The sequence below is a fragment of the Streptomyces spiroverticillatus genome, from assembly GCA_014650415.1.
In the GTDB taxonomy this organism is placed as follows: Bacteria; Actinomycetota; Actinomycetes; order Streptomycetales; family Streptomycetaceae; genus Streptomyces; species Streptomyces spiroverticillatus.
The window spans coordinates 400,900-515,811 of sequence record BMUX01000007.1 but is presented as its reverse complement, the minus strand read 5'-3'; the positions used below and the strand labels follow the sequence as shown (position 1 = coordinate 515,811).

The following is a 114,912-nucleotide window of genomic DNA, read 5'->3' as shown; positions in this document are numbered from 1 at the left end:
ACCCCACCCACCAACAAACCCCACAAACCCTCCGGAGACACCACACCCCCCGGAAAACGACACCCCATACCCACCACAGCAATCGGTTCTTCGTTCTGCACAGGTGACACGGGCCTCGCGGAGACGGCGGTTTTCCCCGCAGGCGACGCATTCGACAGCAGTGAAAGGAGGTGTTCGACGACACCGGCCGGGGTCGGGTGGTCGAACGTGAGGGTCGGCGCGAGCGGCACGTCCAGCGCGGCCGCGAGCCGGTTGCGGAACTCGACCGCGCCGAGCGAGTCGAGGCCCAGGTCCTTGAAGCTCCGCGTGGTCTCGACGCGGGCATCGGCCTCGTACCCGAGAACCAGCCCCACCGTGTCGCGTACGAGCCCGGTCAGCCGACGGCGGTCGGGAACGCCGGTCCCCGCGTTCGACGGAGCGGTGGGAGTCGGCCCCTCCTGGGCCCTCGGCCGCTCCTCGACCCTCGGCTCCTCCTGTGCCGTCGCCCCCTGCTGGGCCGCCGCACCGGCGGAGCGTACGGTCGTCGACAACGCGTCGGGCCAGTGCCGGCGCCGCCGGAACGCGTAGGTGGGCAGCGGCACCCTTCGGCCACCGGGAAGGACGGTCTGCCAGTCCACGTCGCGGCCCTGGGCGTGCACGACGGCCAGCGCGGTGATCGCGGACGTCTCCTCCGGCCTGCCGCTCCGCAGGGCGGGTACGCACGCGACGCCCTCCACCCCGGCGAGGGATTCCCGCGCCAGGGCAGTGAGCACGGCGTCCGGCCCCAGTTCGACGAGGGTGGTGCACCCCAGGTCGCGGAGCGTCAGCAGTCCGTCGTGGAAGCGGACCGGCTCCCTGATCTGCCGGACCCAGTAGTCCGGGGTGTCGATCCCCTCCGCGACCCGGCCCGTCACGTTCGAGATCACAGGGAGGGCCGGGGCGTGCAGGGCGAGCCCCTCGGCGACCGACCGGAAGGCGTCCAGCATCGGCTCCATGCGGACCGAGTGGAACGCATGACTGACCGTCAGGTTCTTGGTCCGGCGCCCGTGCGAGGCCCAGTGCGCGGCGACGGCCGCGACGGCCTCCGCCTCGCCCGAGACGACCGTGGCCCGAGGTCCGTTGACCGCGGCGAGCGAGACTCCCGTGCCCCGCAGCAGTGGCTCGACCTCCTCGGGCGTCGCCCGGAGGGCGGTCATCGCACCGCCCTCGGGCAGTCGGTCCATGAGCCTCCCGCGCGCGGCGACCAGTGCGCATGCGTCGGGCAGGGAGAGCACCCCCGCGACGTGGGCGGCGGCGATCTCGCCGACCGAGTGGCCGATGACGGCGTCGGGCGTCACGCCCCAGTGCTCGAAGAGCCGGAACAGTGCCACCGAGACGGCGAAGAGGGCGGGCTGGGTGAAGGCCGTCCGGTCCAGCAGCGCCGCATCACGGCTGCCGGGCTCGGCCCAGAGCACGTCGCGCAGCGGTCGCTCCAGCAGGCCGTAGAAGTGGGCCAGGATCTCGTCCAGGGCGGCCGCGAACGCGGGACGGGTCCGGTACAACTCGCGCCCCGCGCCAATCCGTTGAGCCCCTTGGCCGGAGAAGAGGAACCCGGTCCCCGTCGCGTCTGCGTCCGCGCGCACGACCGGGCCGACGATCGTGCCCGCCGACGGCCTGCCCTCGGCCAGAGCGTCGAGCCCCGCGAGGAAGGCGTCCCGCGAGGAGGCGACGACGACGGCCCGTTGTGCGTGGCGCGCGCGTGTGGTCGCCAGCGAGAAGCCGGTGTCGAGCAGGCTGCCGCCCGGGGTGTCGGCCACGAACTGCCGGAGCCGGCGGGCCTGTTCGCCGATGTCCGCGGCGTCCCGCCCGGAGACCACCCAGGGCAACGCCCTTCGGTCGGCGTCCGCCGCCGTGGCCCCGCCGGGTTCGGCTCCGGCTCCGGGGGCACGGACGTCCGGGGGCGCCGGTGCCAGGACGACGTGGGCGTTGGTGCCGCCCATGCCGAAGGAGCTGACGCCCGCGTACGACGGCTGCCCGCCGGACGGCCAGGGGGAGAGCCGGGTCACGACGTCGAGCCCCAGGGCGTCGAGGGGTATCCGCGGGTTCGGGGTCCGGAAGTTGAGGCTGGCGGGCAGTTGGCCGCGCTCGATGCACAGGCCCGCCTTCAACAGACCGACGATGCCGGCAGCGCCTTCCAGGTGGCCGACGTTGGTCTTGGCCGAGCCCACCAGCAGCGGGTCCCCGGGACGCCGCGTCCGGCCGTACACGGCGCCCAGGGCCTGTGCCTCCACCGGATCGCCCACGGCGGTGCCGGTGCCGTGCGCCTCGACGTACCTGACGGCGTCCGGATCGACCTGGGCCTGGGCGCAGGCGCGGCGCAGCACGTCCTGCTGGCCCGCGGGACTGGGCACTGCCGGGCCGCCGCCCGTGTCGCCGTCGTTGTTCATGGCGCTGCCCCGGACGACGCAGTGCACCGGATCGCCGTCCGCCAGCGCACGGGCCAGTGGCTTCAGGAGTACGACGACGCCTCCTTCGCCCCGGACATAGCCGTTGGCGCGTGCGTCGAAGGTGAAGCAGCGGCCGTCGGGGGACAGCGCTCCGAACTTCTCGACCAGGTCGGTGCCACGGGGGTCGATGATCAGGTGCACGCCGGCCGCCAGGGCCAGGTCCGACTCGCCCCTGCGCAGGCTTTCGCAGGCCAGGTGCACGGCGACGAGTGAGGACGACTGGCCGGTGTCGACCGCCATGCTGGGGCCGCGCAGCCCCAGGGTGCGGGAGACCCGGTTGGCGAGGAGGCTGCGCTGGGTTCCGCCGAGCGTGTGGCGCGTGGGCGGGCCCGCGTCGGGGTGGGCCTGGAGTTTCGCGAAGTCGTCGGCCATGGCACCCACGAAGACGCCGGTGCCGGTGCCGGTGAGCGCTGCCGGGGAGATCCGGGCGTCCTCGACGCACTCCCAGGCGAGTTCGAGCATCAGGCGTTGTTGGGGATCGGTCGCGGTGGCTTCACGCGGGGAAATGCCGAAGAAATCGGCATCAAATTCTTCGACCTGATCAATAAATCCCCCCGAAGGGGCCTCACTCCCCTCCTCGTCGGACAATCCGCAATCCGAAGCAGGGGAAGGAAATCGCCCCTCGGGCATTGCGGAGACCGCGCTCTCCCCCGCTGCCAGCAAACGCCAGAAAGCGTCCGGATCGGCCGCCCCCGGGAGCCTGCACGCCCAGCCGATGACGGCGATCGGAGCGTCCGCTTCCTGGCGACCGCGCATGGCGAATACCCCCTGTACCCGAACACCGGATTGTGGTGGAAACTTTCGCAGAGGGTGCGCGCCCGCGCACCTCCAATATTGCTCTTCTCGGCCACGAGCACGTGAAGCTCGGCCAACAGCGCGTGGAGCCCTGCCAACAGCGCGTGAAGCTCGGCTAAGAACGCGTGGAGGTGTCGCCAATTCCCCAGTACGGAACACGCCTGCATCCCCGCCGGCCGATCAGCACGGACTCGGCAGCCATCGTCAGTGAAGGGCGTGCCGCTTCCGCAGGGCGTTGACCGACGTCGATCAATCGGGCCAGGGCCGCGGTCCTGAGATACGCCGGCTCCCGCTCGGCGCATTCGGCCGCGTAGATACCCAGCAACTTCTGAAAACGGAATACGCCGTTCTCGGTCTCCTCCAGCAGGTGGCTGTCGGTGAGCACACCCAGCGCCTGCTCCGCACGGGCCAGATCACTGCCCATGAGCGCGGCGGCGACGACGGTGGTGATCACACCGCCGCGGTAGAGCCCCAGGAGCCGGAAGAGCCTCGCCCCGTGGGCCGGCAACGCGTCGTACGCCACGTCGAACGCCGCGCGCAGGCTCGCCGCCACGTCGTCCTCGACGGCCAGCCGGTCCAGCCGGTCCTCCTCGGCGGACTGGATCTGCACCATGTCCGTCAGCGTCAACTGCGGGTGTACGGCCAGGCTTTCCGCCGCTATCCTCAGTGCCAGCGGCAAATGCCCGCACATGTCGGCGAGTTGCTTGGCCGCCTCCAGGTCCCCTCCGACGCGACCCGCACCGATCAGGTAGGTGATCAGCCGCACGGACTCCTTCGGCGACAGCGGTTTGAGCGCGATGCGGTGGGCACCGTCCCTGGCCACCAGGCCGCGCTGCACGCGCCGGCTCGTCACCAGCACGCAGGCCGGTCCGCCGGGGATGAGCGGCCGCACCTGTTCCGCGTCGACCGCGTCGTCCAGCACCACCAGCACCCGCTTGCCATACAGCAGGCTGCGGTAGAGCGACGTACGCCCCGCGAGGTCGTCGGGGAGGTCCTGCCGCGGTACGCCCAGACTGCGCAGCAGCTGTGCCAGGGCGTCCATGGCGCTCAGCGTCTGCTGCCGCTGGGCGCCTCCCTGGAGGTCGACGTAGAGCTGCCCGTCCGGGAACCAGTCGCCGAACTGGCGTGCCGCGTACAGCACGAGAGTCGACTTGCCCACGCCCGGCGGCCCCTCGACGACCACCAGGGTGGGGCGCATCTCGGCCCCGCCGACTCCGCGTTCGGTCAGGGTCTTCAACTCGGCGAGCTCTTCCGCCCGCCCGACGAACCCCCGTGCCCTGAAAGGGAGTTCAGCCGGTCGTACGGCAGGTTCGGGCAGCGGGGCAGCGGGGGCGGCCCCGGCGGAAGCCCCCGTCCGGTGCGCGGCGCGAGGGGCTAAGGGGTCGGTCGTACAGGAGACGAGGTCCTGGTGTCCGGCGAGGATCCGGGCGTGCAGGGACTGGAGTTCGTCACCCGGCTCCAGGCCCAGCTCCTCGCTGAGCAGGCTGCGCGTCTCCCGGTACACACCGAGCGCGTGTGCCCGGCGGCCGCTGCGGTAGAGGCTCAGCATCAGGAACCAGCGCAGTCGCTCCCGCAGCGGTTCCCTGGCGACCAGGTGGGAGAGTACGGGTACGGATTCGGCGTGCCGTCCGACGGCCAGCATGTCGGCGGCCCACTCCTCGACCGCGGTCAGGCGCAGCTCCGCGAGCCGGGTGCGTTCCATCTCGGCGAACGGGCCGGGGACGTTGGCGTACGCGTCGCCCCGCCACAGCGCCAGCGCGATGTCGAACGTGCGGAGCGCCTCGTGGGGCTGTCCCGCCGCGTGCAGCCGCCGTGCCTCGGCGTGGTGGCGCTCGAAGACGGCGACGTCGACCTGGTCCGGGTCGAGGCGCAGGACGTAGCCGCCGCCGGAGGAGGTGAGGACGCCGCCGGATGCCCGCCGTCCCCGGCCGGGTTCAAGAGCGCGGCGCAGGCCCGCGACGTAGGTGTGCACTCCGTTGGCCGCGGTCTGCGGTACGGCGCTGCCCCACACGGCGTCGACGATCTCCTCGACGCCCACGATCTCGTTGACGCGGCTCGCCAGGACGCCGACCACCGCGCGCTGTTTCGGGGGGCCGAGCGGAATCTCCGACTCGTCGCACCAAGCCCTTACTGGACCCAACAGTTCCAGCCGCATGTTCTCCTCCGTCTGTCAGCCGCCGGACTCCGGACAAACTCTTGCAGCGCTCTATTTCACCGTGGTGACGAGCTGCGCAATCCTGCGCCGTACCTGTGCCTTCGGCGGGACCCCCGTTCCGTCTACGACTTCGCGCGAAGGCTCACAGGCACCATGGGCCCCGCCGCGCCGTGGACACGGTATCCACCTCCTGATCACCTGTCACCGCCAACGCTGGTCACCAGGTGAACGCGCAACCGATCAGCGCGTGACCGAAGCGGAGTCCTCGCATGTCGCCCGAGGTGAGGACCCGGGCGAAGCGGAGCAGGGGGCGCCGGCCCCGGTGGCCGGGTGAAAGGTGCACCCGTACCAGGAGCCCGTGCCCCCTGCCTGTGTACCCGTGCGGCCGCGCCTCTCCTACGCGGCCTCGGCCATCAGCTTCGCCATGGTGTCGAGGCTGCGCAGTGTGTCCGCCTCCGGAGCCGTGTCCAGGGTGAAGAGGATCCGGTCCGCTCCGGCCGCCACGATCGACTCGACCGCCGCGGCGTCCGCCGGCACCTGATAGGCCGTCACCGGAAGGCGTCCGCGGCCCTTCTCCTGGGCCCGGCGGCGGAAGTCGGCGATGATGCCGCCCAGTGCGGTGTCGGGTTCCATCATCATGGGGAGCCAGATGAGCCCCCAGTCGTCGCCGAAGTCCAGCACCCGCTCGACGGCGGCCGGATGGTTCCCGCCCACCATGATCGTCGGGCCGGGGCGCTGGACCGGCTTGGGCCAGGAGTACACCGGGTCGAACGAGACGAAGTCGCCGTGGAATTCGGCTTCTTCCTGCGTCCAGAGGGCCTTCATGGCCAGTACCCGTTCACGCAGCAGTGCCATACGGGTCCTGGGTTCGGTCCCGTGGTTGCGCATCTCCTCACGGTTCCAGCCCGCTCCCACACCGACCACCACCCGGCCGCCCGAGACCTGGTCGAGGGAGGCTATCTCCTTGGCCAGCGTGATCGGGTCGCGCTGAGTGACCTGGAAGACGCCGCCTCCCAGGATCAGGCGCTCGGTCACCACGGCGGCCGCGGTGAGCGCCACCACGGGGTCCAGGGTCCGGTAGAGATCCCGCCCCAGGTCCCCGCCGCCCGGCCACGGCGTCTCCCGCTTCACCGGGATGTGCGTGTGCTCACCGACGAACAGCGACTCGAATCCGCGTTCCTCCAGAGCACGTCCCAGTCGAGCGGGGGCGATGCCCTCGTCCGTCATCATGGTCGACACACCGAACTTCACTTGCTCTCCCCACATCCAGGACGTACCGGCCGGCGGATCGCTCGGGGCAAAGTCAGCTTCCGGCAGGCACGTAGGTCCCGCCCGCGGCGGCGATGGGCACCGTGTCGGAGATCCCCTCGGCCTTGATCACCTTCTCGTCACGGATGTGCCAGAAGTGCACGAAGCGGACGTTGAACTCGTTGCCGGACTCCTTGAAGCGCCCGCTCCACCAGCCGAAGGCGGTCACCCAGTCCCCCGACGGAAGCAGCTCCTCGAAGTCGAACTTGGCCTGGTCCAGGTGCGTCAGCGCGCCCGCGAAGTAGGCGGCGGCACCGTCGAGCCCCTTGTACTCACCGCTGGACCACGGCAGCGACTTCGGGGCGACGATCTCGACGCCCGGGTCGCAGGTGGCCAGCACGCTGTCGATATCGAACGCGGTCAGGCCCGCGTAGAGGCGCTTCACCGTGTCGACAGGAAGTTCCGACATCTTTCCTCCAATGAACAGGGACGGGAACAGCGACAGAAACAGGAACAGGCAGGGAGTTACGTGAGGGGGGCCCGCGCCCTCGGACTGGCCGGCGCCAGGGCGGGTGACCTGCGGGCGGCACGCAGCGAACGCGCGATGACGGCCGGCCGCATGAGCCTGGACGGCGGGGCGAGCATCTGCTGCACCTCCAGCATCACGCGGTGCACGTCCACCGAGGTGTGGCTCGCGCGGGTGACCTGGCCGACGTACCAGTTGGCGATGTCGGTCCCGAAGGCCTTGGGCCCCACCGTCTCGGGAAAGATGAAGTCGCCGGCGGTCGCGATGCGCCACGGCATCTCCAGCAGCTTGCCCACCGAGCGGAAGAACTGGCGCGACATCGCGTGGGTCGGTCCGCCCGCGCTGTCGAGGCTCTTGCCGAGTTCCAGCGCCTCCAGGACGGCCACGGTCATCCCCTGGCCGTACAACGGGTTGAAGCTGCAGACGGCGTCGCCGATCGCGACGTAGCCGGCCGGCGGCCGCTCCAGCCGCTCGAAGAAGCGGCGTCGGGCGTGCGGGTAGGTGTAGCGCAGGGCGTTGCTGTCGTCGACCGGTTCGGACCGGGCCAGCAGATCCGCCATGTGCGAGACGGGCAGTTTGCGGGCGAAATCGGCGAAGCCCTCCGGGTCGGTGGGTGCGTAGGTGCGGTGCCAGCCCCCCAGGGTGACGAGCCAGCGGTCGCCCTCGACGGCGAAGGCCGCGGCGGCGCGCTTGTCGTTCGGGGAGATCGAGGCCATCAGGTAGATCAGCCCGCCCTGTTCCGTCATCCGGTCGCCGGGCAGCCGGTGCAGCAGACGGCTGCTGTAGCCGACGTCGATCTTCACCGTGTCGACCTGGGGCGCGGGGCAGCCGACCTGCTCCAGCCAGCGGTCGCCCCGGTCGCTCCGCCCGGTCGCGTCGACGACCAGGTCGGCCGGGATCACCTCGCCGGAGTCGAGCTCGACGCCCGTCACCCGACCGGTGACCCCGGTGATCCCGGTGACCGAAGCGCCGCCCCGCAGTTCGGCGTTGGGCAGTGCGCTGACGCGCCCGCGCAACGAGTGCTCCAGGAAGGCCCGGGTCAGGCTGACCCCGAGCATGCCGGTGGGGTACGGGATGCGGAAGGCGCCCATCTGGTGGAACATGAGGTCGTTTCCGGGGTCCCAGGGCACCGCGCCGTTCGCCGTCAGCTCGGCGGTGAGCCCGGGAAACACCTGCTCGAGGGCGAGACGTCCGCCGATGAGCAACGCGTGGCCGTGACGGGCCTGCGGCACGCCCTTGCGGTTGCGGGCGTCGGCAGGCAGCTCGTCCCGGTCGAGGACGGTCACTCTTTCGAACCTGGGTGCCAAGGTGCCTGCCGCTGTCAGGCCGGCTATGGAACCTCCGATCACGACCGCATGCCTACCGAGCACGCCTACGCACCCACTTCCCTCACCTGGCCGGGATCTCTGGATCACCGGGTCTCCTGGTGAGTCTGCGTCGCGGCACCGGAGACGTCGCCTCCGTAATTGCTCACCTCCCACGAAACGACAGCAACGCGCCAATACGGCTGAAACAACCCCCCGTTTCCGACGAGTTCGGGTCGGCGGGGGGGGTGGTTCAGGCGGTGCGGTGGAGGCGGGCTGCGAGGTGGTGCTGGAGGGGGTGGCCGACGGCGGCGAGGTCGTGGGTGAAGGTCAGGGTGTCGGCGTCGGTGCGGGTGTAGACGCGGCGGGTGGCCTTGACCTCCTTGGCGGTGGGGGTGACGGCGACTTCCTGGGTGACGAGTTCGACGGATTCGGTCGTGGCCCGGCCGACGGAGATTTCGGCGATGCCGGTGGGCTGGGTGATGAGGGCTTCGACGCGGCCTTCGGGCTGGATGCGCCACCAGCCGCTCTCGCAGGCGGAGGGGCGCAGCGGGGTGCCGTCGGCGTCGATCAGCCAGGCGCGGGCCTCGTAGTGGAGGAAGGGGCGGCCGTCATGGGTGAAGGTGACTTCCTGCGCGTAGGCGAAGTCGCTCTCCAGGCTGGGGTACGAGCCGGCGCCCCGGCCCTGCCAGGTGCCCAGCAGGTCCGCGACCGGGGCGAGGAGGGGGTGCGGGGCGGGGGTGGCCCCGGGGTCGGCGGCGTCGGGGAAGGGGAGGGGGCCGGTGGTCATGGGGGCTCTCCAGGTGTGGGGAGGGGCGTCGTGCGTGCCTGGGAAGCCTAGAGGTCGGGAGCCCTGGTTCTGCCGGGTGGCGCAGGTCGTGTCCGGCTGTGCGTCGGCGCCGCCGATGGGGCGTTACGGGGTGGCGCGGCGCAGGTTGCGTTGGCGGAGGAGGAGGTAGAGGGGCAGGCCCACCGAGGCGCCGAGGAGGGAGCCCAGGACGGTGAGGGCGCGTTGGCGTGCGGTCAGGGTCGTGTCGAGGACCGTGACGGTGAAGAGCAGGGCGAGGACGGCGACGATCACGTCCCAGCCGAAGAAGCCGCTGATGCGGTTCGCGAAGAGGTCGTCGAGGAACCGGCCGACGTCCGGGCCGTGTTCGGCGAACCAGGGGACGGCCTGGGCGAAGGGCAGCGCGATGCCGGCGGCGAGCAGTAGTGCGCAGGCCGCTTCCTTTGCACGTGAACTGCCGCTCGTTTCCTGCTGGTTGATGCGTGGCTGCCGCATGGTGGGCCCCCTCCCCCGGTTCGCCGAAGCGTACGGGGGGCGGGGGCCGCCGGGACAGGGCACCCCGGTCGCCGGGTGCGGGTCAGCCGATTCCGGCGAGGCCGCGGGCGTGCAGGCGGGCCTGACCCCGGGAGACGCGCAGAGGGTCGAAGTCCGGTGTACGGGGCGGGAGTTGGGCCGGTGAGCCCAGGACCGTACCGGCGCAGACCTCGGAGAGGAGGGGGCGCTCCAGGATGCGTCCGGCGGCGGAGATGCCGCTGAGGGCGGTGCCGAGGATGCCGGCGCCGAAGCTGGAGTTCGCGCCGACCGCGTAGAGGCCGCGGACGCCGGTGCGGATGCTGGGGCGGCGGCCGTGGCCTCCCCAGTCGTCGAAGCCGTACGGGGTGCCCGAACCGCCTTGGATGTAGCGGTGGTTGGTGTGGGCGGTGGCGGTTTCGAGGTGGGTGAGGTGGGGGCGGACCGGGCCGAGGACCGTTTCGGCGATGTCGACGAGGTTGTCGCGCAGGCGGCTCTTGACGGCTTCGTAGGCGGGATCGCGGCGGTAGCGTCCGGGCGGGCCGTCGAGGGGCGGCATCAGGGTCATGACCTGGAAGTTGCTGTGGCCCGGCGGGCAGACGGCACGGCTGTCGGGGTCCTTGAGGGAGCCGAAGGAGAGGAACGCGAAGGTCGGGTCCGAGCCGTCGCCGTCGAGGGCGCGGGCGTACGCGGACTCGATGTCCGTGCTCCCCCACCACCAGATGTTGGTGTTCGGCAGGTCGAGGGGCCGGTCCATGGCGACGTACGCGGTGGCGACGGCGGCCCGCATGGTGGCGCGGCGGGTGCGGTCGAGGACGGCGGTGGAGAAGCCGCGGCCCCGGCAGAGGTCGAGGACGGTGCGGCGGTAGTCGACGTTGGAGACGACGAGGGGGACGTGAATCGTTTCGCCACCGGCGAGGCGTACGCCGTGGACGCGGCGGTCGTCGCCGACCAGGATGCGCTCGACGGCGCAGCGGGTGCGCACTTCGCCGCCGTGGGCCTCGATGACCTCGACCAGGCTCGCGATCATGGTCTGGCCGGAGCCCACGGGTGCGTACGCGCCGCGCAGGTAGTGGTCGAGCATGGTGGCGTGGGTGGAGGTGAGGGTGGTGGAGGGCGGGGTGCCGTAGTTGCCGGACTGGGCGGCGATCAGGGTGCGGGCGGTGGGGCTGAGCGCGCAGGCGTCGTACAGCTCGCCGAGGGTGCGGCCGCCCCAGGTGATCAGGGCGCGGGTCATGGGGGCGCGGGCTGCGCCGGGGCGGGTGGTCATGCCGGAGCGGAGGTCGGCGGCGACGTCGCGGAGGGTGTGGACGCAGCGGGTGAGGTTGCGGCGCTCGGCGGGGAGGGCGGCGCAGAGGCGCTTGAGGTACTTGTTCCAGCCGACCGGGACGTCGACGGTGGTGCCGGGCAGGACGATGCGGTCGAAGCCGTCGGGGTCCAGGGGCCGGAAGGGGACCCGGTCGGAGTCGAGGCCGAGGCCGGAGAGGATCGCGGGGAGGAGGCCGCCGGGGCCGCAGTCGCCGACGTAGTGCATGCCGACGTCGAACTCGTAGGCGCGGCGGCGGCGGAAGACCTGGGCGTTGCCGCCGGTGACGTCGTGCTGTTCGGCGAGCAGGACGCGCAGGCCGGAGACGGCGAGGTAGGCGGCGCAGACGAGGCCGCCGACACCGCCGCCGATGACGACGGCGTCGTGGGGGTGGCTGCCGGGTGCCGGGCTCGTGGGACGTGGGGCTGCGGGCCGGGGCCTCGGCGTGGTGCGGCGGGGCGGAGGGGCGGAGCGGTCCCTGCGCGGGGGGTGGCCGGACGGGGCCGGCGGGGGCGGAGGGGTGGGGCGGAGGGCGCGCAGGGCCGCGGTGGCGAAGGCGTACGGGCGGAGCCCTCGGGGAAGCACGGTGAGGGCGTCGTACGCGCGCAGGCCGCGCAGGGCGGCGGCGACCGGGGCGTAGGCGCGCAGGCCGCGGGGGGCGGCGGTCACCGGGTCGTACGGGAGGGGCGTGCGCGGGGCGGTGGGCCGGGACTTCTTGGGGCGCTTTGCCACGGTGGACCTCCGGGGGTGGGTGGGGAGAAGGGATGGGTACGCGGGGTGGCCCTTGGGGCGGGGGTTGGGGGCGCAGGGGTCCTTTCTTTCGGGGGGCAGGCCTTGGGGACGCGAGGGAACGCCTGGTAGGACGGGGCCGCTGAGCACGGTCCCCGAACGGAGCCGGGCGGAAGGGTAGTTGTACGGGCCGGGCGTCACGGTCGGTGCGCGAGGCGGGTACGAGAGGAAGCGACCGGCACCGGGCCGTTCCGCCCCTCGCGGAACCCGCGCCCACGGGCTCGTCGGTACGCGCCCGCACGCTCGGCGGAAGCGGGGTGGGCGACCACGGCCACGGCAGTAGGAGTGCGGGCCCGCGGACACGGCGGCACGGCACCGGCCCGTGGTGCGGCGGCGACACGTTCACGCCCGTAGGGGCGGCGGCACAAGGGTGTGTGCGGCACGGGCCCGCAAGCGGGAGGACTCGGGCCCGATGGCGTGCGGGGCCCGGCGGCGTGGACGGGCGGGGTGGGCCGGTCCGTACAAGACGGTGGGGCGGGGGCGGTCAGAGGGTGAGGCCGCCGTGGGCTTCCAGGACGGTGCCCGTGAGGTAGGAGGCCTGGTCGGAGAGGAGGAAGGCGGTCAGGGCGGCGACTTCGGCGGCCGTGCCGAAGCGGCGCAGCGCGATGGAGGAGAGGAGGCGTTCGCGGGCCGCGGCCGGGAGGGTGTCGGTCATGTCCGTGTCGATGAGGCCGGGCGCGACCACGTTGGCGCGGATGCCGTGCGGGCCGACCTCCTTGGCGAGGGACTTGGTGAAGCCGATGATTCCGGCCTTGGCGGCGCTGTAGTTGGTCTGGCCCGCGTTGCCGTGCACGCCCGCGACGGAGGAGAGGGTGACGATGCGGCCGCTGCGGCGCTTGAGCATGGGAAAGACGGCGGCGCGGCAGGTGTGGAAGACGCCGTCGAGGTTGGTGTCCATGACCTGGTGCCAGTCGTCGTCGGACATCATCACCAGGGGGCGGTCGCGGGTGATGCCGGCGTTGGCGACGACGGCGGAGACGGGGCCGAGTTCGTCCTCGGTGCGGGCCACCCAGGACTTGGCCTGTACGGGGTCGGAGACGTCGGCGCGGACCGGGAGGCAGCGGGCTCCGCGTTCGGTGGCCTCCTTCTCCACGAGCCGAGCGGCCTCCTCGTCGGAGCGGTAGCAGAAGGAGACGTCCCAGCCGTCCTCGGCGAGGCGCAGGACGACTGCTGCTCCGATTCCCCGGGAACCGCCGCTGACCAGGGCGATCTTGGGGGCGGGGGGTGGGGTCATGTCAGTGGGGCCTTTCCATGCGCAGGACTGCGGCGGCGACCAGTCCCTGTCCGTCGGTGGAGGTGATCACCGCGTGTCCGCCGGGGGCCTGTCCCCCGGCGGCCAGGACGGTGGCGAGCTGGAGTGCGGAGGCGGCGGCTCCGGTGTCGCCGACGAGGGGGCCGAGGGTGGGCAGGCGGTCCCGGGTCTGCCGGGGGAAGAGGGCGTCGAGGGCGTCGTCCTCGGCGGTGTCCAGGCCTGATCCGGTGGCCGACCAGACGTCGGATGCGGTGATACGGGCCTGGCCGAGCGCTGCGGAGACCGTGTCCCGGATCGTGTCGGCCGGGTCGGACCCGGGCGGGGCGTGGCGGGTGTGCACGGCGAGGACGCGCGCCAACGGGGGTGCGGCGGTGGGGAGTTCGGCCGGGGTGAGGCGGAGTACGGCCGCGCCCTCGCCGAGCAGGGTGGGTGCGTCGTCCCTGCTGCGGGCCTCCAGCCAGGTGCGGGCGTGGGAGTACTCCTCGGCGGCTCCGCACAGGACCGTGCGGGCGCGGCCGGCGCGCAGCAGGCGGCGGGCGTACAGGAGGCCGAGGAGGGCGGCGGCGCGGCCGCCCGCGAGGGTGGTGTTGGGGCCCTGGAGGCGGTGGCGGATGGCGCATTGGGCGGCGGCGCAGTTCATGACGCTGTTGGGGATGACGCCGGGTTCGACGTCGTAGGGGCGGTCGCCGGTGAGGGAGGAGCGGGTGAAGTCCGTCATGGACTGGACGCTGCCGGTGGTGGTGCCGAGGACGAGGGCGGTGTCGGGCCCGGTGCCCGCAGCCGTCTGCGTACCGTCGTCGAGGACGGAGCCCACGGCGGTGACGGCGAGGGCGGTGACCCGGTTCATGTCCCGGGTGCCCTTCTTGCCGAGGACGACGCGTGGGTCGAAGTCCGGGACGAGGCAGCCCAGTTGAGCCTCCTCCTCGGGTACGAGTGCGGCGGTGGGGCGGCGGTCGCGCACCCCTTGCGTGAAGTCGGCGGCGGTGTGGCCGTACGGGGAGAGCGCCGACCAGGCGGTGATCTTCACAGCACTCCTCCTTCTCGCCGGCCTTCGTAGCGGCCGAGGACGACGGCCGCGTTGTTGCCGCCGAAGGCGAGGCCGTTGTTCTGGACGATGCGCAGGTCGGCGGGGACGGCGTGGTTGGGGACGCAGTCGACGGCGCATTCGGGGTCGGTGGTGCGGTGGTTGATGGTCGGCGGGATGAAGCCGTGGGTGATGGCGAGGGAGCAGGCGATGGCGCCGAGAGCGCTGGCGGCGCCCATGGTGTGGCCGAGCATGGACTTGAGGGAGATCGTGCGGGGCGGGGCGGCCCCGTAGACCTGCCGGATGGCGCGGCTCTCGGTGACGTCGTTGGCCTTGGTGCCGGTGCCGTGGGCGGAGATGAGGTCGACCTCGGCGGGTTTCAACCCGGCGTCGTCCAGGGCGAGTTGGAGGCAGCGCGCGACGCTGTCCTCCTGGGGGGCGACCGGGTGGTACGCGTCGCAGTTGAGCCCGTACCCGAGGATCTCGGCGTAGATGCGGGCGCCCCGGGCGAGTGCGGAGTCGAGGCTCTCCAGAAGGAGCATTCCGGCGCCCTCGCCGGTGAGGATGCCCTGGCGGTCGGTGTCGAAGGGGCGGCAGCAGTCGGGGGCGATGGTGCCGAGCCGGTAGAACGCGGCGAACGTCTTGCGGCAGAAGGCGTCCGCTCCCCCGCACAGGGCGATCTCGGCGTCGCCGTGGCGGATGGCGTCGAGGCCGTTGCCCAGGGAGTAGTTGCCGGCGGAGCAGGCGGTGCCGATGGTGAGGATCTCGGTGTCGGCGAGGCCCAGCTCGCGGGCGACGGCGAGGCCGAGGAGGGGGGCGGGGACGCGGCGGGCGGCCTGCGGGGTGACGGCGGGCAGGCCCCCGTGCAGGTGGGCCTCGGTGATGAGGTCCAGGTCGTAGGACTCGCCGTCGGTGGTGCCGACGGAGATCTGGACGCGTACGGAGGCCAGGTCGGCGTCGGTGAGGCCCGCGTCCGCGACGGCCATGCGGGCCGCGGCGGCGGAGAACTGGGCGGCGCGGCCGTAGTGGGCGGGGGTGAGGCGGTGGAGCAGGGGGGCGGGGTCGAAGTCCTGGACCTGGCAGGCGTTGGCGTGGGCGAAGCCGGTGGTGTCGAAGGCGGTGATGGGGGTGACGCCGGAGCGGCCCTGGCGGAGGCCGGTGGTGAAGGCGTCGGTGCCGGTGCCGATGCTGGAGAGGGGGCCGAGGCCGGTGATCACGACTCGGCGGGGCCCTTGGGCGGGGGCGGACCGGAATCCGCGGGCCGGTACCGGGGTGGGGCGGGGGGCTTCGGGGTTGGGGGGCATGGGCGTGGTCACCAGCCCTTCGTTTCGGAGAGGACTTCGCGGACGCCCGCCAGGTGGGCCATGCGGGGCATCTCGCTCTGGTCGATGGTGACCTTGAACTCCTTCTCCAGGGCGGCCAGTACGCCGATGAGCGCGAGGGAGTCCGCGCCGTGCTCCTCGACGAAGCGGTCGGTCTCGGCGAGCTCCTCGGGCTCCAGCTCCAGGCGGTCGCAGACGATCTCGGTGATGCGGATCTGGCGGGCGTCGGTGGTCAGCATCGGGTTCTCGATTCGTGAGGTACGGGTGGGGGTCAGTGGTGTGCGGCGGCCAGGCGGCGGGTGGACTTCCACGTGGCCAGGCCGACTTCGTCGCGTACCGCCGCGCAGCCGGCCAGGACCCGGTCCAGGTCGGCGGCGGTCAGTTCGGAGTGGACGGAGAGGCGTTGTACGCAGCGCCGGTTGGGCACGGACGGCGGCACGAAGGCGGCGCCGAACACGCCCCGCGCGTCCAGGGCCTGCTGGAGGACGCGTACGCCGTGCTCGGTGCCCGGCTGGAGCGGGATGATCTGGCTCTCACTGGGGGTGATGTTGTAGCCGAGTTCGGTGAGGCCCTCGCGCAGTACACGGGCGTTGTCGTCCAGGCGCTTGCGCCGGTCGTCGGCGTCGGACATGACGCGCAGGGCCGCGGCGAGGCCGGCGACGTCGTGCGGCAGGAGCGTGGAGGAGAAGACCGCGCCGAGGGAGTGGTACGGGAGGTAGTTCGCGGTCTCCTTCGCGCAGGCGATGAGTCCGGCCCGGCCCGCGAAGGCCTTGGCGAGGCTGGCCGTACGGTACGCGATCCGGCCGGTGAGGCCGAGTGAGGGGACCAGGCCCGCGCCCCGGTGGCCGAGGACGCCCAGGGTGTGGGACTCGTCGGCGACGAGTTCGCAGCCGGTGCGGGCGGCGAGGGTGGTGAGGTCGAGGAGGGGGCAGAAGTCGCCGGTGACGCTGTAGAGGGTGTCGAAGGCGATGAGCCCGGGCCCGTACTGGCGGATCAGGCGTTCCAGGTTCTCGGTGTCGTTGTGGAGGAAGGGGCGGGCGACGGCCTTGGCGGCGGCGATGCCCTCCCAGAGGGAGGCGTGGGCGAGCTCGTCGACGTACACCGGACGGCCGGGCGGGCAAATGGCCTGGACGAGGCCGACGTTGGCGGCCCAGCCGGACTGGCAGAGCATGACGGCGGGGGCGTCCAGCCAGTCGGCGAGGTCGGTTTCGAGGTGGCGCAGCGGGTCGGTGTCGCCGGTGAACGCGCCGGACATCAGCGCGCCGTTGCCGTGGGCGCGGAGGCTGGCGATCTGGGCGTCGAGGACGGCGGGGTGGCCGCCGAGGGCCAGGTAGTCGTTGGACATGAGCGCGAGGTCGGTGGGGCCGGGGGTCGCGCGCCCCCGGTAGAGGGGTCCGCCCCAGCTCGCCTGGCGGATCCCCCATGCCTTCAACCGGTCCTGGAGATAGGACAGTTCGCCGGACATCACACCTCGCTCGGTCGGCGGAGGACCTGCGCGTGAGCGCTGGGCAGGAACTCCGAACTGACAAGACCGGCAAGACTTTAGGGGCGAATCGGACGCCCCTCGCACCACGAAATTCGTCGGACATATGTCCAAGTCCACTGGGAGTAGCGGGTTTGCGCAGCTCAGGCGCTTTCCCGCCAACCCGGCGCACACCGGCGGGTGAACCAGCACTTCACTCCCCTGGATGCGCCCGCGCGCCCCTTTGGGCGCCCCTTCGGTCATGCGTCCGGAACGCCTGACCGACACCGCCCCGGACACCACCCGCCAGGGGGGGCTTCACGGAATGCGCACACATGCACACTCAGCGTGCACATTTCATCGCAATGTGGTCGAATTCGGTCAACGGTCGTGGGCGACCCTCAGCCTTCCGGACAGAATCCGCCATGCCTCGGGCACACCTGACGACCGCCCAGCGGTGACCCCGTCGAGCCCGTTCGTGCGGGGCGCCGCGCGACCGGAAGGAAATCCCCATGCGCACCAAGGCGTTCATCGGCGCTGCCGCCACCCTCGCGACCGCAGCCCTCCTCCCCGCCGCCGCACCGGCGGGGGCGTCGTCCGCCACCCCCACCCCGTCGGGCCAGGTCACCGTCAACCTCGTCCAGGTCAACGGCTCCGGCTGCCGACCCGGCAGCGCGTCCGTGGCCGTGTCGCCCGACAACACCGCGTTCACGGTGACGTACAGCGAATACCTGGCCCAGGTCGGCAAGGGCGCCAAGCCGGTCGACTTCCGCAAGAACTGCCAGCTCGGGCTGCGTGTGAACGTCCCCCAGGGCTACACGTACGCCGTCGTCCAGGCCGACTACCGCGGCTTCCTGAGCCTGGAGCGGGGCGCGTCCGCGACCCAGAAGGCCAGCTACTACTTCCAGGGGATGGCCGGGACGGACCGTCGCAGCCAGTCGTTCTGGGGACCGCGCAAGGGCGACTGGCAGGTGAGCGACAGAACGGGCATCGAGGCCCTCGTGTACGCCCCCTGCGGCACCACCCGCAACTTCAACATCAACACAGAGCTGCTGGTGAACGGCGGGAACTCCGACACCGAGCGGACCAACAGCTTCATGGCGATGGACTCCACGGACGGCAGCTTCAACACGAAGTACCACTTCGCGTGGAAGCAGTGCCCGGTCCGCTGACCCGACAGCGGTCCCCGGCCCCATCCGCCCCACCAGGGGCCCGACCCGTTCGGGTCGGTGCCAGACGGTGGGGCGGAGCCGTGTCGGGGGGGGTGTGCTGATACGGCCGATCGGTGGCCGTTGGAACCCGCGGGCGGACTTCGAGCAGACCGTTCTCGCCCATGCTGCACCGGCTCGGCGTGGAGGCGAGCTCGCGGCTCCTGGCCGACCTGCGGCGCGAGGTTCCCCCGGCGGCGGTCCTGGAGACGTACCCGGACGTCGAGGAGACCTTGGAGCAACTGAGCCGAAGGGGGGTGCGGATGGCTGTGGTCTCGGATGCCTGGCCCGATCTCCCCGAGCTCCACGCCGGGCTCGGAATCCGCCGGTTCTTCGAGGCGTACGCGATCTCGGCCGTGCTGGGCTGCACCAAGCCGGACCCGCGCATGTACCACCACGCCGGCGGCGCGCTGGGGCTCGATCCCGCGCAGTGTCTGTTCGTCGACGACGATCCGGAGCTGGTGGCCGCCGCGATCGGGCTCGGCTACGCGGGGCGCGCGCTGTGCCAGGACGGCGGGGATCCGGTCGATTCGGGCGTGCCCGCCCTCTCCTCGCTGACGGAGGTCCTCGACTTCTTCCCGGCCGCCGGCCGGCCCGAGCCCTGCCGGTGACCGTGTCTCAGGCGTCGAGGAAGTCCCGGAGGGAGGACGTGAGTGCGGTGACGAAGGCGTCGCGGACCGGGGTGTCGACGCGGTCCAGGGAGAGGTAGGGGTTGAGGTCCTCCAGTTCGACCAGGAGGAGGTCGCCGTCCTGGGTGCGGCAGGCGTCGACGCGCTGGATTCCGTGGGAGAGCGTGTTCCAGGCGATGAAGCGGTCGGCGAAGGCCAGGTCGGCAGCGGTGGGTTCGTACGGGACGAGTTCCCAGCGGCGGTCCGGGTCGGGGGCGTACAGGGCGTACTGGAAGGCGTCGTCGATGTACGTGAACGAGACCTCGTACCGGAAGTCGATGCGCGGCTGGATGAGGTTCGCGCCGGTGGCGAGGGGCGGCAGGGCCTCGCGCGGGACGAACCGCAGGCCGATGGAGTCCGCGCCGGCCTTCGGCTTCACCGCGTACAGGTCGGTGTCGGGGAGGGCGGCGAGGTCGTCGAGGCGGTCGACGGTGGGGATGACGGGCAGGCCCTCGGCGGTCAGGTCGAGGAGGTACTGCTTGCCCGCCATGTCGGCGCGGCCGGTGAGGGGGTTGTAGACGCGGACGCCGTCGGCGAGGGCGCGGGCGCGGAAGGCGTCGTACGCCTCCTGGTAGTGCAGGACGGGGCCGGTGTTGCGGACCAGGACCGCGTCGAAGGCGTCCATGAGGGCGGCGGCGTCCAGCGGGTGGCACAGGGCGACGTCGAAGTCCTCGCGGAGGCGTGCGGAGAGGTGGAGGTCCTCGTCGCAGTAGCGGCGTCCGCGCGCCGGGTAGGCGAGGTCGCTGACGTGCAGCAGGCGGGGCTTGCGGTGGGTACCGGTGGGCACGGTGGGGCTCCTGGGGTGCCTGGGGTTGCGGGCACTCACCCTATCGGCGGATGCGAACATGCTGGTCAGAGGGTTGCCGCGCAGTGCGGTTGACCTTGCCCTGGGGGCAGGGCACAGCATCAGGGGGCGCCGGACCGGACGGGTTCGGTGCGGGGAGGAGAGGGCGCGTGGGGGCTGCGGAGCTGTTGACGATCGGGGCGTTCGCACGGGCGTCCCGGCTCTCGCCCAAGGCGCTTCGGCTGTACGACGAGCTGGGGCTGCTGCCGCCGGTGCGGGTCGATCCGGTCACCGGATACCGCTTCTACGCGGTCGGGCAGTTGGAGCGGGCGCGTCTGGTGGCGTGGCTGCGGCGGCTCGGGATGCCCCTGGCGCGTATCCGCGAGGTCTGTGCGCGGGACGCGGCGGGGGCCGCCGAGGAGGTGCGGGCGTACTGGGCGGAGGTCGAGGCCGACACCGCGCACCGCCGGGACCTGGCTTCTTTCCTCGTCGGTCAGCTGGCGCGGGAGGAGAGTGTGGTGGGTACGACGGCTCCGCTGGAGATGCGTTACGCCGCCCTGTCGGACGCGGGGCGGGTGCGGGAGAGCAATCAGGACACGGCGTACGCGGGGGCCCGGCTGCTGGCGGTGGCCGACGGGTTCGGCGAGGCGGGCGCGCCCGCGGGGGCCGCGGCGGTGGACGTACTGCGGCGGCTGGAGTCCGAGCCGGTCTCGGCGGGCGGTGTGCTGAACGCGCTTCAGGACGCCGTCGAGGAGGCACGGCGTGCGGTACGGGGCGCGGCCGGGCCGCGCGGGCAGGGCGGTGCCGGGACGACGCTCACCGCGATGCTGTGGACGGGGTCGCAGTTGGCGCTCGTGCACATCGGGGATTCGAGGGCGTATCTGCTGCGGGACGGCGGGCTGTTCCAGATCACCACCGACCACACGAGGGTGCGGGCGCTGGTGGAGGAGGGGCGGCTCACCGAGGCGGAGGCCGCCTCCCACCCCCAACGGGCACTGCTGGCACGGGCGTTGACGACTGACGAGGATGCTCCGGCGACGGCTGCGGACGTGCGGGTGCAGGACGCGCTGCCGGGCGACCGGTATCTGCTGTGCTCGGACGGGCTGTCGGCGGTGGTGCCCACGCCAGAGATTCGCGAGGTACTGACGGGGGTCGCCGATCCTGACGCGGCGGTGCGGGAGCTGGTGGGCAGGGCGAATGCGCTGGGCGGGCCGGACAATGTCAGCTGCGTGATCGCTGATGTGCGGCGTGCGGGTGGGGGTGCTGGTGCCGAGGGGGGCGGGGTGACGTCGCAGGGGTGACTCCGGGGCACCCGTGCCCGGCCGGGGGGCGCGTCCACCGCTCAGGGGTGCGGCTGGGGCCTTCGGGCGTCGCCGGTGGCGAGAGGGCCGGAGCCGAGGTGGGCCCGTGTCGGGCGGGCCGCCCCCTTGCCCGCCCGTTCCGCCCCCGGGGGGCGGCCCCGCCGCCCAAGGGGGCTAAGGGAAGGGGAAGGGCGGCCCGTAGCCCAAGGGGTCGGGGTGGAGGGGGCGGGGCGTAGGGAAGACTCGTGACCCGGCAGACCTGGGACCCGAACCGCAAGGGAGCGTACGAGACATGGCGAAGGATGCGGGCGGCGACCGCTGGGAGCCCGGCCGGGAGGCGGGCGACCCCGCACTGTCCCTGAGACTCCGTCAGATGCTGGGCGCGCCGGGGAACTTCCACACCGTTTCGGTGGCGTTCCTTGATGCCGGGGGCACCCGGTTCGCCTCGCTCGGCACCGGGCGCGCCGTCGCCGACGGGCCCGTGACGCCGGACACCTCCTTCGAGACCGGTTCGGTGGCGAAGGTCCTCACCGGGATGCTGCTGGCCGCGTCGGACGTGCCGGAGGACCGGCCCGTTTCCTCGCTCCTGCCGCAGGTACGGTTCGCGAGCGCCGACGTCGCGGCGGCCACGCTCGCCGAACTCGCCTCGCACCGCTCGGGGTTGCCCCGCCTGCATCTGCGGGCGGGCCTGGCCACCAACCTCAGGCTGGGTCTGACGATGGCGCGCGGGCGGGATCCCTACGGGGCGATGAGCGTCGGGGACTTCCTGGCACGGGCCGCCACGGTGGGCCCGGTACGGGCGCGCGGGGTCTTCGCGTACTCGAATCTGGGGATGGCACTGCTCGGGCAGGCGCTCGGCGGGGGCGTCGCGGGCGGCTACCCGGCCTTGCTGGAGCGGGAGTTGCTGGCTCCGCTCGGCATGCGGGCCACTGAGGTGCGTACGGACTACGACCCCGTCGCGTCCTTCGCCCGGCCGCACTCGCGCGCGGGCATGGCGCTCACCCCGTGGATCTCCGAGGGGTACGCGCCCGCCGGGGTCGGCGTGCGGTCGACGGCGCGGGACCTGTCGCTGCTGCTGCGGGCGGTGCTGGACGGGAGCGCGCCCGGTGTCGATGCCGTCCGGCCCCGGTACGAAGCGGACGGCGGGAGCAGGGTCGGGTTCGGCTGGATGACGACGGTGCACGACGGGCGCGAGCTGACCTGGCACAACGGGGAGACGGGCGGCTCGCACGCGTACGTCGGCCTCGACCGGGAGCGCGGGCGGGGTGTCGTGGTGCTCTGCAACACGGACCAGGACATCGACGCGGTCGGGGCGCGGCTGGTGCTGGAGGACTGACCCCGTCAGAGGACCCGTCAGAGGCGCCCCAGGACCACTCCCCTGCCCGCGTAGAAACGGTCCAGGTCGGACCACGGGATGCGGGCGAACTCCTGGGAGCGACCGTGGAATCCGGACGGGTTGTGGACCAGGAGGGCTTCCGCTTCGTACCCGACGGCGAGGACCAGATGGCCGCCCCGCGCCGGTGGTGCGGTCGGCGCCAGTTCTCGTACGGACGGATGCACGGAGAGCATCAACAGCCGCCCCGACGCGAGGAGTTGACGGATCTCCTCGGCGGGGAGGTCGGGGCGGGACTCCGCCGCGAGGGGCCAGGTGGCCTCGACGTGGCGGGCGAACGGGGCGTAGATCAGCCCGTCGAGGCCGCCGTCCTCGCGCCGGACGTACGCGCCCGCCTCGACGCACCCGGCGGCCAGCTCCATGGCGGTGGGGACGGGCAGTCCCCAGTGGGCGAGGCACATGCGCAGGCAGGCCATGCCGCACAGCCGCCAGGACCACCAGTCGTACTCCTCGGGGCTCACCGCTCCGTACGCCTGCCACAACGGGTCCTCGGCGGCGGGGAGTTGACGGGTGACGATCGTCTCGGCGAGCTCGGGAGTGACCCACTGAGAGAAGTACGGGACCTGGTGGACGAGCGGGGCGGTGGTGGCCGGGGTGCGCATGGGCACTCATTGTGCCGTGTACGTACGGTCCGGGGCGGGCGGGGTCGCCGCCCGCCCCGGAGGACACTTCAGTGGCGCGCCAGGGTGTCCACGGGGGTGGTGGTGCGGGTGGTGTGGGCCAGGCGGGCGGTGCGGGAGGGGACGTCGACGGTGTAGGCGTCGACGGTCATCGCCCGGTCGGAGACCTTGAGCACCATGAAGCCGTGGTCGGAGAAGTTCTGCCAGGTGGCGGGGTGTTTCCCGTGGGCCTTGCCGTCGCCGGACTTGGACGAGGCACCGCAGACGATCTGTCGGGTTCCGGCGGTGCGGGTGGTGGGCTCCAGGAGCTGGAGGGTGTGGTCGTGGCCGGAGAGGATCAGGTCGGCGCGGCCGACGACGACCTCCTCGTACAGCTCCTTGAGGTGGATGCCGCGCGTGTAGTGGCCGACGAGGAAGCCGTCGTACGAACCGGCGCTGCCGTGTTTGCCGTTGTTCAGGTAGGGGTGGTGGCCGATGACCACCTTCCACCGCGCCCGGGATGCCGTGAGCGCGCTGTCGAGCCAGGCGCGCTGGGCGCGCATGTAGGGGCCGTTCCAGTAGTAGTGCGGGTCGAGCTGGGCGACGGTGGAGGCGACCGGGTTGGTGTCGAGAGCGAAGAACTCGATCACGGGGTCGGTGCCGCCGGCGGGCAGGGCGGCCGTGTAGTAGCGGCTGGGCATGTACCAGCGGCGGGAGGAGCGGGCGTAGGAGACCTCGCGGTCGCCGCGCGAGGGGTCGCCGCCGCTGCCGGGGAGCAGGCCGGAGCAGTCGTGGTTGCCGAGGACCATCAGCCAGGGCATGTCGAGCCCGGTGTTGGGCTCCTCGAACTTGGTCCGGAACTCGTCGTCGGTGTCGGACTCGGGTCCGTTCTCGTAGATGTTGTCGCCGAGGCCGACGGCCACACCGATGCCCTCGCGGCGGCAGACCTCCCGGGCGGCGGCGGCCACGGCGTGCTGCTCCTCCTTGCCGGTGCCCGCGTCCCCGGTGACGAGGATCGCGAACTCGCCCTGACCGTTGGGGCGTTGGGGGAAGGGGAATTTGTCGACTGCTGCGGTACGGGGCCGGGCGGCGCCCGTGGTGCGGGCCTCGGCGGCGGCGGAGCCCGGCAGAGCGGCGAGCGCGGCTCCGGCGGCCGCACCGCCCAGCAGGGCACGTCTGCGCACGATGCCCATGGCGCGGACGCGGTCGCCCACGGGTCCGTCGGCCAGCTCGGGCTCGGCGCGCAGCCACTGGGCCTCGGTGAGGTCGGGGTGGGGCGGGATGAGGTCGTCGTCGCACATGGGTGCGTTGTCCCACACCACGGCGGAAGCGCGGAAGACAAAAGGGCGAACACGGGGCGGAGGTATGGGGTCGAGTTTGTGCACGGGCCGGGTGCGGGGCCGTTTTACCCCGGAAACCGGTACCGAGGCGCAGGTCAGGGGGTGATGGCGGCCGCCCCCGGGTGGCCGGGGGCGAGGAAGGCGACGAGGTCGCCGGGGTCCGCGCCGGGCACCGGGAGGACCTCGTGCCAGCCGAGGCGCCGGTAGAAGGCCACGGCGTCCGGGGCGGAGCGTGCGGTGAGCAGCCAGGCGCGGCCGTCCGGGGCGGCCCCGTCGCAGAGGGCGGCCAGGAGGCTGCGGCCGAGGCCGGTGCCGCGCGCGGAGGAACGTACCGCCATCTCGTCCACTTCGAAGGCGCCCACCAGGAGGGGACCGAGACGGGGGCCGAGCTGGGCGGCGATCCGGGCGTAGGAGCGGTCGGCGGGGAACGGGTCGGGGGTGGTCCAGCCGGTGGCGAAGCCCTCCGCGCCCGGTCCGCCGTCGCGGGCGGGGGCGACAGCCGCCCGGAATCCGGGGCGGTGGCGGTCGGCGTCGAGGCGCTTGCGGAAGGCGGGGGCGGCGTCGGCGGGTTCGTTCCAGGGCGGGGCGGTGAAGACCTCGGCGTAGACGGAGACGAGGTCGTCGGCACGTTCGGTCACGTTCGAACGGTAGAGGCGCATGCGCGGACGATAGCGAAGATTTCCCCAAAATAATTCTGCAAAAATACTTTTGCAGAGTGGCCCGGGCGGCCTACGCTGCGAAGCATGGTCAGCGAAGAGCACGCGGACGAGCGTCCGAACCAGGCTGCAGGACGCGATCGCGTCCTGGATCCCACGCAGGACACGGCGGCCCTGAAGGCCCTCACGCACCCCCTGCGCATCCGGCTGCTGGGGCTGCTGCGGCAGCACGGCCCCGGCACGGCGAGCGAGCTGGCGGCCCGCACCGGGGAGTCGTCCGCCTCGACCAGCTACCACCTGCGGGTGCTGGCGAAGTACGCCTTCGTGGAGGAGGCGGAGCACAAGGACGGACGCGAACGCCGCTGGCGGTCGGCGCACGCCGTGACGAGCTGGAACAACGAGGCGATGTGGGCGACCCCGGAGGGCCGCGCCTTCGTCGACTTCACCCGCAGGCAGCAGATGAACCACCTCCAGGCGACGCTGGTGCAGCACGAGGCGGACATGGCCGACGGACTGCTCGGCCCCGACTGGACGGAAGCCGCCGGATTCAGCGACCTGATGCCCCGCCTGACCCCGGAGTCGGTGAGCGAACTCCAGCGGTTCTTCCGGGAGAAGCTGACGGAACTCTCCGCACGCGACGAAGGCGACGCACGCGCCGAGCAGGTCGTCGTCTTCACCGCGGCACTCCCCCTGGCCCAGCACAACTCCCCTCCCCAGACGACCACTTCGGACATAAGTGACGGTGCGTCATGAAGACTTCCCCGGACGTCCTGCGGACCGCACGCCGCCGCTTCGCCGTCGTCAACCTGCTGTTCTGGCTGCCGACCGGGCTGAGCTTCGGCACGGCCGTGCTGCTCTTCACCGAGCGCGGACTGAGCCTGACCGCCGTCGCCGCGTGTTTCGCCGCGCACTCGATCACCGCCGCCGTACTGGAGCTGCCGACCGGTGGGCTCTGCGACGTCCTGGGGCGGCGGCCGATCCTCGCCCTGGCCGGGCTCTTCAACCTCACCGCCCTCATCCTCCAGGCCGTGGTCTCCTCGGCCGCGATGCTCGCCGTCACCATGGCGCTGGTGGGTGCGGGCCGCGCCCTGTCCAGCGGGCCGGCGGAGGCCTGGTACGTCGACACCGTGCAGGCCCACGCCGGGCCCGACGCCGACCTGCGCACCGGGCTGGCGCGCGGCAACACCGCCGTCGCCGTCGGGCTCGCGGTCGGCACGCTGACGGGCGGCGCGATCCCGTGGCTGCTCGGGCTCGGCCCGAACATCGGCGCCCGTCTGACGGAGGCGACCGGCGGCGTCCTGGTCCCCATGTCGGTACCGAGGCTGCTGGGCGCGGCGGTCGCCGTCGTCTTCGTCCTGTACGTGCTCTCCGCCCTGCGGGAGCCGCCGCGCCCCCCGAACTCGCTGGGCCAGGTGATGCGGGGCGTCCCGGTGACCGTGCTCGAAGGCCTGAAGCTGGGGACGCGCGAGGCGACCGTACGCCGGGTGCTGCTCAGCTCGGCGGCGGCCGGGGCGGGGCTCGCGGCCATGGAGCTGCTGATGCCGGGCCGGGCGGCAGGAGTCACGGGGTCGCTGGAGTCGGGGGCGCTGCTGTACTCCGTGCTGGGCTGTGCGGGATTCGCGCTGTCGGGCTTCGGCAGCTCGCTGGCACCGCTCGCCGCACGCCTGACCCGCAGCGGGGAGCGGGCGGTGCTGGTGAGCCTGAGTCTCGGGGTGTGCGGGCTGGTGCTGCTCGGGGTGACGGCGCAGTCGACCGCACCACTGGCGCTGGGGATCGCGGTGCTCGGGTACGGGATCTTCTACATGGGGCTCGGAGCGGCGGGGCCGAACGAGAACGAGCTGATGCACCGCCGGGTGACCAGCGCGCAGCGGGCGACCGCCCTGTCGGTGCAGTCGCTGGCGTTGCAGATTTCGGCCGGGTTGAGCGGAGTGGTCATGGGCGCCATGGCGCTGGGCGCCGGGCCGTGGCTGCTGGCGGGCGGTGTGCTGCTGCTGGGGGCGCTGATGTGGGCGCGTCCGACCGGCGCCGGTGGGGTGCGCCCGGAGACTCCCGCGGCCGAGCCCGTCGGGGACGCGGTACGGGGATGAGGGGGCACTTCTCCCCGCCGGAAGCGCCTACGCGAGGTCCAGTTCGGCCACCGTCTGGTCGCCGCTCGTCTCCCCGGTGACCCGGAAGCCCAGCTTCCGGTAGAAGGCCTCGGGGCCGGTCGGGCCCGGGTGGTAGGTGACCGTGAGGCGCCTGCCGCCCCTGCGGCGGATCTCGGCGGCGACGGACTCCACCGCGAAGCGCCCGCAGCCGCGCGCCTGCTCGGTCGCCGCCACGTTCAGGCGCCAGAGGCCGGAGCGCACCTCATTGCCCGCGCCGTCCCAGTCGATGTCCAGGAAGGCCATCAGGAAGCCGACGGGGCGGTCCCCGTCCAGGATCAGGCGCGGCCAGGCGGTCTCCCCGTGGACGTACGCCTCGGCGAGGGACTTCGCCACCGGGGCCACCAGGTGTGCCTGATCGGGCCGGACCTCGATGCCGAGCGCGGCGTCGATGTTGTCGGGGGTGATCTCTGCGAGGCGGAGGCCCGAAGGCGGTGTGGTCGTCATGACAGCACCGTACAAAGCCAGATCAAGCGATTTTCGGGCCCCGGACCCGCTTCCACTCCCCCACCTGCTGACCCCTACGCCTCAACAGGGCACGATGGCCCCGGGACACCCCCGAACACGCCTGCCCGACAAAGGAGTTGGCAGATGACCTCCACGCCGCCCGCCACCACGCCGCCCACCGGCGTCCCGGCCCCCGCCGACCGGATCGCGATCGACACCAGCAGGCCGCACCCCGCCCGCGTCTACGACTGGTTCCTCGGCGGCAAGGACAACTACCCCGTGGACGAGGAGCTGGGCCGCCAGATCGTCGCCCTGGAACCGCAGACCAAATACTGCGCCCGGCACAACCGCTGGCTCATGCAGCGTGCCACCCGCCACCTGGCCAGGACCGGCACCCGCCAGTTCCTCGACATCGGCACCGGCATACCCACCGCCCCCAACCTGCACACCGTCGCCCAGCGGGTGAACCCCGAGGCCCGGGTCGTCTACGTCGACAACGACCCGATCGTCCTCGCGCACGCCGAGGCGCTCCTCACCAGCACCCCCGAGGGCGCGACCGCCTACCTCCAGGCGGACGCCCGCGAGCCCGACCGCATCGCCGAACTCGCCCGTGACGTACTGGACTTCACGGAGCCGGTCGCGGTGTCGCTGATCGCGCTGCTGCACTTCATCCCGGACGCGGACGGGGCGTACGAGGTGGTGGGCAAGCTGATGGAGGCGCTGCCGTCGGGGAGCCACCTCGTACTGACGCAGCTGGCCGGCGACTTCGACGTCGAGCGGACCGCGCAGGCGGTGGAGATGTACCGCGCGGGCGGCGTGACGCTCGTCCCGCGCACGAAGGAGGAGACGGAGCGGTTCTTCACCTCGACCGGTCTGCAGCTGGTGGAGCCCGGCATCGTGTGGCTGCCGGACTGGCAGCCGCACCTCGGAGTGGACGAGGAGCGGGACGGGACGCCGGTGCCGCTGTACGCGGGAGTCGGCCGCAAGCCGTAGCCGCCGCAGGGGGTCCGGTGCGGATGCGGCAGGATGACGTCCGCACCGGACGGCCCGTCAGGGACGGCGTCCGTTCCGGTGTGCCCGTACGACCGGAATGAGCAGGTGACCAAGGTGACGACACCTCATATATGCCGCCCCCAGGGGCAATTCGACCGCAGATGCGCGGTGGCTCCGTCGAGCCGGGGAGCGTACTGATGGAGCGCGCGCTCGCCCTGGGCGACCTGATCGTCGCCGGAATCGCAGTGGCCGCGGGCCTCCTGGCCGCCCTCCTGCTGCGGATGATGCTGCGCTGGCTGGGCGAGCGGGCCAGCCGTACCCGGTGGGCCGGCGACGACATGATGGTGGATGCGGTACGGACCCTGGTTCCGGTCGCCGCGGTCGCGGCCGGTGTCGCGGTCGCCGCAGCCGCGCTGCCGCTGACGGCCCGTACCGGACAGAACGTGTCCCGGGTGCTCACCGCGCTGCTGATCATGGCGGCCACTCTCACGGCGGCCCGGATGGCGACCGGGCTGGTGCGGTCGGTGGCCCAGTCCCGGTCGGGCGTGGCCGGGTCGGCGACGATCTTCGCGAACATCACGCGCGTCGTGGTGATCGCGATGGGCTTCCTGGTGCTGCTCCAGACGCTGGGCGTCTCGATCGCCCCGCTGCTGACCGCGCTCGGCGTCGGCGGCCTGGCGGTCGCGCTCGCCCTCCAGGACACCCTGGCGAACCTCTTCGCGGGCGTGCACATCCTCGCCTCGAAGACCGTGCGGCCCGGCGACTACATCCGGCTGAGCAGCGGGGAGGAGGGGTACGTCGTCGACATCAACTGGCGCAACACCGTCGTGCGCCAGCTCTCCAACAACCTGGTGATCATCCCGAACGTCCAGCTCGCGGGCACCAACATGACCAACTACAGCCGCCCCGAGCAGGAGCTCCAGATCAACGTGCAGGTCGGTGTCGCCTACACCAGCGACCTGGAGCACGTGGAGCGCGTGACGACGGAGGTCGTCGCGGAGGTCATGAAGGAGATCACCGGCGCGGTCCCCGAGCACGAGCCCGCCGTCCGCTTCCACACCTTCGGCGACTCCCGGATCGGGTTCACGGTGATCCTGGGCGTGGGCGAGTTCAGCGACCAGTACCGGATCAAGCACGAGTTCATCAAGCGGCTGCACCAGCGCTACCTGATCGAGGGCATCCGGGTGCCGGCCCCCGCACGGAACGTGACCGTGGTGCAGGGCGAGCCCCCGTCCGAGGTCGCTCCGCTCCTCTCCCCCGGCATCCCGCAGCAGCGCCGGAGCGCGCCGACGCCGGAGCAGACCGCGCCGTAACCCCGCCCTCGGCGCCCTGCGCTCCGCGTCCGCGAAGGCGCGGAGCACAGGCGGTTCGGACCTCGGGTGAAGGTGGGGTATTGTTCTCATGCGCGCTCAGCCAGGGGGAAAGCCCAGGTCAGGCGCGCACCGGGACGTGGCGCAGCTTGGTAGCGCACTTGACTGGGGGTCAAGGGGTCGCAGGTTCAAATCCTGTCGTCCCGACCAGCGATTTATCGCAGGTCGGAGCCCGTATCAGAGCATTCTGATACGGGCTTTTCCGTTTTTCCGGGAGGAACAATGGCTGACAAGGACAAGCGGCGCGACCGGGACGACGAGGGGCGGGCGCGGAACGCGCGGCCGCGCGACGGGCTGGGCCGGCCGTTGCCGTACGGGACGCCGGGGGTGGAGCGGCAGCCGGAGGGGGTGGTGCGCTCCCCCGGGGAGTCGGTGCGGGAGGCGCAGCGGCTGCTGGACGCGGGGATGCCGTTCCACGCGCACGAGGTGTTCGAGGACGCGTGGAAGTCCGGCCCGGAGGAGGAGGCTCCGCTGTGGCGGGCGCTGGCGCAGGTGGCGGTGGGGCTGACGCACGCGGCGCGCGGGAACGCGACGGGCGGGGCACGGCTGCTGCTGCGCGGGGCCGAGGGGCTGGCCTCGTACGGGGGCGCGGACCACGGGATGGATCTGGGATACGTACAGGCGTGGGCCCGGGGGCTCGCGGAGCGGGTCGGGGCGTCCGGGGCGCCGGTGGTGGACGCCCGGGCGGAGGCACCTCGGCTGCGGCGGGCCGTCTGACGCCTCCGACGGGGGTCAGGACTCGGTGAGGAGGACGACCTCCAGGGTCCTGGGTCCGTGCACCCCCTCCACCCGGTCCAGCTCGATGTCGCTGGTCGCCGAGGGGCCGGAGATCCAGGTCAGCGGGCGGGTCGGGTCGAGCCGGGGCATGGCCTGCGGGAGGGAGGCGACGACCTGGGAGGGGGCCCGGACCACGCAGATGTGGTGGTCGGGGACCAGGGTGAGGCGACGTCGGCCCTGGTCGGGGCCGCCGTCGAGGACGATCGTGCCGGTTTCCGCGATGGCCAGGGCACAGCCCGTGACCACGCTCGCGACCTGGTCGAGGTCGGCGGGGGTGAGCACCGCACGGTCGTGGATGCGGGTCGGGTCGGCTGCGGAGAGCCAGTGCGGGGGCAGCTGCGGGGGGACGAGGACGGACTGCGAGCCGCGTTCGGCGAGCAGCCGCATCAGCAGGAGTGCGATGTCGTCCTCGGTGGTGCGGTGGACGACCGCCCGGTAGTCGGCGAGGTTCTCGTGGAGCAGGTCGAGGACGGCCGCCGGGTCGTCGGAGGTGTGGGTGGTGGCGTACGAGCGGGTGGGCTCGGGGGCTTCGGGGGCGTCGGCGAGGGCCCTGCGGATGCGGGCGAGGACGCGGTCGCGGCCGGTGCTCATGATGTGCGGTTCCTCTTCCACCAGTCCCGGAAGGGTGCGGCGGGCAGTTCGGGCAGGTCGCGGGTGTTGGTCCAGGCGGCGGCTCCGGGGAGGCGCCGGGGGTGGGCCTTGCGGGTCAGGGAGGCGGCGCGTTCGGCGGTGGCCAGGGCGGCGGGGTGGTTGAGGACCCAGCCGGAGGCCTTCATCGCGGCCTTCTCCAGGCGGTGGCCCTTGCCGCCCTGGTCGGCGACCTTCTCCCGGAGGTGGACCAGGACCTCGGGGATGTCGATGGCCACCGGGCACACCTCGTAGCAGGCGCCGCAGAGGGAGGAGGCGAAGGGCAGGGAGGCGTCCAATTCCGATGCCGTGCCCCGGAGTTGCGGGGTGAGGATGGCGCCGATGGGGCCCGGGTAGACGGAGCCGTAGGCGTGGCCGCCGGCCCGTTCGTACACCGGGCAGACGTTGAGGCAGGCGGAGCAGCGGATGCAGCGCAGGGTCTGGCGGCCCACCTCGTCGGCGAGGACGTCGGTGCGGCCGTTGTCGAGGAGCACCAGGTGGAAGGCGCGCGGGCCGTCGCCGTCGGTGGTTCCCGTCCAGGTGCTGGTGTACGGGTTCATGCGCTCGGCCGTGGACGAGCGGGGCAGCGTCTGGAGGAAGACCTCCAGGTCGCGCCAGGTGGGGACGACCTTCTCGATGCCGACGACGGAGATCAGGGTCTCGGGGAGGGTGAGGCACATGCGGCCGTTGCCCTCGGACTCGACGACGACCAGGGTGCCGGTCTCGGCGACCATGAAGTTGGCGCCCGAGATGCCGACCTTCGCCCGGAGGAATTTTTCCCGCAGGTGCAGGCGGGCGGCCTCGGCGAGGTCGGCGGGGCGGTCGGTGAGGTCGTCGGGGGCCGGGCGGCCCCATGCGCTCATCGTGAGGGTGAAGATCTCGCGGATCTCGCCCCGGTTGCGGTGGATGGCCGGAACCAGGATGTGCGAGGGGCGGTCCTCGCCGAGCTGGACGATGAGTTCGGCGAGGTCGGTCTCGTAGGCGGCGATGCCTTCGGCCTCCAGGGCCTCGTTGAGGCCGATCTCCTGGGTGGCCATGGATTTGACCTTGACGACCTCCCGCTCGCCCGTCGCCTTCACCAGGTCGGTGACGATGCGGTTGGCCTCGTCGGCGTCCGCCGCCCAGTGGACGGTGCCGCCGGCCGCCGTGACGGCCTCCTCCAGTTGGAGGAGGTAGCGGTCCAGGTGGCGCAGGGTGTGGTCCTTGATCTGCTTTCCGGCCTCGCGGAGGTCGGCCCAGTCGCCCAGCTCCGCGACCGCTTTGGCGCGTTTGTCGCGGATGGTGTGGGTCGCGTGCTTCAGGTTGGCGCGCAGGGTGGTGTCCCGGACGGCGGCGTGGGCCGCACGGGGGAAGGACGGCATGCCCAGATACGTACTGTTCGCGCCGTTCTTGTAGCTGGTTCGTGCGGTCGGGGCGCTCACAGCAGGGGCTCCTCTTCGGTGCTGGCCAGGATTTCGGCGAGGTGCAGGGCGCGCTGCGGGGAATTCTGGCGGCGGAGCATGCCGCCCAGGTGCATCAGGCAGGAGTTGTCCGCGCCGCACAGGACCTCTGCTCCCGTGGAGCGTGCGTTGCGGAGCTTGTCCTGGCCCATCGCGGCGGAAACATCGGAGTTCTTCACGGCGAAGGTGCCGCCGAAGCCGCAGCACTCCTCGGCGCCGGGGAGCTCTTTCAGCTCCAGCCCCTTGACCGCTTCGAGCAGCTTGCGGGGCCGGTCGCCGAGGCCGAGCATGCGCAGCCCGTGGCAGGACGGGTGGTAGGTGACCGTGTGCGGGAAGTACGCGCCGACGTCGGTGACGCCGAGGACGTCGAGAAGGAACTCGGTCAGTTCGTACGTCCTCGGTACGAGCGAGGCGGCGGCCCCGGCAAGGTCGTCGCCCCGCCCCTCCTTGGCCTGGAGGCGTCCGATGCGCGGATAGTTGTCGCGGATCATCGCCGCGCAGGAGCCGGAGGGGGTGACCACGTAGTCGTACCCCTCGAAGGCCGCGGCGGTCCTGCCGACCAGTGGTTCGGTGTCGCGGCGGTAGCCGGTGTTGTACTGCGGCTGGCCGCAGCAGGTCTGTGCGGCGGGGAAGTCGACCTGGACCCCGAGCCGTTCCAGCAGCTTCACGACGGCGATTCCGGTGGCGGGGAACACCGCGTCATTGACGCAGGTGACGAAGAGTGCAACGCGCATAGGTCGGAGGATATGTGGGCCGGGGCCGCCCGGATAGACCGTGATCAAGATCGCGTGATCACGTTTCCGTATCCGCCGGGGATCTCCTCTTCGCCTGCGGACGGTGGACGGGCTGTGACCGGTCCGTGTGCGGTAGGTGTTCGGTCCGTGCGGGGTTCCGATCGGCCGGACGTACGGAAAAGGGTCCTCCAGGTGGGGGAAATCCGGGCGAAAACCCCGCTCCTGGGGGAGAGATGTCCCCCAGGGGTACCCTTGGGGATTCCACTCGGCCAGCCCGGCGGCCCGCGCTCCACCTCGTCACCTTGCCGGGGGACCTCTGCACGTCGGGTCCGGCCGGGCCGGGAAGAGTGGCTCAGGTCACTTCAGAAAAGGCGTAACGAAACAATGCGGGTGCGCGATGACCTGACAGGTGCCGTCGCGCAGCCAAGCCTTCCGCCCTGCGGCACGAGGCCTGGCTACGGCCTCGCTCCCGCCATCACTACTTGTATTTCTCGCTACGAGAGGCTCTTCGTGTCGCTCAGTCCGTCCCGCCCGTTCCCTCAGGAGATCGCCGAATCGCCGTCCTTGGTCTCGCTCATCGAGCGCGGCCGGGACCAGGGCCACATCAATGGCGACGACGTCCGCCATGCCTTCGAAGCGGACAGCATCCCTGTCGACCAGTGGAAGCGGGTCCTGCGCAGCCTGAACCAGGTCCTCGACGAAGAGGGTGTGACGCTGATGGTGACGGCGGCCGCCGCCGCCAAGCCCGCGAAGGCCGCCAAGCGCGCCCCTCGCAAGGCCGCCGCCTCCGGTGAGGCCAAGCCCGCCGTGAAGCGCGCCGTCGCCAAGAAGGCCGCCCCGGTCAAGAAGACGACGACGGCCGCCAAGGCCGCCGCCGCTGCCGCCCCCGAGGCCCCGGCCGTCGAGGACGACCTCGACGAGACGTCGGCCGTGGCGGAGAAGGCCGCCCCGAAGAAGCGCGCCACCAAGAAGACGGCGGCGAAGAAGACCGCCGCGAAGAAGCAGACCGACGAGTGGGCGGGTGACGGCGAGGAGGAAGAGGAGACCCCCAAGCCCGGTACCGCCGGCTACGTCCTGTCCGACGAGGACGAGGACGACGCGCCGCCGCAGCAGGTCGCGGTGGCGGGTGCCACCGCCGACCCGGTCAAGGACTACCTGAAGCTCATCGGCAAGGTGCCGCTGCTCAACGCCGAGCAGGAGGTGGAGCTGGCCAAGCGCATCGAGGCCGGTCTCTTCTCCGAGCACAAGCTCGACGGCGAGGACGGCGAGGCGACGGAGGAGCTGGAGCCGACCTTCCGCCGCGAGCTGGAGATCCTGGTCGAGGACGGCCGCCGCGCCAAGAACCACCTGCTGGAGGCCAACCTCCGCCTCGTGGTCTCGCTGGCGAAGCGTTACACCGGCCGCGGCATGCTGTTCCTGGACCTCATCCAGGAGGGCAACGTCGGTCTGATCCGTGCGGTCGAGAAGTTCGACTACACCAAGGGCTTCAAGTTCTCGACGTACGCGACGTGGTGGATCCGGCAGGCGATCACCCGCGCCATGGCCGACCAGGCCCGCACCATCCGTATCCCGGTGCACATGGTCGAGGTCATCAACAAGCTGGCCCGCGTCCAGCGCCAGATGCTCCAGGACCTGGGCCGCGAGCCCACCCCGGAGGAGCTGGCCAAGGAACTCGACATGACCCCCGAGAAGGTCATCGAGGTCCAGAAGTACGGCCGCGAGCCCATCTCCCTGCACACCCCGCTGGGTGAGGAGGGCGACAGCGAGTTCGGTGACCTCATCGAGGACTCGGAGGCCGTGGTTCCGGCCGACGCCGTCTCCTTCACCTTCCTCCAGGAGCAGCTGCACTCCGTCCTGGACACGCTCTCCGAGCGTGAGGCGGGCGTCGTCTCGATGCGCTTCGGTCTGGCGGACGGCCAGCCGAAGACGCTGGACGAGATCGGCAAGGTCTACGGCGTGACGCGTGAGCGCATCCGTCAGATCGAGTCCAAGACGATGTCGAAGCTGCGTCACCCGTCGCGTTCGCAGGTCCTGCGCGACTACCTGGACTAAGCCTCTTCCGGCTTCTCGGCCGGGAAGGTGAGGTGCAGTGCCTGGGGCGAGCGGTGGATCAGAGTGGGTCGTACGACGACCTGCTGGTCCGCCGCTCGCCCCAGGCGCATTTCGGGGAGCCTGCGGGTGAACAGCTCCAGGGTGAGGCGCAGTTGGGCCTTGCCCAGGTGCGAGCCGGGGCAGCCGTGGACGCCGTGTCCGAAGCCGAGGTGCTTGGCGGGGGCGGTACGGGTGACGTCGAAGGCATCCGGGTCCGGGTGGCGGGCGGGGTCGCGGTTGGCGGATCCGTACGCGACGAAGACGGCCGTCCCGGCGGGGAGTTCGGTCCCGGCGAGCGTGACGGTACGGGTGGTGAGCCGCCGGAAGCCCTGGATCGGGGTGTCGAAGCGGGCGGCCTCCTCGACGGCGGCCGGGATGCGCTGCGGCTCGGCGCACAGCAGCTCCCACTGGGCGCGGTCGCGCAGCAGGTGGTGCACGGTGCTGCCGATGAGGGCGGTGGTGGTGAGGTGCCCCGCGATGAGCAGGTTCTGGAACTGCGAGACCATCTCGGCGCGCTGGTCGCGAGTGAGGTCGCCGGTGCCGGGCACGAGGGCGGCGGTCATCGTGGAGATCAGATCGTCCTGCGGATGCGCGCGGCGTTCGCGGATGTAGTTGTCCAGCAGGATCTGGAGGGTGACGACGTCGCGGGCGGCGGCGACCTGCTCGTCCTCTGCGAGGGGCCGGAAGAGCAGCTCCTCGGCGCGGCGGCTGCCGTGGACGGCGGTGCGGGCGTCCTCCTCGGTCAGCCCGAGGACCCGGCCGATGACGTCGCCGGGGAGCTTCTCGGCGTACTCCCCCATCAGCTCGACCTGCCCACGGGGCGCGAAGGCGTCGACGAGGACCTCGGCGCGGGCGGTGGCGTACGACAGAACGGCGTTGAGCCGGGCCACGGAGAGGCCGTGGTTGAGGGGCGCGCGGTAGGTGCGGTGGGCTTCGCCGTCGGTGCTCAGTACGGTACGGAACCCTCCGAGGCCCTTGGCGAACTCGGCGAGGGCGGCGGGGCAGGGCCGGACGTCGGGCCGCAGGGCGTTGGCCGAGGAGAAGTCCTCGGGCCGGCGCAGGACCTCGCGGACATCGGCGTCGCGGGCGACCAGCCAGGCGTCCAGCTCGGGCACGAAGGTGAGGCCGTCGGCGGCGCGGGCGCGGGCGTAGAGGGGGTAGGGGTCGCGGTAGAGGGCGTCGAGGCGACGGTGATCGGCTAAGTCCACGGGGTCATGGTGCACGAGGGAGGTGGGGCGGGGGAAGGGGTGCCGGGCCCCGTGGAGGGGCCCGGCCCCGTCAGTCCCCGTCAGTGGGGTGGGGTCAGCAGGCGGGGGCGGTGCCGCGGAGGACCTTGCAGGTGTTGCCCTGGTCGCCGCCGCCCGTGACCTTGCCGTTGTTGGTGAAGACGTCGAGGGTGTCGGCCCCCAGGTGCCCGTTGACCGTCCCGTTGTTGGTGACGACGCTGATGGTGTCCTTGCCGGGTGCCTTGGAGCTGGGGTTCTCGCCCCAGACGCGGGCCTTCTTGCCGACGAAGCCGACCTGGACGCGGTCGTCGCCCTCGTCGCCGCCCGCCGCCGTGAACACGGCCGCGTTGTCCTGGTACTTCTCCTCGACGTACAGGCGCTGGACGGTGACGGTGTCGTCGTCGGCACCGCCGTCGATCATGCCGCCGGTGCCGACCGTGCCCGCGGTGACGCGGTCGTTGCCCGCGCCGCCGTCCAGACCTGCCGCGTTGAACCCGTACCCCTCCTGGTCGGGGCCGTTGACGGTGGACGCGGTGAGCGTGTCGGCGCCGGGGCCGCCGAGCGCGCGGCTGCCGTGCTGCATGCTGCCGACGGTGATCGCGTCGCTGCCGGCGCCGCCCCTGACCTTGGCGAGGAAGACGGTCTGGCGGACGGCGATGCGGTCGTCGCCCTCGCCGCCCACCACCTCACCGGAGTGGATCTTGTCGATGCTGAAGTGGTCGTCGCCCGCACCGCCGTCGACGGTGACGAGGGCGCCCACGAAGCCGAGGGTGAGGGTGTCGTTCTCGGTGCCGCCGCGTACACCGCTCTTCTTGGGGTCGGACCCCGTGCCGGTGGTGCCCACCGTGATGCGGTCCTCGCCCGCGCCGCCGTCGACCAGTCCGCCGAGCGTCTCGACGTGCTCGGAGCGGCTGACGTGTCCCGCGCTCTCGACGGTCAGGGTGTCGGCGCCCCCGCCGCCCTCGAAGACCGCGTCGGGGCCGACGTAGGCGGCGGACATGCGGTCGTCGCCGTCGCCGCCGGTGACCGTGCCGCCGGAGTCGCTGAACTTGATCCGGACCTTCTTGCCGTTCTCCGTCTCCTCGCCGTACCGGTAGTGGCCGAGGACCGCTGCGGTGACCGAGTCCGCGCCCGCGCCGCCGTCGACGGTGGCGCCCCTCAGGACGTCCCCGGTGACGGCGATCGTGTCGTCCCCTCCCCCGCCGTCGACCCGGGCCCCGGAGGCGAGGGTTCCGGTGACGATGATCGTGTCGGCGGCGTCGGTGCCCTGGACGCTGTCGCCCTTCTTCAGGTCGCCGCACACGAAGGTCTTGCCGCCGCCGGACGCGGTGGGGGTCTCGGTGCAGGAGGCGGGTTTCGCCGCGGCGGGGGCGGCCTGGGCGAGGAGCAGTGCGGTGGGGGCCGCGGTGAGCAGCATGGCGGTGGCTGCCGCGTACAGGGCGGTGCGCTTCACGGAGGGGGGCTCCTCGGGGAGGGATGGGCTGGAGCGGCTCATCCAATCCCGTACGCAACACCCGGAAGGGGGAGTCTCACTCGGATGCCAGCTTTCGTGGCGAAGACTCCCCCGATGGCCCTGTCAGTCGGACGTCCGGGTCCGCCCGTGCACCTCCACCTCCGCCATGTTCAGCTCGACCGGTTTCGCGGAGGCCAGCCAGATGCGGACGTAGCGGGCCTGGGCGGTGGTGGGAATGCTGGTCGGGCCGCCCGCCTGGGCCGTTTCGTGGTGGGACCAGATGCCCGGGGTCTTCAGGGCCTCCGCGAGGGTCGCCGGGAAGGGGGTGTCGGAGGCGAGGACGTAGTAGTCCTTGGTGCGGTCGGCACAGCAGTCGGTGCGGTTGTAGAGGTCGATGCGTTCGAGGGAGGCCGAGGTGCCGAGGTCGACCTGCCACCAGGGCTGGGCCTCCTTGCCGCCGGTGGTGGCGATGTCGAAGCGGTCGCCGTTGACGGCCTTGGCCGCGCCGAAGGGGGTGGTGCCGTCGTCCCAGACGTAGTCGGAGACCTGGGTGGCCGTCTTGCCGCGGGCTAGTTCGCGCAGGGGCGGCAGGCCCTTCGACGCGTCGTGGGCGGCCTGCACCTTGGTGACGAAGTCCTCGATGCAGGGGTCGCCGAGGCGGACGCGGCCGAGCTGGTGGTGTTCCTTCGGGTCGACCGTGATCTTCGCGGCGGCGGAGGCGGCCGTGTCCATGGCCTTGCGGGCCCGTTCGGCGGCGGCCGCGTCGCCGCGCCCGATCGCGGTCAGCGCGTCGAGACCGTACGACAGGGAGCTGCCCCAGAGCTTGGTGGCGTCCAGCCAGTTGGCGGCGTCGGAAAGGAAGAGCTTGTCGGGGAGGGAGCGGCGGAGCGTGTCCGGGACGCGGGTGATTTCGGTGACCGCCGGGCGGAAGGCCCGGATCGCGCCGCGCGGATCGGTGGCGTACCGCTTCCAGAAGGCGGTCGTACGGGGGCCGAAGACCGGGGACTGGGGCTGCCAGGGCGTGGTGCCGAAGGTGGGGGCGAGGTGGTTGAGGTCGACGAAGACCTGGACCGCGTCGGCCAGTCGGGGGTCGCCGCCCGCGAGGAAGAGGGCGGCATGGCGGGCGGAGCGGGTGCGGTCGTAACCGCGGTCGTTCCAGGAGAAGTCGGACATGGTGAAGACGGCGGGCTTGCTGGCCGCCTCCTGGTTCATGGGGTTGGAGATGAGGCCGGTGAGGTGGTCGGAGAGGCCCGGCTCGCGCTTGTCGTAGGGGGCGAGGAGGAGGCGTCCGGCGGTGCGGCCGAAGTCGTTGACGGGGTAGTTGTCCCAGACGAAGACCTTGCGCCCGAAGAGTTCGGAGGCCTTCTTCGCCTGGTCGACGGTGATCGCGGGCGGGACGACGTCGGTGCCCGTCCACATCACCTCGACGGACGTGTCGAGGGTGGCGCGCAGGGTCTGCTTGTACGGGGAGTCCTTGAGGTCGCCGTACTCGGTGGGCACCATCTGGAGCGGCCGCATGCCGGGGTGGGTGGCGACGAAGTCCTTCTGGAGGGTGTTGAGGAGGCTGACCTGCGCCTTGGCGGCGGCCGCCTGGCCGGGTGCGCCGAAGGCCGCCTTGTCGGCGTCGCAGTTCCACTTCGTGTAGCTGATGTCGTCGAGGGGGACGGAGACCGTGCGCACGCCCAGGTCGTACATGGCCTGGAGCTTGGCGGTGAGGGCCTTGGTGTCGGCGGCGTCGGAGTAGCAGATGGACGCGCCGGGCGAGACGGCGAAGGTGAACCGGACGTGGTTCGCGGTGGCACGTTTCACCAGCGTACCGAGCTGCGCGAAGACGTCCGCCGGGTAGGGCTCGCGCCATTTGTCGCGGTGGTACGGGTCGTCCTTGGGTGCGTAGACGTACGTGTTCGACTTGACGGCGCCGAGGAAGTCCATGTGGTCCAGGCGCTCGGCCTGCGTCCACGGCGGCCCGTAGAAGCCCTCGATGGAGCCGCGCAGGGGCATGGACGGGAAGTCGGAGACGGAGGCGGCGGCGAGGCGGACCCGCCCGTGCCCCTTCGGCGCGTTCCGGAAGAGCTGCTTCAGCGTCTGGACGGCGTAGAACTGCCCCGTCGCATCCGCTCCCCCGAGGGCCACGCTCCCCCGCCCCACCCGCAGCGCGTACCCGTCCGCGCGGTCGGGCACGGCGGTGCCCTGGAGGGCGCGGGCGAGGTCGGTTCGGGTCGCGGACCCCAGCAGGAAGGCCAACTTCCCGTGCGGGGAGAGCTTTTCGCGTACGCCGACGTGGCGCACGCCGTGGGCCCGCAGGGTGGCGACCAGGAGGTCGCGTGCGGCGGGGTCGGTGTCCTTGCCGACGATCACCTCGACCCGGTCCCGGACAACGATGTCAGAGCCGGTACGGGTGAGGCTCTGCGGCGTCGGGAACACGACCGGGAGCGCGGTGGAGGGGGCGGCGCCGGCCTCGGGCGCGGCGGCGGCCGTCGGGGCGACGAGGGCGAGGGAGCCGAGGGCGACGGCGGCGGCGAGGGCCGTGCGGGCGCGTCGCGAGGGCGTGGCAGGGACTCTGGATCCGGCAGCAGGTGCTCTGGATCCGGCAGCGGGGGCTCTGGATACGACAGTCATGCGGTCTCCGGTGCGTGGTGGGGTATGCGGTGGAGTGTGCGCGGTCGTGAGCGGAGCTGTGCGAAAGGGTGTCCTTCCGTGAACTGCTGGACAGCGTCGGCCACTTGGCGATGACCCGTCAAGACCACGAACCCCACGGGTCACGCAGAACCCTCCCCTCCCCCGGCTCCCGCAGCCGGAAGGTGACGGTCCAGCAAAGGGCTGTTACGGATCCGGGACGGCGTCCGGGGAGCGTGCGCCGGTCGCCAGAGCGGGCGCGTACGTCAACCGCACGCGTCACAGAGGGAGTTCAGGGCGCATAGGTTCATTGCACCTCGAACCGGCGGTAACGACGCGAGACGGATACCTGCCGTTTACAGGGGACGGCTACGTGGGTGTCCGCATTGCGTAACGCCCTGTCCGCGCGCCTCCCCAAGCGCCGCCGGGCGGGTCCACGGTGGTTTCCACGCCCCGACGAACACGTCGGGGTTCGCACCATCCCGTCAGCCGTCCCGGCCAGGGGCGGGGGCGGGCGGTTCCTAGGGGGAAGTTCCATGTCCACCAAGTCCAGCATGCCCAGCGTGGCCCGCACGTCCACCGTGCGCAGCCGTTCCGGCCGGCGGCTTGCCGCTGCTGTCCTGGCGGCCGGTGCGGTCGTCGGGGTGACCGCGCTTCCGGCGAGCGCCGCGGTGTCGGCCGACTCCGGGTCCGGCTTCAGTTCTGCCGTGCAGAAGCAGCGGCCGCCGAGGCCGTCGGTCGTCATCGGCCGGGTCCAGGCCAACAGCCCCGGCTGGGACGACGGTTCCAACCGCAGCCTGAACGGCGAGTGGGTCGAGGTCCGCAACCTGAGCCGGTTCCCGGTCAACCTCGACGGGTACTCGCTCAGCGACCGGGACGGTCACCGCTACTACTTCGACCACCTGCGGCTGCGCGGGCACGACAGCGTGAAGGTGCACACGGGGGTCGGGCGTGACGGATGGGGTCACGTGTACCAGGACCGGCACCGGTACGTGTGGGACAACTACGGGGACTCGGCGACGCTGCGGAACGGCTGGGGGCGGGTCGTGGACCGGGTGTCGTGGGGGTGGCGCTGAGGGTTGAGCGGGGGTGAGTGAGGGGGCGGTGTCCCTTGGCCCACGGGGCCGGGGGCACCGCCCCTTGCTCTGTGCGGGGTTGGGGGGCAGCCGGGGGCGGCTGCGGGCCGGCCGGTGCCGAGGGGTGCGGGCAGGGGCGGAACCGGGGTGGCCCGGTATCGGGCGGGCCGCCCCCTTGCCCGCCCGTCCCGCCCCCGGGGGGGGCGGCCCCGCCGCCCAAGGGGACGGCGGCGGAAAGGGGGGCCGCCCAAGAGGGCGGGAGGGGCGGGCCCAAGGGGGCTACTTGGCGTACTCGTCCAGTTCGGCCAGGAGGAGGTCCTTGACGGCCGGCGGGGCCCAGGAGATGTCGATCGCGTTGCGCTGGAGCTGGATCAGGTCCGCGTCCGTGAGGCCCAGTTCGGCACGGAGTGCGGCGAGGTTCTCCGCGACGTAGCCCGGGAAGTAGGCCGGGTCGTCGGAGTTGACGGTGACCTTGACGCCCAGGTCGAAGAGGCGCTTGATCTCGGTGGCCTTCATGCCCGCGGTGACGACCCCGTTGGAGATCGGGCAGGTGGTCAGGCCGATGCCCCGGCCGAGGATGTCCTCGACGAGCTGGGGGTCTTCGAGGGCATTGGTGCCGTGGTCGATGCGCTCGACGCCGATCACGTCGAGGGCCTGGCGGATGTGCTCGGTGGTGTTCTCCTGGTCGATGTCGCAGTGCATCGTGAGGCGGAAGCCCTCCGCGCGGGCCCGCGCGAAGACGGCGGCGAACTTGACCGGCGGGTTCCCCTTCTCGTCCGAGTCGAGGCCCACGCCCACGATCCACTCCTTGTACGGGAGCGCCTGGACGAGGGTCGCCATCGCGAACTCGGCCTGGAAGTCCCGCAGGAAGCACAGGATCAGGTGGCCGCGGAAGCCGGTGGCGCGGCGGGCGTCGTCGAGGGCCCGGGTGAGCCCGCGGATCACGGTGTCGAAGGAGACGCCGCGTGCCGTGTGCGCCTGCGGGTCGAAGAAGATCTCCGCGTACCGGACGTTCTGGGAGTGCGCCTTGGCGGCGTACGCGGCGGCCAGGTCGTAGAAGTCCTGCTCGGTGACGAGGACCGACATGCCCTCGTAGTACTGGGTGAGGAAGGACGGCAGGCTGTCGAAGGCGTACGCGTCGCGCACGGCGGCCTGGTCGGCGTACGGCAGCTCGATGCCGTTGCGGGCGGCGAGCGCGAGCTTCAGCTCGGGCTCCAGGGTGCCCTCGATGTGCAGGTGCAGCTCGCACTTGGGCAGGCCCGCGACGAACGGGTCGACCTCGATGGCGTTCATGGTGTTGCTCCCTCCGGCAAAGGTGTTCAGCGGCTGGTGAGGACGGTGTCGACGACGGACTGTGTGTGGTAGCTGATCACACCGAGGTCGGTGACCGCGTAGTCCGGGATGGCGGTGATCTCCAGGAAGATCAAGTAGCCGAAGGCGGAGGGGAGCTCACAGCCCAGGGCGCGCGCTGCGGCCTCCAGCCGGTCTTCGGCCGCCGCCATCTCCTCGGGCACGATGTCGGCGACGATGCCCGCCACGGGCAGCGGCAGGAACTCCTTGATCTCGCCGTTCTCGACGACGATCTGCCCGCCCCCGGCGGCGGCGAGGTGGTTGACGGCCAGTGCCATGTCCTCGCGGTTCGCGCCGACGCAGACGATGTTGTTGTCGTCGGGGGCGGCACTGGAGGCGATGGCTCCGCTGCGCAGCCCGAAGCCGTTGATCATGGCGGTGGCCGTGGCGCCGGTCTTGCCGTACCGCTCGGAGACGGTGCAGTACAGCGCGTCCTGGGCGACGTCCGCCCGTACGACACCACCCTTGACCGGCAGCGTCAGGTCGAGCCGGGTCCGTACGAACGGAACCGTCCGGTCCATCTCCACGACCAGCACCTCCGCCGAGTCCCCGGCGGCCGCGATGCCGATGGCGGAGGCGGCCAGCTCGGGGACCTGGAAGGCGGGGCTGAGCGCGGCCGAGCGCTCGGGGGCGGCGGGGGCCGTGACCGTACGGCCGTTCTCGGCGGCCAGCACGCCGCGCGAGAAGACGCGCTCGACCTGGAAGCTCTCCGGGCTGTCGATGATCAGTACGTCGGCGTAGCGGCCGGGCGTGATGGAGCCGACGAGGTGGTCGATGCGGTACATCTCGGCGCAGTTGACGGTGGCCATCTGGATGGCCTCGATCGGCTTGACGCCCGCCTGGATGGCCATCCGGACCAGCTTGTCGAGGTGGCCCTCGCGGAGGATGTCGGCGACGTGCATGTCGTCGGTGCAGAAGCCGACGCGGCGGGACTGCGCGCCGAACTTCGTCACCGTCTTGACGTTCTCGTTGAGGAAGTGCGCGACGGAGGACTCGCGGATGAGGAGGTACATGCCCGCGCGGAGCTTTTCGAGGGCTTCCTCGGCGGTGTAGCTCTCGTGGTCGAGGCGGATGCCGGCGGCGGAGAGCGCGTTGATGGTGGTGGAGGAGGCCATCGGGGCGCAGCCGAAGACGGGGAGCCGGTTGCGGTGGGCCAGCTCCAGGGCGCGCAGGACGTCGGGGTCGCGGTTGAGGACGAACTCGGCGACGGTCTCCCAGACGCCGTAGCAGTCGGCCCAGTCCTGGGTCTCCTCGTGCTCGGCGGGGCCGAAGTTGAAGCCGACGGTGGTCTCGGGGAGCGTGTACGGGGTCTTGAAGGGGGCACCCCAGAAGATCTTCATCGGGCTCTGCTCGGCCTCGCGCAGCGCCTCGCGGACGCCGTCGACACCGGCGACGACGAGGATCTGGTCGAGCCCGGAGATCACGCTGGTGGTTCCGTACCGTACGACCGCGTCGGCGAACATCGTCGGCGAGAGCTTGCTGCACTCCAGGTGGAGGTGGCCGTCGATGAGGCCCGGGACCAGGTGCTTGCCGGTCGCGTCGACGATCTCGGTGTGCTCGCCGATGTACGCGGTGACGTCGCCGGTGGCGGCGATGCGGTCGCCGGTGATGGCGACGTCGGCCGGGTAGACCTCGCCGGTGCAGACGTTGACGAGGGTGCCGCCGGTGATGACGCGGTCCGCCTTGACGACGCCCTCGGACGCGTCGATGAGCTGACGCAGGTTCATGGGGTGCTTCTCCTTGCGGTGGTACGTACGAGGGGGGTTCAGACGGTTTCGTGTACGGGTGCGAGCGCTGCGGCTTCGGTACGGACGTCCTTGGCGGCCAGCAGCCAGTAGGCGACGCCCGCGACGAGGGCGCCGGCGAAGACGCTGAGGTCGAGGCCGTTCGCGGCCTTGGACAGCGGGCCCTGGAAGGCTTCGGAGTTGAGCCACAGGACGGCGGCGAGGACGCCGAGCGCGAAGGCGAGGACGGCCTGGGGGCGGATGCCGCCGCGCCCCCAGTACAGGCCCTTGGCACCGGTCTCGTCCGGGAAGAGGGACGGGACGTCGTACCGGCCGCGGCGCAGCGCCCAGTCGACGAGGTAGACGGCGGCCCACGGCCCGAGCCAGAGCACGACCAGGCTCAGGAACTGGGAGAGGAGGGAGTAGAAGGAGTCGGAGAAGACGGCCCAGACGGTGATGCCGGTGCACAGGCTCAGGTCGATCCAGACGACGGCGGAGCGCTTGATGCGGATGCCGGCGGCCAGGAGGTTCAGGCCCGAGGAGTACATGTCGGTGGTGTTCACCGCGAGGAGGGTGACCACGGCGAGCAGCAGGTACGGGACGACGAACCAGCCCGGGAGGACCTCGGGGAGGCCGGAGATCGGATCGGAGGCGTTGACCGTGACGGTGGCGACGGCGGCGCCGAGGATCTGGAGCAGGATGTTCGGCACCATGCCGCCGAGTGCGGCGCAGGCGAAGACCTTCTTCTTGGACGAGTCGGCGGGCAGGTAGCGGGAGTAGTCGCTGCCCATCGATGCCCAGGAGAGGCCGCCGGAAGCGGTGACCAGGGCGAGGACCAGGGAGATCGTGGCCAGGGTCGGGGACTCGGCGGCGGGGGCACCGGGTTCGACCTTGGGCGCGACGAGGATCGCCATGACCGCGAACATGGCGGCGAAGACGTACGCGAAATATTTCTGCGCCTGCATGATCAGGTGATATCCGGCCATCGGCAGCAGCATCTGGAGGGCTGCGGCGGCCAGGATCACGAGGATCTTGACGGTCGCGGAGGCCTCGATTCCGGCCTGGTCGAGCAGGGCGATCCCGGCGAGGGCGATGAGGACCATGCCGCCCGCCTCGAAGCCGACCAGGGTGATCCAGCCGAAGAGCGCGGGGAGGCGTCCGCCGCGCGGGCCGAAGGACGCGCGGGAGACCGAGTGGGTGGAGGTGCCGGTGGCCGGGCCCTGGAGGCTGGTCAGCCCGGTGACGGCGAAGCCCAGCAGGTTGCCGATCACGATGAGGGCGACGGCCTGGACGAAGGACAGGCCGAAGGAGACGACGAGGGCTCCGTAGACGACGGTGAAGACGGTGGTGTTGGTACCGGCCCACAGCCACAGGAGCCGGATCGGCTTGCCGTGGCGTTCGGCGGTGGGGACGGCGTCGATGCCGCGCTGTTCGACGGTGAAAGCACTGGAGGCGCTGGGCGCGCCGGGTGCGGGGGCCTCGGCCATGACGGGCACCGGTCCTTCTGGGCGGATGGGCGTCGAGGAGGGGGTGTGCCGGGGGCACGGGTGGAGCGGTGCGCGCGACGATGGGCGCCGGTGTGTGCCAAAACGTATTGGCAACGAGGCCGAAAGTAGTGCCCAAACGTTTTGGCAGTCAACCGGTAGGGTCGTCGCATGGCAGAGCTCACAGGCGAGAAGGACACGGGTACGGCTTCCGGGAACAAGCCGAAGGGCGGCTTGCGGGAGGTGGCGCGGCTGGCCGGGGTGTCGGTGACCACGGCCTCGCACGCGCTCAACGGTGTCGGCCGGGTCGGCGCCGACACCCGTGCCCGGGTCCTGGCGGTCGCCGAGGAGATCGGCTACCGGGCGAACCCGAGCGCGCGGGGGTTGCGCAGGGCGCGGACGGGACTGCTGGGGATCACCCACCGGACGGCGATCGAGGGCGGGATCACCGACATCGAGTACTTCGTCAAGATCGTCAACGCGGCGACCTGGACGGCACTGTCGCACGGCTACTCGCTGGTGCTGGTGCCGCCCTCGCTGGACGGCCGGCCCTTCGACGACCTGCCGCTGGACGGCACGATCGTCATCGACCCGCTGACCGGGGACCCGCTGCTGACGCGGCTGTCGCAGATGGGGGTGCCGGTCGTCACGACGGGCCGGGACCTGGAGCGGCGGGACGAATTCTCCTGGGTCGACAACGAGTTGAGCACGTGTGCGATCGCCGCCCTGGACCACCTGGAGTCGACCGGGGCACGGCGGATCGCCCTGCTGACCGGGTCGACGGGCCAGTCGTACGACCAGGACGCGAAGGCGGCGTACCTGGCGTGGACAAAGGAGCGGGGGCTGCCGCAGATCACGGCGGAGGCGGCGCCGGGGACGGATGCGGCGCAGGCGGCACGGGAATTGCTCGACTGCGCCGAGCGGCCGGACGCGCTGTATGTGGTGCTGGAGAAATTCGGGTTCGCGGCGGCGGGGGTGTGCCGGCAGTTGGGACTGCGGATTCCGGAGGACGTGCAGGTGGTGGTGGGGGCGGACGGGGAGTTCGCCCGGCAGGCGGACCCGAGGCTGACGGCGCTGGATCTCCATCCGGAGGAGATCGGGCGGGAGGCGGCGGAGCTGTTGATCCGGACGGTGGAGAAGAAGGTGGTGGGGGTGGAGCGGAGGTTGGTGGCGGCGAGGTTGTTGGAGCGGGGGTCGACGAGGGGGGCATAGGGGGTGGGAGCGGGCCTGTACCGGCCTGCTCCCGGAGTGGCTGCTGCGCTGGAGCTGGGTCTGCCGCCCGGAGGGCTGGGTCCGCTGCCCGGCGCTGGAGCGTTCGGCTCTGCCCCGCCGGGCCAAAGGGTCCCCAGCCCCGCCCCTTCACCTAAACCCTGCGGGGCAGTTGGGCGGTTGGGCGGTTCGCGTGCGGGTGCGTCGTGGCTGGGCGCGCAGTTCCCCGGGCCCCTGAGAGGGGCGCGGATGAGTGAGCCCGCAGAAGGAGCCGGTGGGTGGGGGCCGATTGCGCCGGGCCCATGCCGCGCAGCGGTACCCGTGCGATAGGTTTTGCGTCTCCTTTAACACGCGATCACGGGTACTCGCCCGTACGCCACTCACCACGGGGACTGAGACTTCTCAATGGAAGACATCGTCAACGGAATCGGCCGTGCCGCCGCCTACGGCGCCCTCGGCGTCGTCCTGCTGACCCTGGGCATTTTCCTGGTGGACGCGCTGACTCCGGGCAAGCTCGGACGGCAGATCTGGGAGGAGCGCAACCGCAACTGCGCCCTGCTGCTCAGCTCCGCTCTGCTGGGCATCGGCGGCATCGTCTTCACGTCGATCTGGACGACGTACAACGACTTCGGCAAGGGTCTGGTGTCGACGGCCGCGTTCGGTCTGCTCGGCCTGGTGATGATGGCGGTCGCGTTCTGGGTGGTGGACGTCGTGACGCCCGGCAAGCTGGGCAAGACGCTGGTGGAGCAGGAGCCGCACCCGGCGGTGTGGGTGACGGCCTCCTGCAACATCGCGGTGGCGGCGATCATTTCGGCGTCGATCGCCTGAGGCCCCGCTTCGGTCAGCGCCCGAGGTCGCCCTTCGGCTCCGGTGCGTCCCTCGCGGCGGGGGCCCGGGTGCGCAGTCCCGCGGCGGTGCCCGCGAGGGCGGCGAGCGCCGTGACGGTGAAGCCGAGGCCGAGCGAGCCGTTCCGGGACCAGCCCCGGGTGGCGCCGAAGGCGCTCACCGCCGTACCGAGGCCGGTCATTACGGCGGGCATGCCGCGGCGTACGGTCAGCGTCCCGGGCGGCAGCAGTTCGCGCAGTACGGGTACGGCGAGGGCCGCGCTCAGCAGGACGAGCGGCACGGTGAGCGCCGGGTGCTGTTCCTCCAGACCCGCCAGGACCGCGCCCGCGCCGACCACCAGCACCAGGGTGAGCGGGATGAGGCTGCCGTCCGGCGACGGCGTCCCCTCCGGCGGGCCCAGCCCGCGCAGTGCGGGCAGGGTGAGGAGGACGCCGACCGGCACCGGCGGGACGAGCGACAGGAAGACGATCCGCCAGTGCGTGGCTTCGGCGGTCGCGGCAGCGACGGCCGGTCCCAGGAGTGCGGGCAGGGTCCAGGCGGAGGCCACCAGGGCGAGCATCCGGGCCCGCCGGCCCACCGGCCGCGGCTCAGTCCGTGAGGCGTTCCAGGATGCGGTCCATGCCGCTGTTCCAGTTCTCCTTGAGCGCGCGGACCGCGCTCGGTACGTCGCCGCCGACCAGGTGTTCGGCGATCCGCTCGTGCTCCTCGGCGGAGCGTTCCAGTACGTCCTGGTCGCCGAGCGCCACCTGTTCGTAGCGGTGCATGGTCAGCTTGAGCGAAGCGATCAGGTCCAGCAGGCGGGCGTTGGGGCAGCCGGAGAGCAGCAGGGCGTGCCAGGCGTCGTCGTACTGCTCTATGACGTCGTGCCGGGCCTGCGGTGCGGAGAAGGCGTGCGCCTCTTCGAGCAACTTCGGTGCGAGGGCGGCCAGTTGGGCCGGATCGGTCGACTCCAGGGCGAGGGATTCCAGGGTCGCGACGATGGTGGTGAGGTCGCGGAACTCCTGGGCGCTCATGGGGGCGAAGCGGAAGCCCTTGCCGCGTTCGCTGGTGATGACGCCTTCGCGTTCCAGGGAGATCAGGGCTTCGCGGAGCGGGGTGCGGCTGACGCCGAGTTCGGTGGCGAGGCGGCCCTCGTTGATGGGCTCGTCGGTCGGGATCGTGCCGCGGCCGAGCCGCTTGATCAGCTCCTCCTTGACCTGCTCGCGCAGCGGGCGGTTCTCGATAGGCATGTCGGCGGCCCTTCCCCTCGTCCGGCTCAGATTATCGGCCACCCGGGGCGTGCGGCTCCCCGGGTGGCCCGTGGCTGTGCATGCGTTATGCGGTGCCGCCGCCGTCGACGGGGATGATCGCGCCGCTGAGGAACGAGGAGGCGTCGGAGGCCAGGAAGGCGACGGTCTGCGCGATGTCGCGGGGCTGCCCGATGCGGCCGAGCGGCCGGTCGGCGGCCTCCTCGTAGAACGCCTCGGCACGCTCGCCGAGTTGGCGGGCCTCCTCGGCGAGCATGCCGGTGGCGGTGTCGCCGGGGCAGACGCAGTTGACGCGAATGAGGTCGGGTCCGTGGTCGATGGCCATGGCGCGCGTCATGTTGACGACGGCACCCTTGGACGCGCAGTACGAGACCGCGCGGGCGCCGCCCGAAATCCCCCATCCGGAGCCGGTGTTGATGATGGAACCGCCGCCCTGGGCGGCCATCCCCGGTATCACGAGCCGCGACATCAGCATGATCGAGCGGATGTTGACGGCCATCACGAGGTCCCAGTCGTCCTCGGTGATCTCGCAGACGGTGGAGCGGCGGATGATTCCGGCGTTGTTGAACAGGACGTCGAGGCCGCCGAATTCGGTCTGGGCCGTACGGACGGCCTCCTCGCAGTCGGTGCGCTGCGAGACGTCGCACCGTACGAAGATCCCCCCGGCCTCCTTGGCGGTGGCCTCGCCCGCTGCGGCGTCGATGTCGGCGACGACGACGCGGGCGCCGAGTTCGGCGAGGAGGAGGGCGGAGGCGCGGCCGATGCCGGAGGCGCCGGCGGTGACGAGGGCACGCTTGCCGGTGAGGTCGATCATGCGGGGCTCCTTAGTGGCTGAGTCGGTAGAGAGCGGTGCGTCCTCGGCCGGTGAGGACTTTGACGTAACCGGAGAGTTCGGCGTCGAGGTCGTCGTCGCCGGTGTCGATGAGGAGGGGACGGCTGTGCAGGGCGGCGAGCTTGGCCTCGGTGGCGAGGACGAGGAGCTTGCCGGGGGCCAGGGTGCGGAGGATCTCCGGGGAGATCTGCTGGTTGCCTCGGCCGAGCAGGAAGCCTTGGCCACCGATGGGCGAGAGGGCGAGGAGGAGGGGGTGGTGGGTGGCCAGGGCAAGAAGTTGGTCGGAGGTGAGGTGGCTCGACAGGAGCCGATACGACGATGGCTGCCCGAAGGGCACGCCCTCAGGGGCGCGGGGAACTGCGCGACCAGCCACAACGCACCCGCACAGAGCCGTCTCATGCCCCTGCGGGTTTAGGTGAAGGGGCGGGGCTGGGGCGAGATCGGGGGCCCGGGGGCGGAGCCCCCGGCAGGAACAGCAACCGTCCGCGCACCCGCACCCGCAGTCCGCACGGACCAGCGCCGTGACCCCCGTCAGCGGAATCTCCGCACCCAGCGCCGCCGCCACCGCCTGAGTGGTGGTCCCCGGCCCCAGGACCAGGACGTCCTCCGGCGCCGCGCGGGAGGCCAGTTCCGCGGCGATACCCCCCACCGCCTCCGGCGCCGCCCCCGTACTGCCCGCCTTCCGCTGCTGCACCCGCACCGGAACGTACGGAACCGACAGCCACCCGTACAGCCGCGAGCTCAGCCGCCCCTCCCGGAGCGCCGCCTCGTCGCGGTCCATGACCTCCGCCGGGCGGACCTCGGGGCGGCCCGGGTCCAGGACCCACCCCGCCGCGATCTCCCCCGCGGCCCGGGGGTTCACCGCGAAGACCGCCGAGTGCATCTTGACCCCCGTGGGAATCCCCAGGACCGGAGTCCCGGCATCCGCGTCCAGGACGTCCCGAGCCGTCCCGTCGCCCCCCGCGAAGAGCAGCAGATCGACGGCGGCCCCGAGGGCCCGCACGGCCTCGACGGTGTCGCGCGGCCCGGTGTCGCCGGGACGGGGCCGGTACACCACCCGCGCGGACAGACCCGCCGCGGACGCGGACTCCTCCCCCATCGCACCGGCAGCGGTGAACAGCTCGAAGTCCCGTGTACGGCAGGCGAGTTCCGCAAGGGCGGCCGCGGAGCGCGACCCCGCGCACGGCACCGCCCCCAGCTCCACCGCCCGCCGCTGGACGTCCGTACCGTCGCTGCCGCCGAGCCCCACCCGGCCGCCGAGTCCGGCGACCGGGTTGACGACGAGACCGATCCTCATCACGTACCCAGTACCTTGCGGCGGTAGGTCCGCCAGCTCGGGGACCAGACGGCCGGGTCGTCCAGGGCCTCCGGGCGGACCCGGTGGATGGTGGACCGGTGCGGGGCGGTGCGTACCGTCTCCGGGTCCTCGTACGCCTCCCGCGCCACCTCCGCGAGGATCGCCGCGTACTCGTCCAGGTCGGCGCGCGAGTACGACTCGGTGGGCTCCAGGGTCATCGGCTCGGGGACGAGGTACGGGTGGTGGCTCGTCCAGTAGTGGGTGCCGAAGTCCGCCGCCCGCACCCCGATCTGCTCGCTGTGGATACCGGTGTCGGCACCCAACTGCTCCCAGCTGTAACGGACTTGCTCGACCCGGGGCCGTCCGGCCGCGTACGGGACGGACACCCCCCGGATCTGCTTCACCTTGTGGAGGAGGTAGTTGTTGTTCAGGACGGCCGTCTCGGCGACCTCGCGCAGGCCCTCCGCGCCCAGCGACATGATCCAGGCGTAGGCGCGCACGAGGTTCGGGACGACTCCGTGGTGCGGGCGGATCTTGCCGACCGAGTGCGGGCGGTCGTCGTCCAGCCAGTACCGGCCGCTCTCCGCGTCGTACTCGACGGTCGGGCGCGGGAGGTACGGGGCCAGGGCCTCGGTCACTCCGCAGGCGCCGGCCGCCGGGCCGCCGCAGGCGTGCGGGGTGGAGAAGGTCTTGTGCAGGTTGAAGTGGCACAGGTCGAAGCCCGCCTCGCGGGCCCGGGTGATGCCGAGGATGCCGTTGGCGTTGGCCTGGTCGTAGGCGGCGAGGCCGCCCGCCGCGTGGACGATCTCGACGAATTCGGCGATGCGGGGGTTGTAGATGCCGGTGTCCTCGGGATTGGTGATGAGGAGTGCGGCGGTGCGCGGGCCGACGGCAGCGCGGAGGGCCTCGATGTCGGGGTAGCCGTCCGCGTCCGGGTGGAGGGTGATGACCTTGAAACCGGCGGTCTTCGCGCAGGCGGCGTTGGAGGGGTGGGAGAAGATCGTGGTGATGATCTCGTCGCGGGTCTCCGCCTCGCCCCGGTCGGCGAAGTAGCCGCGGATCATGGCGACGTTGGCGTAGATGGCGGCGGAACCGGCACCCGGCTGGAGGGAGACCCGGTCCATGCCGGAGACCTCCTTGAGGAGGCCCTCCAGGCGGTGCAGGATCTCCAGGGCGCCCTGGACCGTGGACTCGTCCTGGAGCGGGTGCAGTCCCGCGATGCGCTCGTCGGTGACGAAGCGGTCGTTGACCTTGGGGCTGTACTTCATGGTGCAGGTGCCCTGGCCGACGTCGACGTTGAGGTCGGCGCCCAGGGTCTCCTGGGAGAGCCGCAGGTAGTGGCGCAGGACCTGCTGCTGGCCGATTTCGGGCAGGGCGGGGGGAGTCTGCCTGCACAGTCCGGCCGGGAGCCCGACCGTACCGCCGAGGGCTTCGGTGATCTCCGGATCGACCTCGGGGACCAGGACGCCCCGCTCCCCCGGCGAGCCGAGTTCGAAGATGAGCTTCTCGTCCCAGGAGGCCTGGTGGAAGCGGCGCAGTGCGGGCTTGTCGGCGATCCGGGCGTCCTCGGGGGCGACGGGTCCGGCGGCGGGGTGGGCGCTCACTTGACGATCTCCTCCAGGGCGGCGGCCAGCTCGTCGATGTCGGCCTTGGTGTGGACTTCGGTGACGCAGTACAGGGCCTGGTCGGCGGCGGTCTCGATGCCGCCGAAGATGCCGCGTTCGCGCAGGTCGGCGTGGATGTCGGCGGTGCTGCGGCCGCCGGTGAAGCGGACCGGGAAGTCGGCGAAGTGGACGGCTTCGGCGTACGGGATCTCGACGCCGGGGATCGCGGCCAGGCGCTGCTTGGCGTACGCGGTGTGGGCGAGGATCGTCTCGCCGATCTCCCGCATGCCGTGCGGGCCCATGAGGGAGAGGTAGACGCCCGCGCCGATGCCGTGCAGGGCGGCGGCGGTGCCGACCCATTCCTTGCCCTCCTCGCGCTGGGCGAAGGAGGTCCGGTCGTAGGCGACGTCGCCGAAGCCGTACTCGCCCTCGACGTCGGTGGGGACCAGGCCGAAGAGGCGGGTCGGGTACTCGGAGACGAGGCGCAGGTCGTCGTTGGCGCCGATGAACCCGGCGTTGCCGCCGCCGTAGCTCATGCGGATGCCGAGCGGCTGGATGTCGCCGCAGGTGAGGTCGGCTCCGTACGAGGACGGCGGGGCCAGCACGCCGAGGCTGATGGGGTTGCAACCGACGACGTACAACGCACCCTGGTCGTGGGCAAGTTCACCCAGCTCAGGAAGGGCGGGGTCGACGAGTCCGAGTCGGCTCGGGGCCTCGGCGTAGACGGCCGCCACGTCGCCCTCGGCGAGGGCGGACCGTACGGCGTCCACGTCCGCTCCCCCGGTGGCCGGGTCGGTGGGGACCAGGACCACGTCGTGGTCCGGGCGGACGTAGTCGCGGATCTTGGAGAGCTTGTCGGGGTCGACGTCGCCGCAGATCAGCAGTCTGCGCAGGCCCGTGACACGGCCGGCCATGCGCAGCGCCGTACCGGCGGCCTGGAAGCCGTCGTAGACGGGGACGTTGACGACGTCGACGTCGAGGAGTTCGGCCATCAGGGACTGGTACTCCCACATGGCCTGGAAGCGCCCGTGGTCCTCGTACGGTTCGCCCGCGTAGGCGGTGAGGAATTCGCTGCGGCCCATCACCTCGTCGACGACGGCGGGCACGTGGTGCTGGTAGCAGCCGCCGCCCAGGAAGCTCAGGGTGCGGGTGGCGGGAGTGTTGCGGGTGAGCAACTGCTCCATGTGGCGTACGAGTTGGGCCTCGGACCGCAGGGGTGCGGGGAGGTCGAGGGAGCGGCGGAGCCGGATCTCCTCGGGGATGTCGGCGTAGAAGTCCTCGACGCCCGCCGCGCCGACGGCGTCCAGCATCGCCTGCCGGACCGCCGGGACCGCGTTCGGTATGTAGGGGTGCGCCGGGGCCTGGGCGTGCAGGTGGTCCGGGGAGTTTTCGGGTGGGGTCATGCCGCGCCTCCGCTGGCGAAGAGCTCCCGGAGCCGGGCGGATGGACCCGACTCCGACGATTTAAGGGGCAGTTGACGTACGACCTCTTGACGCAGCAAGGCGTCATTCAGTGTTCTGTATACAGCATTAGGCATTCCGACGGCAGGAGACAAGGGTGTCAACTCGACCGGGACGACGTGCAGTTCTGGCCACCGGGCTCGCGGCGGGGGTCACGGCCGCGCTCTCCGGCTGCGCCACCGGGGGCACGGGCAGCAAGGGCGGTCCTGCCCCGGAGGTGAAGAAGGCCGACGACAAGCAGCTCAAGGGCACGATCACCGTGTGGTCCTGGGACGTCGCGGCCAAGGCGATGCAGCGGCTGGCGAAGGACTTCCAGTCCAAGCACCCCGGAACCACCGTCACGGTCCGCGACATCGGCTACGACAGCGCCTACGACAAGATCACCGTGGGCCTGAAGAGCGGCTCGGGACTGCCGGACGTGCTGACCGTCGAGGGCCCGCGCATGGTGACGTACATGGGGAACTTCCCCCAGGGCTTCTACGACCTGAGCAAGCTGGCCGGGCCGCTGGAGAAGGACTTCGACAAGGCGTCCTGGAAGACGGTGGTGAACCCGCAGGGCAAGACCGTCGCCCTGCCGTGGGACATCGGCCCGTGCGGGATGTTCTACCGGCGCGACTACTTCCGGGCGGCCGGGATCAAGGCCGAGTCGATCCTGACCTGGGACGACTATGTGAAGGCCGGGGAGCAGCTCAAGAAGCGCACGGGCCGCAAGATGCTGATCCTGGACTCGGTCGAGGACTCCACCTTCGCGATGCTGCTCCAGCAGCAGGGCCAGCACTTCTACGCCGACGGCAAGGTCGCCGTCGACAGCCCGGAGGGCGTGAAGGCGGCGACGCTGCTCAAGACGCTCGCCGACAAGGGCCTCGTGGACTACCAGAAGGGCTGGGACGGCCTGGTCACCGGCACGAAGGAGGGCAAGGCGGCCACCGAGTCGACGGCGGCCTGGTGGATGGGCACGCTGACCGCCGAAATGCCCGAGCTGAAGGGGAAGTTCGGCGTGATGCCGATGCCCGCCTTCACCTCCGGAGGGGTGCGCACCTCGAACCGGGGCGGTTCCGTCCTCGCCGTGCCCGGCCAGAGCAAGAGCCCCGAACTCGCCTGGGCCTTCGTCGAGTTCCTTCTGGCGAGCGTGCCGAACCAGGTGTCGATGCTGAAGCAGGAGGGCCTCTTCCCGGCCTATCTACCGGCGTTGGCCGACCCGTACATGAGCAGTCCGCAGGAGTTCTTCGGCGGGCAGGCCGCCCTCAAGGTGTTCGCCGATCTCGCGCCGTCGACGCCGCCGGTGGAGTACACGAAGGACGGCGCGAAGGCCACCGAGATCATGTACACGGCGATCTCCGGCATCCTGACCCGGGGCAAGGACCCCAAGGAGGCGCTGGGCTCCGCCGCCGCGCAGATCGCCTCGGCCACCGGCCGGCAGCGGATCGCGGGCTGAGCGCACCATGGCCGCACCCACGAGTACGCTCCCGCCCGCCCCGGTCGTCGCCCCGCCGCCCCCGCCCGTGAAGCGGCGGCAGCGGTTCCGGGTGATCCCCTGGGTGTTCGCGGGGCCCGCCGCCGTGCTGTTCGTCGTCTTCTTCGCGTACCCGCTGGGCGCGAGCCTCTTCCAGAGCTTCACCGCCGAGCGCGACGGGGCGTCGGTGTGGGTGGGCTTCGACCAGTACCGGCGGATGGCGTCGGACCCGGCGTTCCTGGAGTCCCTGTTCAACGTGGGGCTGATCCTCGTCATACAGGTGCCTCTGATGGTGGGGCTCGCGCTGCTGCTTGCGGGGCTGCTCAACCAGTCGTGGCTGCGGTTCCGGGGCACCTGGCGGGCGATCTACTTCCTGCCCGCCGTAACCACGCTGGTCGCGTACGCGGTCGTCTTCCAGGTGCTGCTGAAGACGGACGGCGGGCTGGTGAACCAGTTCCTGTCGCTGTTCGGCGCAGGCCCCGTCGACTGGCTCAACGACCCGACGTGGGCCCGCATCTCCCTGATCGCCTCGCTGACCTGGCGATGGGCCGGGTACAACGCGGTGATCCTGCTGGCCGGGCTCCAGGCCATCGGCAAGGAACAGTACGAGGCGGCCGCCCTGGACGGGGCGGGCACCTTCGCGACGTACCGCAGGATCATCGTCCCGCAGCTGCGTCCGGTGATCCTGTTCTGCGCGGTGACCTCCACCATCGGCACCCTCCAACTCTTCGACGAGAACTACGTGTTGACCCGGGGCGGCCCCGACAACGCGACCCTCTCCCCCGTGGTCTACCTCTACAAGACCGGCTTCGAGCAGCTCGACTTCGGTTACGCGGCGGCCATCGCGTGGGTGGTCGTGGCGCTGATCGCGGTGCTGTCCCTCGCCCAGTTCTTCCTGTTCGGACGGGAGAAGCGCCGATGAGCACGGCTCAAGCGGATGTACGTAACGAACCTGCCGTACGGAAGAATCCTGCGCGGCGGCTCGCGGGGCTGGCCGTCGGGCTGGTCCTGGTCCTCGGCGCGGTGATCAGTCTGGTGCCGTTCGTGTGGATGGCGATCGCGTCCACGCATTCCACCCGGGACCTGTTCACCTCCCCTCCCCCGTTCCTGCCCGGCGGTCAACTCCTGGACAATCTGTCCCGGTTGGAGGAGACGATCGGGTTCAGCCGGGTCATGCTCAACAGCATCGGCATCGCCCTGGTGCACACGGCGCTGAGCGCGCTGATCTCGGCGATGTGCGGGTACGGGCTCGCGAAGTTCCGGTTCCGGGGGCGCGGACTGCTGCTCGGGGTGATCCTGGCGACGATGATGATCCCCTTCCAGGTGCTGCTCGTACCGCTGTTCCAGATGATGGCGAGCCTGGGCTGGGTGAATTCGTACCAGGCGGTGATCCTGCCGTTCCTCGCGAGTTCCTTCGGAATTCTGCTGATGCGGCAAGGCTTCCTGGACTTCCCCGACGAGCTGCTGGAGTCGGCGCGGATCGACGGCTCCAGTGAGCTGCGCACCTTCTACACGGTCGTACTGCCGTGTGTGCGACCGCAGTTGGGCGCACTCGTCATCTTCACCTTCATGAGCGCGTGGAACAGCTTCATCTGGCCGCTGCTCATGCTGAACTCGGAGGACACCTACACCGTGCCCGTGGCACTCAACACCCTGACCGGGCTCTCCCGCGTCGACCATTCCGGGCTGATGCTCGGCTCACTGCTCGCGACGCTGCCGCTGATGCTGCTCTTCCTGTGCTTCCAGCGGCAGTTCGTCTCCGGCCTGCTCGGCGGGGCGGTGAAGCAGTGAGCCACCACTTTCCCGCAGGCATCCAGTACGGCGGCGACTACAACCCCGAGCAGTGGCCGGAGGAGACCTGGGCCGAGGACGTCAAGCTGATGCAGGAGGCCGGCGTCACCATGGTGACGATCGGCGTCTTCTCCTGGGCGAAGATCCAACCCGACTATCTCTGCTGGGAGTTCGACTGGCTCGACCGGCTGATGGACCTGTTCGCCGCGCACGGCATCGCCGTGGACCTGGCGACGGGAACGGCGTCCCCGCCGGCCTGGCTGGTGCGCCTGGACGAGGACGTGCTGCCGGTCACGGCCGACGGCGTACGGCTCGAATTCGGCTCCCGCCAGCACTACTGCCCGTCCTCCTCCGAGTACTGCAAGGCGGCGGGGAAGCTGGTCCGCAAGCTGGCCAAGCGGTACGCGCAGCACCCGGCGCTCGCCCTGTGGCACATCCACAACGAGTACGGCGACCACGTCACCGAGTGCTTCTGCCCGGCCTCCGCCGCGCGCTTCCGTGAGTGGCTCAAGCGCCGCTACACCACCGTCGAGGCGCTCAACCACGCCTGGGGAACGGCCTTCTGGTCCCAGCACTACGGGTCCTTCAAACAGATCGAACCGCCCCGCACCGCCCCGGGGCCGGTGAACCCCACCCAGCTCCTGGACTGGCGCAGGTTCTGCTCGTACGCCCTGCTGCGCCTGCACCGCATGGAGCGGGAGATCCTCCGCGAGCACTCCCCCGGCGTCCCGGTCACCACCAACTTCATGTCGATGTTCAAGGCGCTGGACTACTGGGAGTGGGCCCGGCACGAGGAGATCGTCTCGGACGACGCCTACCCCGACCCGGCCGATCCGGCCTCGTACGTCGGCGCTGCCCTGAACTACGACCTGATGCGCTCCCTCAAGGGCGGCAAGCCCTGGCTGCTGCTCGAACAGGCCCCCTCGGCGGTGAGCTGGCGGCCCGTCAATGTCCCCAAACCTCCTGGCCTGCAACGCCTTTGGTCGCTCCAGGCGCTCTCCCGGGGTGCGGACGGGATCATGTACTTCCAGTGGCGGCAGTCGCGGGCGGGTGCGGAGAAGTTCCACAGCGCGCTCCTGCCCCACCGGGGCACCGCCTCGCGCGGCTGGCAGGAGACGGTGCGCTTCGGCGCGGAGCTGAAGCGGCTCGCCGAGGTGGCGGGCTCCCGGATCACCGCGCAGGCCGCGATCGTCCTGGACTGGGACTCGTGGTGGGCGCTGGAGGGCACCGACCACCCCTCGGAGCGGATGCGCTGGCGGGAGCTGCTGCGCCCCTGGTACGAGGCGCTGCACGCGCGCGGGGTGGCCGTGGACTTCGTACCGCCGCACGCGGACCTGACCCCGTACCGGCTGGTCCTGGCCCCGAACCTGTATCTGCTGCGGGCCGAGCACGCCGGGCGGATCGCGGCGTACGTGCACGGGGGCGGGCATCTGGTGTGCGGGCCGTTCAGCGGGGTCGTGGACGAGCACGACCATCTGCACACCGGGGGTGCTCCGGGGCCGCTGCGGCAGGTGCTCGGGGTGGTCGTCGACGAGTTCTGGCCGATCCCGGACGGGGAGACGGTGCGGGTCGGTGCGGGTGCGGACGCTCCGGAAGCGAGCGTCTGGAGCGAGTGGCTGGTCGCCGAAGGGGCCGAGACCCTGCTGTCGTACGCTTCCGGATCGCTCGCCGGACAGCCCGCCGTCACCCGGAACGTCTGGGGCCGGGGCAGCGCCCGCTACCTGAGCTGCCATCTCGACGCCGACGCCCTCGGCCCCGTGCTCGACGGGGCGCTCACCGAGGCGGAGGTGCTGCCGGTGCTCGACGGCGCGCCGCCCGCAGGGGTCGAGGCCGTGCGGCGCGGCCCGTACCTCTTCCTCCTCAACCACACCGACCGCGAGGCCGACACGCCGGCTCTGCCCGGCACCGACCTGCTGAGCGGCGAGCAGGTGCACGACCGTCTCCGGCTCGGGCCTCTCGGCGCGGCCGTCATCCGTACCGCCCCCTCTGAAAGGTGACCATGAACCCACGCACGCGCGCCCTCGCCGTCGCCCTCGTCTCCGGCACTCTCCTCGCCGGAGCCTTCGCGACCCCCGCCTCCTCGGCCCAGCCCGGAAGGGCCGACAAGACCAGACCGGCCGACTACAGCGACATCCTGGACCGGTCGGGCTCCCCCGCCGCCGCCCACCCCGACGAGGCCGACGGCCGCAACAACTCCGTGAACGTCTTCGCCGACCGGGGCGCCTGGCACGCGTACGCCCTCCCCAAGACGGGCGACACCGCCGCGTACGGCGGCTTCACCGGACCCCTGTACATCGCGCAGGAGTACCCCTGGTGGCTGAGCAAGGCCTTCAGCCGCATCCAACTCACCGAGTCCGGAAAGCAGTTGGACCTCACCGCCGGAGGCGCACCGCGCTTCACCTCGCAGCCGGGCCGGCTCCTCCAGTCGTACGACCTCGGGGGCGGCCTGCGTCTGGACCTGGAGCTGCGCTTCTCCTCCCGGCGGACCGCGCTGGTGCGGGCCGAGGTCCGCAACACCGGGCGGCAGACCCGCACGCTGGGCGCGGGCTGGACGGGGTCGCTGCTGCGCCCCGAGGCCGCGCCGATGAAGGACGCCCCGCAGCTCAAGGCCACCGGGCGAGGCGTCGGCGTCGACTTCGCGAAGGTGCGCAAGACCTGGGACTACCTGACCGACGGCACCGAGCGCTTCGAGATCACCCACCGGGAGCCGGTCCGCACCACCGTCGACGGGGACACCTACACGACCGAGGCCGTCGCGCCCGTCACCTTGAAGCCCGGCCGGAGTCACTCCTTCGACTGGACCGAGTCGTACACCTTCACCGAGGCCGAGCGGGTCCGGGAGGCACCTGCGGTGCGGTCCGCGCTCGCCCGGCCCGAAGCGGCGGCGGCCGCCACGGACGCACGCTGGCGTCGTTATGTCGACTCGGTGACGCGCGGGGTGCCGCGGGAGGACCGGCGTGTCGCGGTGAAGTCCCTGGAGACGCTGGTGACGAACTGGCGCGGCGCGGCGGGGAGGCTGGAGCACGACGGGATCACGCCGTCGATCTCGTACAAGTGGTTCACCGGCGGTCTGTGGTCGTGGGACACCTGGAAGCAGGCGGTGGGCACGGCCCGCTTCGAGCCGTCGCTGGCGCAGAGCCAGATCCGGTCGATGTTCGACCACCAGATACGCGCCGACAGCACGACGCGCCCGCAGGACGCGGGCATGATCCCGGACTGCGTGTTCTACAACGACCCGGCGCGCGACGGCGGCAACTGGAACGAGCGCAACTCCAAGCCCCCGCTGGCCGCCTGGTCGGTGTGGGAGGTGTACGCGAAGTCCGGCGACCGGGGCTTCCTGCGCGAGATGTACCCGAAGCTGACGGCGTACCAGGACTGGTGGTACCGCACCCGCGACCACGACCGCAACGGTCTGGCCGAGTACGGGGCGACGGTGGACCCGGCCAACGACTCGCCGGAGGACCAGCTGGAGGCGGCGGCCTGGGAGAGTGGCATGGACAACGCGCCGCGCTTCGACGCCTCTCTCGGCTCGGCGATCGTCGAGAACAAGACGCCCGACGGGCAGGTGGTCGGCTACTCCGTCAACCAGGAGTCGGTGGACCTCAACGCCTATCTCGCCGCCGACCAGGGGTACTTGGCGAAGATCGCGCGGGAGCTGGGGAAGTCCGGCGAGGCGCGGGCCTGGGAGAAGAAGTCACGGGCCACGCACACGGCCGTACGGGAGCGGATGTACGACCCGGCGACGGGCTGGTTCCACGACAAGGCCCTGGGCAGTGCGCAGTTGCTGACCGCACGCGGTCGGGGCATCGAGGGCGCGGTGCCGCTGTGGACGGGCACGGCGTCCAAGGAGCAGGCGAAGGCGGTGCGGACGAAGCTGAACGATCCGGCGGAGTTCGCGACGAAGGTGCCGTTCCCGACGGTGGCGAAGAGTTCGCCGTACTTCCAGCCGACGAAGTACTGGCGCGGTCCGGTCTGGCTGGACCAGGCGTACTTCGCGCTGGGCGGCCTGCGGAAGTACGGGTACGACCGGGAAGCGGACGCGTTGACCGGGCAACTCCTCGCACAGGCGGGCGGATTGAGGGGCAACGGGCCCATCATGGAGAACTACGACCCGACGACCGGAACCCCGCTGAACTCCACCAACTTCAGCTGGTCCGCGGCCCTTCTGCTGCCGATGTTGACGCGCGACTAGCGCTCCACCGTCCGACGCACGGCCCGTTCGCCCCTGTGGGGCGGGCGGGCCGTTCCGCGTTATCAAGCCCCACCGGTCACCGTCCTGCACTTCCGGCACATTCCTTCCATCCGGTGACTGGCCGCACACAACCGAGCGCCGAACGTACAAAGTCGGTGAGTCTATGCCTGGGACGACGATCGGTGCAGGGGCTTGGCACAACCGGCCGACGCCCTCACGCGAGCGGGCTAAGCTCGCTGCGCAACAAGCCGAGTTGATGTGTATTCATCCACTTGTTCCCCTAGGTCGCACTTGTTTGAAAACGTCCCCCAATCACCGCCAGAGGCTCTCCATGGTTCGGGTTGAATCCCCCCCACGTCAGGCAGCACATCAGGCACGACAGGCGACACATCAGGCGCACGCGGCACGACAGCAGGAATCCCCCTTCGTCCGGCCGATCGCCCTGGCCGTCGTCCTGACGGTCGCGGCCACCGCGGGCGCGGCGGTCTTCGTCGGCGAGTCGGCCCGGATACCCGTCGTCTGGGCCGGAGCCGTGGCGACGGTGGTGATCGCCGCTCTCACGGGTGAAATCGTGCGGCGCGGCCGGGCGTTGCGCCAGGCGCAGGCCGACCACGCGGCGCGTATCGCCCAGTTGGAGCGTCGGCTGGCCGACCACGACGACGAGACGGTACGGCTGGCCAAGGAGCTGATGCCGGCCGCGATCCGGCGGCTGCGCTCGGGCGAGTCGCCCGCGGAGGTCATCCGGGACGTCGTCGACGCCGACGAGCGGTACCGCGATCTGCCGTACGCACAGCGCGAGTTGCTCCGTACGGTCCTCGACATCATCGACCTGGAGGAGGCCCGGCGAGAGTCCGCGCAGCGCGCGTTCGTCAACATCGCCCGCCGGGTGCAGGCCATCGTCCACCAGCAGGCGAGCGAGCTGCGGCAGATGGAGGAGGACCACGGGCGCAACCCGGAGGTCTTCGACGACCTGCTGCGCATCGACCACGGCACCGCGCTGATCGGCCGTCTCGCCGACTCCATCTCGGTGCTCGGCGGCGCCCGTCCGTCGCGTCAATGGCCGCGGCCCGTACCGCTGTTCAGCGTGCTGCGCGGCGCCATGTCGCGGATCCTGGAGTACCGGCGCGTCGACCTGCACTCGATCGCCAAGGTCGCCATCATCGGCACCGCCGTCGAGCCGCTCATCCACGCCTGCGCGGAACTGCTCGACAACGCCACCCGCTACTCGCCGCCGCAGACCCGGGTGCACGTCACCGCGGTCGAGGTGCAGACCGGTATCGCCATCGAGATCGAGGACGGCGGCGTCAGTCTCAGCGAGGAGGCCCGCGCCCGGGCGGAGAACATGCTCGCCCAGGCCCAGGCCGGCATCGACCTGAACGCGCTCGGCGACACCCCCCGCCTCGGCATGGCCGTGGTCGGCCGGCTGTCGCAGATGTACAACCTCCAGGTGTCGCTGCGGCAGTCCGCGTACGGCGGCGTCCGTGCGGTCCTGATCGTTCCGCGCGACATCGTCACCACCGGTCCCGCCCCCGGCATCGCCCACGGCATCGGCGCCTCCGCCGTGCCGCGCGGCGGCAAGAGCGAAGGCATGACGCCCGAAGAGGCCCGCGCCCCCCAGCGCAAGCCCCGTCCCGCCGCCCGGCCGAAGCCCCCGACGCCCGCCCCGGCGCCGGTCGCACAGCCCCGGCCGGTACCGATGTCGGCCATGGAGGACGACGTTCCCGTGGTCACCGAATGGACCGAGAACGGGCTGCCGCAGCGCCGCAGCCGGGGACGTGCGCCCCTCGGCTCCCACAACCTTCCGGCGCAGGAGCGTCAGGCCGCGGCCGAGGCGGCAGCGGCGGCCGGTGTTCCGGCCAAGGAGGAACCCGAGCCGGGCATCTGGCTCGAAGCATTCACGAAGGCGGCCAACGGAGTGCCGCTGGACCCGCCGGCCGAGGCGGACGGCCCGCCCACGCAACAGGCCGACGGCACACACGACAACACGTGGGACAAGGGAGATCTGAAGTGATCCAGCAGCGGGCCAACTTGGACTGGATTCTGAAGGACCTGGCCACCGGCGTACCGCAGATCCACCAGATCGTGGTGCTCTCCGCGGACGGACTGCGCATCGCCCGGCACGGCGGCGACCCGGACGTCGCCGACCGCCTCGCCGCCGCCTGCGCGGGGCTGCAGAGCCTGGCGGCCGCCGTCGCCGCCGAGATCCCCGACAGCGACGGCCGGATGCGGATGGTCGTCATCGAGGTCGACGGCGGCTTCTTCTACCTGATGGCGGCGGGCGCGGGGGCCTACCTCGCGGTCCTCGCCGACGAGACGGTGGACGCGGGTCTGGTGGGCGCGCGGATGCGCGACTTGGTCGTACGAATCGGAGCCCACCTGACCAGTCCGCCCCGGCACGACGGGCACCACGGATGAAGACTCCCCGCCGCGAACGCCGAGAGAAGCTGCCTTCTCCCTCTTCGCCCGCCCCGGACCCGGGGTCGGCGAAGGGGGACCCGGAGCGGCTGTACGTCATCACCGGCGGCCCGGACGGCGGGGAGCGAGCCGCGCTCGACCTGGTCACCATGGTCGTCGCCTGTTCCACCCCGTCGCCCACGGTGCAGCCCGAACAGGCCGCGATCCTGCGGCTGTGCCGGGCGCCGCTGTCGGTGGCGGAGATCTCCGCGTACCTGCGCCTGCCCTTCAGCGTGGTCACCTCGCTGCTGACCGACCTCCTCGCTACCGAACTGGTCGAATCGCGCGCCCCGATCGTGCGCGCCGTACTCCCCGACCGGTCCCTTCTCGAAGCGGTGATGCATGGACTTCAAAGGCTCTGACACCATCACGGGCCCCCGTACCGAGGACGTACTGCCCAGCACTGCCACCGCCGCGGTCAAGGTGGTGATCGTCGGCGGTTTCGGCGTCGGAAAGACCACGATGGTCGGCGCGGTCAGCGAGATCCGTCCGCTGACGACCGAGGAGACGATGACGCAGGCCAGCATCGGCGTCGACGACAACTCGCGGATCGAGGGCAAGACGGCGACCACGGTCGCCATGGACTTCGGCCGGATCAGCATCAGCGAGCAGCTGATCCTGTATCTGTTCGGCACGCCCGGCCAGGAGCGCTTCTGGTTCCTGTGGAACGGCCTGTTCGAGGGCGCGCTCGGCGCGGTCGTCCTGGTCGACACCCGGCGGCTCGAAGTCAGCTTCGACGTGATCGGCCGGCTGGAGGAGCGCGGGGTGCCGTTCGTGGTCGCCGTGAACACCTTCCCCGACGCGCCGAGCCACCCCATGGAGGCGCTGCGGCACGCGCTGGACCTGCCCGACGAGGTGCCGATGGTCAACTGCGACGCCCGGCTGCGGGCGTCCAGCCGCGACGTGCTGCTGACCCTCATGAACTACCTGCACGCGCTCGCCCTCCAGCGGTCCTGACCGCGGCGCCCCCGGCCGAGGCGCCTCTCCTCCGGCCCCGGCGCCGCCCTCGAACTTCCCGATCCTCTCCAGGAGTTGCGATGACCTCCCCCTTCGACCCGTCCCCGGTGCCGCCGCCCGAATGCCCGGCGCACGCCATGGGCGCCGCGCCCGAGATCAGCGAGATCGGCCCGGGCGGGCTGCGCCGGATGTACGGCCCGGCGCACGAGAAGGACCCGATGGGTCTGTACGAGAAGCTGCGCGCCGAGCACGGCCCGGTGGCCCCCGTCCTGCTCAACGGGGACGTCCCGGCCTGGCTGGTGCTCGGCCACAGCGAGAACCTGCACATGACGCGCACCCCGTCGCTGTACTCGCGCGACTCGCGGCGCTGGCGGATGCTCCAGGACGGCTCGCTGGACATGACCAATCCGCTCGCGCCGATCTTCGCGTACCAGCCGGTGTGCGTGTTCGCGGACGGCGCGGACCACGAGCGGCAGCGCGGCGCGGTCACCGACTCCATCGCCCGCATCGACCACCGGGGCGTGCGCCGCTTCATCAACCGGTTCAGTAACCGCCTGGTCAACGACTTCTGCGAGAGCGGGCGCGCCGACCTGGTCGGCCAGTTCGCCGAGCATCTGCCGATGATGGTGATGTGCCAGATCATCGGCATGCCCGAGGAGTACGACGAGCACCTGGTGCAGGCCGCCCGCGAGATGCTCAAGGGCTCCGAGAAGGCGATCGCCGCCAACGAGCACGTGATGAGCGCCCTGTACCGGCTGGTGGCGCGCCGCCGGGCGGAGCCCGAGGAGGACTTCGCGACGTGGCTGGTGGAGCACCCCGCGCAGTTCACCGACGACGAGGCCGCCCATCATCTGCGCCTGGTGCTGATCGCCGCGTACGAGACGACGGCGAACCTCATCGCCAATGTGCTGCGCATGGTGCTCACCGACCCGCGCTTCCGTGCCCAGCTCAGCGGCGGGCACATGACGCTGCCCGAGGCGGTGGAGCAGACGCTGTGGGACGAGCCGCCGTTCACCACGATCCTGGGCCGGTGGGCGGCCGGTGACTCGGAGCTGGGCGGGCAGAAGATCAAGGCGGGCGACGCCCTGATCGTCGGCATCGCCCCCGCGAACGTCGACCCGGTGGTCCGCCCCGATCCTTCAGCCTCGATGCAGGGCAACCGTGCCCACCTCGCGTTCAGCGGCGGACCGCACGAGTGCCCGGGCCAGGACATCGGGCGCGCCATCGCCGACACGGGCGTCGACGCCCTGCTGATGCGTCTGCCGGACCTTCAACTCGCCGTGGAAGAGGACGAGTTGAACTGGCGCAGCACCCTGATGTCGCGTCATCTGATGGAGCTGCCGGTGTCGTTCGCGCCCCGGCCGCCGCAGGAGGTCACCGGCCCCACCGCGCCCGAGCAGCGCACCGCTCCGGCCCGCGACTGGCAGATCAACTCGCCGCGCAGGCCCGAGCCCGCCGGTTCGGGCACGGTGGCACAGCCCGGCCCCGTGCCGCAGGCTCCCGATTCCGCGCCGCCCGCGGCGGCGATTCCGGCGCAGCGGCGGGGATCGGCCCCGGTACGGGCCTGGCGCAAGCTGGTCACCTGGTGGCGGGGCTACTAGCCGCAGTCGTACGAGGGCGGGGCCCGGCGGTGCCGGGCCTGCGGCCGTACGGAGTTCGGGCCCGGCGGTGCCGGGCGTGTCGGGGCCGTTCGCGCGTCGCTCAGGCGGCGTGTCGGACGGCCTCTGCGTGTTCGGCGACCTGGTCCCACCACCAGGAGATGGTCGGCAGCGGCAGCGCTTCGGTGCTGTCGTCCGCCGGGCGGTGCTTCCACCAGCCGACCGGTTTGGCGAGCGGGGTGACCTGGTGGGGCACCACCCGGTAGCGGGGGCAGCGGGCCGCCCAGTCCAGGTGGCCGCGGACGAACTGGCCCAAGTCGTGGACGTAGCGCCGCAGTTCGGCGCCGCCGTCCTGGAGGACCTGGTCGCGCAGGCGCAGGAAGAGCACCATGACGCGGTCGCGCATGGCGACGGCGTGCTGGAGGGCTGTGGCGGGAGCGCAGTCGAGTTCGTGGCACAGGACGTCGATCAGGTTGAGGTCGTCGTCGGCGCGCAGGAGTTCCTTGTTGCGGGAGTAGAGGTCGTTGTCCCAGCTGACGAGGGTCCAGGTGATCTCGGTGAGGGCTCGTACCCGGGGGTCGTGGAGGTCCTCGTCGGGGACGGAGTAGCCGGCGACTATCTCCATCATCGCGGTGGAGGGGGCCATGCCGATGGCCCGCATCCACAGGGTGACGTAGTCGTTCAGGGAGGGCTGGCCCGGGCTGCGGCGGCACTCCGCCTCCCAGACCAAACCGGAGGTGTAGACGCGCATGGCGTCGACCCAGCGGCGGATCTGGCGCGGGGTGGCGTACCGCTCCAGTTCGATCCGCAGGTCGCGCAGGACCGCGGCGTGTCGTGACTCGCCGGGGACCGGCTCGCCGGGGGCTTCGATTGCCCGCATGATGAGGCCGACCTCCCGGGCGAGCTGTCCGGGGGTGGGCCGGGCCTCGTCGCAGACGCCGTCGTCGAGCGAGAAGAGGACGGCGTGGAACTTGGCCATCAGGGTGAGCGGGGCGAGGCGGCCGTAGGGCATGGTGAAGGCGGTGAGTCCGCCGAAGTCGCAGCGGGCCAGGCGGGCCCGCTGATTCTCGTCGGTGTCGAGGTTCTGCCGGAACATCCAGTCGACGGTCAGTTCGTTCAGCACTCCTGCCGCCGGGTGGGCGGCGGGCGGCACGGGGCAGTAGAAGGGCACGTGCGGCAGTGGCTGAACAAGCCGGTGATCCGGAGCGACGTTCATGGGAAATCCCCCTGGAGTCCAGGTTTTGACGTGCGGTGCGGTGTTCTGTTCTGTGCTGGTCTGTGCTGCGGCCTATATGCCCATGTCCGATCGTCAATAACGATGCAACTGCCCGCTGTCTGGCGCTGGTTGAGCGTCGGGTGTCCGGAGCTGTCGGTGCGCCGGATTCCGGGCCCGGCGCGCGCTGTGGATGATCTCCGGGGGGCGTGCGTGACCATCGGGACGGATCTTTACGTGTACACCTCTTGCCATCGAGAGGCTTCGGGGTGCCGAATCCGGGATTCCGCAGGGTGGTTGTTCGGGTCGGTACGGAAACGGTCCGCATAGTGCGCAGGTGGTCACAGGCGGCCGTCATGTGGCCGAATACCGCCTTGTTCCTTGCCTGATGTTCGAAAGGTTCGGCCGCTTACCGGTGCGGGTCCACGCCGTTGCACGCTTCCGTTCGCGCCGCGAGCGCCGGGCGCGGCCTGCTCCGGTGCGCGCGGCCGCGTTCGAATCGCTTCGGACGTACGCAGGCCGAACACCGGGACGGCGCGCGGGGCGCACCGCTCGGGGGTGTCAACAAGGCGAACCGTTTATGCGGATGTATCGGCCCCGGGCGTGTCAGCCGATGCCGAACCAGGTCTCGGCGACTGCGTCCCACGTCGGCTCGGGTGGCGTCGGCAGTTCGCGGAAGTACCAGGGCAGGTTGGCGTACACGTGGAGCAGGGTGTACGCGAGGAGTTGGCGCGGGTCGAAGGTGCGGCCGTACTCCTTCTGGAAGCGGGCCATCAGACCGGGCTCGCCCTTGGTGAGGAAGAGGCCGACGCCGACCAGGTCGTAGGCGGCGTCGCCGAGCATGGCGGGCTCGAAGTCGAAGAGGCCGGTGAGCCGCCAGGTGGTGGGGTCGACCACGAAGTGCTGGCGCATCGGCTCGGTGTGCAGCACGACGCGCGGCGGGTCGGCGGGCAGGTCGACGGAGTCGAGGAAGCCGGGGATCGCCTCGGCCCATTCCTCGGGGAGCCCCCGGCTGCGCTGCCGTGCGACGGCCCCGGCCCGTTGGCGCGCGAGGAAGTCGCCCCAGTCGGCGGGGCCGAGGGTGGCGGCGAGGGGTTCGGGGTCGAGGGCGTGCAGGGCGGCGAGCGCTCCGGCCGCCTCGGCGACGAGGTCTCCCCTGGCGTCGGCGGGGATGCGCGGCCAGGCCTTGGCCAGGCCGTCGCCCGCGAGGCGGGACATGAGGACGTATCTCCAGCCGTTCTCGTACGCGCCGGTGGAGTGGAGTGCGGGGGTGGCGACGGGGAGGCGTCCGTGCAGGTGGGCGAGGACGCGGCTCTCGGTGACGGCGTCCTGGGCGTCGACGCCGGGGAAGAGCTTCAGCACGTGGGCGTCGCCGACGGCGTAGACGGGCTGCGAGCCCTCGGTGAAGCGGACCAGCGGCAGTCCGCCGAGGCCAAGGCGGGCGCAGAGGTCCTCCGCTCCCGGGCGTACGCGCGTGTCGTCGGGGACGACGGCGTCCCACTCTTCTTCGTTGTTCACCTCGGGAAGCATGACGCGGACATTAAGCACATGATCAGCACGGCGGCAATCGATTTGGGGGTCGGCTGCGCTAGGCTGCGGGACGTTCGCGCCAGGTTTGCCCCGTTTTGAGGGCCCAGCTCGTACCGCTTCGGCTCGCTTCCTGTCGGTCTGCTTCCTGTCGGTCTGCTCCCTGGAGGTCCTCTTGCTTTCGAGTCGCCCCCTCTTCGGCCCCACCCGCTCCCGGCGTCGTCGGCTCGCGCTCGCGGCGCTGCTGGTGGCCTCGCTCGCGGCCGCCCCGTTCCCGGCGACGGCCGACACGCCGGGCCCGGCCCCGTACACGCTCCGGCACGACGGCACGCTGTCCGAGGCAGCCCTCGACGCGCCCGGCACGAACCTCCTGGTCGTCGGCATCGACCGGCGCTCGGACCTGACCCGCGAGCAGATCAGCAAGCTGCACGTCGGCGGCCAGGAGTGCGACTGCACCGACGTGATGATGCTGGTGCACCTCTCGGACGACGGCCGCCGGATGAGCGTGGTCTCGCTGCCGCGCGACTCGTACGTGCCGTACGCCCCGCACGACCACCCGCAGCACGCGGGGAAGATCAACGGGGCGTACAAGCACGGCGGGCCCGACCTCGCGGTGCGCACGGTCGAGCAGGCGACCGGGCTGCGTGTCGACCACTACCTGGAGACGGACTTCGCCCGGTTCGCCGACGCGGTCGACGCGCTGGGCGGCGCACAGGTCTGCACCGACAAGCCGCTGGAGGACCGCAACTCCGGCCTGCGCCTCCAGCCCGGAACCCACGTGCTCCAGGGCGTGAAGGCACTGCGGTACGCGCGGGCCCGCAAGGTGTCGCCGCCCGGCGACCTCGGCCGGGTGCGCCGCCAGCAGCGGCTGCTGCTCGGCATGCTGACCCGGCTCGCCGAGGCGGGAGCGCTCAGCGACCCGGTGAAGCTGGTCGACACCGCCTCCGCGCTGCTCCCGCATCTGCGCACGGACACGGGGACGGGTGTGGCGACGCTGTTCAGGCTGGGCTGGGGACTGCGTGAACTGAGCGCCGACCAACTGGAGTTCGCGACGGTGCCGATGAAGGCCTTCGACCACCGGGTGCCGCAGTGGGGCTCGACGCTGCTGTGGGACGAGGTCCGGGCGAACCGGATGTTCACCGCCGTACGGGAGGACCGGCCGGTCGGCGAGGAGCTCACCCTGCGCGCCGTGCCGGTGGAGATGGAGCCGAGCACGGTGCCGGTGCGGGTGGACGATCCGGACGTGGCGGAGGCGCTGCGGCGCAGCGGCTTCGACGTGACGAAGGCGGAAGCTCCGGCGGTACGGCCCGAGGGGCCGACCGTGATCACGTACGACCCGTACTGGGAGCGGTACGCCTCGACGCTCGCGGCGGCACTCCCGGGCGCGCAGTTGCGGCCGGTCGAGGGGAACGGGCACGTCTTCCAGGTGCGGGTCGGCGGCGCGGGCCGGTCGGTCGTCGAGGTGGCGTACGACAGGAGCATGGTCGAGGGGGCGCCGGTGACGGGCGATCAGCTCCGCTGCAAGTGATCCTGTGGGTGTTCAACGGTCCTTGCCCGCAGGAAAGTCGGGGCGTAGGAATGGACCCCATGACGACTCTCGGTGTGGTGTTCCGTCCCCAGTTGGCCCCGGAGAAGCTGCGTCCGCTGGTGCGTGCGGCGGACGCGGCGGGGCTGGAGGAGCTGTGGCTCTGGGAGGACTGCTTCCTGGAGAGCGGGGTGGCGGCCGCGTCCGCCGCGCTCGCCTGGTCGGAGCGGCTGCACGTGGGGGTCGGGCTGCTGCCGGTCCCGCTGCGGAACGTGGCGCTGACCTCGATGGAGGCGGCCACGCTGCTCCGCCTCTTCCCCGGCCGGGTGTCCCTGTCCGTGGGGCACGGGGTGCAGGACTGGATGGGCCAGGTCGGGGCGCGCCCCGCGTCGCCGCTGACGCTGTTGCGGGAGTACCTGTCGGCGATGCGGGCGCTGCTGCGCGGCGAGCGGGTCACCGTCGACGGGCAGTACGTGCACCTGGACTCGGTGGCGCTCGACTGGCCGCCCCTGGAGGCTCCTCCGGTGTACGCCGGTGGGGTCGGCCCGCGCACGCTGCGGCTGACGGGCGAGGCGGCGGACGGCACGATCCTGGACGCGTCGTTCTCGGCGGAGGGGGTGCGCAGGGCGCGTCAACTGGTCGACGAGGGGCGTGAGTCGGCGGGCCGTACGGGCGAGGGCCACCACAAGGTGGTGGTCTACCTGCTGGCCGCGACCGGTCCCGGTGCCGCCGGCCGGCTGCACGCCGAACTGGCCCGCGAGGGCAAGGAGTCCGTGCCGGGCCTCGGGGTCGCCGGGGACGCGGGGGCGGTGGCCAAGGCGGTGCAGGGGCTGGTGGAGGCGGGAGCGGACACGGTGGTGCTCCAGCCGACGGCCGACGAACCGGACCCGGAGGGCTTCGTCCGGTTCGCGGCGGAGGAGGTGCGGGGGCTGGTGCCGTAGCGCCGGTGTCTCAGGGCTGGTGTTCAGGGCTGGTCGGGGATGTGGTCGGCGGTCAGGGCGCGTACGGCCGCCGAGCACAGTTCGCCCCGGCAGTGGCCCGCCTGGACCCGGGTACGGCGACGGAGGCCGCCCGGGGTGCGGGCGGGGACGGTGGCGGTGAGGGCGTCGCGGATCTCGCCCCGGGTGACGTTCTCGCAGGGGCAGACGATGTCGCCGTACGCCGGGTCCTGGGCGATGAGGTCGGGGCGCTGGTGGGGGCGGGGGAAGGACTCGCCGAGGTTGGGCATGCGGGGCGGTTCGGCCGGTCCGGGTGTGTCTGCGAGGGGGAAGCCGTCCTCGGCGAGGAGTCCGGCGGCGTGGGCGGCGATGCCCAGGGAGGCGCTCAGGCCGGTCGAGCGGATGCCGCCGATGGTGAGGTAGCGCAGGTGGGGGTGGGCGCGGATGCGGTAGTCGTCGTGTTCGGTGGCGGTGCGCAGGCCCGCGTACGAGGTGATGACCGGCGTGTCGAGGAGGGCGGGCATCAGGTGGCGGCCGTGCTCCAGGAGGTGGGCGATGCCTTCGGGGGTGGTGTGGTTGGCGGTCCTGGCGTCGGGGCCCGTGAGGTCCTCGGCGGTGGGGCCGAGGAGGACGTTGCCGAAGACGGTGGGGGTGATGAGGACGCCCTTGCCGAGGGCTGTGGGGACGGGCAGCAGGATGTGCCGGACGAGCTGCCGCGATTGCTTTGCGAACACGAGGAGTTGGCCGCGGCGGGGGGTGATGGTGAAGTCGTCGATGCCGAGGAGGCGGTCGATGGTGTCGGCGTGCAGTCCGGCGGCGTTGACGAGGCGGTGGGTGCGGAAGGTGCCGCGGTTGGTGTGGAGTTCGTGGCCTTCGGGGGTGAGGGTGATGCGCTCGACGCGGGTGTTGAGGTGGAGGTCGACGCCTGCGCGGACGGCTTCGGTGGCGTAGGAGAGGGGTGTGGTGAAGGGGCAGATGATGCTCTCGCCGGGTACGTGGAGTGCGCCGAGGGCGCCGGGGCCGAGGTGGGGTTCGCGGGCGTACAGCTCGGCGGGGGTGAGGGGGCGGGTGTCGTGGACGCCGTTGCGGACGGCTTTGGCGGCGAGGGCGGGGAGGGCGGCGAGCTGGTCCTCGGTCCAGGCGATGAGGAGGGCGCCGACGGGTTCGACGGGGATGCCGGTTGCTTGCGCGTGGGCGAGGAGGCGGCGGTGTCCGTCGCGGACGAGGCGTGATTCGAGGGTGCCGGGGGTGGTGTCGAAACCGGTGTGGAGGATGGCGGTGTTGGCCTTGGAGGTGGCGTTGCCGATGTCGTCGGAGGCGTCGAGGAGGGCGAGGCGGGGGCCCATGGGGTGGGGTGGGGTGTGGGTGGAGAGGTGGCGGGCGAGGGCGGTGCCGGTGAGGCCGGCGCCGATGATGGTGAGGTCGTAGGGGGTGGTCGGGGTGGGCATGGGGGCTCTCTCTCCTCCGGAGGGGTGGGGTGGTGGGCCCTTGCAGGGGGCGGGGTGCTTAGGTGCGGGGTGGTCGGGTCGGCACCCGGCGGCCGGGGGCTGCGCGGGGGCGGTGGGTTTCGGCACCCGGTGCCGGGGCGGATTTCGCCCCGGCCCCGCCCCTTCACCTAAACTCGCGGGGCAATTGAACGGTTCCGTGCGGGTCGGTTCGTGGCTGGTCGCGCAGTTCCCCGCGCCCCTGGAGTGCCTGCCCTTCGGGCGGCACATCAAGTGCAGGGGACCGGGACGAAGCCCCGCACGACCTAGGGGTGGGAAACAGCCGCGCGGAATGCGGCCCGGCGGGACTCCGCCTCGGTCGGTGAGATCGCCGGTTCGTAGACCGCCGAGGAGCGGCCCATCGCGAAGAGGGCCTCCGGCAAGGGCACGCCCAGGCCCAGGCGGGCCGCAGCCGCCACCCCCAGTGCCGTCGCGTCCGGCGACTCCGCCACCACCACCGGAATCTGGAGGAGGTCCGCCTGCGTCTGCATGAGGACCGAGGACCGGGTCAGACCGCCGTCGACCCTCAACTCCTGGAGGGGGGAGCCCAATTCAGCCCCGGTCGCCGCCACCAGCTCCGCGACCTGCGCCGCCAGGCCCTCGCACAGGGCCCGCACCAGGTGGCCTGCGGTGGTGTCCAGGCCGAGGCCGCTCAGGCTGCCGCGTGCCTCGCTGCGCCACCACGGCGCGGCCAGCCCCGCCAGTGCCGGTACGAAGGTGACGCCCCCCGCGTCGGGGACCTGCCCGGCGACCCTGTCGAGGTCGTGGGCGCCCGCGATGACGCCCAGGTCGGTGAGCCACCGTACGGCCGAGGCCGCCGTGTAGACCTGGCCGTCGAGGCAGTAGTCGGTGCGGTCCCCGAGCTGCCAGGCCACGCAGCCGACCAGGCCGGTCGTGGGCCGGACGGGGCGCCCGCCCGCCTGCGCGAGGAGGAACGCCCCCGTTCCGTACGTGCACTTGGCGGCTCCCGGCGTCGTCGCGCCGTGGGCGAGGAGCGCCGCCTGCTGGTCCACCAGGAGTCCGGTGAGCGGGAGTTCGCCGCCGAAGGCCGTGGTCGTGCCGACGGGGTGGTCGCAGGCGACGACCTCGGGGAGAGGCTCCTCGCCGAGGTCGTACAAGTCGAGTGCGGCGGCGGACCAGGAGGCGCTGTCGAGGTCGAGGAGCTGGGTGCGCCCCGCCGTCGCCGCGTCCGTGACGAACGCGCCGGTGAGCCGGTGGACCAGCCAGGAGTCGCTGGTGGTGACGGTTCCGGCGCGGGTGAGGTGGCGGCGTATCCACGCCATCTTGGGCGCAGCGAAGTAGGGGTCGAGGGGGAGGCCGGTGAGGTGTCTCAACTTGTCTTCGTACGGGGCGAGTTCGGTGCAGATGTCGGTGGCGCGGCGGTCCTGCCAGACGATGGCTTCGGTGAGTGGATCGCCCGTGGCCGGGTCCCAGGCGAATACGGTCTCGCCCTGGTTGGCCAGGCCGACGGCGGCGACCGGTTCGCCCGCCGCCGCGAGGGCTTCGCGGCCGGCGGCGAGGACGGACGCGTACAGCTCCTGGGGGGAGACCTCCACCCGGCCGCCGGGCAGGTGGCGGGGGTGCACGGGGGCCCGGCCGGTGCCGAGCACGCCGCGTTCGGGGCAGATCACCAGCGCTTTGGTGGCGGACGTGCCCTGGTCCACGGCGAGCACCGGCCCGCTCCCGGACACCCCTCGTGCCGCGCCGCCGACTGCCCCGTTCATCCCCGCGCCCCCTCGCCCCGCACACCGCCCGAAGTCCGGCCAAAGCCTCCGTCAGACGCCCGGCCCCCGTCAAGCACATACGGACCCGGGCGTTCCCTGATGGCCGCATTCGCTGGACCGGAATTGCGATTCATGGTCAACTACACGGCGGCACACGGCAGTTGCGCACGGTTCATCCGTGGGGCGCAGCCGTCTCCGCCTGCCCCCCACCTGCCGGCGACCGCACCAGAGGACCAGCGACGATGCCCAGCGACGACTTCCGTCCGGTGTACCATCCCGCAGGTCATGACGCCGAATTACGTTCCGTCGTACAGGAGTTACGGGCGGGCAGATGGCTGGCGATGCGGAACTTATTGGAGGCCACGCCCAGTTGGTCCGCGTGGACCCGGCGGACCCAGGTCCTGGCGGCCGTCGCTGCCGGTACGGACACGGTGCGTGCCTGGCGTGCCGAGGAGCCGCACAGCGCCGCGGCGACCGCGATGCACGCCCGGGTCGCGGTGGAGCGGGCCGCCCGGGCGCACCGGGAGGACCACCCGCAGACCCGGGTGTGGTGGCACGAGGCGTGGGAGGCGTGCCGGGTCTACGCCGAGCAGGCGCCGGACGACCCGGTGCCGTGGGTCGGTCTGCTGGCCCTCGCCCCGCTCGACCGGGAGCAGCGGATGCCGGAGCACCGGCTGCCGCCGCCGGGGCCGATGCTGTTCCCCGGCCCGTGGGCCCTGCTGGAACAGGTCGCCAAGCGGGATCCCGACAACCGGGAGGCCCATCAGCGGATGCTCCAGTTCGTGTACGCGCGCAGTCCGCACGGCGCACTGCCGGAAGCCGTCAACTACGCCCGCTGGGCGGTCTCTTCGGCCCCGCTGGGATCCCCCGCTCATGTGCTGCCGCTGTACGTGCGGGCGGAGCGCTACCGGCGCGAGCGCGGCCAGGACAGGGCGCTCGACCTGCACTGGGTGACGGACGAGGCGCTCCGTGACGGGCGGGCGGCGCTGCACGACTGGTTCGACTTCGCCGATCCCGCCGATTCCTCGCTCCTGGACCTGAGCCACCTGGCGCACGCCCTGTGGGGTGCGCACGAGTTCGCCGAAGCGGCCCGGGTGTTCCGGACGCTGGACCCGTACTACGCGCCCGTGCCGTGGACGTACCGCATCCGCGACGACCACGGCGACACCGCTCAGGGGGCCGTGGAGCTGTACCTCCGGGCCCGCTCGCGGTCGCTGGAGGCTTCCGGCGCGCCCTGACTCCGTATCCCTCCCCACAACATTCGTCCCCCCAGTGAAGGAAGACTCATGTCCCTCTCCGCCCCGTCGTTCAAGAAGGGCGCCCGCTCGCAACCCCCGGCACAGCAGGACGAGGAGGCCCGCCTGCGGGAACTCGGCTATCAGCCGGTGCTGGCCCGCCGGATGGGCGGGTTCGGCAACTTCGCGATCAGCTTCTCGGTCATCTCGGTGCTGTCCGGCTGCATGACGCTGTACGGGTTCGGCCTGGGCACCGGCGGTCCCGCCGTGATGATGTGGGGCTGGGTCGGCGTCGGGCTGTTCGTGCTGACGGTGGGCATGGCGCTGGCCGAGGTGACCAGCGCGTACCCGACGTCGGGTGCGCTCTACTACATGGCGGACCGGCTCGGCGGCCGCAAGTGGGGCTGGTACACCGGGTGGCTCAACCTGCTGGGTCTGCTGGGTGCGATAGCGGGTATCGACTACGGTGCGGCGCTGTTCACCGGGGCCTTCCTGAACCTGCGATTCGGGTTCGAGCCGACGCCGGGCTCCACGATGCTCATCTTCATGTGCATCCTGCTGCTGCACGCGGTGCTGAACCTGTTCGGGGTGCGGCTGGTCAGCGTGCTGAACTCGATCAGCGTGTGGTGGCACCTGGGCGGTGTGGCGGTGATCGTCGGTGCGCTGGCGATCGTTCCGGACCACCACCAGTCGGCGGGGTTCGTCTTCACGGAGTTCGTGAACGACACGGGCATCGACAGTCCGATCTACGTGGCGGCGATCGGTCTGCTGCTCGCGCAGTACACCTTCTGCGGGTACGACGCTTCCGCGCATCTGTCGGAGGAGACGGCGAACGCGTCGGTGGCGGCCTCGCGGGGCATCGTGCGGGCCATCTGGGTGTCGTGGCTGGCGGGCTTCGCCCTGCTGGCGGGGCTGACCTTCGCGATTCAGGACTACGCGGGCACGGTGGGCAGTGAGACCGGGGTGCCGCCGGCCCAGATCCTGCTGGACGCGTTGGGTTCGGGCGGTGCGACGGCGCTGCTGCTCGTGGTGATCGTGGCGCAGCTGTTCTGCGGGAACGCCGAGGTCGCGGCGGCGAGCCGGATGGTGTTCGCGTTCAGCCGGGACAATGCGCTGCCGGGTTCGAAGCTGTGGCGGCGGGTCAGCAGCCGTACCCAGACGCCGGTTCCGGCGGTGTGGCTGTCGGTGGGCGTGGCGTGCCTGCTGGCGGTGCCGTCTTTGTACTCGGCGACCGCGTACGGCGCGGTGACGGCGATCAACGTCATCGGGATCACGCCCGCGTACGCCATTCCGATCTTCCTGCGGCTGCGGGCGGGCGACCGGTTCCAGAAGGGGCCGTGGCACCTGGGGCGGTGGAGCAGGCCGATCGGTTGGATCGCCGTGTCGTGGGTGGCGGTCGTGACGGTGCTGTTCCTGCTGCCGCAGAAGGCGCCGGTGAACTGGGAGTCGATGAACTACGCGGTGATCGCGCTGGCCGTGGTGCTGATCCTGGCGACGGCGTGGTGGTACGTGGCCCGCAAGGCGTACGGCGTGCCGTCGGAGGCGGCGTACGGGACCCAGCGGGAGCGGGAGGAGATCGCGGAGGGCATCGTCTGACGGTCCCTTCGCCCGCACCGCCTCCCCCTTTCGTCGTATTGACGAGAACCCGACCCCCCCTTATCGTCATGAAGACGAGAAAGAGGGGGGTCCACTCATGGCCGACATCACCCGGCGCCTCGGCTGGCGCCATCTGCGGTCCGCACCCACCGCCCACATCCGCCATCACACGCGCGGCAAGCTCGTCCACGACGGGCCGGGGCTCAGCTTCTGGTTCCGGTCGCTGACCGCCGCACTCTCCGAAGTGCCGGTCAGTGACCGGGAGTTGGCGATGGCCTTCCACGCCCGTACGGCCGACTTCCAGGACGTCACCCTCCAGGCCACGGTCACGTACCGGATCAGCGACCCGGCGGTGGCCGCCGCCCGGCTCGACTTCTCGGTGGACCCCGACTCGGGCTCCTGGCGGGGTGCACCGCTGGAGCAGATCGCGACGCTGCTCACGGAAACCGCGCAGCAGCACGCCCTGGACACGCTGGCGCGCATTCCCTTGGCGGAAGCCCTTGTTGATGGTGTGTCCGCGGTACGGAGCCGGATCGCGACCGGTCTGGAGTCCGAGCCGCGACTGCCCGCCACCGGTATCGAGGTCGTCGCCGTGCGGGTGGTGGCGATCCGGCCCGAGGCGGACGTGGAGCGGGCGTTGCGCACTCCGGCGCGGGAGCAGATCCAGCAGGAGGCCGACCGGGCGACGTACCAGCGGCGGGCGGTCGCGGTGGAGCGCGAGCGGGCCATCGCGGAGAACGAGCTCGCCAGCCGTATCGAACTCGCCCGTCAGGAGGAGCAGTTGGTCGACCAGCGCGGCACCAACGCCCGCCGCGAGGCGGAGGAACTGGCGGCCGCCGACGGGGTGAAGGCCGAGGCGGAGGCCACCCGCGCGGTACGGCTGGCCCGTGCGGAGGCAGAGGCGGCGCGCGCGGTCGGCGAGGCCCGCGCCGAGGCGCAGGCGGCATGGCTGCGGGTGCACGGGGACGTCGATCCGGCGACCCTGCACGCGCTGGCGGCGACCCGGCTCGCGGAGAACGTCCCGCGCATCGAGAGCCTCACCGTGTCGCCGGACGTGCTGACGGGGATGCTGGCGCGGCTGGGCGGCGGCGCCTCATGAGTCTGGCCCCCCGGGCGGTCCTGGTCCATCGCACCAGTGAGTACGAGGAGTTGCTCGCCCGGCACGGCACACGCGGCCAGGCCGAGTTCTTCCTGCGCTCGCGGGGACGGGGCATCCGGGAGGTCGAGGAGCGGCACGCGAGAACGCGGCGGGCGCTGGCGGAGGTGGTCGGCGCGGTGCCGTTGCAGTGGCGGCAGGCCCGGGTGGAGCGGGCGGACCTGGACCGGTTCCTGTTCGGGCCCGAGGACGTCGTGGTGGTGGTCGGGCAGGACGGGCTGGTGGCGAACACGGCCAAGTACCTCGACGGGCAGCCCGTGGTGGGCGTCGACACCGACCCGGGCCGCAATCCGGGGGTGCTGGTGCGGCACCGTCCGGCGGACGCGGGGAAGCTGATGCGGGCGGCGGTGGACGGCGGCGCGGCGGGCGAGCTGCTGACGATGGTGGAGGCGGTGGCGGACGACACCCAGCGGCTGGTGGCGCTCAACGAGATCTTCCTCGGCCCGGCGGGTCACCAGACGGCGCGCTACCGGATCGGCCTCGACGACGCCCCCGGCGACGACGAGGCCCAGGCGTCCTCCGGCGTGCTGGTCGGCACGGGCACGGGGGCCACGGGGTGGCTGCGCTCGCTCTGGCTGGAGCGCGGGTCGGCGCTGTCCCTGCCGGGCCCGCGCGATCCGGGGCTGGCGTGGTTCGTCCGGGAGGCGTGGCCGTCGCCGACGACGGGGACCTCGCGGGTGGAGGGGGTCCTGTCCGGGGCCGAGAGGCTGCGGGTGACGGTGGAGTCGGACCGGATGGTGGCGTTCGGGGACGGGATGGAGGGGGACGCGGTCGAGGTGGGGTGGGGGCAGTGCGTGTGGGTGGGGCGGGCGGGGACGGGGCTCAGGCTGGTGGGGTGAGGGAGTGGGGCGTGAGGGCGCCGGAAGTAACCTGCGTACCCCCACAGGATTGTCATGGACATCGAGATCTCCCTACCCTGGCCCCGGCCCTCCTCCCCCCCAACCCCGCGCCAGGAGCCCCGCGTTGAGCACCTCCACCCCCACTCCCCCGCCCCGCAGCCGCATGGCCAAAGTGCTCGCCGCGAGCGTCGCGGGCACGACGATCGAGTTCTACGACTTCTTCCTGTACGGCACGGCCGCCGCCCTCGTCTTCAACAAGGTGTTCTTCCCGTCCAGCGACCCCCTGACCGGCATCCTCCTCGCCCTGGTCACCTACGCGGTCGGCTTCCTGGCCCGTCCCCTCGGCGGCATCCTCTTCGGGCACTTCGGCGACCGGTACGGCCGCAAGCCCATGCTGGCGTTCAGCCTGCTGCTGATGGGCGGGGCGACGGTCTGCATCGGGCTCATCCCCTCGTACGCCTCCATCGGCGCGCTCGCCCCGGTCCTGCTCACCCTGTGCCGTCTCGTGCAGGGCGTGGCGCTGGGCGGCGAGTGGGGCGGGGCGGTACTGCTGGTCGCGGAGTACGGCTCCCGCGAGCGGCGGGGTTTCTGGAGCAGTTGGCCGCAGGCGGGCGGGCCGCTGGGCAACATGCTCTCGACGGCCGTGCTCGCCCTGCTGGGTCTGGGGATCACCAACTCCGAGTTCGTGGAGTGGGGTTGGCGCATCCCGTTCCTGCTGTCGGCGGTGCTGGTGATCCTCGGCCTGTGGCTGCGCCGCTCGGTCGAGGAGTCGCCGCTGTTCGTCGCGGCCCGTGAGGCGGCGCCCGAGCGCGCCCCGCTCACGACCGTCCTGCGCGAGCACCGCCGCCCGGTGGCGATCGCCGCACTCGCGGCGCTGGGCGAGAAGGCGACGTACTACACCTTCAGCATCTTCCTGCTGTCCTACCTGGCCGAACAGGTCAAGGCACCCAAAAGCGTGGGCCTGACCGCGATCACGATCGCGTCCGCGTTCCAGGTGGTGGCGATGCTCGCGGGCGGTGCGTTCACCGACCGGTTCGGGCGGCGGGTGCCGAGCATCGTGCTGGCGTGCGTGATCGGGGTGTGGGCGTTCGTCGGGCTGCCGTTCGTCGACTCGGGCGCACCGGTGACGGTCACGGTGGTGGTGACGGTCGGCCTGGTCCTGCACGGGCTGCTGTGCGGGGCGCAGGCGGCGTTCTTCGCGGAGCTGTTCCCGAGCGCCGTGCGCTACACGGGTGCCTCGCTCGGCTATCAACTCGCCACCGTGCTGGGCGGATCGCTCGCGCCGATCATCGGGATCGCGCTGCTCGGGCGGTACGGGTCGACGACGCCGGTGGCGTGCTTCCTGCTCTTCACGCTGCTGTGCACGATCGGCGCGTTCTGGTGGGCGGGCGAGACGCACCGCCGGGACCTGGCCGATCCCGGCGGCGGCGTGACGGCGGTCCGCGAGCGGGTCGCGGACCGCCAGGGGTCACCCTCCGAAGGAGTTGAGTGACGTCGCCGAGTCCCACAGCCAGCACTGGTGGCGGCGGTCGGTGTCACCGACGGTCCTGATGCCGCGCGCACCGGTCCGGAACTCCAGCACCTGCTTCGAACCTGCCGTGTAGCGAGGCCAGTTGGCCGTACCGTACGTCGACGGAGTACCCGTGCGCGCGAACGACGCCCAGTGCGCGATCATCCGGTCGGACAGCTGCCGCTGCTCGGCGTCGAGCGGGCCCGCGGTGAGCTTGTAGCCGACGAGGTACTGGAGTTCGGCCGTGTGGTACGCGCCGCCGGAGCGCCCCGGCGGCAGCGGGACCGGCGCGCCGAGGGAGGTGAAGGCCGGTGCGGTGCGGTCGGCGAACTCGAAGAAGTACGTCGGCGTGGTCGCCGCCAGCGAGGCCGCCAGGGTCCGGCTCGGGCAGGCGACGAGCCGGTCGGTCTGGAGCGCGCCGAGCGCGTACTCCGGGTACTCGTAGTTCTTCAGCGGGTACGCGGCCAGGGCGCGCGGGGCGGCCTTTCCCAGGTCGGCGACGGCCGCTTCGTACTTCTGCTGGTTGAGCGGGTACGCGCCGAACATGAAGCCGCGCATCTCGTCCCGGGTGTTGCCGATGACGACGGGCACCCGGTGGTGACGGCCCTCCGCGACGGCCTGCGCCGGGTCGAGGGGCAGGTCGGCGCCCCCGGTGTGGAAGCCCGCGCCGCGCGGACCCCAGGCGGTGAGGATCTCCTGGGCGGACTTGCCCCGCAGGCAGGCCTCGTCGGTGCAGTTCAGGGACTTGGCGACCGCCGCGCCGGTCTTCTCGGCCTCGGTGCGGACGCCGTCGGTGCAGCCGCCGGACTGAATGACGGCCTTGTGGAAGAGGCCCTTCGCGGCCGGGGAGACGAGCTGGGCGCACACCGACATACCGCCGGCGGACTCGCCGGAGAGGGTGACGTTGCCGCGGTCGCCGCCGAAGGAGGCGATGTTGCGCTGCACCCAGCGCAGGGCGGCCTGCTGGTCGGCGAGGCCGAAGTTGCCCTGCGGGCCGTCCTTGAGGGTGAGGGCGGAGAAGGCGCCGAGCCGGTACTGCGGCATGACGACGATCATGTTCCCGGCCTCGGCCATGCGGGCGCCGTCGTAGTTGGCGGTGCGGCCGGTGGTGAAGCCGCCGCCGTGCACGAAGACCATCACGGGCAGCTTGCCGTGCTTCGGCAGGCGGGCCGGGCGGTAGACGTCGAGGGTCAGGCAGTCCTCGTTGAAGACGTCGCCGCCCTCGGGGCTGGCGTTCTGCGCGCAGACCGCGGCCGGCTGGGTGGCCTCGCGGATGCCGCGCCAACTCGCTGCGGGCTGAGAGGACTTCCAGCGGAGCCCGCCGACCGGGGGTGCGGCGTAGGGGACGCCGAGGAAGCGTTCGGGGGCGCCGTGCAGGGCGCCGGTGTCGGTGGTGACGGTCGCGGGGGCGGCCACGGTGGGCCCGCCCTTCGCGGCCGACTGTGCGGCGACCGGCTGAGCGGTGGCCGCCGTGGAGGTGGCCGTGGACGCCGCGACCAGTGTGGCGGCCAGCAAGGCTGCGGCCGCCGCTCCGGTCCGGCGTGCGATTCTGCCCGTGATGCGCACGGAATTCCCCTGTCCGTCGAAATGTCCGTCGAGTGGTGCGGTGAAGGTGCCCGGGCAGGTGTCGTGCGGGTGCCCAAGGTGGGTGCCGTGTGGGTGCCCAGACGTTGGTTACACGTTTCACCTGCCGATGACCGCGGATCATAGCGGTCCGCATTTCATTGACATGCACTCGCCCCCGGCGGACACTCTTGCCACCCCGATGGCGAAGCTAAGTTCACTGCACGAACACGCTGACGACATCGCAGCCACAACTCCCCCACACTGCAAGGGACTTGGATGACCGCCCCCGCTCCTCCGGGCCGCCCCCACACCTTCCGCTCCGTCCTGCCCGTGCTCGCCCTGTGCTGGCTGGCCGTGTTCTTCGACGGCATGGACGTCAACATCTACGGCGCCGTCATGCCGCACATGCTCGACGACCCCGGCCTCGGACTGACCGCCTCCAGTGCGGGCACCATCGGCAGCTGGACCACCTTCGGCATGCTCATCGGCGCACTCACCGCCGGGAACCTCACCGACTGGCTGGGCCGCCGCCCGATGCTGGCGGGCAGCGTGCTCCTGTTCTCGCTCGGCTCGGCACTGTGCGCGGCCGCCGGGACGCCCGCACTCTTCGGGGCGGGCCGGTTCGTCGCCGGGCTCGGGCTCGGCGGGCTGATGCCGCTGTGCCTGGCGATGGTGATGGAGTTCGCGCCGCCTCGCCGGGCCGCGCTCACCACCGGGCTCCTGATGACCTCGTACCACGCGGGCGGCATGGTCGCGACGGGACTCGGGCTGACGCTGGCCCCGGCGGCGGGCTGGCGCTGGGTGTTCTGGGCGGGCGTGCTGCCGGCCGTGGTGACCGTACCGCTGCTGCTGAAGCTGATGCCGGAGTCGCCCGGGGTGCTGCTGGCGCGCGGCGAGCGGGCGAAGGCCGACGCGGTCGCGGACCGGTACGGGCTGGCGCGGCCGACGGCGGTGGAGGCTCCGGCGGCCGGGGCGAAGGGCCGCTGGGACGCCGTACTGGCGCTGTTCCGGCCGGAGTCGCGGTGGGCGACACCGCTGCTGTGGCTGGCCTCCTTCTGCGGGCTGCTGCTCGTGTACGGGGTGACGACCTGGCTGCCGCAGATGATGCGCGCCTCGGGCTACGGTCTGACCTCGTCGGTCAGCTTCCTCATGGTCATCAATGCGGGCGGCATCGTCGGCATGCTGATCGCGGGCCGCACCGCCGACCGGTTCGGGGCGGTGCGGGTCTCCGCGATCTGGTTCGTGCTGACGGCGGTCGGCGCGCTGCTGCTCAAGTCGCATCTGCCGCTGGGCTGGACGTACGTCGTCGTGGCCGTCACCGGTGTGTGGCTGTTCAGCGCGCAGGTGATGGTGTACGCGGCGAGCAACACCCTCTACCGGGACAGCGAGCGGGCCGCCGGGCTCGGCTGGGTGACCGGCGTCGGCCGCACGGGCGCGGTGTTCGGGCCGTGGCTGGGCGGGGCGCTGGCCTCCAGCGGCAACCAGAGCTGGGGCTTCACGTCGTTCGCGCTGGCCGGGCTGCTGGGGGCGGTGGCGATCGTGCTGGTGCCGGTGGCGGCCCGGCTGGGCGGGCGGGGTCGTACGGCCCCGCCCGCCGCGCAGCTGACTCAGCCGGTGAAGGGCAACCCCGCGTAGTTCTCCGCGAGTTCGGCCGCAGCGTGCTCCGAGGAGGCGATGCGGTCGAGCTGGGAGATCTGGAGCCGGGTCTGGAACGGCGACTGCTCGGGCTCCGAGTGGAGCGTCGTCGTCATGAAGTACGAGAAGTGCTCGGCCCGCCAGACCCGGCGCAGCGCGGCGTCCGAGTAGGCGTCGAGGAGGTCCGTCCCGCCGGTGGTGTGCAGCCGGGTGAACGCCTCGGCGAGGCGGACGACGTCGGCGGCGGCCAGGTTGAGGCCCTTGGCGCCGGTCGGCGGGACGATGTGGGCGGCGTCCCCGGCGAGGAAGACCCTTCCGTACCGCATGGGCTCGGTGACGTGACTGCGCATCGGGAGAACCGACTTGGAGGTGACGGTCCCGCGCTCCAGCTTCCATCCCGGGTCGGCGTCCGTCGCGAACCGGGCGTCGAGCTCGTCCCAGATCCTCTCGTCGGACCAGTCGGCGGGGTCGGTGCCGTTGGGGACCTGGAGGTAGAGGCGGCTGACCGTGGGCGAGCGCATGCTGGCGAGGGCGAAGCCGCGCTCGTGGTGGGCGTAGATCAGCTCGTCGTAGACGGGGCGGGCGTCGGCGAGGATGCCGAGCCAGGAGTAGGGGTAGGTCCGCTCGTACGTCGTGCGGACGGACTCCGGGACGGCGTTGCGGGCGACCCCGTGGAAGCCGTCGCAGCCGACGACGTAGTCACAGGTGAGGGTCTTGTCCTGGCCGTCGTGCCGGTAGCGGACGGTGGGCCGCTCGGTGTCCGCACCCTCGACTGCCGTGACTTCGGCATCGAACAACAGCGTGCCGCCGTCGGCGAGTTGAAGGGCTATCAGATCCTTCACGACCTCCGTCTGGGCGTACACCATGACGCTGCGTCCGCCGGTGAGGGCGGGGAAGTCGAGGCGGTGGGCGCGGCCGTCGAAGCGCAGCTCGATGCCGTCGTGCGGCATGCCCTCGGTGTCCATGCGGGCGCCCGCTCCGGCGGCGCGGAGGATGTCGACGGTCCCCTGTTCGAGGATTCCGGCGCGCTGGCGCTGCTCGACGTAGGCGCGGTCGCGGCTCTCCAGGACGACGCTGTCGATTCCGGCGTTGTGCAGGAGGCGGGCGAGGAGGAGGCCGGCCGGGCCGCCGCCGATGATGCCGACTGTGGTGTGCATGGGGTCAGTTGTCCGTTTCGCTGATGGCGTCTGCGGTGGCTTCTGAGGTGGCTTCTGCTGCGATGTCGTCCAGGACGCGCTGGGCGATGCCGAAGGCGGAGTTGGCTGCCGGTACGCCGCAGTAGACGGCGGACTGGAGGAGGACTTCGCCGATCTCGTCGGGGCTGAGCCCGTTGCGGAGGGCGGCCCGTACGTGCATGGCCAGCTCGTCGTGGTGTCCGCCCGCGACGAGGGCGGTGAGGGTGATGCAGCTGCGGGTGCGCCGGTCGAGGGTGTCGCCGGTCCAGATCTCGCCCCAGGCGTACCGGGTGATGAAGTCCTGGAAGCGGGCGGTGAGGGGGGTGGTGCGGGCGACGGCACGGTCCACGTGGGCGTCACCGAGCACGGCCCGCCGGACGCGCATCCCGTCGGCGTGGGCCCGCCGGGCGGTGCGGTCGCCCGTGGAAGCGGTCCCGGAGGGTGCGACGGCGCCCGAAGTCCCCAAGTGGCCCTGGAGCGGCGCCAGTACGGCGTCCGGGCGCTCCACCCCCGCCAGATGTGCGGCATGCGGGAGCTCGACCAGGGTCGCGTCGGGAATCGAGTCCGTGAGCAGGCGGGCGTCGGCGGGCGGGGTCGCGGCGTCGGCGCGCCCGGTGATCACCAGGGTCGGGGCGGTGATCTTGCCGAGGTCGTCGCGCAGGTCGAAGGCGGCGAGGGCGTCGCAGCACGCGGCGTACGCGGCCGGGTCGACGGTGCGCTGCGCCTCGGCCAGCTCCGTGGCGGCCGGCCCCTGGAAGCCGGGGGTGAACCAGCGTCCGGGCGCGGTCGCCACCAGTGGCTCCATGCCTTCGCGGCGCACCAGCGCGGCCCGCTGCTGCCACGCCTCGGGCGTCCCGAAGCGGGCCGCCGTGCAGACGAGGGCGAGCCGCTCGACCCGCTCGGGGTGGTGCACGGCGAGCCACGACCCGACGGCTCCGCCGAGCGAGATCCCGGCGTACGAGAACCGTTCGACGCCGAGCGCGTCGGCGAGCCCGAGCACGAGCCGCCCGAGGTCGGCGACCTCCGCCCCGGCCTCGATGAGCTGCGCGGCGGACCCGCCGTGTCCGGGCAGATCCCACCGGATGACGCGGAACTCACCTGCCAGGGCGCGGACTTGGGGTTCCCAGACTCGCAGGGAGGTGCCGAGGGAGGGCCCGAGGAGGAGCGGCGGGGCGTCGGCGGGGCCGTCGGTGCGGTGGTGGAGGAGGGGTTGGTTCATCGGGGGTCCTGGAGGGGGGTGCGGGGGTGGCGGGCGAGGGGGTGCCGGGCGAGGGCCCGGTCGACGAGTTCGGGGGCGGAGCCCAGGTACTGGGTGGGGTCGGCCAGGTCGCGCAGGCGGGCGAGTGCGGTCCGGTGCGCGTCGGAAGCCTGGGTCGCGGCGGCCGGACCTGTCCCGTCCGGCGGTGCACCTGCGGCGTCCCGGGGTGCAGCCCCGGCGAGCGCCGCCACGACCGCTGGCTGCTCCGCGAGCGCCTCCGCCAGGTCCGTGCCGTGTTCCACGGCGTGCGCGGTGGCCCGCGACAGGGCCTGTTTGGCCTCCGCCCGGCCGAGCAGCGGGGCCAGTGCCGCACTCAGTCGTTCCGAGGCGATCAGGCCGTTCGTACGGTCGAGATGGGCCCGCATGCGTGCCGTGTGGACCGTCAGCCCCCCGGCGAGTTCCGCCGCGTCGCGCGCCGCGCCGCCCGTGAGGCGCAGGGCGTCGCGCAGGGGCTGCCACTCCGCGTGCCAGGCCCCGGCGGGGCGTTCGTCCTCGGCGGCGAGGGAGGCGTACAACACCCCTGTCAGCGCGGGCACTTGACGGGCGGTGGCCGCGATGAGCGTGGCTCGCACCGGATTGCTCTTGTGCGGCATCGCGGACGAACCCCCGCCGGCGCCCTCCGCGAGTTCGCCGATCTCGGTGCGGGAGAGGACCAGGACGTCGGCGGCGATCTTGCCCAGTGCACCCGCCGTGAAGGCGAGCGCGCCCGCCAGGTCCGCGACCGGTGTACGGAGGGTGTGCCAGGGCAGGTCGGGCACGGCCAGGCCGAGCTCGGCCGCGTACGCCGAAACGAGGTCGAGCGGTGCCGCAGGACCGTACTCACCGAAGGCGGCCAAGGTGCCTGCCGCTCCGCCCAGTTGGGCCGGGAGCGACTCGCGGACCGCCGACAGTCGGTCGTGGGCGTCCAGGACGAGCGAGCGCCACCCGGCGGCCTTCAGCCCGAAGGTGGTCGGCACGGCGTGCTGGGTGAGGGTGCGGCCCGCCATGGGTGAAGTGCGGTGCTGTGCCGCGAGGGCGCCCAGCGAGGCGGCCGTGGCGTCCAGGTCGGCGAGGACATGGTCCAGCGTGCGTACCGCGACCAGCATGAGGGCGGTGTCGAGAATGTCCTGACTGGTCGCCCCCCGATGCACGAACTCGGCCTCAGCAGCAGACACTTGGGCCACTCGTGCGGTCAGGTCGGCGATCAGCGGGATGACCGGGTTGCCGCCCGCCCGTGCCCGCAGCGCCAGGTCGCGTGCGTCGTAACGGTCCGCGTCGGCCGCCTCCGTCACCGTCGCCGCGGCGCTCGCTGGGGCCGCCCCGACCCGGGCCTGCGCCCGCGTCAGTGCGGCTTCGGCGTCGAGGAGGGCCTGGAGGAAGGCCCGGTCGCCGGTCTCGGCCTCGGCGGCGCTGCCGACCGCACCGGGCGAGAAGAGGCCGGCCGACGCGAAGGGCTCACCGGAAGTCAAGGAACACCGTCTCCCGCTCCCCCTGCACCCGGATGTCGAAGCGCCGCAGCCCGTCCGACTCGGGCACCGCGAGCAGCGTCGCCCGGCGGGCGGCGGGCAGCTCGGCGAGCGGGCCCGCCGGGATGTCGTCCGTGAAGTAGGCCCGGGTGTAGAGGTGATGCATCAGGCCGCGCGCGAACACGCACACCGAGAGGTACGGGGTGGCGTCAGGCGGCGTCAGCGTGCGCACCGCCCAGTAGCCGTCCGCGTCCGTCGCGACCCGGCCGAAGCCGGTGAAGTCGACGCCGTTGCGGCCGAGGAAGCCGCCGGTCACCGGGTCGCGGCGAAGCGATCCGGGAAGTCCCGCGAGGGAGCCGTCGGGAGCGGCCTGCCAGGTCTCGATCACAGCGTCGGGGATCGGGTCGCCGTTGCCGTCGCGTACGTAGCCGTGGACGGTGACCGTGTCCGGGTGGCCCGCCGGGGCGATGTCGCCGCCTCCGGTGAAGGGCAGCGCGTAGCCGTAGAAGGGGCCGACCGTCTGGGAGGGGGTCGGGGGGAGGACGCCGGGCATCAGTGGTTCTCCTCGGGGTCGGGCAGCGTGGCGGCGGGGCCGTCCAGGACGATGTCCCAGCGGTAGCCGAGCGACCATTCGGGGCGCGAGAGGGAGTGGTCGTAGGCGGCGACGAGGCGGTCCCGGGCGGCCTGGTCGGTGACCGACTGGAGGATCGGGTCGTACGGGAAGAGCGGGTCGCCGGGGAAGTACATCTGGGTGACCAGGCGCTGGGTGAAGGCCGTCCCGAAGAGGGAGAAGTGGATGTGCGCGGGCCGCCAGGCGTTGAGGTGGTTGCGCCAGGGGTACGCGCCGGGCTTGACCGTGGTGAAGGAGTACTGGCCCTGATCATCCGTCAGGCAGCGCCCCACACCGGTGAAGTTGGGGTCGAGCGGGGCGGGGTGCTGGTCGCGCTGGTGCGCGTACCGGCCCGACGCGTTGGCCTGCCACAGCTCGACGAGCTGGCCGCGTACGGGGCGGCCGTGCCGGTCCAGGACGCGTCCGGTGACGGTGATGCGCTCGCCGAGCGGCTCCCCCGCGTGCTGGCGGGTGAGGTCGGCGTCGAGGTCGGTGACGTCGGTGACGCCGAAGACGGGGCCGTGGAGTTCGGCGGCCTCCGGGTCGCCGTCCACCGCGATCAGCGGCTGCTGCGGGTGGCGCAGGATGCTGCTGCGGTACGGGGTGAAGTCGCGCGGCGGGTGGTGCGGGGCCCGAGCGCCCTCCGCGACGGCCTTGGCGACGGCCTCGTGCCGCTCGGCTATCTCGGCACTGATGTGATCTTGCGTCAGTTCGGCGGAGCTCAAGGGGTGTTCACCTTTCCAGTACGAGTGCGAGGCCCTGCCCGACGCCGATGCACAGGGTGGCGATCCCGGTGCCGGAGCCTGCTGCGGCGAGCTGGTGGGCGACGGCTCCGGCGATGCGGGCGCCGGACGCGCCGAGGGGGTGGCCGACGGCGAGGGCGCCGCCGCGCGGGTTGACGACGGCGGGGTCCAGGCCGGGCCACTGGGAGAGGCAGGCGAGGGCCTGCGCGGCGAAGGCTTCGTTCAGCTCGACGACGTCGAGGTCGCCCAGGCCGCGACCGGCCTTCTTCAGGGCGCGGTGGACCGCCTCGACGGGGCCCGCGCCGAAGAACTGCGGCTCGATGCCGGTGACGGCGGAGGCGCTGATGCGGGCGAGGGGCTCGCGGCCGGTGGCGCGCAGTCCGTCCTCGTCGACGAGGAGCAGGGCGGCGGCGCCGTCGTTGAGCGGGGAGGAGTTCCCTGCGGTGACGGTGCCGCCCTTACGGAAGACGGGCTTGAGTTTGGCGAGCGCCTCGATGGTGGAGGTCTCGCGGATGCACTCGTCGCGGGCGAGGTCGACGCCTTCGACGGGGACGACCTCGCCGTCGTACAGTCCGTTCTGCCAGGCAGCGGCAGCCTTCTGATGACTCGTCAGAGCGAAGGCGTCCTGCGCCTCCCGCGTGACGGAGTACCGGTCCGCGACCAGCTCCGCCCCCTCCCCCAGCGCGACCGTCCACTCCTCGGGCATGCGCGGGTTGGTCATCCGCCAGCCGAGGGTGGTGGAGTACATCTGCTGGTGCCCGGCGGGGAAGGCGCGCTCCGGCTTGGGCAGCACCCAGGGGGCTCGGCTCATGGACTCGACGCCGCCCGCGACCGCGACGGAGGCGTCCCCGACCGCGATGGCGCGGGCCGCCTGGATCACGGCCTCCATGCCGGAACCGCAGAGCCGGTTGACGGTGACGCCCGGCACGGTGACCGGGAGTCCGGCGAGCAGGACGGCCATGCGGGCGACGTCCCGGTTCTCCTCGCCCGCGCCGTTGGCGTTGCCGAAGAAGACGTCGTCGATCCGGGCCGGGTCCAAGTCCGGTGTACGGGCGACCAACTGGCGCAGCACGGTCGCGGCGAGGTCGTCGGGCCGGACACCCGCGAGGGCGCCGCCGTACTTGCCGACCGGGGTGCGGACCGCGTCCACCACGTACACGTCACGAAGCGTCGTCATCGCGCCACGACCTCTCCGCGGGCGACGAGGGCGACGGGTGCGCCCGTCTTCTCGATGAGTTCCTCGGCACTGACGCCCGGCGCGGTCTCCACCAGCACCAGTCCGGCGTCGGTGACGTCCAGGACGCCGAGGTCGGTGATGATGCGGTGCACGCACGCCTTGCCGGTGAGCGGCAGAGTGCATTCGCCCACGATCTTCGGGGTGCCGTCCTTGGCGGTGTGGTCGGTGAGGACGATGACCCGGCGGGCTCCGTGGACGAGGTCCATGGCCCCGCCCATCCCCTTGATCATCTTGCCGGGGATGGACCAGTTGGCGAGGTCGCCGCCGGCCGAGACCTGCATGGCGCCGAGGATCGCGGTGTCGATGTGGCCGCCCCGGATCATCCCGAAGGAGAGGGCGGAGTCGAAGAAGGAGGAGCCGGGCAGGACGGTGACCGTCTCCTTGCCCGCGTTGATCAGGTCCGGGTCGACCTCGGACTCCGTCGGGTACGGACCGACGCCGAGCAGTCCGTTCTCGGAGTGCAGGACGACGTCGATGTCCTCGGGCAGGTAGTTCGGGACAAGGGTCGGCAGGCCGATGCCCAGGTTCACGTAGCTGCCGTCGGTCAGTTCGGCGGCGGCGCGGGCGGCCATCTCCGTGCGGGTCCAGCTCATGAGCGTACGGTCCCTCGTGCCGGAGGCGCGGAAATCATGCGCCGTTCGATGGCCTTGTCGGCGGCCTGCTCCGGGGTCAGCTCCACGACGCGCTGCACGAAGACGCCGGGGACATGCACCGCGTCGGGGTCGAGCGTGCCCGGTTCGACGAGTTCTTCGACCTCGGCGATCGTGATGCGTCCGGCCATGGCGGAGAGCGGGTTGAAGTTCCGTGCCGAGCGGCGGAAGACGAGGTTGCCGTGCCGGTCGCCCTTCCAGGCCCGTACGAGCGCGAAGTCGGTGCGGATGCCGCGCTCCATGACGTACTCCTGGCCGTCGAAGGTGCGCACCTCCTTGGCCGGGGACGGCACCGCGACCGAACCGTCTGCTGCGTAGCGCCAGGGCAGGCCGCCGTCGGCGACCTGGGTGCCGACTCCGGCGGGGGTGAAGAAGGCGGGGATGCCCGCGCCGCCCGCGCGCAGCCGCTCGGCGAGGGTGCCCTGCGGGACGAGTTCGACCTCCAGTTCGCCGCCGAGGTACTGGCGGGCGAACTCCTTGTTCTCGCCGACGTAGGAGCCGGTGACGCGGACGATGCGGCCGGCGGCGAGCAGGATGCCCAGGCCACCGCCGTCGACGCCGCAGTTGTTGGAGACGACGCTCAAGTCCCCGGGTCCGGCGTCGTAGAGCGCCTGGATCAGCACGTTCGGCACGCCGCTGAGTCCGAAGCCGCCGACCGCGAGGGAGGCTCCGGCGGGGATGTCGGCGACCGCTTCGGCGGCGGTGGCCCTGACCTTGTCCATGAAGGAATTCCTGACCCCAGGCTGTTCGCCTGATGAACTAGAGTTCACACTTGACTCGCCCAGAGTCTGCGTCGACCCGTCCGGCCTGTCAATGCCCCACCGCCCGGGGGCGGGGTCCGGCTACGGTTGCCCCCAAGATCAGCCACGGAGAGCCGATGCCCGACATGAACACGACCACCCCGGCCCAGCAGGCCCCCGCCGAAGCCCCCGCCGAGGCCGTCGGCCCGCTGCTGCGCGGCATCGAGGTGCTGCGCCGCCTCACCGACGCGGGCGGACGGCTGAGCCTGGGCGATCTCGTACGGTCGACCGGCCTGGCCCGCTCCACCGTCGACCGGATCACCCAGACCCTGGCCCGCATGGGGTACGTGCGCCTCGACGGCCGGGACGCCGCCCTCGCCCCGCGCCTGATGGAGCTGGGCAACGCCTATCTGTCCGCGCTGCGGATCCCCGACCTGCTCGGCCCGCAAGCCGAGCAGCTGGCCGACGCGCTGGACGAGTCGGTGTCGCTGGCCGTGCCCGACCGCGACGGCATCCGTTTCGTGCACCAGTCGACGCGACGGCGCGCGATGTCGCTCAGCTTCCGCATCGGCGACCTGCTGCCCGCCGAACGGACCGCACCCGGCGCCCTGTTCGCCGCCGACTGGGACGAGGAGGCGTGGGCCCGCTGGCGCGAGCGCCGGCAGGCCGATCCGCAGGGGCTCGGCTTCCTGGCCGTACCACCCCTTCAACAGGCCCCCGACGAGGCGCACTTCACCGAGCGCTCCCGGCAGGCGGAGGCTCAAGGCTGGGCCCTGGACGACCAGTTGATCGAGCCGGGCCTGGTCGCGCTCGCGCTTCCCGTACGGGATGCGGACGGGCGGCCGGTGTGCGCGGTGAGCGTGGTCAGCCACACCAGCAGGCACAGCGCCGCCTCGCTGCGCAAGGCCGTGCTGCCCCGGCTGCGGGCGACCGTGGCACGGATGGAGCGGGAACTGCGCGAGGCGCCCGCCGAGGAGCCCGCCACGTCCGTTGCCCCGCTGGCGAGTTGGACCGGTGCGTCGAAGCAGGAACTGGGCGCGGGATTCGTGGAGTCGCTGGCGCGCGGGCTGACCGTGCTGACGGCATTCGGCGCGGGGCGCCGGGAGCTGACCCTGACGGGTGTCGCCGAGGCCTGCGGTCTGGCGCGGGCGACGGCACGGCGCGCGCTGATCACCTTCGTGCACCTGGGATACGTGGAGGCGCACGACGGACTGTTCGGGCCGACGCCGCAGGTGCTGGGGCTCGGCTTCCCGCCGCTGTCACGCCTCACATTGCCGCAGATCGCGGAGCCCCATCTGACGGAGCTGGCCCAGCGGGTGCACGACTCGACGTCCCTGTCCGTGCTGACCGGCACGGAGATCCAGTACACGGCCCGGGTCGCCACCAGCCGCGTGATGAACGTCAACATCACGGTGGGCACCCGCTTCCCCGCGTACGCGACCTCCATGGGCCGGGTCCTGCTGGCCGACCTGCCCGAGGACGAGCGGGCGCGGCGGCTCTCGGAGTCCGCGCCGCAGCCGCTGACCCGGCACACGGTGACCTCCGCCGAAAAGCTGGCCGGCGTGCTGGAGCGGGTGCGCAGGGACCGGTTCGCCATGACGGACGGCGAGCTGGAGGAGGGCCTGCGCTCGGTGGCGGTGCCCGTCCGGGACCGTACGGGACGGGCGGTGGCGGCCGTGAACGTCGCGATGCACAGCAGCCGGCGCACCGCCGCGCAGGTCCGCACCGATGTGCTTCCGGCGCTGCGGGCGGTGGCCTCGGGAATCGAGGAGGACCTCGCACAGACCGGCAGGTTCACCCGTACGGCGGCTTGCTGAACCCCCCGGGGAGCGGCTGCGGGAATGCACCCGAATGGTCGCGCAGCCCGTCCGGGACGGCTGCGGCGACCCCGCTCCCGGTGGAGGATCGGGAACACATGGGCGATTTGTCCGTGTGCCGTTCTGGTCCCGTTCTGCACGTTCCCGGAGGTGAGATGCGGCATGGCCCGCACTTCTGCCGTCAGACCCCGGCTTCGGTACTGGTTCGACAACACCATGACCCGCGGCACCCCGGCCCTGATCGGCTGGCTGTCCCTGATCTGCCTGGCGATCGTCGTCCCGGTGAGCGCCCTGCTGGTCTGGGCCGACACCGGACGGCCCACCACGCTCCAGAACCAGCTCGCGGAGATCTGGAAGAACGTCAGCACGGCGTTCAAACTGGGCGGCGCGGTCGGCACGCCGGTGTTCGTGGCGCTGTCGATCCTGCTCGCGCTGGTGGGGCTGTTCTTCGCGAGCAGCCTGGTCGGGCTGATCGCTGCGGGCGTCAACCGCAAGATCCTGGACCTGCGCCAGGGCAGGTCCATGGTCCTCGAAGACCACCACACCGTGGTCCTGGGCTGGTCGGAGCAGGTCTACCCAGTGATCAAGGAGTTGGCGGAGGCCAACGCCAACCAGCGTCGGTCGTCCATCGCGATCCTCGCCCCCAAGGACAAGGTCGAGATGGAGGAGCTGATCCGGGCCCGGGTGCCGAGCACCGGCCGCACCCGGGTGATCTGCCGCACCGGAAGCCCCGTCGACCCGGCCGACATCGAGCGGGTCAACCCGCAAGGTGCGCGGGCGGTGATCGTGCTGACGCCGGGCGGCGAGGACGGCGACGCCGACATCGTGAAGACCCTGCTGGCCGTCACCAAGAGCCCCGGCATGCAGGACCGGCCACAGCACCTGCTGGCCGCCGTGCAGGACGTACGCAACCGGGACGCGGCGCGGCTCGCGGCGGGCGCCGGGGCCTGCGTGCTGAGCATCGACGACATCGCGGCCCGCCTCATCGTGCAGACCTGCCGCCAGCCGGGCCTGTCGGTGGTCTACACGGACCTCCTCACCTACGAGGACAACGAGTTCTACATCACGCCCGAGCCGAAGCTCGCGGGCCGCACCTACGCCGAGGCGCTCATGTCGTACGCGACGTCCTCGGTGATCGGCCTGCGCAGGGCCGACGGCACCCTGGAGCTGAACCCGCCCTCCGAGACCCGTATCCACGAGGGCGACGAGATCGTCGCGATCTCCTGGGACGACGACACGATCGTCCTCTCCGACCACCGGTGGACGATCGACCGGGCGGCGATCGTCACCCCGGCCCCGCGCCCCGCGCGGCCGGAGCGCACCCTGATGCTGGGCTGGAACCGGCGGGCCACGACCGTCATCACGGAGCTGGACCAGTACGTCGCCGACGGCTCGGTGATCGACGTGGTCGCCCGGGAGCCGGAGCTCGCCGAGACCGTGCGGACCGTGCCGCGGGGGCGCGGCGCGCTGACCGCGGAGTTCCGCATCGGCGACGTGACGGAGCCGGACGTCCTGCGCGGCCTGGACCTCGCTTCGTACGACCACGTGATCGTGCTCAGCGACGACGCCGACGGCACGATGGGGCTGCGCGCCGACAACCGCACCCTGGTGACACTGCTCCAGCTGCGCAGCATCGCCGGCGGGATGGGGCGGGCGCTGCCGGTGGTGGCGGAGCTGACCGACGACCGCAACCGGGCGCTGGCACCGATCAGTGAGAGCGACGACTTCATCGTCAGCGACAAGCTGATCAGCCTGCTGATGACGCAGGTCTCGGAGAACCGGAACCTGGCCGACCTGTTCGAGTACCTCTTCCGTGCGCAGGGCAGCGAGATCTACCTCAAGCCCGCCCGGGACTACGTGGTGCTGGAGCGCGAGATGGACTTCTACACGGTGGTGGAGTCGGCCCGCCTCCAGGGGCACTCGGCGATCGGCTACCGGCGGCTCTCGGAGGCCGCGCAGCCGCCGATGTACGGCATCCATCTGAACCCGGACAAGACGGGACGGCTGCGGTTCGGCGAGGGGGACAGCGTGATCGTGATGGCGGGGAGCTGAGCGACCGGCACGCGAAGAGGGGCGGCACCGCCGATGCGGGCCGCCCCTCTTCCGTACTCCCCGCGCCTGCCGGAGAACACGGCTGCCGGCTACTTCCAGAACTGCGCCAGCGCGCCTTCCATGAACGGTGTCGGCGGCACCGCGAGGTCGCCCGCGAACGGCCGGTCCAGGGAGAGCGTGAGCAGCAGGCTCACGCCGATCAGAGCGGCGACCGAGCCGACGAACATCAGCTGGGCCTTCTTGTTGGCGATGCCCTACAGGAAGGTCAGCGGGACCATGACGAGCGCTCCGCCGTAGACCAGCACCTTCAGGAGTATCGGCAGTTCGGACTTGGAGGCGGTGATGCGGTCGCGGCGGTCGGAGACGACCTCGTCGAGGTGGGAGACGGCCTGCGCGTAGTACGCCTTCTCGGACTCGGTGGTGGGCTCGTAGTTCTGGAGGACCTTGTAGACGCCCTGGAGGGCGGTCTCGGTGGCCCGGCTGTCGGACTATCCGGCCTTCATCAGCGGCCACTGGACGTCGACGACGGCGTGCGCGTAGTCGCCGACGGCACGGACCAGTTCGGTGCGGGTCGGCTCGGGGAACGCGGCGGCGCCCCGGACGATCTCGGCCGCGTGGGTGGCCTCGTTGGCGACGATGTTCTCGGCGACTCCTATCCCCTCCCACTCGGCCACCACGACGAAGGCCAGGATGAGGCCGTAGATCGCGCCGTACATGCCGAGCAGCACACCGACCATGTCGTTGTTGCTGCCCTTGATCACCTGGGGGAACTTCCGGCGGGTGAGCATGCTGCCCAGCGCGGCGAAGGCGAAGACGCCGCCGATCATCAGTACGGCGAGACCGAGCGTACTGAGGTTGTTCAGCAGCCAGACTTCCATCGCTTCCTCGCTCCTCCCGGGACACCCGCGGCCGACCGTCGGTCCGACATGACACGGAGTGTCCGGTAGGCGCAGTCTCGAACGTGTGCGCGTCGCACGCAGTCGCTACACGGCCTGCCTCGCCCATCCGGCCGCACCGCGGGGAAACGCACCGCCGTCGGCGCGCGGCCGTCGGGTCGCTGATGGCCGACGTCGTGCAGCCGACCGTCCGTTGCGTGACGGGTGGGCGGCCCGACGGCCAGGCAGCCCGTGCAGGCCCGGTGATCGGGCAGGACGCGAAGATTCCGGATCTCAGGGCAGACCCTGATGTCAGGACCGGTCAGGCTGCCTATGGTTGCTTTCACCGGCACCGTTCCGGGGACGACGACGGGGGAAACACGGGGGATCTCGGGGGAGACGTCGTCCCGGAACGGATTGCTGGTACCTCTTCCTGCGGCCTGCTCGGGCGCGCAGACACGCTCAGGCGCGCAGATACGTGAGCACGGCCCGCACCCTGCGGTGGTCGTGCAGGTCCGTCTCCAGTGCCAGCTTGGCGAAGATGTTGCGGACGTGCGTCTCGACCGTCTTCGCGCCGATGACCAGGTGCCGGGCGATGGCGTCGTTGCTGCGCCCCTCGGCCATCAGCCCCAGCACCTCGCGCTCGCGGCCGGTCAGTTCGTCCAGCGGGCCGGGTGCGCGCGGGGCGGCCAGCAGCCGGGCCACGACCTGCGGGTCCAGGACGCTCTCCCCCGCCGCGACCCGCTTCAGGGCGCTGCCGAGTTCGTCGATGTCGGCGACGCGTTCCTTCAGCAGGTAGCCGAAGCCGCGCGGGTCGCGGGCCAGTTCGCGCACCGTGTCGGTGGTCTCGACGTACTGGGACAGCAGCAGGATGCCGGTCCCGGGGTGCTGTGCGCGGATCGCGGATGCGGCGCGCAGGCCCTCGTCGGTGTGGGTGGGCGGCATCCGGATGTCCAGGAGCACGGAGTCCGGGCGGTGCCGGTCGACGAGCGCGGGCAGCGCCTCGGCGTCGCCGAGTTCGGCGACCACCTCGAATCCCGCGTCGCCGAGGAGCCGTACGATCCCCTGCCGCAGCAGCGCCGAGTCCTCGGCCACGATCACGCGCACACCGGCCCCCTTGTGCTCCGGTCCACTGTCACGCGCACACCGGCTCCGTCCCACTCCGGCCCACTGTCATGCGCACGGCAACTCCGCCCTGATCCGGGTCCCGCCACCTGCGGGACTGTCGACGTGCAGTATCCCGTCCACGGCGGCGAGCCGGTCGGCCAGCCCCCGCAGTCCGCTCCCCGCGGCGGTGTCCGCGCCGCCGACGCCGTCGTCGACCGTCTCCACGACGAGCCGGTCGCCGGTGTGCCGGGCGGAGACGCTGACCGCGCGGGCGCGGGCGTGCTTGGCCGCGTTGGCGAGGGCCTCGCAGACGGTGAAGTACGCGGTGGACTCGACGACCGGGTCGTAGCGCCGGGGCTCGGCGGCGACCACGACGGGCACGGCGGCCTGCTGGGCGAGCGCGGTGAGCGCGGGCCCGAGCCCCTCGCGGGTGAGGACGGCGGGGTGGATGCCGTGGGCGATGCCGCGCAGTTCCTCCAGGGCGAGGGTCAGGCTCTCCTCCACCTCCGCGAGGGAGGCGCGCAGGGAGGGGTCGGGGTGGTCGGCCAGGCCCCGGTCGACACGGCGCAGCGCCATCATCGCGAAGACCAGGCGGGCCTGCGCGCCGTCGTGCAGGTCACGTTCCAGCCGGCCGCGTTCGGCGTCGGCGGCGCGCACGATGCGGGAGGTGACCTCCTTGGCCTGGGTGCGCAGCCATACGTTCTCCAGGGCCAGCCGCAGCGCCGCCCCGACCGACTCCAGCAGGGCCGGGTCCTCGGCGAGCGCCGGGTCGTGGTGCAGGAGGGCGAGCGGGGTGCCCCGGGAGGAGTCGACGCGGGTGCGCCCGGGGCCGCCGCCGCGCACGCTCTGGCCGGAGCCGTCGACGTACTCCCCCTTCTCCTCCTGCCAGACGCCGAGCCGCAGGCCCGGGTCGCCCAGCACCCGGCCGAGCGCCGCGCGCAGCTTGTCCTGGTCGGGGTCGCTGCCCAGGTCGATGACGAGGTCGCCGACCTCGGCGCGCTGGAGCCTCATCCGCAGCAGGCCGACCAGGAAGGCCACGGGGACGGCGACCTGGGTGACGTCGGAGAGCAGGAAGACCGCTTCCTGGAAGGTCCCGGCGGGCGGTGTCGGCAGGAAGAGGAGCAGCAGGTCCCAGAGCAGGAAGGCGGAGGCGATCGCGATGGCGATCCACGCGGGCAGCAGCGCCCGGCGGCGGGCCACCGAGGCATGCTGCCAGCGGCGCACGATAGCGACGACCAGCACGATCGACAGCAGCCAGCCGAGCGCCCGGTAGACGGTGTCGACCGGGGTGAAGAGGTCGTTCAGCGCGGGGACGTTCAGGAGGTTGGGCCCGCAGTCGTTGCAGGAGAGGTACGTGGCCTCCCGGGCGACGACCGCCGGGTCGTAGGTGAGGGCGCGCAGCAGGCCGCCGACGGCGACGAGTCCGTACGAGAAGACCACGAGGCGGCGGGCGAGCGCGGAGGCGAGGCGGCCGTCGGGGAAGGTGACGACGAGGTGGACGAGGACGGCCATGTTGAGCGCCTCCCACCAGGCGCCGAACGCGAAGAGCGCGGGCACGCCGGTGCCCTGGAGGTTGCCCACGAACCAGGTGATGCCCTCGGCGACCATGAGCGGTCCGGTGCGGTTGGCGGGCCGGTGCCACCAGGCGGTGAGGCCGCCGCCCGCGTAGGCGACGCCGACGGCGAGGTCCCGGGCGATGTCGCCCGCGCCGCCGCCCGCGCGGAGGTACGCCCAGGCGCCGGCGGACGCCGAGAGGGCCGCGGCGAGAGCCGCCGCGGCCATGCGTATCCGCAGGGGGCCGGGCGGGACGGGGGGTCTGTCCTGGTGCCTTTCCACGGGCCACACGGTAGGGCATCGGCGGGGCCAGGGGCCCGTCCGGGACTGAGGGGCCGTCAGTCCCGGACGGGCGCGGTCAGTCGCGGGTGTGGGCTCGGTAGGTGTCCAGGGCCTCCTTCAGCTCGACGGCGACCACCGTGCACAGCGGGTCGAGCTGGTCGTCGTCGAGGTAGAGGTACTCCCAGCCGGGTACGTCGCCGAGGCCGCCGACGCGTTCGTGGCGCAGCTCGTCGCCGGTGCCCAGCACCCTGGCAGCGCTCACCTGGTTGCGGACGCCGCGCAGGACGGCGTACTCGCTGGGGCGGTCGAAGAGGAAGAGGTAGAGGGTGCGGCGGTCGGCGGAGAGGGTGGAGGGCCCGTAGAAGTGGCCGTGCGGCAGGCCTCGGGTGGTGCCGTACACGGCTTCGGCGTGCCGCTCGATCCAGTCGCCGAGCACTTCGAGGCGTTCGGCCTGCTCGGGAAGGATCGTCCCGTCCTCGCGGGGGCCGACGTCGAGGAGGAGGTTGCCGCCCGCGCCGATGGTCTCGGCGAAGACCCGGACCAGCTGGCGGGGCGTTTTGTACTGTCTGTCGTGGGGTTGGTAGCCCCAGGAGTTGTTCATGGTGAGGCAGAGCTCCCAGGGGCCGGGCGGCGGCTCGATGGGGACGCCCTGCTCGGGGGTGGCGTAGTCGCCGCGCCGGGCCATGCGGCCGTTGACGATGGTCTGCGGGCAGAGCGTGCGGATCTCGTCGGCCAGCTCGCCCATCCGCCACTGGGCGTCGCTGCGCTCCCAGTCGCCGTCGAACCACAGCAGATCGGGGCGGAAGAGGGTGATCAGCTCGCGGATCTGCGCCCGGTGGAAGCCGAGGAAGGCCTCCCAGCGCTCCGGGTCCTCCTCCCCCGCCGCGGGCATGGCGAAGGGGTTGCCGCGATCGGCGGGGTCGTGGCCCTCGGGGCGGACGCTGGCGTAGTCGGGGTGCGACCAGTCGAGGTGGGAGTAGTAGAGGCCGACCTTGAGGCCGCGGCGGCGCAGGGCGTCGACGTAGGGGGTGATCAGGTCGCGGGCGGCGGGGGTGTGCCGGACGACGGACAGGCCGTTCGCCCGGGTGTCCCAGAGGGCGACGCCGTCGTGGTGCTTGGCGGTGAGGACGGCGTAGCGGGCGCCCGCCTGGACGAAGAGGTCGGCCCAGGCGTCGGGGTCGTAGCGGGCGGCGGTGAATCCGCCGAGCTGTTCCATGTAGGTGTCGTGGGGGACGTCGCCGTTGAAGAACGACCAGGACTCGGCGACGCCGTCGACGCTGTAGATGCCCCAGTGCAGGAAGACTCCGAGCTTCGCCCCGGTGAACCAGCTGTGCATCATGGCGAGTTGTCCTTGTCCTTGTGCGGTACGGGACGGTCCGTGTGCGGTACGGGACAGTCCGTGTGCGGTACGGGATCGGCTTGGGGGATCTGGGGCACGCCCGCGTCGTGACTCCAGCAGTGCACCCAGCGCTTGGCGGAGAGGTGGGTGCGGGGCGGGAAGGTGGTGGCGCACTGGGGCACGGCGAGCGGGCAGCGCGGGTGGAAGCGGCAGCCGCCGGGCGGGTCCACGAGACTGGGGGGCTCGCCGGGCGGGGCGTCGTCCCCGTCCGGGTCCGGTGGTGGGGCGATGCGGTCGGGGTCGGGGGCGGATTCCACCAGGAGGCGGGTGTACGGGTGCCGGGGGTCGCGGACGAGTTCCTCGCCGGGGCCGGACTCGACGAGCTGGCCGGCGTACAGGACCTTGATCTCGTCGGCGAAGTAGCGGGCGCCGGCGATGTCGTGGGTGATGTAGAGGATGGCGAGGCCGTCGTCGCGGAGGCTGCCGAGGAGGTTGAGGATGTCGAGGCGGATGGACACGTCGAGCATGGAGACGGGTTCGTCGCCGAGCAGGACGCGGGGCCGGGCGGCCAACGCCCTTGCGATGGCGACGCGTTGGCGCTGGCCGCCGGAGAGTTCGTGGGGGAACTTGTCGATGAACTGGTCGGCGGGGGTGAGGTTGACGCGCTCCAGGAGTTCGACGGTCTGCCGCTCGCGCGCCGCCTTGTCCTGTGCCCCGCCGTGGAGTTGGAGCGGGCGGCCGAGGATGTGGCGGACCCGGTGGACGGGGCTGAGGGAGGAGAAGGGGTCCTGGAAGACCATCTGGACCTGGCGGTAGTAGGCCCGTTTGCCGCGTGCGGTGCGGGCGGCCGCGATCCGCTCCCCGTCGAGGCGGATCTCGCCCGAGGTGGGCGGGTGGGCGAGGGCGAGGAGGCGGGCCAGGGTGGACTTGCCGCTGCCGCTCTCGCCGACCAGGGCGGTGATGCGCCCGGGGTGCAGGGCGAGGGTGACGGGCTCCAGGGCGTGCACTTCCTTGCCGTACTGGCCGGGGCCGTGCAGGGTGAAGCGCTTGCTGACCTTGCGGGCCTCGAGTACCGGCTTCGAGGCGTCAGTCGGTGGCATCGGGGGCCTCCTCCGTACGGGGTGCGTCGGCGTGCGTGGGGAGGTGGCAGGCGGCCTCGCCCGCGCCGGCCGGCAGCAGCTCGGGCTCCTCGGTGTCGCAGGGGGCGAACCTGCTGGCGCACCGGGGGTGGAAGGCGCACCCGGCTGGCGGGTGGCGCAGCCCGGGCGGGGAGCCGGGGATGCCGGTCAGCGGCCGGCGCGGGCCGCGCAGGGGCGGGAAGGCGTTGCGCAGGGCGGCGGTGTAGGGGTGCGCGGGGTTCTCGTACAGCTGCCGGGCGGGTCCGACCTCGACGACGCGCCCGGCGTACATGACGGCGATGCGGTCCGCGATCTCGATGAGCAGGGAGAGGTCGTGCGTCACGAAGACCACGGAGAATCCGAATTCGGCCTGCAACTTCCCTATCTGCTTCAGGATCTGACGCTGCATCACCACGTCGACGGCGGTCGTGGGCTCGTCCATCACCACCAGTTCGGGCTCGCAGGCGAGGGCGAGGGCGATGGTGGCGCGCTGGCGCATTCCGCCGGAGAGTTCGTGGGGGTACGCCCGGAGCCGGTCGGCCGGGATGCCGACGAGCCCGAGCAGTTCCCCGGCCCGCTCCTGCGCCTCCTTCTTGCTCAGGCCTCTCTGCGCCCGCAGTACGTCCACGAACTGCGCGCCGAGCCGGTGCACGGGGTTCAGCGCGTTCATGGCGCTCTGGAAGACGATCGCGAGGTGCCGCCAGCGCAGGGCGCTGAGCTGCCGTTCGTCGGCCCGCAGCAGGTCGACGGGCTCCCCCTCCCGGGGCCGGTACAGGGCGCTTCCGGCCGTGATGACCGCGGGCGGCCGCTCCAGCCGGGTCAGCGCCGTGACCAGCGTCGACTTGCCGCAGCCACTCTCCCCCACCACCCCGAGGGTCTCCCCGCGCCGCACTCCGAGGCGCACGTCGCGCACGGCGTGGACGGGTTCGGCCCGGTCGAAGTAGTCGACGCTGAGCCCTTCGACGCTGAGCAGTTCGCCGCTAAGCAGTTCGTCGCTAAGCAGTTCGTCGCTGAGCGGTTCTTCGCTGAGCAGTTCGTCCTCGTACCGCTCGGGCACATGGCTCATGAGTTCTCCCGGTGCGCGCGCTTGGCCGCCGCCTTGGCGGCCCGGCGGATGTCCCGATTGGCCCTGCGCAGGCGGGGGTTGGCAATCTCGTCGATGCCGAAGTTGACCAACCCGGCGGCCAGCCCGACCAGGGCGATGCAGGCGCCCGGCGGCACGAACCACCACCACGCGCCGCGCGGCAGCGCCGACGCGTTCTGCGCCCAGTAGAGCATCGAGCCCCAGCTGGTGAGGTTGATGTTGCCCAGGCCCATGAAGGCGAGACCCGCGTCGGCGAACATCGACAGGACGACCGCGCCCAGGAAGCTCGCCGAGATCAGCGGGGCCAGGGTCGGGATCAGCTCCCGGGTGATGATCCACCAGCGGCTCTCCCCCGTCATCTCGGCGGCCAGCACGAAGTCGCGGCGGCGCAGCGAGAGGGTCTGGGCGCGTTTGCCGCGCGCGCCCCAGGGCCAGGAGGTGAGGCCGATGATGAGGGCCACCGTGAGCCAGCCGCCCCGGCCCTTGACGTAACTCGCCACGATGACCAGGAGCGGGAGGCTGGGGATGACGAGCGAGACATTGGTGACGACGGTGAGCAGGGCGTCCGGCCGGCCGCCGAGGTAGCCGCCCGCCACGCCGACCAGCACCGAGAGGGTCGTGGAGATGACGGCGGCGGTCAGGCCCACCAAGAGCGAGATGCGGCTGCCGACGACGAGCTGGGCGAGGACGTCTTCGCCGGTGGCGGTGGTCCCCAACAGGTGCGCGGAGGAAGGGGGTTGCATGCTCGCGCTGGTGTCGATCGCGGTGGCGGACATGCCGAACACGTCCTCGACCACGAAGGGTCCGAGGAGCGCGAGCAGTACGAAGAGGGAGAGGAGGGCGAGACCCGCCCGCACCTTCCGGTTCTCGGGGAGCCGGAACCCTCCGCGCGCCGCCACCGCTGCCGCGTCCACGCTCATGAGCCCGTCTCCCTCGCCCGCGGGTCGATCAGTCCGTACACCGAGTCCGCCAGGAAGTTCGCCGCCAGCACCGACAGCGACACCATCAGGAACAGCGCCTGCATCAGCGGGTAGTCGACGCTGGCCACCGACTGGAAGAGCAGGTAGCCGACACCGGGGTACGCGTACACCGCCTCCACCAGCAGCTGGCCTCCGACAACGTTGCCGAGGTTGACCGCGAAGCCCGCCACGCTCGGCAGCATCGCGTTGCGCGCGGCGTACCGGAAGAGGACCGTCCCCTTGCTCAGGCCCTTGGCGCGGGCCAGCAGGACGTAGTCCTCGGACACCGTCGTGATCATCATGTTCCGCATGCCGATGTACCAGGTGGCGGCCCAGCCCATCGCGATGGTGAGCGCGGGCAGGATCGCGTGCGTCACGACGCTGCCGAGGAACGCGCCGCTGAGTCCGGGCTCCAGGTCCGGGTCGTACGCGCCGCCCGTCGGCAGCCAGGCCAGCTGGAAGCCGAGTACCAGGACGAAAAGGAGCGCGATCCAGAAGGTCGGCAGCGCGGTCATGAACATCGCGCCCGGCGTCGCCACCGAGTCCAGCTTCGATCCCGCCCGGCCCCCGGCGAGGATCCCGCCGGCCGTGCCGAACAGGAAGGACACCACGGCGACGACGCCCACCAGGCCGATCGTCCACGGCAGGGCGGCGCTGATGACCTCCCACACAGGGGTCGGGTAGAAGGCGACGGACAGCCCGAAGTCCAGCCGGAACACCTGGCCGAGGTAGGTGAGGTACTGGTCCCAGAGCGGCTCGGAGGGGTTGCCGAACAGCCGGTAGATGGAGGCGATCATGTCGCCGGACAGGGCGGTGCGGCCCTGCATCTGGGCGATCAGCACGGACGCCGGGTCGCCGGGCATCAGGCGCGGGAGGAGGAAGTTGAGGGTGATCGCGATCCAGGCGGCCACCAGGTAGAAGGCGAGGCGGCGCACGAAGTAACGGGCCCGCCCGAGCCGGGGCCCTTTGCGGGTGGCGGCCGGCGCGGACTCGGCGCCGAGGGGAACGACAGGGGCGGTCACCGGGTACCCCCACCTCCCCTGCCCTGACGCTTACTTCGCCTTGGCACCGGACACCGGCTTCAGCGAGAGGATCGTGTTGACCATGTCGGTGGGGCCCGCCCAGGGCGCTGGGATCGCGTACGGGTTCTTCTCGTCGGGCCAGCCGGTCCAGTTCTTGCTGTTGTACTGGGCGGAGGCGCCGATGGTGATCAGCGGGGCGGCCGGCACGTCGTCCACCATGATCTTCTGGAGTTCGGCGGAGGTCTTCAGGATCGCCGCGTCATCGCCGGAGCCCTCCATCTGCTGGAGCAGATCGTCGGCCTTGGTGTTGTTGTAGTGGCCGTAGTTGGTCCAGATGCCCTTGTTGCCGCTGAAGAGCATGTCCTTGAAGAAGTTGTACGGCGTGTTGTAGTACACGGCCCCGCCGACGAGGACGTCGAAGTTCGCGTCCTGGCGGGCCTTGTCGAGCTGGGCGCTGGCGATCGGCTGCACCTGGACGTCGATGCCCGCCTTGGCGAGCTGGGTGGCGATCACCTTGTCCCGCTGGATGGAGTCCGCGAACTCGGAGACCTCCAGGATCTTGAAGGCGAGCTGCTTGCCGTCCTTGCCGACCAGCTTGCCGCCCTGCTTGGTGTACCCCGCCTTCGCGAATTCGGCTTCTGCTGCTGCGAGTTGGGCCTTGGGCTGCTCCGCGCTGCGATACGCAGAGTCGATCCACTTGCCCTGCGTCCGGGCGTCCAGCCCGGTGGAGTTCAGCGGGTGGAACATGCCGGGGTTGCCGACGTCGGCCAGCTCGGTCCGGTCGACCGCGAGCGAGAGCCCCTTGCGGACGTGCACGTCCTTGAAGGGCGCCTTGGTGTGGTTGAAGAACATGAAGAGCCCGCCGTACGTCGGGTACCAGGCGTGGTGGTTCGCCGGATCCTTGGCCACGTACTGCTTCTGCACGTCGGGCACCGCGCCCCCGCTCCACTGGATCTCGCCGCTGAGCAGCTTTCCGATCTCGGAGGACGAGGCGACGACCGGCGCCTTGAGCGTCTTGACCGGGACCTTCTGCTTCCAGTAGTTGTCGCGGGCCTCGAAGGTGAGCTGCTGCGCGCTGTACTTCTTGAGGACGTACGGGCCGCTGGCGACGGGCTGCGGGTTGGTGAAGGTCTTGCCGTCCTGGCTCTGCCAGATCTTCTCCGGGATGGGCTGGATGCCGCCGATGTTGCGGAGCTTGGCGTAGGCGGGGGTGTCGAAGGTGATTTCCAGGGTGTGGTCGTCGGGCGCGGTGGCGGTCTTGAAGTCGAACTTCCAGTCCACCGGCAGGTCCTGCTTCTTCACGTACTCCAGGGCGTAGACCGCGTCCTTGGCGGTGAGCTTGGACCCGTCGCTCCAGTTGGCGCGCGGATCGAGCGCCACGGTGATCTTCTTGCCGCCGTCGGCCCAGGTGTACTTGGTGCCCAGCCACGGCACGAACTTGCCGCCTTGCAGGATGTTGAAGCCGAACAGCGCCTCGTACTGGAAGCCGAAGGTGCCCTGGGACGCCTGGAGCGAGAAGGGGTTGAAGTTGCGGACGATGGTGTTGCCGGAGAAGCCGAGATTGACGGTGAGACTGTCACTCGCCTTTTTGCCGCCCTGCCCCGCCGGGCCTGCCGAGCAGCCGCTGACGGCGAGGGCCGTCACGGTGAGCGCGGCCGCTGCGGCGACGTGGGCCCGTCGCGTCCGGGTTCCGCTGGTCGTCCACTGCATCACAGCTCCCTTGCCTCGTCCTTGCACGTGCTGGCACGTCCCTGCCACGACTAAAGCGCTTGAGCGCGAGCAGGCTAAAGCGCTTCCATCAGCTGCGGCAAGGGTCTGGTCCAATTCGGCACACGGGACCCACAGTTCTCAGCAGCCGCTTTTATCAAGGGAGTTACGCATATGAGTGCCGCCCCGCAAGCTGCCCGGGAGGCCGCCCGGCCCCTGCGTATCGGCATCGGCGGAGTGTCCGTCGAGTGCTCCACCTTCTGCCCGCACCGCACGACCCTGGACGACTTCCGCATCACCCGCGGCCGGGCCCTGCTCGCCCGGTACACCTGGACGCGCCCCGAGCCCGACGTCGAGTGGGTACCCCTGCTGCACGCCGTCGCGCTGCCCGGCGGCCCGGTCGAACCGGACGCGTACGCCGCCCTCAACTCCGAACTGGTCGCCCTCATCGAGAACTCCGGCCCGCTCGACGGCATGGTCTACGACATCCACGGAGCGATGAGCGTCATCGGCCTGACCGACGCGGAAGCCGACCTCACGGACGCGGTACGTTCCGCCCTCGACCGGCACCGGCTGACCGAAGACCGCCACCGGCTGACCGAAGACGCCGACAACCCGCACAGCGCAGCCCCGGACGCCCGCACCCCGCACCCCCCGCTCCTCTCCGCCGCCATGGACCTGCACGGCAACGTCTCCCGGCGTCTCGCCGAGCGCGTGGACCTGCTCACGGCGCACCGTCTCGCCCCGCACGAGGACGAGTGGGAGACCCGCGAGCGCGCCGCCCGCAACCTGCTGCACTGCCTGCGCTCAGGCGTGCGCCCTCACCGCGCCTGGGTGCAGGTGCCGGTGCTGCTGCCGGGCGAGAAGACCAGCACCCGCCTGGAGCCCGCCCGGTCCCTGTACGGCAGCCTCGCCGGCATCGAGTCGCTGCCCGGCGTGCTCGACGCGGCCCTGTGGGTCGGCTACGCCTGGGCCGACGAGCCGCGCTGCCGGGCGGCCGTGGTGGTCACCGGCACGGACCAGCAACTCATCGCCAAGCACGCCGAGTTGCTGGCCCGCCGCTACTGGGACGCCCGCCACGACTTCGTCTTCGTCGGCCCGACCGGCACCGCCGACGAGTGCATCGCCCGAGCGGTGGAGTCGTCCAGGCGCCCCTTCCTCATCAGCGACTCGGGCGACAACCCCACCGCCGGCGGCGCGGGCGACCTCGCGTACATGCTGGGGCGCCTGCTCGCCCACGACGCGATCCGCGAGGGCCGCACCACCGCCCTGCACCCCGGCATCACCGACCCGGCGGCGGTGGCCCGCTGCACCGAGGCGGGCGTGGGCGCCCGGGTCACCCTCCCGGTGGGCGGCAAGGTGGACTCCAGGCACGGCGGCCCGTACCAACTCACGGGCACAGTCACCTTGCTGGAACCGGGCCGGGCCGCCGTCCGGTGCGGCGGGCTGACCGTCGTGCTGGTCGAACGCCGGACGCCGTTCCACACGCGCACCGACTTCGGAGGGCTCGATCCGGCCTCGTACGATCTCGTGGTCGTCAAAATCGGTTACCTGGAAACGGAGTTGTACGACCTGGCGGCCGACTGGCTGCTCGCACTCACCCCGGGCGGCGTCGACCAGGACCTCCAACGCCTGGGACACCACCGGGTGGAACGCCCGCTGTACCCGTTCGACCAGGACGCCTACGCCGAAGGGGAGGGGCCGGACCTCACACCCGTACTCCTCGGACCGGCGCGGCACATCAGGTCGCCGCTTCCGGACACACGGAAGGCATGACCCTCCACGAGGAAGACCCCGCGACACCCCCGGAAGGCTCCACCACTCCCCCGGCCGACGCCGTCGGCGCCCGCCCCCGCACCGAAGTGGAGGCGGCGCTAAGGGACTTGGAGGCCGAGGCCGCCGCCCCGCACCGGCAGACCCAGATCAGCCGCGGCGCCCTCGCGGGCTACATCTGGGTGCTCGGCAGCGCGCAGACCACCCCCGTGACCGGCGACCAGAGCTCGGCCGCACCCAACGACGAACAGATCACGGCCGAACTCACCTCAGCAGAGCGCCAATTGACGGACCCGGTACGTCGTGACATTCCCCGCGAGTACGTCCAGGGCGTGTGGGACGCGCTCGCGTGGGTGACCGGGCGGAGCGACAAGAAGCCCTGAGACAAGGAGGCCTCAGCAAGGAGAGACCCCGGGCCCCGGCACCGCAGTGGTTGCGCCGGGACCCGGGGGGTCTGAAAGGGCTGGTCAGCAGTCCACGCTGTCCGTCAGCCGGATGTCCCGCGACGACGCCCCGACGTACACCGCACGCCTGCCCTTCGCCCGCGTCCAGCGGCCGCGCCCGGTGTCCCAGTACGACAGCTGCCGCTCGCCGACCCGCACGGTGATCCGGCGCGACTCGCCCGGCCGCAGCTCGACCCGCTGGAATCCGGCGAGCGCCCGCACCGCCATCTCGACCGGGGCCTTGCGGGCCGGGCCGAGGTAGACCTGCGGGACCTCGGCGCCGGTACGGCGGCCCTTGTTGGTCACGGTGAAGGTGACGTCGAAGCCGTCCCCGTGCTCGCGCACGCTCAGCCGGCTGTACCCGAACTCCGTGTAGGACAGGCCGTGTCCGAAGGGGAAGTGGGGTTCGGTGCCCGCCTTGTCGTAGCCGCGGTAGCCGACGAAGATGCCCTCGCTGTACGTCACGGTCTTGTCGACGCCGTAGTACCGCTCGGGGTGCTTCGGGTCGAGGGTCGGGTCGTCGGTCTCCTTCTTCGGCCAGGTGACCGTGGCCTTGCCGCCCGGGTTGGCGCGGCCGGTGAGCAGGTCGGCGGTGGACCAGCCGCCCTCCTGGCCGACGTAACCGGTGTGCAGGATGGTGCGCACCTTGCGGCGCCACGGCATGGTGGCCGCGCTGCCGGTGTTCAGGACCAGGATCGTGCGCGGGTTCGCGGAGGCGACCGCGTCGATCAGCTCGTCCTGGTGGGCGGGGAGGGTGAGCGTGGTGAGGTCGCCGCTGCCGCCGAGCGCACCGCCCTCGCCGTTGAAGGCGAAGACGACCGGGGTGTGCACCCGGCGGGCCAGCTTCACCGCGTCGGCGATGTGTGCGGCGCGCTGCTCGGGCGTCACCCAGGCGAGGCGGATCTGCACCGGGCCCCGGTCGGCGATGGTGGCGTCCCAGCCGGTCGCCTTCACGAGGAGCTTGTACGTCTTTCCGCCGGTCAGCGTGACGGGCGCGGCCTGGCCGTTGTCGAGGCCGTCGGTGGTGGGCACGATCGAGGACCACTTGCGGGTGAAGCTGTCACGGGCCCCGGCGGCGCTCGCGATCTCCTTGCCGTCGACGGAGAGCGACACCTTCGCGCCCCAGCCCTGGATCTTCAGCGCGTACTCGCCGGTGGTGGGCGGCACGAGTGTGCCGGTCCACTCGGTGGTGGAGCCGACCGGGAGGCCCTTGGGCCCGGTGAAGTCGACCGTCTTGTCGGTGCCGCCGCCCTTGCGGGCGAGGCCGCCGGGCAGCGCGGACGCCGGGACGGCGGTTCCCGTGAGGTCGACCCCGACCTCGTACGCGATCCTCCGGCCGGTGGTGCGGCGCAGCGCGTCGAGGGGGCTGACCATCCGGTCCTCGAAGCCGTACGCCCGCTCACCTGCGACGGAGACGGCGACCTGGCCGGCGGTGGGGCCGATGAGGGCGAGGTCGTTCAGCGCGGACTTCGAGAGCGGGAGCCCGCCGTCGTTGGCGAGGAGCACCGCGCCCTGGGTGGCGACCTCGCGGGCGACGCGGGCGCCGGCCTCGATGTCGATGCTGCGGCGGGCGGGCTTGCGGCTGCCGTCGAGCATGCCGAAGGCGTCGTACTGGCCGAGGATGCGGGAGACGGCGGTGTCGAGGGCGGACTCGGGGATCGAGCCGCCCAGGATGGCCTTCTTCAGGGGCTCCCCGTAGAAGGAGCCGTCCCACATCTGCATGTCCTGGCCGGCCTGGAGGGCGGCGGTCGAGTGGGTCGCGCCCCAGTCGGAGGTGACGAAGCCCCGGAAGCCGAGCTCGCCGCGGAGGATGTCGGTGAGGGTGGTCTTCTGCTCCGAGTTCCACTTGCCGTTGAGGTGGTTGTACGCCGACATCACCGAGGAGACCCCGGCGCGGACGACGGCGTCGAACGCGGGCAGGTACATCTCGTGGAGGGTGCGCTCGTCGACGATGAAGTCGTACGAATTCTCCGGCTTCTCCCGGTCGAACTCGTGGAAGCGCTGGTTGTTGGCGAGGAAGTGCTTGGCCTGGGCGAGCATGCCCTGCGCCTGGACGCCCTCGACCTGGGCGGCGCCGATCAGTCCGTTGAGGTACGGGTCCTCGCCGGACTGGTCCTTGTTGCGGCTGAAGAAGGGGGTGCGGGACAGCTCGATCTGCGGGGCGAGCAGCACGTCCATGCCGAGCGTGCGACCCTCGCGGCCCATCACCTCGCCGTACTCGCGGGCGAGTGCGGGGTTGAAGGCCGCGCCGAGGGTGGAGACCGGGGGCAGTCCGGTGGCGGACTTGGCGACGTTGACGCCGGCCGGCCCGTCGGACAGGCGCAGCTCCGGAATGCCGAGGCGCTTGATGCCGGGTACGTAGCCGGCCTGGCCCAGGCGTTGCGGGTCGACGGCGCCGTGCACGAGGGAGAGCTTCTCGTCGAGGGTCAGTTTCGCGATGAGTTTGCGTACGCGGCCGGATGCGGCGGGTGCTGCGGCGGCCCCCGCGGTGGCTGCGGCGGCCGGGCCCGCCGTGGCGAGCGGACCGGCGGCGGCGACGAAGGCGAACGCGGCAGCGGCTGTGCCGAACTGCTTCATCAGGGTACGGCGGCTCGGACCGGTCACGGCGACGTCGTGCGAGGTGCCGGGAGCGGCGTCATTCGGGTGTGCGGGCATGGCGAGGAAGACCTCCGAGGCAAAGGGGGTCGCCACGCGGCACGTGGTGCGGGCACCGTCGCCCGCGCGGCAAACGAGTCCGGGTCCCGCGACCTGGACACAACACATCAGCAGCGCACCGAACCGGACAACTCGGTGTGGGACAACAGGTCTTGAAGTCGTCACACGTGTCAGTTCGGAAGTTCGTGGGGTGAGTCTTGATTACTCGAACTTGACGGTCAAGGTCTGGGGCAGAAGAACTTAAAGCTTGTATCAATTCGTTCAGGAGCCGAACGCGGGGCGGCTGTCGGCGGCGTTGTCGGGATCGGAGCCCGGCCGCGCAGTCCACCCCTGCGCACTGTGACGCTCAACGCGTCGGCGAGCGCCCCCACTTCCCCGTTTCGCGGCTACGCTCGAATTACCTGCACCTGCCACGAATACGGGTGGCACCTGTCACCCGTGCCGAATGCCCCGCGCCCGGCACGGATGCACCTGCCCCACACGCGGAGACGGAGCGCGCCTTGGCACAGCCCCTCACGGAACGGTCCGGGGCCCTCCCCGACCAGCCCGACCACTGGACGGAACCCGGCGCCCACCTCGTGAGCGAGGGCGTGTACCGGATCCCGCTGCCCCTGCCGCTCGAAGGCCTGAACGCGGTCAACGTCTACCTGGTCGAGGACCGCGAGGGCCCGGTACTCATCGACTCCGGCTGGGCGGGCCCGGAGACCGGCAAGGCCCTCACCGAGGCCCTGCGCCCGCTGGGGTACGGGCTCGGCGACCTCGCCCAGATCCTGGTGACGCACGCCCACTGGGACCACTACACGCAGGCCCTCCTCCTGCGCGAGTCCCTGGGCGTACGGGTACGGATCGGGCGGGGCGAGCGGCACTCCATCGAGGGCCTGGACCTGAACCGGGGCGCCCACCCCGAGCAGGCCGCCCAACTCCGCGCCTGCGGTGCGACCGAGCTGGCGGACGCGGTGGCGGGGATGGAGGTGACAGCGGAGGAGTGGGCGATGCCGTTCGGGCCGCCGGACGCCTGGCTGGACGACCACGAGGAAGTTCCGCTGACGGAAAGGAAGTTGAAGGTTCTGGCCACCCCCGGGCACACCCGGGGGCATGTGGTCTTCGGCGACCCGGCGGCCGGTCTGCTCTTCGCGGGCGACCATGTGCTGCCGCACATCACCCCGTCGATCGGCTTCGAACGCAGCCCGGAGCGCTCGCCGTTGCGCTCGTACCAGCAATCCCTGCGCCTGATAAGGGAGTTGCCCGACGCACTGCTCCTGCCGGCCCACGGTCCGGTGACCCTGAGCACGCACACCCGCATCGACGCGCTCCTCGCCCACCACGAGGAACGCCTGGACGCGGTGGCCCGCGAGGTCCGCAAGGGTGCCCGCAGCGCACTCGACGTGGCCCGCGCGCTGCCGTGGACGCGTCGGCTGCGTCATCTGGACGACCTGCCGGACCAGCACCGGATGCTGGCGATCCTGGAGATCGACGCACATCTGGAGGTGCTGGCCGAGACGGGCGTGCTGTGCTGGGACCGGGTGGACGGGGTGCGGCACTTCGCGTCGGCGGGGTGATCCGGGAACGGCGCGTTCCGCGCCGCTGAGCTGCGGGTATGCTCCGGCCTTCCGCACTCCGCCCGGACCCGGAAGGAACGTCCCATGATCGTTGTCGCAGGCGAGGCCCTGATCGACCTGGTGCCCGGGGCGCGGGGCGACGCCCTGGCCCCGCTGTTGCCCGCCCGTGGCGGCGGCCCGTACAACACGGCCGTGGCGCTGGGGCGGCTCGGTGCGGACGTCGCGTTCTGCTCGCGGATCTCCACCGACGCCTTCGGCGAGTCGCTCGTGGAGCGGCTGCGCGAGGAGAACGTCTCCACCGCCCTCCTCCAGCGCGGCCCCGAGCCCACCTCGCTGGCCGTGGCCTCCCTCGGCGCGGACGGCTCGGCGTCGTAC

Annotated in this window: 92 protein-coding genes, 1 tRNA gene and 1 pseudogene (1 of these 94 only partly in view); 38 read left to right on the top strand and 56 right to left on the bottom strand. The window is 71.8% G+C overall.

What is annotated here, in order from left to right:
- From IE269_RS21615 to cqsA, 13 genes are all read right to left on the bottom strand, one after another.
- Window positions 1-3,221: type I polyketide synthase (locus IE269_RS21615; RefSeq protein WP_189824679.1), on the bottom strand; the 3,221-nt coding region annotated here is incomplete at its 3' end.
- A 154-nt stretch (window positions 3,222-3,375) separates the two neighbouring features.
- A complete protein-coding gene (locus IE269_RS21610; RefSeq protein ID WP_189824678.1) occupies window positions 3,376-5,415 on the bottom strand; it encodes an AfsR/SARP family transcriptional regulator in 2,040 nt (679 codons plus the stop codon).
- 396 nt (window positions 5,416-5,811) lie between these two features.
- A complete protein-coding gene (locus IE269_RS21605; protein ID WP_189824677.1) occupies window positions 5,812-6,666 on the bottom strand; it encodes a TIGR03619 family F420-dependent LLM class oxidoreductase in 855 nt (284 codons plus the stop codon).
- A gap of 52 nt (window positions 6,667-6,718) precedes the next feature.
- Window positions 6,719-7,132, bottom strand: coding sequence for a nuclear transport factor 2 family protein (locus IE269_RS21600; RefSeq protein WP_189824676.1), 414 nt, complete (start codon window positions 7,130-7,132; stop codon window positions 6,719-6,721).
- A 56-nt stretch (window positions 7,133-7,188) separates the two neighbouring features.
- Window positions 7,189-8,475 carry an FAD-dependent monooxygenase family protein gene (locus IE269_RS21595; RefSeq protein ID WP_189824675.1) on the bottom strand — a complete coding sequence of 429 codons (1,287 nt, stop codon included), beginning with the start codon at window positions 8,473-8,475 and terminating at the stop codon, window positions 7,189-7,191.
- Window positions 8,476-8,746: 271 nt separating this feature from the next.
- Entirely contained in the window at window positions 8,747-9,283 is a 537-nt protein-coding gene (locus tag IE269_RS21590; RefSeq protein ID WP_189824674.1) for a heme-binding beta-barrel domain-containing protein, read from the bottom strand.
- Window positions 9,284-9,406: 123 nt separating this feature from the next.
- A complete protein-coding gene (locus IE269_RS21585) occupies window positions 9,407-9,775 on the bottom strand; it encodes a DUF2834 domain-containing protein (protein WP_189824673.1) in 369 nt (122 codons plus the stop codon).
- An 82-nt stretch (window positions 9,776-9,857) separates the two neighbouring features.
- Window positions 9,858-11,828, bottom strand: a complete 1,971-nt coding sequence (locus IE269_RS21580; RefSeq protein ID WP_229897952.1) for a phytoene desaturase family protein — start codon at window positions 11,826-11,828, stop codon at window positions 9,858-9,860.
- Between the two features lie 541 nt (window positions 11,829-12,369).
- Window positions 12,370-13,119 carry a 3-oxoacyl-[acyl-carrier-protein] reductase gene (gene fabG / locus IE269_RS21575; RefSeq protein ID WP_189824672.1) on the bottom strand — a complete coding sequence of 250 codons (750 nt, stop codon included), beginning with the start codon at window positions 13,117-13,119 and terminating at the stop codon, window positions 12,370-12,372.
- A gap of 1 nt (window position 13,120) precedes the next feature.
- The gene (locus IE269_RS21570) at window positions 13,121-14,164 is read right to left on the bottom strand and encodes a beta-ketoacyl synthase N-terminal-like domain-containing protein (RefSeq protein WP_189824671.1); all 1,044 of its coding nucleotides are present in this window, start codon (window positions 14,162-14,164) and stop codon (window positions 13,121-13,123) included.
- On the bottom strand, window positions 14,161-15,378 hold the full coding sequence (locus IE269_RS21565; RefSeq protein ID WP_438817588.1) for a beta-ketoacyl-[acyl-carrier-protein] synthase family protein: 1,218 nt from the start codon (window positions 15,376-15,378) through the stop codon (window positions 14,161-14,163). The genes IE269_RS21570 and IE269_RS21565 overlap by 4 nt, the downstream gene beginning before the upstream one ends.
- Before the next feature lie 95 nt (window positions 15,379-15,473).
- Window positions 15,474-15,722, bottom strand: a complete 249-nt coding sequence (locus IE269_RS21560) for an acyl carrier protein (protein ID WP_189824669.1) — start codon at window positions 15,720-15,722, stop codon at window positions 15,474-15,476.
- Window positions 15,723-15,754: 32 nt separating this feature from the next.
- A complete protein-coding gene (gene cqsA / locus IE269_RS21555; RefSeq protein WP_189824668.1) occupies window positions 15,755-16,948 on the bottom strand; it encodes an alpha-hydroxyketone-type quorum-sensing autoinducer synthase in 1,194 nt (397 codons plus the stop codon).
- 509 nt (window positions 16,949-17,457) lie between these two features.
- Here cqsA and IE269_RS21550 point away from each other — a divergent pair.
- Both IE269_RS21550 and IE269_RS21545 read left to right on the top strand, forming a co-directional pair.
- A complete protein-coding gene (locus tag IE269_RS21550) occupies window positions 17,458-18,117 on the top strand; it encodes a DUF4360 domain-containing protein (RefSeq protein ID WP_189824667.1) in 660 nt (219 codons plus the stop codon).
- Window positions 18,118-18,278: 161 nt separating this feature from the next.
- Window positions 18,279-18,764: an HAD family hydrolase gene (locus tag IE269_RS21545; RefSeq protein ID WP_229897954.1), complete on the top strand. Its 486-nt coding sequence runs from the start codon at window positions 18,279-18,281 to the stop codon at window positions 18,762-18,764.
- Between the two features lie 7 nt (window positions 18,765-18,771).
- On the opposite strand, the gene IE269_RS21540 is transcribed toward IE269_RS21545, so the two are convergent.
- A complete protein-coding gene (locus tag IE269_RS21540) occupies window positions 18,772-19,608 on the bottom strand; it encodes an ATP-grasp domain-containing protein (protein WP_189824666.1) in 837 nt (278 codons plus the stop codon).
- A gap of 167 nt (window positions 19,609-19,775) precedes the next feature.
- On the opposite strand from IE269_RS21540, the gene IE269_RS21535 reads away from it, so the two are divergent.
- Window positions 19,776-20,906 carry a MerR family transcriptional regulator gene (locus IE269_RS21535; protein WP_229897956.1) on the top strand — a complete coding sequence of 377 codons (1,131 nt, stop codon included), beginning with the start codon at window positions 19,776-19,778 and terminating at the stop codon, window positions 20,904-20,906.
- A gap of 292 nt (window positions 20,907-21,198) precedes the next feature.
- On the top strand, window positions 21,199-22,242 hold the full coding sequence (locus IE269_RS21530) for a serine hydrolase domain-containing protein (RefSeq protein WP_189824664.1): 1,044 nt from the start codon (window positions 21,199-21,201) through the stop codon (window positions 22,240-22,242).
- A gap of 17 nt (window positions 22,243-22,259) precedes the next feature.
- On the opposite strand, the gene IE269_RS21525 is transcribed toward IE269_RS21530, so the two are convergent.
- The 3 genes from IE269_RS21525 to IE269_RS21515 all read right to left on the bottom strand — a co-directional run bounded on the left by IE269_RS21525 (window position 22,260) and on the right by IE269_RS21515 (window position 24,876).
- On the bottom strand, window positions 22,260-22,901 hold the full coding sequence (locus IE269_RS21525) for a C39 family peptidase (RefSeq protein WP_189824663.1): 642 nt from the start codon (window positions 22,899-22,901) through the stop codon (window positions 22,260-22,262).
- 68 nt (window positions 22,902-22,969) lie between these two features.
- A complete protein-coding gene (locus IE269_RS21520; protein WP_189824662.1) occupies window positions 22,970-24,199 on the bottom strand; it encodes a metallophosphoesterase in 1,230 nt (409 codons plus the stop codon).
- Window positions 24,200-24,333: 134 nt separating this feature from the next.
- Entirely contained in the window at window positions 24,334-24,876 is a 543-nt protein-coding gene (locus IE269_RS21515; RefSeq protein WP_229897958.1) for a GNAT family N-acetyltransferase, read from the bottom strand.
- 105 nt (window positions 24,877-24,981) lie between these two features.
- Here IE269_RS21515 and IE269_RS21510 point away from each other — a divergent pair, with 105 nt between their 5' ends.
- Together IE269_RS21510 and IE269_RS21505 are read left to right on the top strand one after the other, a co-directional pair.
- Window positions 24,982-25,647, top strand: coding sequence for a winged helix-turn-helix domain-containing protein (locus IE269_RS21510; protein ID WP_189824660.1), 666 nt, complete (start codon window positions 24,982-24,984; stop codon window positions 25,645-25,647).
- Window positions 25,644-26,981 carry an MFS transporter gene (locus tag IE269_RS21505; protein WP_189824659.1) on the top strand — a complete coding sequence of 446 codons (1,338 nt, stop codon included), beginning with the start codon at window positions 25,644-25,646 and terminating at the stop codon, window positions 26,979-26,981. Before IE269_RS21510 ends, IE269_RS21505 begins: the two co-directional genes overlap by 4 nt.
- A 27-nt stretch (window positions 26,982-27,008) precedes the next feature.
- Here IE269_RS21505 and IE269_RS21500 read toward each other — a convergent pair whose 3' ends face one another.
- Entirely contained in the window at window positions 27,009-27,485 is a 477-nt protein-coding gene (locus IE269_RS21500; RefSeq protein WP_189824658.1) for a GNAT family N-acetyltransferase, read from the bottom strand.
- A gap of 144 nt (window positions 27,486-27,629) precedes the next feature.
- Between IE269_RS21500 and IE269_RS21495 the strand changes: the two genes are divergently transcribed.
- The 4 genes from IE269_RS21495 (at window position 27,630) to IE269_RS21480 (ending at window position 30,565) form a co-directional block, all read left to right on the top strand.
- Window positions 27,630-28,478 (top strand): SAM-dependent methyltransferase, encoded by an 849-nt coding sequence (locus IE269_RS21495; RefSeq protein WP_189824657.1) that lies wholly within the window; start codon window positions 27,630-27,632, stop codon window positions 28,476-28,478.
- Window positions 28,479-28,675: 197 nt separating this feature from the next.
- The gene (locus tag IE269_RS21490; RefSeq protein ID WP_189824656.1) at window positions 28,676-29,791 is read left to right on the top strand and encodes a mechanosensitive ion channel family protein; all 1,116 of its coding nucleotides are present in this window, start codon (window positions 28,676-28,678) and stop codon (window positions 29,789-29,791) included.
- Window positions 29,792-29,921: 130 nt separating this feature from the next.
- Window positions 29,922-29,998: transfer RNA gene (locus IE269_RS21485), tRNA-Pro, on the top strand.
- Window positions 29,999-30,070: 72 nt separating this feature from the next.
- Window positions 30,071-30,565, top strand: coding sequence for a DUF309 domain-containing protein (locus IE269_RS21480; RefSeq protein WP_189824655.1), 495 nt, complete (start codon window positions 30,071-30,073; stop codon window positions 30,563-30,565).
- Between the two features lie 15 nt (window positions 30,566-30,580).
- Here IE269_RS21480 and IE269_RS21475 read toward each other — a convergent pair whose 3' ends face one another.
- Genes IE269_RS21475 through IE269_RS21465 form a run of 3 tightly spaced genes read right to left on the bottom strand, consistent with a single transcriptional unit; the run spans window position 30,581 to window position 33,425 of the window.
- On the bottom strand, window positions 30,581-31,216 hold the full coding sequence (locus IE269_RS21475) for a LutC/YkgG family protein (protein WP_189824654.1): 636 nt from the start codon (window positions 31,214-31,216) through the stop codon (window positions 30,581-30,583).
- Window positions 31,213-32,613 (bottom strand): LutB/LldF family L-lactate oxidation iron-sulfur protein, encoded by a 1,401-nt coding sequence (locus IE269_RS21470; protein WP_189824733.1) that lies wholly within the window; start codon window positions 32,611-32,613, stop codon window positions 31,213-31,215. The genes IE269_RS21475 and IE269_RS21470 overlap by 4 nt, the downstream gene beginning before the upstream one ends.
- 56 nt (window positions 32,614-32,669) lie before the next feature.
- A complete protein-coding gene (locus tag IE269_RS21465) occupies window positions 32,670-33,425 on the bottom strand; it encodes a (Fe-S)-binding protein (protein ID WP_189824653.1) in 756 nt (251 codons plus the stop codon).
- Window positions 33,426-33,935: 510 nt separating this feature from the next.
- On the opposite strand from IE269_RS21465, the gene IE269_RS21460 reads away from it, so the two are divergent.
- Window positions 33,936-35,477, top strand: coding sequence for an RNA polymerase sigma factor (locus IE269_RS21460; RefSeq protein WP_268253611.1), 1,542 nt, complete (start codon window positions 33,936-33,938; stop codon window positions 35,475-35,477).
- Here the strand turns inward: IE269_RS21460 and IE269_RS21455 are convergent.
- The 3 genes from IE269_RS21455 to IE269_RS21445 all read right to left on the bottom strand — a co-directional run bounded on the left by IE269_RS21455 (window position 35,474) and on the right by IE269_RS21445 (window position 40,814).
- Window positions 35,474-36,724 (bottom strand): cytochrome P450, encoded by a 1,251-nt coding sequence (locus IE269_RS21455; RefSeq protein WP_189824651.1) that lies wholly within the window; start codon window positions 36,722-36,724, stop codon window positions 35,474-35,476. The two genes, IE269_RS21460 and IE269_RS21455, sit on opposite strands and share 4 nt — an antisense overlap.
- Before the next feature lie 94 nt (window positions 36,725-36,818).
- A complete protein-coding gene (locus IE269_RS21450; protein ID WP_189824650.1) occupies window positions 36,819-38,195 on the bottom strand; it encodes a hypothetical protein in 1,377 nt (458 codons plus the stop codon).
- A 123-nt stretch (window positions 38,196-38,318) separates the two neighbouring features.
- Entirely contained in the window at window positions 38,319-40,814 is a 2,496-nt protein-coding gene (locus tag IE269_RS21445; RefSeq protein WP_189824649.1) for a glycoside hydrolase family 84 protein, read from the bottom strand.
- Window positions 40,815-41,347: 533 nt separating this feature from the next.
- Between IE269_RS21445 and IE269_RS21440 the strand changes: the two genes are divergently transcribed.
- Window positions 41,348-41,887, top strand: coding sequence for a lamin tail domain-containing protein (locus tag IE269_RS21440; protein ID WP_229897961.1), 540 nt, complete (start codon window positions 41,348-41,350; stop codon window positions 41,885-41,887).
- Between the two features lie 279 nt (window positions 41,888-42,166).
- Here the strand turns inward: IE269_RS21440 and add are convergent, their stop codons facing one another.
- From add to IE269_RS21425, 3 genes are read right to left on the bottom strand one after another with little or no spacing between them, the layout of a single operon-like run.
- On the bottom strand, window positions 42,167-43,180 hold the full coding sequence (gene add / locus IE269_RS21435; RefSeq protein ID WP_189824648.1) for an adenosine deaminase: 1,014 nt from the start codon (window positions 43,178-43,180) through the stop codon (window positions 42,167-42,169).
- Between the two features lie 26 nt (window positions 43,181-43,206).
- A complete protein-coding gene (locus IE269_RS21430) occupies window positions 43,207-44,964 on the bottom strand; it encodes an adenine deaminase C-terminal domain-containing protein (RefSeq protein WP_189824647.1) in 1,758 nt (585 codons plus the stop codon).
- 38 nt (window positions 44,965-45,002) lie between these two features.
- Window positions 45,003-46,448, bottom strand: a complete 1,446-nt coding sequence (locus IE269_RS21425; protein WP_189824646.1) for a purine-cytosine permease family protein — start codon at window positions 46,446-46,448, stop codon at window positions 45,003-45,005.
- A gap of 168 nt (window positions 46,449-46,616) precedes the next feature.
- Between IE269_RS21425 and IE269_RS21420 the strand changes: the two genes are divergently transcribed.
- Both IE269_RS21420 and IE269_RS21415 read left to right on the top strand, forming a co-directional pair.
- Window positions 46,617-47,657 carry a LacI family DNA-binding transcriptional regulator gene (locus IE269_RS21420; RefSeq protein ID WP_189824645.1) on the top strand — a complete coding sequence of 347 codons (1,041 nt, stop codon included), beginning with the start codon at window positions 46,617-46,619 and terminating at the stop codon, window positions 47,655-47,657.
- A gap of 402 nt (window positions 47,658-48,059) precedes the next feature.
- Entirely contained in the window at window positions 48,060-48,482 is a 423-nt protein-coding gene (locus IE269_RS21415) for a DUF350 domain-containing protein (protein WP_189824644.1), read from the top strand.
- Between the two features lie 13 nt (window positions 48,483-48,495).
- Here IE269_RS21415 and IE269_RS21410 read toward each other — a convergent pair whose 3' ends face one another.
- From IE269_RS21410 to gcvPA, 6 genes are all read right to left on the bottom strand, one after another.
- Window positions 48,496-49,047, bottom strand: a complete 552-nt coding sequence (locus IE269_RS21410; protein WP_189824643.1) for a hypothetical protein — start codon at window positions 49,045-49,047, stop codon at window positions 48,496-48,498.
- 40 nt (window positions 49,048-49,087) lie between these two features.
- Complete coding sequence (locus IE269_RS21405) at window positions 49,088-49,729, bottom strand: GntR family transcriptional regulator (RefSeq protein ID WP_189824642.1); 642 nt, start codon at window positions 49,727-49,729, stop codon at window positions 49,088-49,090.
- Window positions 49,730-49,814: 85 nt separating this feature from the next.
- On the bottom strand, window positions 49,815-50,561 hold the full coding sequence (locus IE269_RS21400) for an SDR family NAD(P)-dependent oxidoreductase (RefSeq protein WP_189824641.1): 747 nt from the start codon (window positions 50,559-50,561) through the stop codon (window positions 49,815-49,817).
- Window positions 50,562-50,571: 10 nt separating this feature from the next.
- A complete protein-coding gene (locus IE269_RS21395; RefSeq protein ID WP_189824640.1) occupies window positions 50,572-51,876 on the bottom strand; it encodes an ATP-NAD kinase family protein in 1,305 nt (434 codons plus the stop codon).
- A complete protein-coding gene (gene gcvPB / locus IE269_RS21390) occupies window positions 51,876-53,480 on the bottom strand; it encodes an aminomethyl-transferring glycine dehydrogenase subunit GcvPB (protein WP_189824639.1) in 1,605 nt (534 codons plus the stop codon). The genes IE269_RS21395 and gcvPB overlap by 1 nt, the downstream gene beginning before the upstream one ends.
- Window positions 53,477-54,883, bottom strand: a complete 1,407-nt coding sequence (gene gcvPA / locus IE269_RS21385) for an aminomethyl-transferring glycine dehydrogenase subunit GcvPA (protein WP_189824638.1) — start codon at window positions 54,881-54,883, stop codon at window positions 53,477-53,479. Before gcvPA ends, gcvPB begins: the two co-directional genes overlap by 4 nt.
- Before the next feature lie 154 nt (window positions 54,884-55,037).
- Here gcvPA and IE269_RS21380 point away from each other — a divergent pair, with 154 nt between their 5' ends.
- The 10 genes from IE269_RS21380 (at window position 55,038) to IE269_RS21335 (ending at window position 67,388) form a co-directional block, all read left to right on the top strand.
- Window positions 55,038-56,375, top strand: a complete 1,338-nt coding sequence (locus IE269_RS21380) for an ABC transporter substrate-binding protein (RefSeq protein ID WP_189824637.1) — start codon at window positions 55,038-55,040, stop codon at window positions 56,373-56,375.
- Between the two features lie 7 nt (window positions 56,376-56,382).
- Window positions 56,383-57,315, top strand: a complete 933-nt coding sequence (locus tag IE269_RS21375) for a carbohydrate ABC transporter permease (protein WP_189824636.1) — start codon at window positions 56,383-56,385, stop codon at window positions 57,313-57,315.
- Window positions 57,312-58,184, top strand: a complete 873-nt coding sequence (locus IE269_RS21370; RefSeq protein ID WP_189824635.1) for a carbohydrate ABC transporter permease — start codon at window positions 57,312-57,314, stop codon at window positions 58,182-58,184. Before IE269_RS21375 ends, IE269_RS21370 begins: the two co-directional genes overlap by 4 nt.
- A complete protein-coding gene (locus IE269_RS21365) occupies window positions 58,181-60,181 on the top strand; it encodes a beta-galactosidase (RefSeq protein WP_229897963.1) in 2,001 nt (666 codons plus the stop codon). Before IE269_RS21370 ends, IE269_RS21365 begins: the two co-directional genes overlap by 4 nt.
- 2 nt (window positions 60,182-60,183) lie before the next feature.
- Window positions 60,184-62,376, top strand: a complete 2,193-nt coding sequence (locus tag IE269_RS21360; RefSeq protein WP_189824634.1) for an MGH1-like glycoside hydrolase domain-containing protein — start codon at window positions 60,184-60,186, stop codon at window positions 62,374-62,376.
- A 331-nt stretch (window positions 62,377-62,707) separates the two neighbouring features.
- On the top strand, window positions 62,708-64,387 hold the full coding sequence (locus tag IE269_RS21355; protein WP_229897965.1) for a sensor histidine kinase: 1,680 nt from the start codon (window positions 62,708-62,710) through the stop codon (window positions 64,385-64,387).
- Window positions 64,384-64,791 carry a roadblock/LC7 domain-containing protein gene (locus IE269_RS21350; protein WP_189824633.1) on the top strand — a complete coding sequence of 136 codons (408 nt, stop codon included), beginning with the start codon at window positions 64,384-64,386 and terminating at the stop codon, window positions 64,789-64,791. Before IE269_RS21355 ends, IE269_RS21350 begins: the two co-directional genes overlap by 4 nt.
- Window positions 64,788-65,192 (top strand): DUF742 domain-containing protein, encoded by a 405-nt coding sequence (locus IE269_RS21345; RefSeq protein ID WP_189824632.1) that lies wholly within the window; start codon window positions 64,788-64,790, stop codon window positions 65,190-65,192. The genes IE269_RS21350 and IE269_RS21345 overlap by 4 nt, the downstream gene beginning before the upstream one ends.
- Window positions 65,173-65,787, top strand: a complete 615-nt coding sequence (locus IE269_RS21340) for a GTP-binding protein (RefSeq protein ID WP_189824631.1) — start codon at window positions 65,173-65,175, stop codon at window positions 65,785-65,787. The genes IE269_RS21345 and IE269_RS21340 overlap by 20 nt, the downstream gene beginning before the upstream one ends.
- Window positions 65,788-65,867: 80 nt before the next feature.
- Window positions 65,868-67,388 (top strand): cytochrome P450, encoded by a 1,521-nt coding sequence (locus tag IE269_RS21335; RefSeq protein WP_189824630.1) that lies wholly within the window; start codon window positions 65,868-65,870, stop codon window positions 67,386-67,388.
- Between the two features lie 100 nt (window positions 67,389-67,488).
- On the opposite strand, the gene IE269_RS21330 is transcribed toward IE269_RS21335, so the two are convergent.
- Both IE269_RS21330 and IE269_RS21325 read right to left on the bottom strand, forming a co-directional pair.
- Window positions 67,489-68,601, bottom strand: coding sequence for a terpene synthase family protein (locus IE269_RS21330; RefSeq protein WP_189824629.1), 1,113 nt, complete (start codon window positions 68,599-68,601; stop codon window positions 67,489-67,491).
- Window positions 68,602-69,204: 603 nt separating this feature from the next.
- Entirely contained in the window at window positions 69,205-70,128 is a 924-nt protein-coding gene (locus tag IE269_RS21325; protein ID WP_189824628.1) for an aminoglycoside phosphotransferase family protein, read from the bottom strand.
- Between the two features lie 172 nt (window positions 70,129-70,300).
- Here IE269_RS21325 and IE269_RS21320 point away from each other — a divergent pair, with 172 nt between their 5' ends.
- Both IE269_RS21320 and IE269_RS21315 read left to right on the top strand, forming a co-directional pair.
- Window positions 70,301-71,653, top strand: a complete 1,353-nt coding sequence (locus IE269_RS21320; RefSeq protein ID WP_189824627.1) for an LCP family protein — start codon at window positions 70,301-70,303, stop codon at window positions 71,651-71,653.
- Window positions 71,654-71,712: 59 nt separating this feature from the next.
- Window positions 71,713-72,591: an LLM class flavin-dependent oxidoreductase gene (locus IE269_RS21315; RefSeq protein WP_189824626.1), complete on the top strand. Its 879-nt coding sequence runs from the start codon at window positions 71,713-71,715 to the stop codon at window positions 72,589-72,591.
- 23 nt (window positions 72,592-72,614) lie between these two features.
- On the opposite strand, the gene IE269_RS21310 is transcribed toward IE269_RS21315, so the two are convergent.
- Window positions 72,615-74,036 (bottom strand): NAD(P)/FAD-dependent oxidoreductase, encoded by a 1,422-nt coding sequence (locus tag IE269_RS21310; protein WP_189824625.1) that lies wholly within the window; start codon window positions 74,034-74,036, stop codon window positions 72,615-72,617.
- A 302-nt stretch (window positions 74,037-74,338) separates the two neighbouring features.
- Window positions 74,339-75,796: an FGGY family carbohydrate kinase gene (locus tag IE269_RS21305; protein WP_189824624.1), complete on the bottom strand. Its 1,458-nt coding sequence runs from the start codon at window positions 75,794-75,796 to the stop codon at window positions 74,339-74,341.
- Window positions 75,797-76,038: 242 nt separating this feature from the next.
- Here IE269_RS21305 and IE269_RS21300 point away from each other — a divergent pair, with 242 nt between their 5' ends.
- The 5 genes from IE269_RS21300 to IE269_RS21280 all read left to right on the top strand — a co-directional run bounded on the left by IE269_RS21300 (window position 76,039) and on the right by IE269_RS21280 (window position 82,114).
- A complete protein-coding gene (locus tag IE269_RS21300; RefSeq protein ID WP_189824623.1) occupies window positions 76,039-77,034 on the top strand; it encodes a hypothetical protein in 996 nt (331 codons plus the stop codon).
- A gap of 48 nt (window positions 77,035-77,082) precedes the next feature.
- A complete protein-coding gene (locus IE269_RS21295; RefSeq protein ID WP_189824622.1) occupies window positions 77,083-78,627 on the top strand; it encodes an amino acid permease in 1,545 nt (514 codons plus the stop codon).
- 97 nt (window positions 78,628-78,724) lie between these two features.
- A complete protein-coding gene (locus IE269_RS21290; RefSeq protein WP_189824621.1) occupies window positions 78,725-79,726 on the top strand; it encodes an SPFH domain-containing protein in 1,002 nt (333 codons plus the stop codon).
- Complete coding sequence (locus tag IE269_RS21285) at window positions 79,723-80,622, top strand: NAD(+)/NADH kinase (protein ID WP_189824620.1); 900 nt, start codon at window positions 79,723-79,725, stop codon at window positions 80,620-80,622. Before IE269_RS21290 ends, IE269_RS21285 begins: the two co-directional genes overlap by 4 nt.
- Before the next feature lie 124 nt (window positions 80,623-80,746).
- Window positions 80,747-82,114, top strand: coding sequence for an MFS transporter (locus IE269_RS21280; protein ID WP_229897967.1), 1,368 nt, complete (start codon window positions 80,747-80,749; stop codon window positions 82,112-82,114).
- On the opposite strand, the gene IE269_RS21275 is transcribed toward IE269_RS21280, so the two are convergent.
- Complete coding sequence (locus IE269_RS21275; RefSeq protein WP_189824619.1) at window positions 82,091-83,698, bottom strand: carboxylesterase/lipase family protein; 1,608 nt, start codon at window positions 83,696-83,698, stop codon at window positions 82,091-82,093. The genes IE269_RS21280 and IE269_RS21275 overlap by 24 nt on opposite strands.
- Window positions 83,699-83,974: 276 nt before the next feature.
- Between IE269_RS21275 and IE269_RS21270 the strand changes: the two genes are divergently transcribed.
- Window positions 83,975-85,333 carry an MFS transporter gene (locus tag IE269_RS21270; protein WP_189824618.1) on the top strand — a complete coding sequence of 453 codons (1,359 nt, stop codon included), beginning with the start codon at window positions 83,975-83,977 and terminating at the stop codon, window positions 85,331-85,333.
- Here the strand turns inward: IE269_RS21270 and IE269_RS21265 are convergent.
- From IE269_RS21265 to IE269_RS21230, 8 genes are read right to left on the bottom strand one after another with little or no spacing between them, the layout of a single operon-like run.
- A complete protein-coding gene (locus IE269_RS21265) occupies window positions 85,306-86,490 on the bottom strand; it encodes a 4-hydroxybenzoate 3-monooxygenase (protein ID WP_189824617.1) in 1,185 nt (394 codons plus the stop codon). The genes IE269_RS21270 and IE269_RS21265 overlap by 28 nt on opposite strands.
- A 4-nt stretch (window positions 86,491-86,494) precedes the next feature.
- Window positions 86,495-87,727: a bifunctional 3-oxoadipate enol-lactonase/4-carboxymuconolactone decarboxylase PcaDC gene (pcaDC, locus tag IE269_RS21260; RefSeq protein ID WP_189824616.1), complete on the bottom strand. Its 1,233-nt coding sequence runs from the start codon at window positions 87,725-87,727 to the stop codon at window positions 86,495-86,497.
- A complete protein-coding gene (pcaB, locus tag IE269_RS21255) occupies window positions 87,724-89,214 on the bottom strand; it encodes a 3-carboxy-cis,cis-muconate cycloisomerase (protein ID WP_189824615.1) in 1,491 nt (496 codons plus the stop codon). The genes pcaDC and pcaB overlap by 4 nt, the downstream gene beginning before the upstream one ends.
- On the bottom strand, window positions 89,201-89,764 hold the full coding sequence (gene pcaG / locus IE269_RS21250; RefSeq protein WP_189824614.1) for a protocatechuate 3,4-dioxygenase subunit alpha: 564 nt from the start codon (window positions 89,762-89,764) through the stop codon (window positions 89,201-89,203). The genes pcaB and pcaG overlap by 14 nt, the downstream gene beginning before the upstream one ends.
- A complete protein-coding gene (pcaH, locus tag IE269_RS21245) occupies window positions 89,764-90,546 on the bottom strand; it encodes a protocatechuate 3,4-dioxygenase subunit beta (protein WP_189824613.1) in 783 nt (260 codons plus the stop codon). The genes pcaG and pcaH overlap by 1 nt, the downstream gene beginning before the upstream one ends.
- Before the next feature lie 7 nt (window positions 90,547-90,553).
- Window positions 90,554-91,741 (bottom strand): thiolase family protein, encoded by a 1,188-nt coding sequence (locus tag IE269_RS21240; protein ID WP_189824612.1) that lies wholly within the window; start codon window positions 91,739-91,741, stop codon window positions 90,554-90,556.
- Entirely contained in the window at window positions 91,738-92,394 is a 657-nt protein-coding gene (locus tag IE269_RS21235) for a CoA transferase subunit B (RefSeq protein WP_189824611.1), read from the bottom strand. The genes IE269_RS21240 and IE269_RS21235 overlap by 4 nt, the downstream gene beginning before the upstream one ends.
- A complete protein-coding gene (locus tag IE269_RS21230) occupies window positions 92,391-93,173 on the bottom strand; it encodes a CoA transferase subunit A (RefSeq protein ID WP_189824610.1) in 783 nt (260 codons plus the stop codon). The genes IE269_RS21235 and IE269_RS21230 overlap by 4 nt, the downstream gene beginning before the upstream one ends.
- 164 nt (window positions 93,174-93,337) lie before the next feature.
- Between IE269_RS21230 and IE269_RS21225 the strand changes: the two genes are divergently transcribed.
- Both IE269_RS21225 and IE269_RS21220 read left to right on the top strand, forming a co-directional pair.
- Window positions 93,338-95,008 carry an IclR family transcriptional regulator domain-containing protein gene (locus tag IE269_RS21225; RefSeq protein ID WP_438817596.1) on the top strand — a complete coding sequence of 557 codons (1,671 nt, stop codon included), beginning with the start codon at window positions 93,338-93,340 and terminating at the stop codon, window positions 95,006-95,008.
- Between the two features lie 162 nt (window positions 95,009-95,170).
- Window positions 95,171-97,060, top strand: a complete 1,890-nt coding sequence (locus IE269_RS21220; RefSeq protein ID WP_189824608.1) for a CASTOR/POLLUX-related putative ion channel — start codon at window positions 95,171-95,173, stop codon at window positions 97,058-97,060.
- An 89-nt stretch (window positions 97,061-97,149) separates the two neighbouring features.
- Here IE269_RS21220 and IE269_RS43795 read toward each other — a convergent pair.
- The 9 genes and pseudogenes from IE269_RS43795 to IE269_RS21175 all read right to left on the bottom strand — a co-directional run bounded on the left by IE269_RS43795 (window position 97,150) and on the right by IE269_RS21175 (window position 108,110).
- Window positions 97,150-97,887 (bottom strand): annotated as a pseudogene (locus IE269_RS43795) (bestrophin-like domain).
- A 510-nt stretch (window positions 97,888-98,397) separates the two neighbouring features.
- Entirely contained in the window at window positions 98,398-99,036 is a 639-nt protein-coding gene (locus tag IE269_RS21210; protein WP_189824730.1) for a response regulator, read from the bottom strand.
- 72 nt (window positions 99,037-99,108) lie between these two features.
- A complete protein-coding gene (locus IE269_RS21205) occupies window positions 99,109-100,878 on the bottom strand; it encodes a sensor histidine kinase (protein WP_229897969.1) in 1,770 nt (589 codons plus the stop codon).
- Window positions 100,879-100,954: 76 nt separating this feature from the next.
- Window positions 100,955-102,214 (bottom strand): alpha-L-fucosidase, encoded by a 1,260-nt coding sequence (locus IE269_RS21200; RefSeq protein WP_189824728.1) that lies wholly within the window; start codon window positions 102,212-102,214, stop codon window positions 100,955-100,957.
- Window positions 102,214-103,317 carry an ABC transporter ATP-binding protein gene (locus tag IE269_RS21195; RefSeq protein WP_189824607.1) on the bottom strand — a complete coding sequence of 368 codons (1,104 nt, stop codon included), beginning with the start codon at window positions 103,315-103,317 and terminating at the stop codon, window positions 102,214-102,216. The genes IE269_RS21200 and IE269_RS21195 overlap by 1 nt, the downstream gene beginning before the upstream one ends.
- Entirely contained in the window at window positions 103,304-104,401 is a 1,098-nt protein-coding gene (locus IE269_RS21190; protein ID WP_189824606.1) for an ABC transporter ATP-binding protein, read from the bottom strand. The genes IE269_RS21195 and IE269_RS21190 overlap by 14 nt, the downstream gene beginning before the upstream one ends.
- Window positions 104,398-105,339, bottom strand: coding sequence for an ABC transporter permease (locus IE269_RS21185; RefSeq protein ID WP_189824605.1), 942 nt, complete (start codon window positions 105,337-105,339; stop codon window positions 104,398-104,400). The genes IE269_RS21190 and IE269_RS21185 overlap by 4 nt, the downstream gene beginning before the upstream one ends.
- Complete coding sequence (locus IE269_RS21180; RefSeq protein WP_229897972.1) at window positions 105,336-106,400, bottom strand: ABC transporter permease; 1,065 nt, start codon at window positions 106,398-106,400, stop codon at window positions 105,336-105,338. The genes IE269_RS21185 and IE269_RS21180 overlap by 4 nt, the downstream gene beginning before the upstream one ends.
- A gap of 30 nt (window positions 106,401-106,430) precedes the next feature.
- Complete coding sequence (locus IE269_RS21175; RefSeq protein WP_189824604.1) at window positions 106,431-108,110, bottom strand: ABC transporter substrate-binding protein; 1,680 nt, start codon at window positions 108,108-108,110, stop codon at window positions 106,431-106,433.
- A 171-nt stretch (window positions 108,111-108,281) separates the two neighbouring features.
- On the opposite strand from IE269_RS21175, the gene IE269_RS21170 reads away from it, so the two are divergent.
- Entirely contained in the window at window positions 108,282-109,883 is a 1,602-nt protein-coding gene (locus IE269_RS21170; RefSeq protein WP_189824603.1) for a M81 family metallopeptidase, read from the top strand.
- Window positions 109,880-110,263: a hypothetical protein gene (locus tag IE269_RS21165; RefSeq protein ID WP_189824602.1), complete on the top strand. Its 384-nt coding sequence runs from the start codon at window positions 109,880-109,882 to the stop codon at window positions 110,261-110,263. Before IE269_RS21170 ends, IE269_RS21165 begins: the two co-directional genes overlap by 4 nt.
- Before the next feature lie 84 nt (window positions 110,264-110,347).
- Here the strand turns inward: IE269_RS21165 and IE269_RS21160 are convergent, their stop codons facing one another.
- Window positions 110,348-113,014: a glycoside hydrolase family 3 protein gene (locus IE269_RS21160; RefSeq protein ID WP_189824601.1), complete on the bottom strand. Its 2,667-nt coding sequence runs from the start codon at window positions 113,012-113,014 to the stop codon at window positions 110,348-110,350.
- Window positions 113,015-113,478: 464 nt separating this feature from the next.
- Here IE269_RS21160 and IE269_RS21155 point away from each other — a divergent pair, with 464 nt between their 5' ends.
- Together IE269_RS21155 and IE269_RS21150 are read left to right on the top strand one after the other, a co-directional pair.
- Window positions 113,479-114,537: an MBL fold metallo-hydrolase gene (locus IE269_RS21155; RefSeq protein ID WP_189824600.1), complete on the top strand. Its 1,059-nt coding sequence runs from the start codon at window positions 113,479-113,481 to the stop codon at window positions 114,535-114,537.
- A gap of 84 nt (window positions 114,538-114,621) precedes the next feature.
- Window positions 114,622-114,912, top strand: partial view of a carbohydrate kinase family protein gene (locus IE269_RS21150; RefSeq protein ID WP_189824599.1) — the start only. Its footprint extends 621 nt past the window's final position; the window shows 291 of its 912 coding nt (coding positions 1-291); the start codon lies at window positions 114,622-114,624; its stop codon lies beyond the right edge, outside the window.

Excerpts from the sequence above, each read along its gene's own strand:
- IE269_RS21610 (WP_189824678.1), bottom strand. The coding sequence starts at position 5,415 with ATGCGGCTGGAACTGTTGGGTCCAGTAAGGGCTTGGTGCGACGAGTCG.
- IE269_RS21600 (WP_189824676.1), bottom strand. The coding sequence starts at position 7,132 with ATGTCGGAACTTCCTGTCGACACGGTGAAGCGCCTCTACGCGGGCCTG.
- IE269_RS21590 (WP_189824674.1), bottom strand. The coding sequence starts at position 9,283 with ATGACCACCGGCCCCCTCCCCTTCCCCGACGCCGCCGACCCCGGGGCC.
- IE269_RS21585 (WP_189824673.1), bottom strand. The coding sequence starts at position 9,775 with ATGCGGCAGCCACGCATCAACCAGCAGGAAACGAGCGGCAGTTCACGT.
- fabG (WP_189824672.1), bottom strand. The coding sequence starts at position 13,119 with ATGACCCCACCCCCCGCCCCCAAGATCGCCCTGGTCAGCGGCGGTTCC.
- IE269_RS21560 (WP_189824669.1), bottom strand. The coding sequence starts at position 15,722 with ATGCTGACCACCGACGCCCGCCAGATCCGCATCACCGAGATCGTCTGC.
- cqsA (WP_189824668.1), bottom strand. The coding sequence starts at position 16,948 with ATGTCCGGCGAACTGTCCTATCTCCAGGACCGGTTGAAGGCATGGGGG.
- IE269_RS21550 (WP_189824667.1), top strand. The coding sequence starts at position 17,458 with ATGCGCACCAAGGCGTTCATCGGCGCTGCCGCCACCCTCGCGACCGCA.
- IE269_RS21545 (WP_229897954.1), top strand. The coding sequence starts at position 18,279 with ATGCTGCACCGGCTCGGCGTGGAGGCGAGCTCGCGGCTCCTGGCCGAC.
- IE269_RS21530 (WP_189824664.1), top strand. The coding sequence starts at position 21,199 with ATGGCGAAGGATGCGGGCGGCGACCGCTGGGAGCCCGGCCGGGAGGCG.
- IE269_RS21525 (WP_189824663.1), bottom strand. The coding sequence starts at position 22,901 with ATGCGCACCCCGGCCACCACCGCCCCGCTCGTCCACCAGGTCCCGTAC.
- IE269_RS21520 (WP_189824662.1), bottom strand. The coding sequence starts at position 24,199 with ATGTGCGACGACGACCTCATCCCGCCCCACCCCGACCTCACCGAGGCC.
- IE269_RS21510 (WP_189824660.1), top strand. The coding sequence starts at position 24,982 with ATGGTCAGCGAAGAGCACGCGGACGAGCGTCCGAACCAGGCTGCAGGA.
- IE269_RS21505 (WP_189824659.1), top strand. The coding sequence starts at position 25,644 with ATGAAGACTTCCCCGGACGTCCTGCGGACCGCACGCCGCCGCTTCGCC.
- IE269_RS21500 (WP_189824658.1), bottom strand. The coding sequence starts at position 27,485 with ATGACGACCACACCGCCTTCGGGCCTCCGCCTCGCAGAGATCACCCCC.
- IE269_RS21495 (WP_189824657.1), top strand. The coding sequence starts at position 27,630 with ATGACCTCCACGCCGCCCGCCACCACGCCGCCCACCGGCGTCCCGGCC.
- IE269_RS21490 (WP_189824656.1), top strand. The coding sequence starts at position 28,676 with ATGGAGCGCGCGCTCGCCCTGGGCGACCTGATCGTCGCCGGAATCGCA.
- IE269_RS21480 (WP_189824655.1), top strand. The coding sequence starts at position 30,071 with ATGGCTGACAAGGACAAGCGGCGCGACCGGGACGACGAGGGGCGGGCG.
- IE269_RS21475 (WP_189824654.1), bottom strand. The coding sequence starts at position 31,216 with ATGAGCACCGGCCGCGACCGCGTCCTCGCCCGCATCCGCAGGGCCCTC.
- IE269_RS21470 (WP_189824733.1), bottom strand. The coding sequence starts at position 32,613 with ATGCCGTCCTTCCCCCGTGCGGCCCACGCCGCCGTCCGGGACACCACC.
- IE269_RS21465 (WP_189824653.1), bottom strand. The coding sequence starts at position 33,425 with ATGCGCGTTGCACTCTTCGTCACCTGCGTCAATGACGCGGTGTTCCCC.
- IE269_RS21445 (WP_189824649.1), bottom strand. The coding sequence starts at position 40,814 with ATGACTGTCGTATCCAGAGCCCCCGCTGCCGGATCCAGAGCACCTGCT.
- IE269_RS21440 (WP_229897961.1), top strand. The coding sequence starts at position 41,348 with ATGTCCACCAAGTCCAGCATGCCCAGCGTGGCCCGCACGTCCACCGTG.
- add (WP_189824648.1), bottom strand. The coding sequence starts at position 43,180 with ATGAACGCCATCGAGGTCGACCCGTTCGTCGCGGGCCTGCCCAAGTGC.
- IE269_RS21430 (WP_189824647.1), bottom strand. The coding sequence starts at position 44,964 with ATGAACCTGCGTCAGCTCATCGACGCGTCCGAGGGCGTCGTCAAGGCG.
- IE269_RS21425 (WP_189824646.1), bottom strand. The coding sequence starts at position 46,448 with ATGGCCGAGGCCCCCGCACCCGGCGCGCCCAGCGCCTCCAGTGCTTTC.
- IE269_RS21420 (WP_189824645.1), top strand. The coding sequence starts at position 46,617 with ATGGCAGAGCTCACAGGCGAGAAGGACACGGGTACGGCTTCCGGGAAC.
- IE269_RS21415 (WP_189824644.1), top strand. The coding sequence starts at position 48,060 with ATGGAAGACATCGTCAACGGAATCGGCCGTGCCGCCGCCTACGGCGCC.
- IE269_RS21405 (WP_189824642.1), bottom strand. The coding sequence starts at position 49,729 with ATGCCTATCGAGAACCGCCCGCTGCGCGAGCAGGTCAAGGAGGAGCTG.
- IE269_RS21400 (WP_189824641.1), bottom strand. The coding sequence starts at position 50,561 with ATGATCGACCTCACCGGCAAGCGTGCCCTCGTCACCGCCGGCGCCTCC.
- IE269_RS21395 (WP_189824640.1), bottom strand. The coding sequence starts at position 51,876 with ATGAGGATCGGTCTCGTCGTCAACCCGGTCGCCGGACTCGGCGGCCGG.
- gcvPA (WP_189824638.1), bottom strand. The coding sequence starts at position 54,883 with ATGACCCCACCCGAAAACTCCCCGGACCACCTGCACGCCCAGGCCCCG.
- IE269_RS21375 (WP_189824636.1), top strand. The coding sequence starts at position 56,383 with ATGGCCGCACCCACGAGTACGCTCCCGCCCGCCCCGGTCGTCGCCCCG.
- IE269_RS21370 (WP_189824635.1), top strand. The coding sequence starts at position 57,312 with ATGAGCACGGCTCAAGCGGATGTACGTAACGAACCTGCCGTACGGAAG.
- IE269_RS21360 (WP_189824634.1), top strand. The coding sequence starts at position 60,184 with ATGAACCCACGCACGCGCGCCCTCGCCGTCGCCCTCGTCTCCGGCACT.
- IE269_RS21355 (WP_229897965.1), top strand. The coding sequence starts at position 62,708 with ATGGTTCGGGTTGAATCCCCCCCACGTCAGGCAGCACATCAGGCACGA.
- IE269_RS21345 (WP_189824632.1), top strand. The coding sequence starts at position 64,788 with ATGAAGACTCCCCGCCGCGAACGCCGAGAGAAGCTGCCTTCTCCCTCT.
- IE269_RS21340 (WP_189824631.1), top strand. The coding sequence starts at position 65,173 with ATGGACTTCAAAGGCTCTGACACCATCACGGGCCCCCGTACCGAGGAC.
- IE269_RS21335 (WP_189824630.1), top strand. The coding sequence starts at position 65,868 with ATGACCTCCCCCTTCGACCCGTCCCCGGTGCCGCCGCCCGAATGCCCG.
- IE269_RS21330 (WP_189824629.1), bottom strand. The coding sequence starts at position 68,601 with ATGAACGTCGCTCCGGATCACCGGCTTGTTCAGCCACTGCCGCACGTG.
- IE269_RS21325 (WP_189824628.1), bottom strand. The coding sequence starts at position 70,128 with ATGCTTCCCGAGGTGAACAACGAAGAAGAGTGGGACGCCGTCGTCCCC.
- IE269_RS21315 (WP_189824626.1), top strand. The coding sequence starts at position 71,713 with ATGACGACTCTCGGTGTGGTGTTCCGTCCCCAGTTGGCCCCGGAGAAG.
- IE269_RS21310 (WP_189824625.1), bottom strand. The coding sequence starts at position 74,036 with ATGCCCACCCCGACCACCCCCTACGACCTCACCATCATCGGCGCCGGC.
- IE269_RS21305 (WP_189824624.1), bottom strand. The coding sequence starts at position 75,796 with ATGAACGGGGCAGTCGGCGGCGCGGCACGAGGGGTGTCCGGGAGCGGG.
- IE269_RS21300 (WP_189824623.1), top strand. The coding sequence starts at position 76,039 with ATGCCCAGCGACGACTTCCGTCCGGTGTACCATCCCGCAGGTCATGAC.
- IE269_RS21295 (WP_189824622.1), top strand. The coding sequence starts at position 77,083 with ATGTCCCTCTCCGCCCCGTCGTTCAAGAAGGGCGCCCGCTCGCAACCC.
- IE269_RS21290 (WP_189824621.1), top strand. The coding sequence starts at position 78,725 with ATGGCCGACATCACCCGGCGCCTCGGCTGGCGCCATCTGCGGTCCGCA.
- IE269_RS21285 (WP_189824620.1), top strand. The coding sequence starts at position 79,723 with ATGAGTCTGGCCCCCCGGGCGGTCCTGGTCCATCGCACCAGTGAGTAC.
- IE269_RS21270 (WP_189824618.1), top strand. The coding sequence starts at position 83,975 with ATGACCGCCCCCGCTCCTCCGGGCCGCCCCCACACCTTCCGCTCCGTC.
- IE269_RS21265 (WP_189824617.1), bottom strand. The coding sequence starts at position 86,490 with ATGCACACCACAGTCGGCATCATCGGCGGCGGCCCGGCCGGCCTCCTC.
- pcaDC (WP_189824616.1), bottom strand. The coding sequence starts at position 87,727 with ATGAACCAACCCCTCCTCCACCACCGCACCGACGGCCCCGCCGACGCC.
- pcaG (WP_189824614.1), bottom strand. The coding sequence starts at position 89,764 with ATGCCCGGCGTCCTCCCCCCGACCCCCTCCCAGACGGTCGGCCCCTTC.
- IE269_RS21240 (WP_189824612.1), bottom strand. The coding sequence starts at position 91,741 with ATGACGACGCTTCGTGACGTGTACGTGGTGGACGCGGTCCGCACCCCG.
- IE269_RS21235 (WP_189824611.1), bottom strand. The coding sequence starts at position 92,394 with ATGAGCTGGACCCGCACGGAGATGGCCGCCCGCGCCGCCGCCGAACTG.
- IE269_RS21230 (WP_189824610.1), bottom strand. The coding sequence starts at position 93,173 with ATGGACAAGGTCAGGGCCACCGCCGCCGAAGCGGTCGCCGACATCCCC.
- IE269_RS21225 (WP_438817596.1), top strand. The coding sequence starts at position 93,338 with ATGAACACGACCACCCCGGCCCAGCAGGCCCCCGCCGAAGCCCCCGCC.
- IE269_RS21220 (WP_189824608.1), top strand. The coding sequence starts at position 95,171 with ATGGCCCGCACTTCTGCCGTCAGACCCCGGCTTCGGTACTGGTTCGAC.
- IE269_RS21200 (WP_189824728.1), bottom strand. The coding sequence starts at position 102,214 with ATGCACAGCTGGTTCACCGGGGCGAAGCTCGGAGTCTTCCTGCACTGG.
- IE269_RS21195 (WP_189824607.1), bottom strand. The coding sequence starts at position 103,317 with ATGCCACCGACTGACGCCTCGAAGCCGGTACTCGAGGCCCGCAAGGTC.
- IE269_RS21190 (WP_189824606.1), bottom strand. The coding sequence starts at position 104,401 with ATGAGCCATGTGCCCGAGCGGTACGAGGACGAACTGCTCAGCGAAGAA.
- IE269_RS21185 (WP_189824605.1), bottom strand. The coding sequence starts at position 105,339 with ATGAGCGTGGACGCGGCAGCGGTGGCGGCGCGCGGAGGGTTCCGGCTC.
- IE269_RS21175 (WP_189824604.1), bottom strand. The coding sequence starts at position 108,110 with ATGCAGTGGACGACCAGCGGAACCCGGACGCGACGGGCCCACGTCGCC.
- IE269_RS21170 (WP_189824603.1), top strand. The coding sequence starts at position 108,282 with ATGAGTGCCGCCCCGCAAGCTGCCCGGGAGGCCGCCCGGCCCCTGCGT.
- IE269_RS21165 (WP_189824602.1), top strand. The coding sequence starts at position 109,880 with ATGACCCTCCACGAGGAAGACCCCGCGACACCCCCGGAAGGCTCCACC.